Annotated in this window: 123 protein-coding genes and 2 pseudogenes (2 of these 125 running past the window's edge); 51 read left to right on the forward strand and 74 right to left on the reverse strand. The window is 39.6% G+C overall.

Annotated features, from left to right (window positions below; all coding sequences use genetic code 11):
• The 4 genes and pseudogenes from MHB67_RS08525 to MHB67_RS08540 form a co-directional block, all read left to right on the forward strand.
• Positions 1-573, forward strand: partial view of a T7SS effector LXG polymorphic toxin gene (locus MHB67_RS08525; protein WP_234107839.1) — the end only. The gene continues 1,356 nt to the left of window position 1, outside the view; only the last 573 of its 1,929 coding nucleotides appear in the window; its start codon lies off the left edge, out of view; the stop codon is at positions 571-573.
• A 3-nt stretch (positions 574-576) separates the two neighbouring features.
• Positions 577-1,062: an immunity protein YezG family protein gene (locus tag MHB67_RS08530; RefSeq protein WP_103132382.1), complete on the forward strand. Its 486-nt coding sequence runs from the start codon at positions 577-579 to the stop codon at positions 1,060-1,062.
• A 170-nt stretch (positions 1,063-1,232) separates the two neighbouring features.
• Positions 1,233-1,961: pseudogene (locus MHB67_RS08535) on the forward strand (DNA/RNA non-specific endonuclease); the annotation flags it as partial.
• Positions 1,962-1,967: 6 nt separating this feature from the next.
• The gene (locus MHB67_RS08540; protein WP_234107841.1) at positions 1,968-2,444 is read left to right on the forward strand and encodes an immunity protein YezG family protein; all 477 of its coding nucleotides are present in this window, start codon (positions 1,968-1,970) and stop codon (positions 2,442-2,444) included.
• Between the two features lie 64 nt (positions 2,445-2,508).
• On the opposite strand, the gene MHB67_RS08545 is transcribed toward MHB67_RS08540, so the two are convergent.
• Positions 2,509-2,970, reverse strand: a complete 462-nt coding sequence (locus MHB67_RS08545; RefSeq protein WP_234107843.1) for a macro domain-containing protein — start codon at positions 2,968-2,970, stop codon at positions 2,509-2,511.
• Between the two features lie 228 nt (positions 2,971-3,198).
• Between MHB67_RS08545 and MHB67_RS08550 the strand changes: the two genes are divergently transcribed.
• Positions 3,199-3,780, forward strand: coding sequence for an undecaprenyl-diphosphatase (locus MHB67_RS08550; RefSeq protein ID WP_234107845.1), 582 nt, complete (start codon positions 3,199-3,201; stop codon positions 3,778-3,780).
• A gap of 50 nt (positions 3,781-3,830) precedes the next feature.
• Here the strand turns inward: MHB67_RS08550 and MHB67_RS08555 are convergent, their stop codons facing one another.
• Positions 3,831-4,202, reverse strand: coding sequence for an iron chaperone (locus tag MHB67_RS08555; RefSeq protein WP_024425109.1), 372 nt, complete (start codon positions 4,200-4,202; stop codon positions 3,831-3,833).
• Positions 4,203-4,743: 541 nt separating this feature from the next.
• Here MHB67_RS08555 and MHB67_RS08560 point away from each other — a divergent pair.
• Together MHB67_RS08560 and MHB67_RS08565 are read left to right on the forward strand one after the other, a co-directional pair.
• Positions 4,744-5,856, forward strand: coding sequence for a tetratricopeptide repeat protein (locus tag MHB67_RS08560; protein ID WP_024425110.1), 1,113 nt, complete (start codon positions 4,744-4,746; stop codon positions 5,854-5,856).
• A gap of 455 nt (positions 5,857-6,311) precedes the next feature.
• Positions 6,312-6,545, forward strand: a complete 234-nt coding sequence (locus MHB67_RS08565) for a hypothetical protein (RefSeq protein ID WP_024425111.1) — start codon at positions 6,312-6,314, stop codon at positions 6,543-6,545.
• 40 nt (positions 6,546-6,585) lie between these two features.
• Here the strand turns inward: MHB67_RS08565 and MHB67_RS08570 are convergent, their stop codons facing one another.
• The gene (locus tag MHB67_RS08570) at positions 6,586-7,281 is read right to left on the reverse strand and encodes a YoaK family protein (RefSeq protein WP_087978168.1); all 696 of its coding nucleotides are present in this window, start codon (positions 7,279-7,281) and stop codon (positions 6,586-6,588) included.
• A 67-nt stretch (positions 7,282-7,348) separates the two neighbouring features.
• On the reverse strand, positions 7,349-9,181 hold the full coding sequence (locus MHB67_RS08575) for a DNA ligase D (RefSeq protein ID WP_234107847.1): 1,833 nt from the start codon (positions 9,179-9,181) through the stop codon (positions 7,349-7,351).
• 115 nt (positions 9,182-9,296) lie between these two features.
• Between MHB67_RS08575 and MHB67_RS08580 the strand changes: the two genes are divergently transcribed.
• Positions 9,297-10,145, forward strand: a complete 849-nt coding sequence (locus tag MHB67_RS08580; protein WP_024425113.1) for a Ku protein — start codon at positions 9,297-9,299, stop codon at positions 10,143-10,145.
• 217 nt (positions 10,146-10,362) lie between these two features.
• On the opposite strand, the gene MHB67_RS08585 is transcribed toward MHB67_RS08580, so the two are convergent.
• Positions 10,363-10,806 (reverse strand): DUF2188 domain-containing protein, encoded by a 444-nt coding sequence (locus MHB67_RS08585; protein WP_024425114.1) that lies wholly within the window; start codon positions 10,804-10,806, stop codon positions 10,363-10,365.
• Between the two features lie 165 nt (positions 10,807-10,971).
• On the opposite strand from MHB67_RS08585, the gene MHB67_RS08590 reads away from it, so the two are divergent.
• The 4 genes from MHB67_RS08590 (at position 10,972) to MHB67_RS08605 (ending at position 13,922) form a co-directional block, all read left to right on the forward strand.
• Positions 10,972-11,445, forward strand: a complete 474-nt coding sequence (locus tag MHB67_RS08590; protein ID WP_051170147.1) for a glutathione transferase — start codon at positions 10,972-10,974, stop codon at positions 11,443-11,445.
• Between the two features lie 48 nt (positions 11,446-11,493).
• The gene (locus tag MHB67_RS08595; protein WP_024425116.1) at positions 11,494-11,907 is read left to right on the forward strand and encodes an Rrf2 family transcriptional regulator; all 414 of its coding nucleotides are present in this window, start codon (positions 11,494-11,496) and stop codon (positions 11,905-11,907) included.
• Between the two features lie 100 nt (positions 11,908-12,007).
• Complete coding sequence (locus MHB67_RS08600) at positions 12,008-12,859, forward strand: SDR family oxidoreductase (RefSeq protein ID WP_024425117.1); 852 nt, start codon at positions 12,008-12,010, stop codon at positions 12,857-12,859.
• 154 nt (positions 12,860-13,013) lie between these two features.
• A complete protein-coding gene (locus MHB67_RS08605; RefSeq protein ID WP_103132498.1) occupies positions 13,014-13,922 on the forward strand; it encodes a DMT family transporter in 909 nt (302 codons plus the stop codon).
• 12 nt (positions 13,923-13,934) lie between these two features.
• Here MHB67_RS08605 and MHB67_RS08610 read toward each other — a convergent pair whose 3' ends face one another.
• Positions 13,935-14,126: a hypothetical protein gene (locus MHB67_RS08610; RefSeq protein ID WP_024425119.1), complete on the reverse strand. Its 192-nt coding sequence runs from the start codon at positions 14,124-14,126 to the stop codon at positions 13,935-13,937.
• A 110-nt stretch (positions 14,127-14,236) separates the two neighbouring features.
• Here MHB67_RS08610 and MHB67_RS08615 point away from each other — a divergent pair, with 110 nt between their 5' ends.
• From MHB67_RS08615 to MHB67_RS08650, 8 genes are all read left to right on the forward strand, one after another.
• A complete protein-coding gene (locus tag MHB67_RS08615; protein WP_234107848.1) occupies positions 14,237-16,453 on the forward strand; it encodes an RNA ligase in 2,217 nt (738 codons plus the stop codon).
• A 64-nt stretch (positions 16,454-16,517) separates the two neighbouring features.
• Positions 16,518-17,228 carry a DUF421 domain-containing protein gene (locus tag MHB67_RS08620; protein ID WP_044335586.1) on the forward strand — a complete coding sequence of 237 codons (711 nt, stop codon included), beginning with the start codon at positions 16,518-16,520 and terminating at the stop codon, positions 17,226-17,228.
• A gap of 227 nt (positions 17,229-17,455) precedes the next feature.
• Entirely contained in the window at positions 17,456-18,034 is a 579-nt protein-coding gene (locus MHB67_RS08625) for a TetR/AcrR family transcriptional regulator (RefSeq protein WP_041109214.1), read from the forward strand.
• Between the two features lie 22 nt (positions 18,035-18,056).
• The gene (locus MHB67_RS08630; RefSeq protein WP_103132496.1) at positions 18,057-21,200 is read left to right on the forward strand and encodes a cytochrome P450; all 3,144 of its coding nucleotides are present in this window, start codon (positions 18,057-18,059) and stop codon (positions 21,198-21,200) included.
• 193 nt (positions 21,201-21,393) lie between these two features.
• On the forward strand, positions 21,394-22,302 hold the full coding sequence (locus tag MHB67_RS08635) for a trypsin-like serine protease (RefSeq protein WP_103132495.1): 909 nt from the start codon (positions 21,394-21,396) through the stop codon (positions 22,300-22,302).
• 167 nt (positions 22,303-22,469) lie between these two features.
• On the forward strand, positions 22,470-24,455 hold the full coding sequence (locus MHB67_RS08640) for a glycosyltransferase family 39 protein (protein WP_217273429.1): 1,986 nt from the start codon (positions 22,470-22,472) through the stop codon (positions 24,453-24,455).
• 225 nt (positions 24,456-24,680) lie between these two features.
• Complete coding sequence (locus tag MHB67_RS08645; protein ID WP_044335941.1) at positions 24,681-25,061, forward strand: NucA/NucB deoxyribonuclease domain-containing protein; 381 nt, start codon at positions 24,681-24,683, stop codon at positions 25,059-25,061.
• Between the two features lie 145 nt (positions 25,062-25,206).
• A complete protein-coding gene (locus MHB67_RS08650; protein WP_103132493.1) occupies positions 25,207-26,055 on the forward strand; it encodes an STAS domain-containing protein in 849 nt (282 codons plus the stop codon).
• 32 nt (positions 26,056-26,087) lie between these two features.
• On the opposite strand, the gene MHB67_RS08655 is transcribed toward MHB67_RS08650, so the two are convergent.
• Positions 26,088-26,630 carry an IseA DL-endopeptidase inhibitor family protein gene (locus tag MHB67_RS08655; protein ID WP_041109224.1) on the reverse strand — a complete coding sequence of 181 codons (543 nt, stop codon included), beginning with the start codon at positions 26,628-26,630 and terminating at the stop codon, positions 26,088-26,090.
• Between the two features lie 295 nt (positions 26,631-26,925).
• On the opposite strand from MHB67_RS08655, the gene MHB67_RS08660 reads away from it, so the two are divergent.
• Positions 26,926-27,369, forward strand: a complete 444-nt coding sequence (locus MHB67_RS08660; protein ID WP_044335372.1) for a hypothetical protein — start codon at positions 26,926-26,928, stop codon at positions 27,367-27,369.
• A gap of 44 nt (positions 27,370-27,413) precedes the next feature.
• Here MHB67_RS08660 and lexA read toward each other — a convergent pair whose 3' ends face one another.
• Positions 27,414-28,034 carry a transcriptional repressor LexA gene (gene lexA, locus MHB67_RS08665; RefSeq protein WP_024425129.1) on the reverse strand — a complete coding sequence of 207 codons (621 nt, stop codon included), beginning with the start codon at positions 28,032-28,034 and terminating at the stop codon, positions 27,414-27,416.
• A gap of 158 nt (positions 28,035-28,192) precedes the next feature.
• Between lexA and yneA the strand changes: the two genes are divergently transcribed.
• The 6 genes from yneA (at position 28,193) to MHB67_RS08695 (ending at position 32,610) form a co-directional block, all read left to right on the forward strand.
• Positions 28,193-28,504, forward strand: coding sequence for a cell division suppressor protein YneA (yneA, locus tag MHB67_RS08670; RefSeq protein WP_024425130.1), 312 nt, complete (start codon positions 28,193-28,195; stop codon positions 28,502-28,504).
• 17 nt (positions 28,505-28,521) lie between these two features.
• Positions 28,522-29,169, forward strand: coding sequence for a recombinase family protein (locus tag MHB67_RS08675; RefSeq protein ID WP_342492893.1), 648 nt, complete (start codon positions 28,522-28,524; stop codon positions 29,167-29,169).
• 69 nt (positions 29,170-29,238) lie between these two features.
• Positions 29,239-29,469, forward strand: coding sequence for a DUF896 domain-containing protein (locus MHB67_RS08680; protein ID WP_024425132.1), 231 nt, complete (start codon positions 29,239-29,241; stop codon positions 29,467-29,469).
• A 189-nt stretch (positions 29,470-29,658) separates the two neighbouring features.
• Entirely contained in the window at positions 29,659-31,662 is a 2,004-nt protein-coding gene (tkt, locus tag MHB67_RS08685; protein WP_044335368.1) for a transketolase, read from the forward strand.
• 198 nt (positions 31,663-31,860) lie between these two features.
• Positions 31,861-32,307 (forward strand): sporulation inhibitor of replication protein SirA, encoded by a 447-nt coding sequence (sirA, locus tag MHB67_RS08690; protein ID WP_024425134.1) that lies wholly within the window; start codon positions 31,861-31,863, stop codon positions 32,305-32,307.
• Between the two features lie 84 nt (positions 32,308-32,391).
• Positions 32,392-32,610, forward strand: coding sequence for a YneF family protein (locus MHB67_RS08695; RefSeq protein ID WP_003212379.1), 219 nt, complete (start codon positions 32,392-32,394; stop codon positions 32,608-32,610).
• A 261-nt stretch (positions 32,611-32,871) separates the two neighbouring features.
• Here MHB67_RS08695 and MHB67_RS08700 read toward each other — a convergent pair whose 3' ends face one another.
• The gene (locus tag MHB67_RS08700) at positions 32,872-33,039 is read right to left on the reverse strand and encodes an aspartyl-phosphate phosphatase Spo0E family protein (protein ID WP_008343814.1); all 168 of its coding nucleotides are present in this window, start codon (positions 33,037-33,039) and stop codon (positions 32,872-32,874) included.
• Positions 33,040-33,253: 214 nt separating this feature from the next.
• On the opposite strand from MHB67_RS08700, the gene MHB67_RS08705 reads away from it, so the two are divergent.
• Together MHB67_RS08705 and MHB67_RS08710 are read left to right on the forward strand one after the other, a co-directional pair.
• Positions 33,254-33,961, forward strand: a complete 708-nt coding sequence (locus MHB67_RS08705; RefSeq protein WP_044335365.1) for a cytochrome c biogenesis protein CcdA — start codon at positions 33,254-33,256, stop codon at positions 33,959-33,961.
• A gap of 94 nt (positions 33,962-34,055) precedes the next feature.
• Complete coding sequence (locus MHB67_RS08710; RefSeq protein WP_024425136.1) at positions 34,056-34,538, forward strand: CcdC protein domain-containing protein; 483 nt, start codon at positions 34,056-34,058, stop codon at positions 34,536-34,538.
• A gap of 21 nt (positions 34,539-34,559) precedes the next feature.
• On the opposite strand, the gene MHB67_RS08715 is transcribed toward MHB67_RS08710, so the two are convergent.
• From MHB67_RS08715 to sspO, 4 genes are all read right to left on the reverse strand, one after another.
• Positions 34,560-34,988 carry a DUF2621 domain-containing protein gene (locus tag MHB67_RS08715; RefSeq protein ID WP_024427086.1) on the reverse strand — a complete coding sequence of 143 codons (429 nt, stop codon included), beginning with the start codon at positions 34,986-34,988 and terminating at the stop codon, positions 34,560-34,562.
• 262 nt (positions 34,989-35,250) lie between these two features.
• Positions 35,251-35,652, reverse strand: coding sequence for an Hsp20/alpha crystallin family protein (locus MHB67_RS08720; protein WP_044335361.1), 402 nt, complete (start codon positions 35,650-35,652; stop codon positions 35,251-35,253).
• A gap of 103 nt (positions 35,653-35,755) precedes the next feature.
• The gene (locus tag MHB67_RS08725; protein ID WP_003211331.1) at positions 35,756-35,902 is read right to left on the reverse strand and encodes a small acid-soluble spore protein P; all 147 of its coding nucleotides are present in this window, start codon (positions 35,900-35,902) and stop codon (positions 35,756-35,758) included.
• Positions 35,903-35,918: 16 nt separating this feature from the next.
• Positions 35,919-36,065 (reverse strand): small acid-soluble spore protein O, encoded by a 147-nt coding sequence (sspO, locus tag MHB67_RS08730; RefSeq protein ID WP_024425139.1) that lies wholly within the window; start codon positions 36,063-36,065, stop codon positions 35,919-35,921.
• 220 nt (positions 36,066-36,285) lie between these two features.
• Between sspO and acnA the strand changes: the two genes are divergently transcribed.
• The 7 genes from acnA to MHB67_RS08765 all read left to right on the forward strand — a co-directional run bounded on the left by acnA (position 36,286) and on the right by MHB67_RS08765 (position 41,080).
• Positions 36,286-39,015, forward strand: coding sequence for an aconitate hydratase AcnA (acnA, locus tag MHB67_RS08735; RefSeq protein ID WP_024425140.1), 2,730 nt, complete (start codon positions 36,286-36,288; stop codon positions 39,013-39,015).
• A 66-nt stretch (positions 39,016-39,081) separates the two neighbouring features.
• Complete coding sequence (locus MHB67_RS08740) at positions 39,082-39,585, forward strand: TlpA disulfide reductase family protein (protein ID WP_024425141.1); 504 nt, start codon at positions 39,082-39,084, stop codon at positions 39,583-39,585.
• Positions 39,586-39,658: 73 nt separating this feature from the next.
• Complete coding sequence (locus tag MHB67_RS08745) at positions 39,659-39,784, forward strand: FbpB family small basic protein (protein WP_003211002.1); 126 nt, start codon at positions 39,659-39,661, stop codon at positions 39,782-39,784.
• A 51-nt stretch (positions 39,785-39,835) separates the two neighbouring features.
• A complete protein-coding gene (locus tag MHB67_RS08750) occupies positions 39,836-39,979 on the forward strand; it encodes an acid-soluble spore protein N (RefSeq protein ID WP_008357830.1) in 144 nt (47 codons plus the stop codon).
• Positions 39,980-39,992: 13 nt separating this feature from the next.
• Positions 39,993-40,235: a small acid-soluble spore protein Tlp gene (tlp, locus tag MHB67_RS08755; protein WP_024425142.1), complete on the forward strand. Its 243-nt coding sequence runs from the start codon at positions 39,993-39,995 to the stop codon at positions 40,233-40,235.
• Between the two features lie 107 nt (positions 40,236-40,342).
• Positions 40,343-40,765 (forward strand): thioesterase family protein, encoded by a 423-nt coding sequence (locus MHB67_RS08760; protein WP_024425143.1) that lies wholly within the window; start codon positions 40,343-40,345, stop codon positions 40,763-40,765.
• A 3-nt stretch (positions 40,766-40,768) separates the two neighbouring features.
• On the forward strand, positions 40,769-41,080 hold the full coding sequence (locus MHB67_RS08765; RefSeq protein WP_073205731.1) for a hypothetical protein: 312 nt from the start codon (positions 40,769-40,771) through the stop codon (positions 41,078-41,080).
• Positions 41,081-41,119: 39 nt separating this feature from the next.
• Here the strand turns inward: MHB67_RS08765 and MHB67_RS08770 are convergent, their stop codons facing one another.
• Positions 41,120-41,407: a HesB/YadR/YfhF family protein gene (locus MHB67_RS08770; RefSeq protein ID WP_024425145.1), complete on the reverse strand. Its 288-nt coding sequence runs from the start codon at positions 41,405-41,407 to the stop codon at positions 41,120-41,122.
• A 97-nt stretch (positions 41,408-41,504) separates the two neighbouring features.
• Positions 41,505-42,086 carry a glycerol-3-phosphate 1-O-acyltransferase PlsY gene (plsY, locus tag MHB67_RS08775; protein ID WP_024425146.1) on the reverse strand — a complete coding sequence of 194 codons (582 nt, stop codon included), beginning with the start codon at positions 42,084-42,086 and terminating at the stop codon, positions 41,505-41,507.
• A gap of 75 nt (positions 42,087-42,161) precedes the next feature.
• Here plsY and MHB67_RS08780 point away from each other — a divergent pair, with 75 nt between their 5' ends.
• The 4 genes from MHB67_RS08780 (at position 42,162) to parC (ending at position 47,480) form a co-directional block, all read left to right on the forward strand.
• A complete protein-coding gene (locus MHB67_RS08780; protein WP_267955856.1) occupies positions 42,162-42,290 on the forward strand; it encodes a hypothetical protein in 129 nt (42 codons plus the stop codon).
• Positions 42,241-42,654, forward strand: a complete 414-nt coding sequence (locus tag MHB67_RS08785; RefSeq protein ID WP_034283453.1) for a CoA-binding protein — start codon at positions 42,241-42,243, stop codon at positions 42,652-42,654. Before MHB67_RS08780 ends, MHB67_RS08785 begins: the two co-directional genes overlap by 50 nt.
• Before the next feature lie 417 nt (positions 42,655-43,071).
• Positions 43,072-45,039, forward strand: a complete 1,968-nt coding sequence (gene parE / locus MHB67_RS08790) for a DNA topoisomerase IV subunit B (protein WP_024425148.1) — start codon at positions 43,072-43,074, stop codon at positions 45,037-45,039.
• A gap of 2 nt (positions 45,040-45,041) precedes the next feature.
• Entirely contained in the window at positions 45,042-47,480 is a 2,439-nt protein-coding gene (gene parC / locus MHB67_RS08795; RefSeq protein ID WP_073205734.1) for a DNA topoisomerase IV subunit A, read from the forward strand.
• A 55-nt stretch (positions 47,481-47,535) separates the two neighbouring features.
• Here the strand turns inward: parC and MHB67_RS08800 are convergent, their stop codons facing one another.
• The 3 genes from MHB67_RS08800 to MHB67_RS08810 form a co-directional block, all read right to left on the reverse strand.
• On the reverse strand, positions 47,536-47,661 hold the full coding sequence (locus tag MHB67_RS08800; protein ID WP_254966705.1) for a hypothetical protein: 126 nt from the start codon (positions 47,659-47,661) through the stop codon (positions 47,536-47,538).
• A gap of 43 nt (positions 47,662-47,704) precedes the next feature.
• A complete protein-coding gene (locus MHB67_RS08805; RefSeq protein WP_024425150.1) occupies positions 47,705-48,040 on the reverse strand; it encodes a hypothetical protein in 336 nt (111 codons plus the stop codon).
• A gap of 184 nt (positions 48,041-48,224) precedes the next feature.
• On the reverse strand, positions 48,225-49,406 hold the full coding sequence (locus MHB67_RS08810) for an MFS transporter (protein WP_073205737.1): 1,182 nt from the start codon (positions 49,404-49,406) through the stop codon (positions 48,225-48,227).
• 223 nt (positions 49,407-49,629) lie between these two features.
• Between MHB67_RS08810 and MHB67_RS08815 the strand changes: the two genes are divergently transcribed.
• Entirely contained in the window at positions 49,630-50,199 is a 570-nt protein-coding gene (locus tag MHB67_RS08815; RefSeq protein WP_342492894.1) for a sugar O-acetyltransferase, read from the forward strand.
• Positions 50,200-50,427: 228 nt separating this feature from the next.
• Here the strand turns inward: MHB67_RS08815 and MHB67_RS08820 are convergent, their stop codons facing one another.
• A complete protein-coding gene (locus MHB67_RS08820; RefSeq protein WP_056766607.1) occupies positions 50,428-51,009 on the reverse strand; it encodes an NAD(P)H-dependent oxidoreductase in 582 nt (193 codons plus the stop codon).
• A gap of 122 nt (positions 51,010-51,131) precedes the next feature.
• Between MHB67_RS08820 and MHB67_RS08825 the strand changes: the two genes are divergently transcribed.
• Positions 51,132-51,473 (forward strand): helix-turn-helix domain-containing protein, encoded by a 342-nt coding sequence (locus tag MHB67_RS08825; protein WP_056766608.1) that lies wholly within the window; start codon positions 51,132-51,134, stop codon positions 51,471-51,473.
• 297 nt (positions 51,474-51,770) lie between these two features.
• Here the strand turns inward: MHB67_RS08825 and MHB67_RS08830 are convergent, their stop codons facing one another.
• The 15 genes and pseudogenes from MHB67_RS08830 to MHB67_RS08900 all read right to left on the reverse strand — a co-directional run bounded on the left by MHB67_RS08830 (position 51,771) and on the right by MHB67_RS08900 (position 65,557).
• Positions 51,771-52,484: a lactate utilization protein C gene (locus MHB67_RS08830; RefSeq protein WP_212048964.1), complete on the reverse strand. Its 714-nt coding sequence runs from the start codon at positions 52,482-52,484 to the stop codon at positions 51,771-51,773.
• Entirely contained in the window at positions 52,484-53,908 is a 1,425-nt protein-coding gene (locus MHB67_RS08835; RefSeq protein ID WP_122631354.1) for a LutB/LldF family L-lactate oxidation iron-sulfur protein, read from the reverse strand. The genes MHB67_RS08830 and MHB67_RS08835 overlap by 1 nt, the downstream gene beginning before the upstream one ends.
• A 19-nt stretch (positions 53,909-53,927) precedes the next feature.
• Positions 53,928-54,644: a (Fe-S)-binding protein gene (locus MHB67_RS08840; RefSeq protein WP_342492895.1), complete on the reverse strand. Its 717-nt coding sequence runs from the start codon at positions 54,642-54,644 to the stop codon at positions 53,928-53,930.
• 280 nt (positions 54,645-54,924) lie between these two features.
• Positions 54,925-55,140, reverse strand: a pseudogene (locus MHB67_RS08845) (L-rhamnose isomerase); the annotation flags it as partial.
• Positions 55,134-55,655, reverse strand: a complete 522-nt coding sequence (locus MHB67_RS08850) for an FGGY family carbohydrate kinase (RefSeq protein WP_342492896.1) — start codon at positions 55,653-55,655, stop codon at positions 55,134-55,136. The gene MHB67_RS08850 and the pseudogene MHB67_RS08845, both read right to left, overlap by 7 nt.
• 121 nt (positions 55,656-55,776) lie before the next feature.
• Complete coding sequence (locus tag MHB67_RS08855) at positions 55,777-56,475, reverse strand: AraC family transcriptional regulator (protein ID WP_342492897.1); 699 nt, start codon at positions 56,473-56,475, stop codon at positions 55,777-55,779.
• A 58-nt stretch (positions 56,476-56,533) separates the two neighbouring features.
• Positions 56,534-56,746, reverse strand: coding sequence for a hypothetical protein (locus MHB67_RS08860; protein WP_342492898.1), 213 nt, complete (start codon positions 56,744-56,746; stop codon positions 56,534-56,536).
• A gap of 222 nt (positions 56,747-56,968) precedes the next feature.
• Complete coding sequence (locus MHB67_RS08865) at positions 56,969-57,619, reverse strand: response regulator transcription factor (protein WP_151039511.1); 651 nt, start codon at positions 57,617-57,619, stop codon at positions 56,969-56,971.
• Positions 57,620-57,624: 5 nt separating this feature from the next.
• Positions 57,625-58,809, reverse strand: a complete 1,185-nt coding sequence (locus MHB67_RS08870; protein ID WP_025093234.1) for a sensor histidine kinase — start codon at positions 58,807-58,809, stop codon at positions 57,625-57,627.
• A gap of 101 nt (positions 58,810-58,910) precedes the next feature.
• Positions 58,911-61,073: an MMPL family transporter gene (locus MHB67_RS08875; protein ID WP_268416159.1), complete on the reverse strand. Its 2,163-nt coding sequence runs from the start codon at positions 61,071-61,073 to the stop codon at positions 58,911-58,913.
• Positions 61,074-61,289: 216 nt separating this feature from the next.
• Positions 61,290-62,393, reverse strand: coding sequence for a threonine synthase (locus MHB67_RS08880; protein ID WP_024425161.1), 1,104 nt, complete (start codon positions 62,391-62,393; stop codon positions 61,290-61,292).
• 72 nt (positions 62,394-62,465) lie between these two features.
• The gene (locus tag MHB67_RS08885; RefSeq protein WP_024425162.1) at positions 62,466-62,840 is read right to left on the reverse strand and encodes a RidA family protein; all 375 of its coding nucleotides are present in this window, start codon (positions 62,838-62,840) and stop codon (positions 62,466-62,468) included.
• Positions 62,837-63,502: a helix-turn-helix transcriptional regulator gene (locus tag MHB67_RS08890; protein ID WP_024425163.1), complete on the reverse strand. Its 666-nt coding sequence runs from the start codon at positions 63,500-63,502 to the stop codon at positions 62,837-62,839. Before MHB67_RS08890 ends, MHB67_RS08885 begins: the two co-directional genes overlap by 4 nt.
• A 144-nt stretch (positions 63,503-63,646) precedes the next feature.
• Entirely contained in the window at positions 63,647-64,327 is a 681-nt protein-coding gene (locus MHB67_RS08895) for a TetR/AcrR family transcriptional regulator (RefSeq protein ID WP_024425164.1), read from the reverse strand.
• 42 nt (positions 64,328-64,369) lie between these two features.
• Positions 64,370-65,557, reverse strand: coding sequence for an NAD(P)/FAD-dependent oxidoreductase (locus MHB67_RS08900; RefSeq protein ID WP_342492899.1), 1,188 nt, complete (start codon positions 65,555-65,557; stop codon positions 64,370-64,372).
• 242 nt (positions 65,558-65,799) lie between these two features.
• Here MHB67_RS08900 and MHB67_RS08905 point away from each other — a divergent pair, with 242 nt between their 5' ends.
• Positions 65,800-65,988, forward strand: a complete 189-nt coding sequence (locus MHB67_RS08905) for a hypothetical protein (protein WP_024425166.1) — start codon at positions 65,800-65,802, stop codon at positions 65,986-65,988.
• 72 nt (positions 65,989-66,060) lie between these two features.
• Here the strand turns inward: MHB67_RS08905 and MHB67_RS08910 are convergent, their stop codons facing one another.
• The 3 genes from MHB67_RS08910 to MHB67_RS08920 form a co-directional block, all read right to left on the reverse strand.
• Positions 66,061-66,408, reverse strand: a complete 348-nt coding sequence (locus tag MHB67_RS08910) for a DoxX family protein (protein ID WP_024425167.1) — start codon at positions 66,406-66,408, stop codon at positions 66,061-66,063.
• Between the two features lie 116 nt (positions 66,409-66,524).
• Positions 66,525-66,950: a MarR family transcriptional regulator gene (locus tag MHB67_RS08915; RefSeq protein ID WP_024425168.1), complete on the reverse strand. Its 426-nt coding sequence runs from the start codon at positions 66,948-66,950 to the stop codon at positions 66,525-66,527.
• Positions 66,951-67,022: 72 nt separating this feature from the next.
• Positions 67,023-67,592 carry a TetR/AcrR family transcriptional regulator gene (locus MHB67_RS08920; RefSeq protein WP_073205781.1) on the reverse strand — a complete coding sequence of 190 codons (570 nt, stop codon included), beginning with the start codon at positions 67,590-67,592 and terminating at the stop codon, positions 67,023-67,025.
• Positions 67,593-67,771: 179 nt separating this feature from the next.
• Between MHB67_RS08920 and MHB67_RS08925 the strand changes: the two genes are divergently transcribed.
• Entirely contained in the window at positions 67,772-68,698 is a 927-nt protein-coding gene (locus tag MHB67_RS08925; RefSeq protein ID WP_024425169.1) for a DsbA family protein, read from the forward strand.
• 11 nt (positions 68,699-68,709) lie between these two features.
• Positions 68,710-69,027 carry a monooxygenase gene (locus MHB67_RS08930; protein ID WP_024425170.1) on the forward strand — a complete coding sequence of 106 codons (318 nt, stop codon included), beginning with the start codon at positions 68,710-68,712 and terminating at the stop codon, positions 69,025-69,027.
• Positions 69,028-69,075: 48 nt separating this feature from the next.
• On the opposite strand, the gene MHB67_RS08935 is transcribed toward MHB67_RS08930, so the two are convergent.
• Positions 69,076-70,023, reverse strand: a complete 948-nt coding sequence (locus MHB67_RS08935) for a carbon-nitrogen hydrolase family protein (RefSeq protein ID WP_024425171.1) — start codon at positions 70,021-70,023, stop codon at positions 69,076-69,078.
• Between the two features lie 100 nt (positions 70,024-70,123).
• Between MHB67_RS08935 and MHB67_RS08940 the strand changes: the two genes are divergently transcribed.
• On the forward strand, positions 70,124-71,014 hold the full coding sequence (locus tag MHB67_RS08940; protein ID WP_024425172.1) for a LysR family transcriptional regulator: 891 nt from the start codon (positions 70,124-70,126) through the stop codon (positions 71,012-71,014).
• A 341-nt stretch (positions 71,015-71,355) separates the two neighbouring features.
• Positions 71,356-72,123, forward strand: coding sequence for a pentapeptide repeat-containing protein (locus tag MHB67_RS08945; protein ID WP_342492900.1), 768 nt, complete (start codon positions 71,356-71,358; stop codon positions 72,121-72,123).
• A 34-nt stretch (positions 72,124-72,157) separates the two neighbouring features.
• On the opposite strand, the gene MHB67_RS08950 is transcribed toward MHB67_RS08945, so the two are convergent.
• The 7 genes from MHB67_RS08950 to MHB67_RS08980 all read right to left on the reverse strand — a co-directional run bounded on the left by MHB67_RS08950 (position 72,158) and on the right by MHB67_RS08980 (position 79,073).
• Positions 72,158-72,580 (reverse strand): cytidine deaminase, encoded by a 423-nt coding sequence (locus MHB67_RS08950; RefSeq protein WP_044334523.1) that lies wholly within the window; start codon positions 72,578-72,580, stop codon positions 72,158-72,160.
• A gap of 132 nt (positions 72,581-72,712) precedes the next feature.
• Complete coding sequence (locus MHB67_RS08955; RefSeq protein ID WP_024425174.1) at positions 72,713-72,985, reverse strand: DUF2651 family protein; 273 nt, start codon at positions 72,983-72,985, stop codon at positions 72,713-72,715.
• Positions 72,986-73,214: 229 nt separating this feature from the next.
• Complete coding sequence (locus tag MHB67_RS08960; protein WP_024425175.1) at positions 73,215-74,135, reverse strand: alpha/beta hydrolase; 921 nt, start codon at positions 74,133-74,135, stop codon at positions 73,215-73,217.
• 34 nt (positions 74,136-74,169) lie between these two features.
• Entirely contained in the window at positions 74,170-74,571 is a 402-nt protein-coding gene (locus tag MHB67_RS08965) for a MerR family transcriptional regulator (protein ID WP_024425176.1), read from the reverse strand.
• Positions 74,572-74,728: 157 nt separating this feature from the next.
• A complete protein-coding gene (locus MHB67_RS08970) occupies positions 74,729-76,192 on the reverse strand; it encodes a glycoside hydrolase family 1 protein (RefSeq protein WP_171464276.1) in 1,464 nt (487 codons plus the stop codon).
• Positions 76,193-76,215: 23 nt separating this feature from the next.
• The gene (locus tag MHB67_RS08975; protein WP_342492901.1) at positions 76,216-78,117 is read right to left on the reverse strand and encodes a beta-glucoside-specific PTS transporter subunit IIABC; all 1,902 of its coding nucleotides are present in this window, start codon (positions 78,115-78,117) and stop codon (positions 76,216-76,218) included.
• A gap of 113 nt (positions 78,118-78,230) precedes the next feature.
• Complete coding sequence (locus MHB67_RS08980) at positions 78,231-79,073, reverse strand: PRD domain-containing protein (RefSeq protein ID WP_073205807.1); 843 nt, start codon at positions 79,071-79,073, stop codon at positions 78,231-78,233.
• A gap of 343 nt (positions 79,074-79,416) precedes the next feature.
• On the opposite strand from MHB67_RS08980, the gene MHB67_RS08985 reads away from it, so the two are divergent.
• Entirely contained in the window at positions 79,417-79,725 is a 309-nt protein-coding gene (locus MHB67_RS08985; RefSeq protein ID WP_025093214.1) for a DUF4870 domain-containing protein, read from the forward strand.
• A 55-nt stretch (positions 79,726-79,780) separates the two neighbouring features.
• On the opposite strand, the gene MHB67_RS08990 is transcribed toward MHB67_RS08985, so the two are convergent.
• The 24 genes from MHB67_RS08990 to MHB67_RS09105 form a co-directional block, all read right to left on the reverse strand.
• Complete coding sequence (locus tag MHB67_RS08990; protein WP_073205810.1) at positions 79,781-81,184, reverse strand: HAMP domain-containing sensor histidine kinase; 1,404 nt, start codon at positions 81,182-81,184, stop codon at positions 79,781-79,783.
• 2 nt (positions 81,185-81,186) lie between these two features.
• Complete coding sequence (locus MHB67_RS08995) at positions 81,187-81,894, reverse strand: response regulator transcription factor (protein ID WP_024425182.1); 708 nt, start codon at positions 81,892-81,894, stop codon at positions 81,187-81,189.
• 141 nt (positions 81,895-82,035) lie between these two features.
• Entirely contained in the window at positions 82,036-83,301 is a 1,266-nt protein-coding gene (locus MHB67_RS09000) for a glycoside hydrolase family 30 beta sandwich domain-containing protein (RefSeq protein ID WP_044334533.1), read from the reverse strand.
• 35 nt (positions 83,302-83,336) lie between these two features.
• Positions 83,337-84,875 carry a glycoside hydrolase family 43 protein gene (locus MHB67_RS09005; protein ID WP_283860124.1) on the reverse strand — a complete coding sequence of 513 codons (1,539 nt, stop codon included), beginning with the start codon at positions 84,873-84,875 and terminating at the stop codon, positions 83,337-83,339.
• Between the two features lie 253 nt (positions 84,876-85,128).
• The gene (locus tag MHB67_RS09010) at positions 85,129-86,163 is read right to left on the reverse strand and encodes a Gfo/Idh/MocA family oxidoreductase (RefSeq protein WP_151039527.1); all 1,035 of its coding nucleotides are present in this window, start codon (positions 86,161-86,163) and stop codon (positions 85,129-85,131) included.
• Positions 86,164-86,227: 64 nt separating this feature from the next.
• A complete protein-coding gene (locus MHB67_RS09015; protein WP_151039528.1) occupies positions 86,228-87,688 on the reverse strand; it encodes a CoA-acylating methylmalonate-semialdehyde dehydrogenase in 1,461 nt (486 codons plus the stop codon).
• Between the two features lie 19 nt (positions 87,689-87,707).
• The gene (iolC, locus tag MHB67_RS09020) at positions 87,708-88,718 is read right to left on the reverse strand and encodes a 5-dehydro-2-deoxygluconokinase (RefSeq protein WP_342492902.1); all 1,011 of its coding nucleotides are present in this window, start codon (positions 88,716-88,718) and stop codon (positions 87,708-87,710) included.
• On the reverse strand, positions 88,718-89,548 hold the full coding sequence (iolB, locus tag MHB67_RS09025) for a 5-deoxy-glucuronate isomerase (protein WP_151039530.1): 831 nt from the start codon (positions 89,546-89,548) through the stop codon (positions 88,718-88,720). Before iolB ends, iolC begins: the two co-directional genes overlap by 1 nt.
• A gap of 28 nt (positions 89,549-89,576) precedes the next feature.
• Complete coding sequence (gene iolD, locus MHB67_RS09030) at positions 89,577-91,502, reverse strand: 3D-(3,5/4)-trihydroxycyclohexane-1,2-dione acylhydrolase (decyclizing) (RefSeq protein ID WP_342492903.1); 1,926 nt, start codon at positions 91,500-91,502, stop codon at positions 89,577-89,579.
• 42 nt (positions 91,503-91,544) lie between these two features.
• Entirely contained in the window at positions 91,545-92,330 is a 786-nt protein-coding gene (locus MHB67_RS09035) for a DeoR/GlpR family DNA-binding transcription regulator (protein ID WP_044334545.1), read from the reverse strand.
• A 49-nt stretch (positions 92,331-92,379) separates the two neighbouring features.
• Complete coding sequence (fba, locus tag MHB67_RS09040; RefSeq protein ID WP_044334547.1) at positions 92,380-93,249, reverse strand: class II fructose-1,6-bisphosphate aldolase; 870 nt, start codon at positions 93,247-93,249, stop codon at positions 92,380-92,382.
• 77 nt (positions 93,250-93,326) lie between these two features.
• Positions 93,327-94,742 (reverse strand): sugar porter family MFS transporter, encoded by a 1,416-nt coding sequence (locus tag MHB67_RS09045; RefSeq protein ID WP_172880998.1) that lies wholly within the window; start codon positions 94,740-94,742, stop codon positions 93,327-93,329.
• A gap of 20 nt (positions 94,743-94,762) precedes the next feature.
• Positions 94,763-95,656: a myo-inosose-2 dehydratase gene (iolE, locus tag MHB67_RS09050; RefSeq protein ID WP_135032008.1), complete on the reverse strand. Its 894-nt coding sequence runs from the start codon at positions 95,654-95,656 to the stop codon at positions 94,763-94,765.
• A gap of 487 nt (positions 95,657-96,143) precedes the next feature.
• Positions 96,144-97,484 carry an alpha-glucosidase/alpha-galactosidase gene (locus tag MHB67_RS09055; protein ID WP_342492904.1) on the reverse strand — a complete coding sequence of 447 codons (1,341 nt, stop codon included), beginning with the start codon at positions 97,482-97,484 and terminating at the stop codon, positions 96,144-96,146.
• A gap of 31 nt (positions 97,485-97,515) precedes the next feature.
• Positions 97,516-98,346 carry a carbohydrate ABC transporter permease gene (locus tag MHB67_RS09060; protein ID WP_024425187.1) on the reverse strand — a complete coding sequence of 277 codons (831 nt, stop codon included), beginning with the start codon at positions 98,344-98,346 and terminating at the stop codon, positions 97,516-97,518.
• The gene (locus tag MHB67_RS09065) at positions 98,346-99,278 is read right to left on the reverse strand and encodes a sugar ABC transporter permease (RefSeq protein ID WP_342492905.1); all 933 of its coding nucleotides are present in this window, start codon (positions 99,276-99,278) and stop codon (positions 98,346-98,348) included. Before MHB67_RS09065 ends, MHB67_RS09060 begins: the two co-directional genes overlap by 1 nt.
• Positions 99,279-99,308: 30 nt before the next feature.
• Positions 99,309-100,565 (reverse strand): ABC transporter substrate-binding protein, encoded by a 1,257-nt coding sequence (locus MHB67_RS09070; RefSeq protein ID WP_342492906.1) that lies wholly within the window; start codon positions 100,563-100,565, stop codon positions 99,309-99,311.
• Positions 100,566-100,784: 219 nt separating this feature from the next.
• Entirely contained in the window at positions 100,785-101,825 is a 1,041-nt protein-coding gene (locus tag MHB67_RS09075; RefSeq protein WP_342492907.1) for a LacI family DNA-binding transcriptional regulator, read from the reverse strand.
• 185 nt (positions 101,826-102,010) lie between these two features.
• Positions 102,011-102,703 carry a D-allulose 6-phosphate 3-epimerase gene (gene alsE / locus MHB67_RS09080; protein WP_024425190.1) on the reverse strand — a complete coding sequence of 231 codons (693 nt, stop codon included), beginning with the start codon at positions 102,701-102,703 and terminating at the stop codon, positions 102,011-102,013.
• A 17-nt stretch (positions 102,704-102,720) separates the two neighbouring features.
• The gene (locus MHB67_RS09085; protein ID WP_044334557.1) at positions 102,721-103,983 is read right to left on the reverse strand and encodes a PTS ascorbate transporter subunit IIC; all 1,263 of its coding nucleotides are present in this window, start codon (positions 103,981-103,983) and stop codon (positions 102,721-102,723) included.
• A gap of 25 nt (positions 103,984-104,008) precedes the next feature.
• On the reverse strand, positions 104,009-104,275 hold the full coding sequence (locus MHB67_RS09090; protein WP_024425192.1) for a PTS sugar transporter subunit IIB: 267 nt from the start codon (positions 104,273-104,275) through the stop codon (positions 104,009-104,011).
• Positions 104,276-104,290: 15 nt separating this feature from the next.
• Positions 104,291-106,363: a BglG family transcription antiterminator gene (locus MHB67_RS09095; RefSeq protein WP_332284730.1), complete on the reverse strand. Its 2,073-nt coding sequence runs from the start codon at positions 106,361-106,363 to the stop codon at positions 104,291-104,293.
• Between the two features lie 257 nt (positions 106,364-106,620).
• Positions 106,621-107,061 (reverse strand): rhs-associated protein, encoded by a 441-nt coding sequence (locus MHB67_RS09100; RefSeq protein WP_283860129.1) that lies wholly within the window; start codon positions 107,059-107,061, stop codon positions 106,621-106,623.
• Between the two features lie 277 nt (positions 107,062-107,338).
• Positions 107,339-108,307 (reverse strand): HTH domain-containing protein, encoded by a 969-nt coding sequence (locus MHB67_RS09105; protein ID WP_151039540.1) that lies wholly within the window; start codon positions 108,305-108,307, stop codon positions 107,339-107,341.
• Between the two features lie 108 nt (positions 108,308-108,415).
• Here MHB67_RS09105 and MHB67_RS09110 point away from each other — a divergent pair, with 108 nt between their 5' ends.
• Entirely contained in the window at positions 108,416-108,895 is a 480-nt protein-coding gene (locus tag MHB67_RS09110) for a GyrI-like domain-containing protein (protein ID WP_212051850.1), read from the forward strand.
• 21 nt (positions 108,896-108,916) lie between these two features.
• Positions 108,917-109,381, forward strand: a complete 465-nt coding sequence (locus tag MHB67_RS09115; protein ID WP_332284302.1) for a phage tail protein — start codon at positions 108,917-108,919, stop codon at positions 109,379-109,381.
• 255 nt (positions 109,382-109,636) lie between these two features.
• On the opposite strand, the gene MHB67_RS09120 is transcribed toward MHB67_RS09115, so the two are convergent.
• The 5 genes from MHB67_RS09120 to MHB67_RS09140 all read right to left on the reverse strand — a co-directional run bounded on the left by MHB67_RS09120 (position 109,637) and on the right by MHB67_RS09140 (position 113,484).
• On the reverse strand, positions 109,637-110,056 hold the full coding sequence (locus tag MHB67_RS09120) for a hypothetical protein (RefSeq protein ID WP_332284300.1): 420 nt from the start codon (positions 110,054-110,056) through the stop codon (positions 109,637-109,639).
• A 133-nt stretch (positions 110,057-110,189) separates the two neighbouring features.
• A complete protein-coding gene (locus tag MHB67_RS09125) occupies positions 110,190-110,552 on the reverse strand; it encodes a hypothetical protein (RefSeq protein ID WP_122631316.1) in 363 nt (120 codons plus the stop codon).
• A gap of 143 nt (positions 110,553-110,695) precedes the next feature.
• Complete coding sequence (gene cdiI, locus MHB67_RS09130) at positions 110,696-111,055, reverse strand: ribonuclease toxin immunity protein CdiI (protein WP_226340878.1); 360 nt, start codon at positions 111,053-111,055, stop codon at positions 110,696-110,698.
• Positions 111,056-111,074: 19 nt separating this feature from the next.
• The gene (locus MHB67_RS09135) at positions 111,075-112,742 is read right to left on the reverse strand and encodes a T7SS effector LXG polymorphic toxin (protein WP_342492925.1); all 1,668 of its coding nucleotides are present in this window, start codon (positions 112,740-112,742) and stop codon (positions 111,075-111,077) included.
• Between the two features lie 322 nt (positions 112,743-113,064).
• Complete coding sequence (locus MHB67_RS09140) at positions 113,065-113,484, reverse strand: MarR family transcriptional regulator (RefSeq protein ID WP_342492926.1); 420 nt, start codon at positions 113,482-113,484, stop codon at positions 113,065-113,067.
• Between the two features lie 170 nt (positions 113,485-113,654).
• On the opposite strand from MHB67_RS09140, the gene MHB67_RS09145 reads away from it, so the two are divergent.
• Positions 113,655-113,801, forward strand: the 5' portion of a protein-coding gene (locus MHB67_RS09145; protein WP_133744067.1) for an MDR family MFS transporter. It continues 1,374 nt past the right edge of the window; only the first 147 of its 1,521 coding nucleotides appear in the window; the start codon lies at positions 113,655-113,657; the stop codon falls past the right edge of the window.

Consider the following 113,801-nt stretch of genomic DNA (forward strand, 5'->3'; position numbering starts at 1 on the left):
GCAAAACGCCTAGATAACAATTCAGGATACGGTATCTCTAAAACAGGCAGACGATTACCGGCACCAAAATCACCACCGACTGTTGTCAGTTACGGAGATCATTATGTGAGATGGAAACGTAAAAAAGTATTAAAACCAAATGTTGTTTATTCAACAAAGCAAGGCTACACCTACACAACCGACCACTACGGACGTATTGTCAAAGTCGAAGCAAGTGATTTAAAATACGGAGAGGTTAAAAGAAACCAATATGCCCAATCCAATTCAGGAAAGCCGGATCGATTATTAGATGATGATGGAGGTCATTTAATTGCGTCTATTTTTAAAGGATCAGGCGATATTGATAACCTACTTCCAATGAATTCACAGATTAATCGAAGCGGCGGGAAATGGTACAACATGGAACAGGAATGGTTGGCCGCTTTGAGGAAAAATCCGCCTGAGACTGTTTCAGTTAATATTGAACCTGTCTATATGAATGATTCATTAAGACCTGATCGTTTCATTGTTAAATATTCAATAGCAGACGGTGATTTTAAAAAATCAATTATTAAAAATCAAAAAGGTGGATAAAAAATGGAACTAGAGAAACTAGATACGCTATATGGTGAAATTGCACGAACTATTAATGAAATGATACCAAAAGAATGGAAAGAAGTTTGTTTATATGCGGAGATACTCGACGATTCTGCAGAGATTAATTTTTATTATAGATTAGTAGGTGAAAATGAATATCGTTACTCACATAATATACCTGAAGATCATAATGTAAGTGAATCAATCTATAACGAGTATTTAATAAAATTACATGATTTATTTGAAGAGCTACAACAAGCGTATGAATTAATTAATCCAGAAAAATGGACAAATCTAACTCTAAAATTAGATGCAAATGGAAAATTTTCTTTAGACTTAGACTACGAAGATGTATTGAACCAAGGAATGTATTCATCAGAAAGGGAAGCAATTTGGGCATACGAGCATCTAGGGATATACCCAAAAAGAAAATCACTTAGAGAATTTCTCGAAGAATATATAAAAAATAAAGAAGAAAACAACTAACACATTGCCCTCCAAATTTAAGGAGGGTTATTTATTTTTGAAGAAGATGATGAAAGTGATACAGGAGCTTTTGGAATCTTACTTAGTGACGTTTTCTTGAAAGTGTTAAAGGAGAGAGGTTAAAAAACACCCTCTATTGGGGTGTCTTATTTTTATTGGCTATTTTCTGTACGATGAAGAAAGGCCTTGAGCAAGGAGCAAAATCATTAGACAGAGTTTCTATTCCGAATCTATTGCCATACTCACCAAAGTTTCAAATGGCTGGCGGCCCGAAGCTGCCGTATAACGTGTTTGACGGAGAAAATCTCAAAAATAAACTCCTCTCTATGGCAAAACGCCTAGATAACAATTCAGGATACGGTATCTCTAAAACAGGCAGACGATTACCGGCACCAAAATCACCACCGACTGTTGTCAGTTACGGAGATCATTATGTGGGATGGAAACGTAAAAAAGTATTAAAACCAAATGTTGTTTATTCAACAAAGCAAGGCTACACCTACACAACGGATCACTACGGACGTATTGTCAAAGTCGAAGCAAGTGATTTAAAATACGGAGAGGTCAAAAGAAACCAATATGCCCAATCCAATTCAGGTAAGCCAGATCGATTACTGGATGATGACGGAGGTCATTTAATTGCGTCTATTTTTAAAGGATCAGGCGATATTGATAACCTACTTCCAATGAATTCACAGATTAATCGAAGCGGCGGGAAATGGTACACCATGGAGCAACGGTGGTTGAAAGCCTTGAATTCAAATCCACCTAAACAAGTAGCAGTGAGCATTGAACCTATCTATAAGGGAGATTCATTACGACCTGTTAGTTTCTCTGTGGAGTATAAAATTGGAGAACGTTATTCTCAAGTATTTATTAAGAATCAACCTGGAGGTTAAAACCCAATGGAAGAATTAGAAATAAATTATAAAAAAATAGCAGAATCAATTAATGAATTAATACCATGTGATTGGGATAAAGTTTGGATGTATGCAGAAATACTTGATGATTCGGCTGAGATAGTGTTTTATTTTAAAGAACAAAATGGAAATGAATATGTTAATGGACATCAAATTCCTCATAAATATAGTGTAAGTAAGTCAACATACATCCACTTATTATACGAACTTAGTGAAATTTTTGAAGCATTGAAAAAGACATATATACAAAATGATTTAGGTGCTTGGACAACAGCTACCCTACAATTAGATTATAAAGAGAAATTCTCTATTGAGTATGGATATGATGATGTTTATTCATTAGGCATAGACAATGTGCAAAGAATCGCAGTTTGGGAATATGAAACGTTCGGATTTTTACCCGACGATGAAGAAGATAAAGAAGCCGTATTAAATTATTTAAAAAATAAAGAAGATAACTAACGCACAATACCCTCCAATTTAAGGAGGGTATTTCTCATATATGTTTCATAAAACCTCATTTCCATTATCTAAACCGATAAACCGTCACCTCACAATCACCCAGCACCTCTTCAATCATCTCTTCCACAATCATCCAATCGCCGCCAGCCAATCCGCAGCCGATCCCGTATGGAATGGCGATGGACGTTTGTTTTTTCTCTTCAGGTGATTGTGTCACTGTATCCTTTAGATGTTGAAAGCAGCTGCGTAAGGCATCGTAGTCTGTTTGCTTTCTTGTTCTTCCGTATCCAGCTTGGGCAAATAAGTTGGCAATTGTTTTTCCGTCTTTTGTTGTGATGAGTTGAACGGAGCTTAACAAGTCATCTCCTTGTTCTGTACATAACTGTTTATAATCTTTGAACACATTCGGATATTTGCTTTTGATCTGTTTTGCTAATCCAGCTCCCATGACTCCTTTACAGTTCACTTGGTGACAAATGATGTCTTCGCTTGCCTCTAATATATTGCCGTCTACCGTTTTGATCATATGCAGTAACCCCTTTTTGATAAAATGCAAACTTATGTTCTATTATAACAGTTTTGTTCCTGTGATTTAATAGCCTTTGATGAGTTTTTAGTTAGTACACGATGTTCAGGTGACAGCAAAGTGACAAACATGTCATATGATTCCATGGTTTGTTCGTTCGATCGATGGAGGCAGACATCTCATTTCAATTATCCTTATCGTAAATCAAGTAAAAAGGGATGAAATGAGATGCGGGGATTTAATGAAGATTTATTTAGGCGGGTGAATGAGCTCAGTATCGATTATGGTTACTTGAATCCAATATTTATTGGACTAGCTGAATATACAGTGCTGCTGGCAGCGCTCGTGTGTCTGTTCGTATGGTTTCAAAATCGCAGCAGGTACAATAGGGCGATGGTCGTTTCTGCCGGACTGACCTTCGTACTCGCCGAGTTACTTGGGAAAATCGCTGGGGTGTTTTATTTTAATCAGCAGCCCTTTGCAGAAATGAGCCACGTCAATCTTTTGATTCAAAAGGAAGTGAATAACTCGTTTCCGAGTGATCATACCATCTTTATTTTTTCGATTTGCGTGATCTTTTGGCTGTTTCACAAACGCCATATGTATTGGCTGATCATTGCGTGTGCTGTTGGTTTTTCAAGGGTTTGGGTAGGTGTTCATTATCCATTTGATGTCTTAGCAGGAGCTGCTATAGCGTGTTTAACAGCTGTCGCCGTTGTATATTTGCCGATATGCCAAAAGAGCGTTGATGCCCTTTTGTCATGTTATGAATGGCTTGAACAAAAATTGGTAGGGAAGAGAATAAAATAACATGCAGCAGTAAAATTCCCCGATCTGTAAAGCTGAGATCGGGGTACTGTTTATATTCGCCAAAACGTTGAATAATCCGCTTTGTCTTCGATATTAAATTCGATGATTTTCTTTAGGAGAGGATAATCAACTGGCAAGCTTTCTTTCATGCGAAACAGATTTTTCCCATGATCGTACCCAGCTTGTACAATGTCAGCTGAAAATTGATCAATTCCTTTTGCTTCTGGTGCGACAGAAATGTGATGTTTTGCCACGCTAAACCCAATAATAAATGTGCCGTGATCAGTGAACATAGGCTGATTCCAAGCAATTCTTGCCTCTAATTGAGGGAATGTGTCTTCTATCCATTTTAAGATGTCTTGAGTGCGCTGCTTCAGCTCGGGGTTACCGATTTTGCTGATATATTCTTCAAACACATGCATGATATTTTATCCTCCCAATCCATCTACCTCATAAGCCTCAGACGGGATTCGAACCCGCACTCCTTTCGTAAGCATAGGCTAGGGGCAACACGCTTCCCTACGGAATTTCACCGACAGGAATTTCACCTGTCTCAGCTCATGTGCTTTTCGGTGCTTCTGAAACCCTTGCCTTGCGACCCGCCAGCTACAATTTGTTTTACGGCGCTCTTCCCTTCTAGAGCTACTGAGGCGTGTAAGTGATTGATCATATTATATAAAGAAACTGGATAAATGAAAAGCTGCTATGAACCATCATCAGATTAGAAAGCCTTGACATTGGGCTTTTTTCATTTCATCTCAAGATGTTTATTTAAAAAAAGGCGGAATTTTTTCGCAAATATCATTGACTAGGAGAAAGAAACACACTTTCAATGGAAACGGTTATTGAAGATTCAAGTGATTCATATTAAAATGATGTCAAATGGACTAATTAGCAATTGCTAATAGAAGTTCCATATTTAGTGAAATATGTGTTGCAGCTGAAGGTGATTGGGGGTGTAGAATGAGCAAAGTTCCTGTTGCGGAATTGGCATCACTATTAAATGACTGGAACATGGAAATCAAAAAAGATCATGCAGATGAGGCAGAACGGTTATTTGCCAAAGCGAAAAAAGCGGTAGAGGAAATTGACGATGCGGATATCCTCATATACTATTCTCTTCTTGAGAAGAGACATCACATTCTTATGTACAATTTAAGAGGGCAAAAGGGCAATGTTTCAACGAAAAGCATAGAGGGTCATTATGGAAAAAAAGAAGATGACCTGTCTAATCGTCTTGCCTATTATTTTGATTTTTATGAGGGTGTGTATGAGCAGCATCAAGGTAATTATGAGGTTGCATTGCAAATGTATCAAAGTGCTGAAAAGCTCTTAGATAAAATTCCAAGTGAGATAGAACGTGCTGATTTCGATTTTAAAGTGGCATGGCTTTATTACCGGCTCAGTCATATCATGCTCTCATTAAGCTATATCCGCAGAGCGCTGCACGTCTATAAGCGGCACAAGCAGTATGAAAGAAGAACGGCCCTTTCATACTCTCTTATAGCAGCGAATCTAACGGAGATCGGCCGGTATGAAGAGGCGCTTGAGAATTATCGTCTGGCGGAAGAAGTTTTGACAAATGAGCAGGATGATTTTATGCTGGCTCAGCTTCATCACAATGTGGCCATTTTATATTCATTTTGGAATAAACCGAAGGAATCGATACGTCATCTTGAAAAAGCACTGTCCCATCAAGAGTATTATGATTCAGATTTCTTTTTCCATTCTACGTATCTGATCAGCCGGGAACTCTGTGTGATTGGTGAAAAGCAGCGTGCAAGCCAATATATAGAGGCTGCATATGCCAGAATAAAAGATGCTTCTCATGAAGTGTTTCAGCTAAAAATAGGCATCGTACATGATCTTTACTTAACGCATGCGCCACAAAGATTTCAGCAAATTGATGAGAAATTAAGAAAGTTAGAAGAGAAGAATGAATATCATGAAGTAAAAGAGCTATCACAATTTGCAGCAAAATATTGTGAAAAGCAATCACTTTATGAGCAGTCTGTTTTTTACTTGAACAAAAGTTTAGAAGCGGATTTACATATGAAAAGAATGGGGTTGATTTAAGATGAAAACAGGATTAAAAGTATTATTCGTTGTCGGTTTAGCGGTCGCTGCGACTGTTCTATCGCAAAACGTTGCGGGTTCATTCGAAGTTGCAGAAAAAATCATTGGTGGTTAATACCATTTATCTCTCGCCCTTGTTGATGATCGTCAGCAAGGGTTTTTTGTGTTTTAATAGGCTCTTCTTATTAAACGCTCCAAGAACGTTTAATAAGAAGAATTCGCAACAAAGGGGGTGTGCAAATTTATTACCTGCTCCATTATTCTAAATAAACATAGGGCAGAGCAACAAGTTAAAAAGGTCACTTTTCTTTGCTTAATTTAATTTTTTGCAGGACTTTTCATTCAAATTTTATCAAATTGGTCTAATGTACATAGAAGGAAAGAAAAAGCAGGAGCACCGCCCCATTTGTCATGCATATGATGAGATAAGGTCTGATTCGAAGGCAGGTGATTGTATGTATCCACGGGTTTATGGTGGTTTTCATGGAGGCGGTTTTAGCGGAGGCGGGGCACATATTGGGCCGGTTGGGTCCCATATCGGCTTTGGCGGGTATTATTTGAGTCCTGGTGTATTCTCTGGCTTAGGCGGTTTTCCCGGGTACGGAGGATTCGGGACATTTTCTGGATATCCATATGGTTCAACGTTCATCATGGGACGCCCTCCTGGTTTTTATGTCAGGAGTTATTAGTGTAAGATCACAATAATTGAAATAGCCATCTAAAGAGAGGCTATTTCAATTGGTGAAAGTGCTTCAATCCAGCAGTTATCACAATGATGCCTAGAATGATGATAGGCAGCCATATGATGATAAACGGATCGTAACGATCTGTGTATGCAGCAATAGCTGCACCTAGGCAGTAGAAGACAATAGAGCCTATTCGCATCAAGCTTACAATCTGGATAGGGGCCTTTCTTTTTTCCCGGTATGATATGCGCTTGGCTGCATCTTCAAATAGGTTAGCAAGTGTACTTGTGAGAACGGTTGTGGAAATGCCAGCAACATTCAATTTGCGTGCGGCCGCCGTTTGCATGCCCATAGCCATACTTAAAAGAATGATCAGCATAAAGTAAGCACCTTGTGTATAAGGGAAAATGGTCATGAGAGCAAATAGAAGCAAAATCATCAATTCGATGATAAAAATGCGGGTTACGGCTTTTGGCCAAAACGTTTTCTCGTGATTTCCGCCTATCACCACTGCAAGTAAAACCCCTAAAACGAATCCACTTAGAGCAATGATGGAATGAAGGGCTGTTAGCTGCAAGGAGCTTCCTGCTGCAATGCCAAGCAGCACAATATTACCTGTCATATTGGCTGTAAACACATGCCCTAGGCTTAAATAGCCAATCACATCCACAATTCCTGCGGAAAGACATAAGAAAATCAAAGCTGTATTTCGAAATGAATGTGCGGTCAAAATAGTCATCCCTTTCTTTCTCTCTAATGAATAAGTGTAACGCTTCATGACCGCAAATGTCCATCTGATGAGATGGTCACATGTGTGCAAGCTGATGTAAGACTTGTCTAAAAGCATCATCATTCACAAGGTGCCTCATGCGGCGGAACGGATCGCCCTTTTCCTTTAAACGCTCTATAACAGCCGGCATCGTAAAAAGAGAAGGATGAAGCTCATCATGATAGAGTTCGTCCCATTCAAGCGGTGTCGCAACAAGTCCAAGCTCATTTCCTCTTGGAGAATATGGAGCGATGATTGTTTTCCCAGCATCGTGCTGAATGTAGTCTAAATACAAGCGATTGCCGCGTTTTTTCTTAAGGCGTTCCAGAGTAAAAAGATCCGGTGCTTGCTCACATAAAAATTGGCATATAAATGCGGTGAATTGTCTTGTTTCTTCGTATGTGAAGGCGTTTTTCTTTAAAGGAATATAGACTTGAAGCCCTTTACCTCCGCTTGTTTTAATAAAGGCTGTGAGAAAAAGCCCGTCTAAAAGCGCTTTGATTCGTTTAGCCGCTTCTATGGCTAGATGAAACTCATTTACAGATGGCGGGTCTAGATCAAAGACGATTTCTGTCGGCCGATCCGTATCTCTTGTTTCAAAAGGGATATGAAATTCCATCGCCAGCTGGTTGCCAAGCCAAAGAAGTGTACGAGGATCATTACAGACCGTATAAGAAATATCATCAACTTCATCTGTTAAAACAAAATCCGGCGCATAATCAGGTGTCGACTTTTGATAAAAGAATTCGTCTCCAGTGCCATGCGGATACCGAATTAAAGTAAGACGCCTTTCACGTAAAAAGGGCAAAAGGTAGGGAGCCGCTTGTCTTAAATAAAGTAAGTAATCTGCCTTGTTTAGTTGAAGAGCCGGGACAATCGGTTTTTCTGGGTGGGTGACGTCTATAGCAGCAGGGAGTGGATACAGCTGTTTGAGCATTTGCTGAAATGTACATGCTGCTGGATCAGCATCTAGTAAAAAGGAAGAAAAACGCGGCTCTCTTAACGCCGATCCATCAAAGGATATACAAGCAATGCTGGCAACGATAGAAGGAGGGATTTCGTATAAAGATCCTCCTGTTAACTGGCCTTTTGTCTGAAATAGTGTACGCAGCGTTTGTTCTTCTTCTTTAGAAAAACCATGCTTGAATTGGACAACCTCGATGAGAGCCGAATCTTGATAAATGGAACCTTGAAAATAGCCATTTTCTTTGTCAAAACGGGTGACAATGACAGAGACATACCGCCAGTTTTTCATTTTCAGCCATTCTTTTGAACGAGTATTGTCATGCCATTTACTCGACTTTTTTTTCGCTACTAGTCCTTCTGCTAAATACGTCGTCATCACGTTTTTCATGTATTCAGAGTCTGGGTCTGTATGAATGACCTGCAAAAGGGAAGGGTGCTCTAGCTGAACTGAGGAGGGGAGCTTTGCTTCTTGGAATAATTGCTGCAGCTGATTTTTTCTTTCCATCAACGGTGAATCAACGAGAGGTTTCCCTTTGCAGCTTAATAGATCAAACGTAATGAAATGGCATGGAAATCGTTCAGCCTGTCGTTGTATGGCTTCTTTGTTTTTCAGCCTGCCTCTTTGCTGAACCTTCGCAAACTCGCTTTGTTGTTCACTCAGTAAAAAGACCAATTCTCCGTCAAGTGTCAGCGGTAAAAAGGGAGCAAATTGTTCTCTTAATTGTTCGCATTGATCCATCACTTCAGGAAATTGCTTATTTAGCCGTTTTCCGGTCCTGCTTTCTAAACGAATCCCGTCTTCTTCCCATACAAGAATAGCCCGAAAGCCATCATATTTTAATTCATACACCCAGTCTGCACCGGCAGGTATATCATGTGCAGGTGTTAATCGCATAGGTTTCATTGTGCATGTCACTTCCTTATATCATGTGTTCTTAGAGTGGGATGAAATTTTCATTCACATACATAAGTCTGATGAAAACATTACATAGTAAGGAGAAAAGAACGGAGGAATCGCGATGCATACAGTATGGAAAGGCGGCATTAGTTTCGGATTGGTCAATATTCCAGTCAAGCTGTTTACCGCTACAGAGAACAAAGACATTAAATTAAGACAGCTGCATAAAGAGTGTCACACGCCCATTAACTACAAGAAAGTATGTGCCAATTGCGGTGAAGAAGTAGCGCCAGAACAAATTGTGAAGGCGTATGAATATGCGAAAAATAAATTTATTGAATTGGACGATGAAGAACTGGAAAAGCTGCGAAAAGAAAATGAAGAAAAAGCCGTTGAAATCATTGATTTTGTAAAGATTGAGGAGATTGATCCAATCTATTACGAAAGAAGTTACTTCTTATCACCGGATACCGGCGGAGCGAAGGCTTATTCATTATTAAGAAAAGCTTTAGAGGAATCGGGGAAAATTGGTGTCGCTAAGATTATGATTCGCTCAAAGGAGCAATTAGCGATCGTTAGGTGCTATGAACATATTTTGCTGATGGAAACCATTCATTTCCCTGACGAAATTAGACAAGTATCAGATGTGCCGAATATCCCCCAAGAGGAGAACATTGTAAAGAAAGAGTTAGATACAGCGCTCCTTTTAATCGAGCAGCTGACCACAACGTTCGATCCAGCGGCATATCAAGATGAATACAGAGAACAGCTGATGAATTTAATTGGCGATAAAATATCTGGAGAACATACCGTTCAGCCAGAAACGACAGGCAAAAAAGATCCTGCAGCCAATGTGACAGATTTAATGGCCGCACTACAGGCTTCGATCGACCGATCAAAACCAGCCAAAGCGAAAAAAGCAGCACCTAAGAAAAGAAAAACTCCAGCGAAAAAAGAAAAGAATGCTTAAAAAAAGACCGCTGACAAGCGGTCTTAAATTGTTAACAAAAGACTAAAATGATCTTTATTTTAGCCTTTTTTTTCCTTCAGCGTGATAGAAAACCTTTGCAGCCCTAGGAAGGACGAGTACCGGAGCGGAGCGAATTTAACATTCGTGAGCACCGGCACGCAGGACTGACACCGAATGCGAGGGTTTGTCTACACGCTAAGACCGCTGACGAGCGGTCTTATTGCGGTTTTAACACGTCCTGAATCGTCCCGTCTTTTCGATGAATGACAACGGAAGTTCCTTTATTAGCTGAAATCTCCTTTGCCCGGTCAATTGCTTCTTGTTTTGTTTCTTTGACCTCACTTGCTCGTTTCGCTTTCTCTGTTTGAATCGCCCAGCCTTCCTCGTGTTTCACTACATGCTGCGCATGATCCATGAGCTCTGGTCTTGTGGAGCTGCTGCTCTCTGAAGGTTTGACAGAACCATGAGATGAAAAATTCTCTACCTCTTTCTCCGCTGCGTTCTTTTTCCACTCTTTCGCTTGACTGATTGCAATTGGAATGGCTCTATTTTCCTCATAGCCTTCCTGAATCATTTTATTGGCAATCTCAAGCGCTTTTTTTCGAATGACGTTGTCTAATGATTTAAATGAAGCTGGATAATCGTTCATCGTCCAAGGCATATGGACCGCTCCTTTCTGTTATTTTATTTGAACACCTTCCCCCATCTGCAATAAATCAAACATACAATGTCTCTCAAACTAATGTTAGGGATAAAATACATCGTTTTGCTGAGGCAGAATATCATTCATTCACGCAGAATAGAAGATAGAAAAGGAGTGATTTTGATGATGATGAAAGGTTTGTATGAAGCACATTTACCTGTGAGTGACTTGAAGACATCGATTGCGTTTTATGAAAAATTGGAATTGACACTTGCTCATGAAAATGAAAGAGTTGCTTTTTTATGGATTGAGAAAGGAAAGAGCTGGCTTGGACTGTGGAAAGTAGATATAAATGCCTATCCATACCATCCTTCGACTCGTCACGTTGCCTTTCAAATTACAACGTCCAGTATCGAACAGATTAAGACTTGGCTGATTGAAAGAGGCATCAGTATTCACCCAATGTTTGGTTTTTCAGAAGAAAAGCAGCCTTTAGTTCTCGATAATCCGCCGCAATTTCATGCAGCGATCTATTTTCTTGACCCAGATGAGAATCTGCTTGAATGCATTGCCCCGCTTGAACTTGATACAGCAGAAAACTACGATATCATGGCATATGAGGACTGGGACCAAAAGAAAAATCCGTTTATTGATTGACAAAATCACTCATTGTAACTATATTGATTACAACGGTGGTGAAAGATTGTGAAACAAATTAGCAGCAGGTATCCGATTGCTGTTCATATTGTGTCATTTATTGCAGGTGTTCCAAAAGAGTGTACTAGTGATTTTATTGCAGAGAGCGTGAATTCAAATCCAGCCATTGTTCGAAAAATGATGGCAATGCTCAAACGGGCGGGTCTCATTGAAATTCGCCGCGGTGTGGGCGGTGCTTATTTAAAAAGACCGGCTGAGGACATCACGCTGTTAGATGTGTATCGCGCTGTGGATGTAAGCGAGGATAAAGAATTATTTAACTTTCATCAGCCCGTCATCGCATGCCCGATTGGTCAAGCGATGGACACGAGACTTCGGCATGAACTAAAAGAAGCACAAGCTGCACTTGAGAATCACCTAAAGCAAGTGACAATTCAGCAATTATTAACAGAGGCGGAATAAAAAAGCTCGTACTTTAGAGCTTTTTTTACACCTTTGTTGTAACCATTTCGATTATAACGAATGTACATCACCGTTGAACGAAAAATGAGGAGGTCAACAAATGAAATTATTAGTAACAGGCGCAACGGGACAACTTGGATCGCTCGTCGTCAAGCATTTGCTCACAAAAGTACCGGCTGAACAAATTTCAGTCAGTGTTCGAAATCCGCAAAAAGCAGCACATTTGAAGGATGCAGGGGTGGATGTACGCCATGGAGATTTTACTCAGCCAGACACCCTGGCATCAGCATTTAAGGGCATTGATCGTCTGTTGATCATTTCAACAGCGGATGGTGACCGCGTCGAGCAGCATAAAGCAGCAATTGAAGCGGCGAAAGCAGCAAATGTGAGGTTTATTGCTTATACAAGTGTTGTCAATGCAAGAGAGAGTCAGCTTGTCCTTGCAAATGACCATGCCAAAACAGAAGAAGCCATTTTGGCCTCTGGCATTCCTCATGTATTTTTAAGAAACAACTGGTATGTTGAAAACGAAAAGGATACGATTCTGGCGTCAGTCAGCGGCGCACCATTTTTAAGCCCTATTGGCGAAGGAAAGGTTGGCTGGGCAACAAGAAATGACTACGCAGAAGCGGCAGCAAATGCGTTAACACTTGCCGTACATGATCAGGAGATATATGAACTGTCAGGACCTCTTCGGACGCATAGTGAACTTGCACAAATTGTTAGTAAGGTGAGTGGAAAAGAAATCAAAGTAGAAAAAATAGATGTAGACACCTTTGGAGACTTTTTAGCTTCAAATGGTGTACCAAAAGAAGCAGTGCCATTTGTCAAAGCCATTCAAAGCGGCATACGCGATGGTGCTTTAGCTGTCGAAAGTCAAGATTTCGAAACATTACTAGGCCGGCCGTTAACACCTATTGAAGAGAGAATTCGTGAATTGATTTCAGAATAAACAACAAAAACGCCCTATGAAAAGGGCGTTTTTTCCATCCAAAAAGCTCACGCCAGTTTTAAAAAATCATCTTGCCACTAGGTGAATGGACATAGTAAGATGACGACATACAAGATGAACTGCTCATCTACTGCTGATGTAAAGGAAGCTGCTAATGGAAATGAAGACAACTGCTCAAACGAAATCAATTGCACTGCCGCTTGTGATTTCAATTATTGCCATTTCGTTTTCTGCAATCATTGTGAAATGGTCAAATGCACCTGCTGCTATTTTAAGTATGTATCGAATGATTTTTGCGGCGGCTCTCATGCTGCCGTTTATCTTGCCAAGAAAAGAAGAATTTCTCTCGATAAAGCGCAGAGACTGGTTTTTCTTATGTATGTCAGGCTTCTTTTTAGGACTCCATTTTGTGTTATGGTTTGGCTCACTGAAGCTGACGACAGTGGCAAGCTCTACCATTATTATCGCCCTTCAGCCAATGGTCTCCTTATTAGGCGGATTCCTCATTTTCCGTGAACGAACGACGATGTCTGCTCTATTGACGATGTGTGCAGCGATTGTTGGTGCCCTCATGATAGGCTGGGGAGATATTGGTCATAGCAAGGAAGCCATCTTAGGAGATCTTTTATCCTTTTTGAGTGTGATCGCTGTTGTTTGTTATTTGTTAATAGGCCAACAGGCTGTAAGAAAAATATCTCATTGGATTTATAGTTTTTGTGTATTTGGTTTTGCCGGTCTTTTTTTAATTTTATTCAACCTGCTTCAGCAAACTCCATTTATAGGCTATCCGGGTAAAGAGTGGGGAATCTTTTTATTGCTCGCCATTATTCCCACGATGTCTCATGTCATTAATAATTGGCTATTAACTTATGTTAATGCGACTACCATTTCAATGAGTATTCTAGGTGAACCTGTTGGGGCAACGATCCTTGCTGTATGGCTGCTTGGAGAGAAAGTCACGCTGCTTCAAATGCTTGGCGGTCTGCTTGTTCTTTTAGGCGTCTTTTTCTTTTTGATGCAGCAGCGTCAAGGTATCGTGATGAAAACAAAAAAATCCGGTTAACTTCCGGATTTTTTACTCTTTTAAATCGTTTTTTTCAATTACTTTGTTTAATCTTGCCTCGATTTTTTTCAATTCCATTCGTTTTCTTCTAATCATGCGAAACGCGATAACAATGATTGTCACAATAAAGGCAATGAATAGAAGAGAGAACACTTGAAATAGAAGATCTCCCATGTTGAATGCCATATTCTCTCTATTAGACATACGTAAAACCTCCTTTTCTATCTATATATTACCATAATCAATAAAAGATTGAGATTTATCCATAATTTATCTATAATAGGTAAAATATCACTCATTAAAGGAGAACCAATATGAGAACTTTAGTCCTTTTACGAGGTCTCCCAGGCGTAGGTAAATCAACATGGATCAAAGAACAAGGCTTAGAGCCTTACACTTTATCAGCGGATCAAATCCGGCTGTTAACTCAGCCGCCGCAGCTATCAGTCAATGGGAAACTAGACATTTCAAGCAAGCATGACCACAAAGTTTGGTCTTTATTATTCGATCTACTCACAGCCCGTATGGAGCGCGGAGACTTTACTGTGATTGATGCGACACATATTTCAAGTAAATCGATTTCTCAATATAAGTCTTTAGCGACATCTTATCGTTACAGGGTGTATGTCGTCGATTTCACGCAGGTCCCCCTTGAAACAGCTCTTTTGCAAAATCGCTCACGTGAATCTCACAAAGTGGTGCGGGAATCTGTTTTGTATCAAATGAACGAGCGGTTAAAAACAGAAAAGGTCCCATCATGGGTGACTGTTTTGCAGCCGGAGGATTATCCGCAAGTGATGACTTATCAGCCTCGATCTTTTGATCAATATGAGGCCATTCATGTTTTCGGAGATATTCACGGTTGTTACACCGCACTTACCACCTATTTGCAAGGAGACATCAAAGAAAACGAACTTTATATTTTTGCAGGTGACTTGCTTGATAGAGGAATAGAAAACAAAGAAGTATTAGAATGGATGCTCGCCCATAGGGAATGCCGGAATGTCATCGTCATTGAAGGTAATCATGATCAGCATTTATACCGGTTTGCACATGGTGAAAAAGTCAGAAGCAATATGTTTAATCGTCATACTGTGCCTGAAATCGAAGCAGCAAACTTTGATTTGAAGGAAGTACGAAAGTTTGTCAGAACCTTTCATCAGCTTACTTATTTTACGTACCATGATCAGACATTTCTTGTTACACATGGCGGGCTTGCTCATTTGCCAGAAGAACTTCTGCATGTCTCAACACAGCAGCTCATTCACGGCGTAGGAGAATATTCAGATGATATTGATCACTTATTTGTTCAAAATACGGCTGGGCTGGATATCATCCAAATTCACGGGCATCGCAATTTATACAGACTGCCTATTCACGCAGCGGAAAGGTCTTATAACCTAGAAGGTCAGGTTGAATTTGGGGGGCAGCTGCGGGTGTTGAAAATCACAGCTGACGGGATTGAGACTCATGAAATTGACAATCCAGTCTACAGAGCGTCTGAGAAAAAACAATCGGCTGCTGTTCAGCCAGATATTTCACTGGATGATTTTTTAGCTCATTTAGATCAGCATGAATACGTACAGGAATTAAAGCTTCCGCACCATATTTCATCTTTTAATTTTACGAAAAAGGCTTTTAGTGAACGGCAGTGGGATGATGTGAATGTGAAAGCAAGAGGTTTGTTTGTTAATATGGTTTCTAAGCAGATTGTGTCTAGAAGCTACAATAAATTTTTTAACATTGATGAGCGTCCGGAGACAAGAATGCAGCATTTAGTGAACCATCTTCAATTCCCTGTCACCGTATATGATAAAGCAAATGGATACTTAGGAACTGTTGGGTATAATGAAATGGAAGATGAATTGGTGTTTACATCCAAATCGTATACATCACATGTGAAACAAAATCAGCATGCTTCCTGGGTCGAAGAGCTATTTGATAAGACCTTCAGTGACGTGCAGGCTGATTACATTAAATCATATGTCCGTGACCACCATGTATCTCTTGTGTTTGAAGTCATTTTGCCAGAAAAAGATCCGCATATTATCACATATGAACAAGATCAACTCATTTTACTTGATATTGTGAAGCGGCAGTTAAGCTATGAAAAAGCACCATTCGCTGAAGTGAAAAGATTAAGTGAACAGCTTGGAATATCCTGCAAGCAGGAAGTGGCTGTTTTCCATGATTGGACGTCTTTTTATAAATGGTATCAGGCGGTCTCCCATGATAATACAATTAAAGAAGAGGGGTATGTCATTGAGGATGATCAAGGCTTTATGACCAAACTCAAGCTCCCTTATTATCAATTCTGGAAGCAGATGCGGGGGATGAAGCAGCGCGTTGTAGAGAAGCGTTCCTCGCAAAAATATATGCAGGCTTTGCAGACAGCGGAGCAAGCAAGATTTTATACATGGCTTCTTGAGCAAGAAGCAGATCATGTGAGGAATAGCTCAATTATTGAACTGCGATCACAATTTGAACAAAGCGGTACTGCCCAATTGAATAATGATGAAATAAATGCATAGTCTAACAAAGAGTCTTTTCTAAGGAAAAGGCTTTTTTTGATGCAATTGAAAGGTGGATACTTGCATGTCTGACCATATTGAAGTCATTCTTCGGACGATGTTTGCTTTTGCGATTTTATTTGGAGGAGCACGTCTTTTAGGGAAACAAACCATTGCGCAAATGAATATTTTTGATTTTATAGCAGCCATCAGCTTAGGTTCAATTGCAGCGAACCTGGCGTTTAATACAACGCTCCCGCTTCAGCACACAACGATTTCCTTTGTGTCACTTGTCATGATTATTTATGTGATTTCCCTGCTTGCATTAAGAAGCCGGAAGATAAGAGGGTTGATGGCGGGTAAACCAACACTTGTCATACAAAATGGAAAAATTCTTGAAGGAAATATGAAAGGGATGAGATATACCCTTGATTATTTAAATCAGCAGCTGAGAGAAAAAGACATCTTTGATATTAGCGAAGTTGAATTTGCCATGATTGAAACAGATGGGCATATGTCAGTGAAAAAATACCCTTCGTTTGAAAAAGTCACGCGGAAGGACCTTCATTTATTCATGGAGGCAGAGCGTTACATGCCGATTGAAGTCATCATGGACGGGAAACTCATCCAAAAAAACATACAAGAAAATCAATTAACAGAGCAATGGATAGAAGAAGAGCTGAAAAAAAGGCAGCTGTCCTTAAAGGACATTGTTTATGCTGTCCGTTCAAGTAATGGCAGCTTATATATTGATACATATGACGACCATATTCATTCTCCAATCGATCAGGAATGAATGTGTAGTGCTGATGACACCTGCATGACACACATTTGACAATCTTTATAAGTCCTTTGGATGTCATGCGACTAGGTATCATTTCTCAATTATTATTATTTTCAGAAAATGTAGTGACGGAGTAAAATAAGTATGTTTAAGTATAAATAGATGAAATTAGAATATTAATATAATATACCACAAGCGGAATGAACGTTCATTCCTACGTTTTAAAAGGAGGGGATGAAATGCCAGCAGTGACTGATAAACAAGAACAGATCATGAAGGCTTCGCTGGAACTATTTATTGAACGAGGCTTTGATGGCACCACAATGCCGATGATTTCAAAAAGAGCAAACGTCGGAGCGGGCACCATTTACCGTTATTTCGACAGCAAGGAGGCACTCGTCAATATTTTGTACCAGCGCAGCCTCTCGGCATTTATCGAAAAAATGAACACAAACAGTCCAGATCCAAAGTTAAGTATTCGGGCGTACTTTAAGCATGTATTTTATTGCTTAGTTTTATTTACAAAGGAGAATCCAAGCGGGCTGTATTTTTTAGAGATAGATAAACGGTCCCATTACTTAGACGAGACGAGCAAAGAGAAAATGCAGCATTTGTTACATGAGCTATTCCTTATCTTTGAAGAAGGAAAAAAGGATGGGATTCACCCAAACCTCTCAGGCAGAACCATTTTATCTATTGTATTTGGTGCTTTTGTGCAGCTGCATAAACAAATTCTTGCAGAAGAAATAGAGCCAACGATTGAATTTTTGGAGGAAATTGAGCAATGTTTATGGCGTGCCATCAGCGTTGCATCTTAAAAGAAATAAAGGGAGTGGGCATATGAAGCAAACATCAATCATTCCAAAACCAAAAACATACGGACCTTTTAAAAATATTCCCCATATAAAAAAGGGGGAGCTTGCTCAAACCTTTTGGCGGCTGGCAGATGAATTAGGGCCGATCTTTCAGTTTGAATTTTCAAATGCAACAAGTATTTTTGTTTCCAGCCATGAACTTGTCAAAGAAGTATGTGACGAAAGCCGTTTTGATAAATTTATTGGAACTAGTCTGAGTAAAGTAAGAGCATTTGCAGGGGACGGACTATTTACAAGCTGGACAGAAGAACCGAACTGGAGAAAGGCTCATCAAATTTTGATGCCTGCATTCAGCCAGCAGGCCATGAAGGGCTATCATGAGATGATGCTCGATATTGCCACACAGCTTGTGCAAAAATGGCAAAGAACAGGCCGCGATGAAGAAATTGAAGTAGCTGAGGATATGACAAAGCTGACTTTAGATACGATCGGCCTTTGCGGTTTTGATTTTCGCTTTAACAGCTTTTATAAAGAAAATCAGCATCCGTTTATCGACAGCATGCTGAAAGGCTTAAATGAAGCAATGGAGCAGTCTAGTCGATTGCCAATTGCAGATAAACTCATGATCAAAAGAAGAAAAGAATTTGACCAGCATGTCGATTTTATGAAGCAATTAGTAGATGACATTATTCAGGAACGAAGAAAACAAGATAAAGCGGGCGATGATTTACTGTCTCTTATGCTGCATGCAGAGGACCCTGAAACAGGTGAACGTTTATCCGATGAAAATATCCGTTATCAAATCATCACCTTCTTAATTGCAGGCCACGAAACAACAAGCGGGCTGCTATCATTTGCGATTTATTTCTTACTGAAGAATCCAGAGAAATTAAAGAAAGCCGTCCAAGAAGCAGATGAGGTACTGCAGGGCGGGCTTCCGGCATTTAAACAGGTGCAAAAGCTAAGCTACACTCGTATGGTGTTAAATGAAGCTCTCCGCCTCTGGCCAACAGCGCCTACGTTCTCTCTTTATGCGAAAGAGGACACAGTAATCGGGGGAAAATATCCGATTCAAAAAAATCAAAGTGTCTCTGTTCTGCTCCCTAAATTACACCGTGATCCAGCGGTATGGGGCGAGGATGCTGAAGAATTTAAACCAGAGCGGTTTACACATCCTGAGAAAATCCCGCAGCATGCCTACAAGCCTTTTGGGAATGGACAGCGTGCATGTATCGGTATGCAGTTCGCCCTGCATGAAGCTACGATGGTTCTCGCGATGGTTCTGCACAATTTAGAGTTAATTGATCACACATCTTATGAGCTTGATTTAAAAGAATCTCTCACAATTAAACCTAACGATTTTAAAATCAAAGTGCGGCCAAGGAACCAGCAATTCTTTATGGCACCACCGAAAGAAGAATCTAAGAAAAGCACCAAATCTCATGAGTCAAAAGTGGCGAGTCACGGTACACCGCTGCTAGTTTTATACGGATCAAATCTTGGTACGGCGAAGCAAATAGCGAACGAATTGGCTGAAGATGGGAAAGCAAAAGGGTTTGATGTGACCACTGCGCCGCTTGATGACTTTACACGCCAATTGCCAAATACAGGTGCTGTCTTCATCGTGACCGCTTCATACAACGGACATCCGCCTGACAATGCGAAGCAATTTGTGGATTGGCTGGCGCAGGATGAAGAGCAGGATTTATCAAACGTGACATTTGCTGTCTTTGGATGCGGAGATCGAAATTGGGCGAGTACGTACCAGCGGATCCCCCGTCTAATTGATGAAGCTCTAGAAAGAAAAGGAGCCAAACGTGTAGCTGATTTAGGAGAAGGTGATGCAGGCGGTGATATGGATGAGGATAAAGAAATCTTCCAGAAAACAGTCTTCGAACAGCTTGCAAAAGAATTTAAGCTCACCTTCCAAGAAAAGGGGAAGGAAAAACCAAACCTATCAGTTTCTTATACGAATGAGCTAGTGGAGCGTCCTGTAGCTAAAATATATGATGCCTTTTCAGCTGTTGTATTGAAAAATGAAGAATTACAATCAGAAACAAGCACGCGGCAGACAAGACATATTGAACTGAAATTGCCTGCTGGCAAAGCATACAAAGAAGGGGATCATATCGGGATTGTGCCGAAAAATAGTGATGCACTCGTTGAGCGTGTGACCCGCCGCTTTAAACTAGATCCAGAGCAGCGCATTAAGCTCTCATCTGATAAAGAGGCAAGTCATTTACCATTAGATCAGCCGATTCCAATCAAAGAATTACTTGCCTCGCATGTTGAGCTTCAAGATCCTGCGACACGTACACAGCTAAGAGAGCTTGCAGCACATACGGTATGTCCGCCTCACCGCGTAGAACTTGAACAAATGGCTGGTGAAGCATATCAAGAAGCCATCTTAAAGAAACGAGTAACCATGCTGGATTTATTAGATCAATATGAAGCGTGTGAGCTGCCATTTGTACACTTTTTGGCGCTTTTACCAGGTTTGAAGCCGCGTTATTATTCGATCTCTAGCTCGCCAAAGGTAGATGAAGAAAAAGTCAGTATCACAGTGGCAGTTGTCAAAGGTAAAGCATGGAGCGGCAGCGGAGAATATGCCGGAGTCGCATCAACCTATTTATGTGGTCTGAAAGAAGGGGAAGAAGTAGCCTGCTTCCTGCATGAAGCACAAGACGGATTCCAGCTGCCCCCTTCATCAGACATACCGATGATTATGATTGGACCAGGTACAGGAATCGCTCCATTTAGAGGATTTGTTCAGGCAAGAGAAGTGTGGCAGAAGGAAGGGAAGCAGCTAGGCGAAGCCCACCTATATTTTGGCTGCCGTCACCCTCAGGAAGATGATCTGTATTTTGATGAAATGAAGCTTGCAGCGCAAAACGGCATTGTCCATATCCATCGTGCTTATTCTCGTTACGATGAGCAAAAAGTATATGTCCAGCATTTGTTGAAAGAAGACGGCGGCATGCTGATCGAATTGCTTGATCAAGGTGCTTATCTGTACGTGTGCGGAGACGGAAAAGTCATGGCTCCAGATGTAGAGGCTACACTGATCGATCTTTATCAAAACGAGAAACAATGCTCGAGAGAAACAGCTGAAAATTGGCTGACAGCCCTCGCAAATGACAATAGATATGTAAAAGATGTGTGGAGCTGAAAAAGAGGAAAGACCGCCTATTAGGCGGTTTTTTCTGTTCTCATAGAAAGAGATCGATAGAATGAAGGTTGGGAAGATACAAAACACCTAATTTGGAAATGAAATATTTTGTAAAAAATAAGAATATTCTCTCATTTACTCCAATATGAAACAATCGTATGATTTTTGATATAGGACATAAAGGAGGAATATGATGAAAAAGGTGAAAATGTTACTCCCTTCTCTTCTCGTTTTTGGTGCTTTAAGTGTGCCTAGTTTTGCCCATGCCGCATCGGATTCAGTACTAACGTCTGATTATGACATGGTGACTTCTGATGGTAAAGTGATTTCTTCAAGTGATTTCCACAATGATACGAAAGCCCCCTCATCCTTTGACAAAGTGGATGATCTTTCTTCTACTGTTGGCGAAAAAGTAAAACCACTATCAAAATATTTAAAAGATTTTCAAACGAAAGTCGTCATTGGAGACGATGGTAGAACCAAAGTAGCAAATACAAGAGTGGCACCATACAATTCGATTGCTTATATTACATTTGGCGGCTCAAGCTGTACGGGAACACTCATTGCTCCTAACAAAATTTTGACAAACGGACACTGCGTGTACAATACAGCATCGAGAAGCTATAGTGAGAAAGGGACTGTATATCCTGGTATGAATGATAGTACTGCGGTGAACGGTTCTGCAAAAATGACGGAATTCTATGTGCCAAACGGGTATATTAATACTGGTGCAAGCCAATATGATTTTGCCGTGATTAAAACCGATACGAACATTGGCAATACGGTCGGCTACCGATCTATCCGCCAGGTGACAAACTTGACTGGGACAACCATTAAAATCTCAGGATATCCTGGTGATAAAATGAGATCGACTGGCAAGGTGTCACAGTGGGAGATGTCGGGTCCTGTGACGAGAGAAGATACGAATCTAGCGTACTATACGATTGATACATTCAGCGGAAATTCAGGTTCTGCCATGCTGGATCAGAACCAGCAAATCGTTGGAGTTCATAACGCTGGGTATTCAAACGGAACGATAAATGGCGGTCCAAAAGCGACAGCTGCCTTTGTTGAGTTTATAAACTATGCGAAAGCGCAATAAAAAATAGAGCATTCAGCTTGTTTCCTTAACAGGGGACAGGCTTCTTTTATCGTTAAATACAGAAAAGTTTCTTTTTTTGTTCATCACTATTTCATATTTAAAAGCTATGCTGAATGAAATAAATGAAAAAGAAAGAAGAGATATTAGTGATAAATAAAAAAATAGATATGATCTTGTTGTTGATTTTACTTATTGCAGCATTTCTCTACACCTATCAAATTTGGCAGAATGACAGTGCCAATCAATATTATTTAGCTGCAGTCAAAAGTATGTCCAAAAGCTTCCATCACTTTTTTTATGCCTCATTTGATGCAACTGGCTTCGTATCAATTGATAAACCCCCCGTCGTTTTATGGATTCAAACCATCAGTGCACTTATTTTTGGTTTTCATACATGGAGTGTGATATTGCCGCAGGCACTTGCTGGAGTGGGGTCTGTTCTTCTTCTTTATCTCATGATAAAACCGGCTTTCGGTCAAGGTGCTGCAAGGGTGTCAGCGGCCGTTATGGCTCTCACGCCAATTGCCGCAGCTGTGAGCAGAACGAACAATATAGACAGTATGCTTGTCTTTACATTACTTGCGGGTACGCATTTCTTAATGCTTGCTGTAAAAAGCGGAAAGATGCGCTGGCTTCTTATTGCCTTCGCTTTGGTAGCGGTAGGATTTAATATGAAGATGCTGCAAGCGTTTATGGTCGTTCCAGCATTTATTTTCTACTATTTTATTGCTGCTCGCGTACCGTTAAAAAAGAAAATTTTCTCTCTCCTATGCTCTTTGGTCGTATTAGTCTGCTTATCTCTATCGTGGGCAGTTTCTGTAGATATGACATCTGAAAGTGAGCGCCCTTATGTGGGAAGCAGCCAAACAAATTCAGTGTTAGAACTTGCCTTTGGTTATAACGGCACGGAACGGCTGCTTGGACAGACGACAGGGAAATCCTTTGGTGACATGAACCAGCAAGCAGGTATGGTGATGCCAGACAATTCGGGATTAGGCGATTCGTCAGAGGATCAGTCAAATAGAAATCAGCCGCCTCCATCCCAAAATCAAGTGACGCCACCTCAGCATGGTCCAGGTGGAGGTTCCCCGCCTGGAAGGGCTGTAGGTCAACAAAGCATGAATATGTATGGCACTGGGAATCCCGGCGTATTTCGTTTATTTCAATCTGCATTGTCAGGTCAAATCAGCTGGATGCTGCCGTTTGCTTTGTTTGGGCTTTTAGGGATGATCATCAGCTGGTGGAAGGAGAGAAAAACGCAATTAAATGAATGGAAACAAACGATGTTTTGGGCAGCATGGCTGATTCCTGCTGCCGGATTCTTTAGTATTGCGGGTTTCTTTCACCATTACTATCTCATTATGCTTGCCGCGCCCATTGCAGCACTATGCGGCATAGGAGCTAAGAAGATGGGAGAGTTATTTACGGTAAACAAAGGAGTATCTGCGTATTTGCTTCCAGCAGCAATCGCTGTTACAGCTATCTTCCAAGGGTATATTTTGAGTAACTATACGAGTCAAATCAGTAGTATTTGGATGTATGCCATTGCTATTGCAGGGATGATTATCGCCATCCTATTGCTTATGTACAGAGAAAAACATTTGATTATGAAACGGCTACTCATCACTGCTTTGACAACGCTATTACTGATTCCAGGTTTCTGGTCCGCCACCCCAATAATATATGGAGGAAATGCTGTACTTCCAGAGGCAGGTGTCCAGCTCTCTAGTTCATCAGGAGGGAACATGTTTACATCTAGTGTCGATCAAGGGTTACTCACTTATTTAAAGGCTCATCAAACAGGAGAAACGTATTTATTTGCGACACTTACGACTGTTACCGCAGCGCCATATATCATTGATGAAGATGAGAATGTCATGGCCTTAGGCGGTTTTAATGGGACAGATCCTATTCTGACTGTCAACAAATTAAAAACACTTATTCAACAAGGGAAAGTGAAATACTTTTTATTACCAGACAATCAGTCATCAGCTAACAGCGAATTGGTTAGCTGGATCAAATCACATGGTACAGTGATCTCATCAGAAGAATATAAGGATCAATCCTCATCAGTTGAAGAGGGGAAGCCGTCCGAAATGAAAAGCATGTCTTCACAAAATGAAACATTATATAGAGTAGATGAAATATCCTAAATAGAACAAGGCGAATTGAAGAGATCATTCGCTTTTTCTGATGGATTAGTTGCTAGGCAGATTTCAGCTCATGTTTTCTCATGTCATCACTCAGCCGCTCATACATTAAAAATGACTCATTTCCTTCAAGTCAACTTTATTTCATAAGAAATTTGTGGAGGGCACGAGCTTTTGAAGATGAGAAAAGGCTGGATCGCTGCTGTCGCCTTATGTTTTGTGATATGGATGGGCACGTTGTTAGGTGGATTTGGAGAGAAGCAGGCAGCAAAAGGGGCTGATCGATATGATCATGTCGTTCAATTTCCAAAGGAAAGGTACCCTGAAACAGGCAGTCATATTCAAGAAGCCATTCGAAAAGGGCATTCAGATGTGTGTACCATTGACCGAAATGGAGCAGATGCCCGCAGGCAAGAATCATTAAAAGGAATTCCGACAAAACCTGGCTTTGACCGGGATGAATGGCCAATGGCAGTTTGTCTTGAGGGAGGAAAAGGCGCAAGCGTACAATATGTCAGTCCATCTGATAATAGGGGAGCAGGCTCATGGGTCGGGCATCAAATCAGCGGGTTTCCTGATGGGAAAAGAATATTATTCATTGTGAAATAAATCGGAAAGAGTCTCCCTAGAGCGGGGGGCTCTTTTGTTTATCATCAGAGCCTATTCGAGCTAGCAGGGTCAAAAGATTCAGTGGTACAATCAATCTATAAGGTACAAAGACTGACAAGAAGAAAATGTGAAGGGACATTTGCTTATGGATAAGAACCGTGCATTATACGATTTTTTTATGCAGCATGCAGAGAAGCTGACTGAAACATGGTATGAATCAATTGAGGACGATGATCCAGAATCCATATATCGTTCAACAGATTCCAGCATCATAGCAGAGCTAAAACGGCAGAATCAAGATTATTACCAGCATTTTATACGAGCTATTATTGAAGATAAGACGTATTTACATACTGAATTTAAAAAATGGTCTGAGGACTTAGCCAGCGACCCAAAGCATTTAAATACACCATTAGATTATGTCGTGAGAGAATACATGTCCAATCAAAGAGTGGTTCTGCATTACTTAAAAGAATTTATCAAACAGCGTCAAGATGAAATTGATATTGACCGCATCTTTTATTGGTATGATTTAATTTCCGAAGCGTTTAATATTTCAATCCATGTGTTTATCCAGCAATATGTGAAAAATACAACCGAAAAACTCGTGGCTCAGAGAGATATGATTTATGAATTGAGCTCACCGGTAATTGTCTTAAAAAGCCAGATTGCGTTATTGCCATTAGTAGGTGACATTGACACAGCGAGAGCAAAGATTATTTTAGAAAATACGCTAAAACAGTGCTCACAAAAAAGTGTTCAGCATTTATGTATTGATTTATCGGGTGTTGTCATGATTGATACAATGGTGGCTCATCAAATCTTTGATCTTGTCACGTCACTTCGGTTAATTGGAGTAGAGACGACCATTTCAGGGATTAGACCAGAAATTGCCCAAACAGCAGTGCAGCTCGGGCTTCCTTTTAATGAATTTCGCACGGCATCATCACTTGCTCACGCGCTGGACCGTATGACTGAATTTTCTTCAATATAAAAACCAGGCCGATGAAAGGCCTGGTTTTTTATTTAGATGACAGCGTCAATTTGTGTGACTTTCCAATTTTTTTGTACTTTTTCGTACGTAACAGTTCGTTTTACTTTGCGTCCATCAAGTGTTGGGACAGTAAATTCATATGTGCGGACCGTTTGTTTTTTAGAAACAAGTTTAGGTGTGGCTTTTTCCCAATTGAGCATGTTGTCTCCATCACCGACTGGAACAGCCATTTTGCCTTTATGAACAATGAATTGATAATCTTTTAAACCATGTTTGATGGCATCTTGAGTGAAAACTTGAGATAGGTAGCTGTTTAATTTTTTCTTTGTATCAAATGTTTTAGAAAGATAGTTGTACGTCATATCTTTATAGGTAAATGATTTTAATTTGACATTAGAATGGTCTTTAATTTTGTAGCCTGACATTGCACTCCAAAAATGTTCTCTTGCATCAAGGGCAATATGTAACGCTTCTTTATTTGTCAAAGCGGCTGATTTCTTGGAAGCGGCCAATGTTGTTGTTTGTAATGAGATCATAAGCATAATAGCAGTTAATAAAACAAATAATTTTTTCAAGGCGATTGCCTCCTTTTCTCAATGAAAACTTCTTATGTTACAAATGTTACAATAATTACAGTGATATTACAAGTATTAAATCTAAATGTTTTTTATTTCTTTTGTTTCTAATTATATAACGTTTGAGGGAGACAAAAAGTTTTCATTTTTTTTATTTTTCTTCTTAATCATTATTTAACCGTTCTAAAGAAGAACGAAACGTCTTTTGGAAAAATTTCTATTTAGACGTTTAACACTCTTTTTTATTTATGACATATACTGTCGTGATGAATGTCTAAGGAAAGTGGTGTTTATTATGTATCATCCGTATGAAGGTGTGTGGAATGGGTACTCATATGATAGGCAGATGCAAGGATTTCCATCTATTGGTATTCCTTCAGGGTTTCCTGGGTTTCCAATCGGAGGAGGAGGTACTTTACCAGGGCAAGGTTCAGGCGGACATTCAGCACCGCCAGCACCGCCGCAGCATATCATTTCGCAGTATCAGCAAGCACTCTCTCAGCCTCAAAGTATGCAGTCGTTTATATCTGGGCAAGGTGTAGGCGGAGGCCATCAAACTGTACAATTTGCAGCGGGATGTAATAGAAGATGGACAATTGTGCTTTTGAGAAACGGCCAAGTATTTTTAATGTTCGTTCTTTCCTCACAGCCTTTTGGCCGAACAACTGGCTTTATATGGCCGAACTTTACATTTGGTTCCTTCCCAAGCTCAAGTATTCTTGCCTATTCTTGTGCATAAGAAAAAGCCGGTTCTCATCAGCAGCTGATGAATACCGGCTTTTTTTAATGAATATTTCGAAATACCCCAATCACTTTACCTAGTATACTCACATTCTGTAAAATAATCGGTTCCATTGATGGGTTTTCTGGCTGTAATCTAAAGTGTGTATCTTCTTTATAAAAACGTTTCACTGTCGCTTCATCTTCCTCTGTCATGGCGACCACAATATCTCCATTGTTAGCAGTGCTTTGCTGACGCACAATGACATAGTCCTTGTCCAAAATACCTGCATCAATCATACTTTCTCCCATAATTTCAAGCATAAACACTTGTTCGTCTGGTGCAGCAAATGTCTCTGGAAGAGGGAAGTATTCTTCTACATTCTCAACAGCTGTGATAGGAAGGCCTGCCGTTACTTTTCCGATGACTGGAACGTTCATTACAGCACTCTTCGGAATATTCATTTCCTCTTCATCTAGTACTTCGATCGCTCTAGGTTTTGTCGGGTCTCTTCTAATTAAGCCCTTTGTTTCTAGTCTAGCTAAATGTCCATGGACCGTTGAACTGGATGCTAGACCGACAGCTTCTCCAATTTCACGGACGGATGGGGGATAACCCTTGCTTTTTACTTCATCTTTGATGAATTTCAGGATATCGAGTTGTCTTTTTGATAGCTTCGTCATCTTTTGCACCTCAAAACGTCAATTTTAAAGAAATTATAGCATGTTTTTCCTAACAGTACAAACATAGGTTCGAAAAAACGTTTGACAGAAACGTTTGTTCGTATTTATAATGAGAGACAGAAAGAGCGAACACACATTCTATTAGGAGAGATGACATTATGAGGTTAAAAGAATCTATTATTTTTATTGGGGTATTCTCATTCATCGTTGGCATATTTCTCTCACTTATTGCAGTCACAAGCCATAATGATTCAAATCAGTATGTTAAAATAGAGGTTCAATCAGGTGATACTCTGTGGGGGTTAGCTGATCAAGTAAATGACAGCAAATCAATCGACAAAAATGCATTTATTGACTGGGTAACAGAACACAATGATCTTGCTTCAACTGAAATCCAGCCTGGCGACATTCTTGTCATACCCGTCAAAAAAGAGCATCCAGTCGTATATCAACTTGCAACAGTACAGTAGAAAGGTCGATTTTAGACATGAACGCAATCATTTATGCGAGAGTAAGCACTGTGAAAGAAGAGCAGGAAACCTCGCTGAAAAGACAAGAAGAAGAACTGCTGGCTTTAGCTGCCATGCACAAGATGAATGTGGTCAAAGTCATCAAAGAAAAAGCAAGTGGATATGAGCTAGATCGTGATGGCGTGTTTGAAATGCTTGCTGCACTGAAGGAAGAGTCAATCGATGCCGTTCTGATCCAAGATGAAACACGTCTTGGAAGAGGACAAGCAAAAATTGCGCTTCTTCATTGTCTATTTAAAGAGAACGTAAAGGTATACAGTGTGTTTCATAGAGGAGAGCTTGAGCTTTCAGAAGCAGATGAAATGGTCATTGAGATTGTAGGAGTTGTCGAAGAGTACCAACGGAAAATTCATAACCTGAAAATCAAGCGGGGGATGAAAAGGGCTGTTGAGCGCGGTTATCAGCCTGAACTGAATTTAAGGCAGCAGGGCCATGCACCTGGCCGTGAACGTATTGAAGTCCCGATTTCAGAAATTGTTCGATTAAGAAAAAACAACATGACGTTCGCTGAAATTGCCGCAACTCTTCAGGCATTAGGTTTTGACATTTCAAAAGCAACGGTGCATAGAAGGTATCAGGAATACGAAAAAGACCTTACCACCTAAAGCGTGATTTGTTGTCAAAATGATTGATATTTAGTAGTATGTAGAGAAAATGCTTTAAAGGAGTTTGTCATGATTTCTAAAGAACAGCTTGCAAGAATAAATGAGCTTTCAAAAAAGTCGAAAGAGACCGGTTTATCAGACGCTGAAAAAACAGAACAAAAGCAGTTGAGAGAAGAGTATTTGAAAGCTTTTCGTTCTTCTATGAAAAATACACTTAAAACTGTTAAAATCGTTGACCCTGAAGGAAACGATGTTACACCAGAAAAATTAAAAAGAGAAAAAGATCAGAACCTTCATTAAGGCTGTGAGATTTCTTGAATTTTGAAAAGATGGGAAGAATATTCTCGTCTTTTTTCATATTTGCATAACTTTTTAGGTGATCGATAAACTAAATGTGACAAAATCCTTCTTTTTCAGCGTGAAATAGTTGTGAAAAAAGGACAGTAGATTTATGATAATGGTGTACACAAGATACGGAAGGGGATTTATATGGAAACGATTGAATTGAAATCTATTGCAACAATACGTACTCTCTCCATAGACGCAATTGAAAAAGCGAATTCCGGTCACCCAGGAATGCCGATGGGTGCTGCACCAATGGCGTACGCTTTATGGACGAATCACTTAAACGTAAGTCCGCAAAATCCAAATTGGTTTAACAGAGACCGCTTTGTTTTATCTGCGGGCCATGGTTCTATGCTTCTATACAGCATGCTTCATTTAAGCGGATACAATCTGAGCATTGACGATTTAAAGCAATTCCGCCAATGGGGAAGCAAAACACCTGGACATCCTGAATTTGGACACACAGAAGGCGTAGACGCGACAACGGGTCCACTAGGCCAGGGAATTGCTATGGCAGTAGGAATGGCACTTGCAGAAAGACATCTTGCGGAAACGTATAACAAAGACAACTTTCATGTTGTAGACCACTATACATACAGCATTTGCGGAGATGGAGACTTAATGGAGGGAATTTCCTCTGAAGCAGCTTCACTTGCTGGTCATTTAGGCTTAGGCCGCTTAATCGTTCTTTACGATTCAAATGACATTTCTTTAGATGGCGACTTAGATCGTTCATTCTCTGAAAATGTGAAGAATCGTTTTGAAGCGATGAACTGGGAAGTTCTGTACGTGAAAGACGGCAACAACATCGAAGAAGTAACAGCTGCTATTGAAAAGGCGAAGCAAAGCACAGACAGACCTACATTAATCGAAGTGAAAACAACGATCGGTTTCGGATCGCCAAACCGTGCGGGAACGTCTGGTGTGCATGGTGCACCGCTTGGCAGCGAGGAAGCAAAGCTGACGAAGGAAGCTTACTCTTGGACGTTTGAAGAAGATTTCCATGTACCTTCTGAAGTGTACGATCATTTTAAAGAAGCTGTCAAAGACGCTGGAGAGAAAAAAGAAGCAGCGTGGAATGAACTGTTTGCGCAATACGAAAAAGAATATCCAGAGCTGGCAGCACAGCTGAAGCTTGCGATTGAAGGAAAGCTTCCTGAAAATTGGGATCAAGAGGTTCCTGTTTATGAAGCAGGTTCAAGCCTTGCCTCCCGCGCATCTTCAGGCGAAGTGTTAAATGGCATTGCGAAGCAAGTACCTTTCTTTATTGGTGGGTCTGCTGACCTTGCTGGATCAAATAAAACAACGATTAAAAACACGGATGATTTCGGTAAAAATAATTATGCCGGCAAAAACATTTGGTTCGGTGTCAGAGAGTTTGCAATGGGTGCAGCGCTCAATGGTATGGCACTTCACGGCGGTCTTCGTGTATTCGGCGGAACGTTCTTTGTTTTCTCAGATTACTTAAGACCAGCAATTCGTCTTGCTGCCTTAATGGGACTTCCAGTCACTTACGTCTTTACTCATGATAGTATCGCTGTTGGTGAAGATGGTCCGACGCATGAACCGGTTGAACAGCTTGCTTCACTGCGTGCGATGCCTAACCTTTCCGTTATCCGCCCAGCAGATGGAAATGAAACAGCTGCAGCGTGGAAACTAGCTGTATCTTCAACTGATAAACCGACAGCACTAGTTCTTACTCGTCAAAACCTTCCAACGATTGACCAGGCACCAGAGAAGGCATATGAGGGAGTAGAAAAAGGTGGATACGTTGTGGTTGAAGCAGCTGATGCACAGCCAGAAGCACTTCTTCTCGCTTCAGGATCTGAGGTTGGTTTAGCCATTGAAGCACAAAAAGCACTTGAAAAAGAAGGTATCCGCGCATCTGTTGTCAGCCTTCCTGCATGGGATCGCTTCGATCAGCAGTCAGACGAATACAAAGAATCTGTTCTTCCTAAAGCAGTACGTGCACGTATTGCGATTGAAATGGGTGCTTCACTTGGCTGGGAGCGTTACACTGGCCTTGATGGTGACGTGATTGCAATTGATAAATTTGGCGCTTCTGCACCAGGAGAAACCATTATCGAGAAATACGGATTTACTGTCAGCAATGTAGTCAGCCGTGTGAAAGCGAAGTTGAATAAATAAACGAACTCCAAGCATCATGCTTTTTTGCTATCTGTTTGCAGAGCATTTTCATCCGCTCTGCAAACTTTTTTCTTTTTTCTTGTTTTTTTGACAAAACTAGTTTCTTCTTGCTTCATATATAGACAATTCTTTCTTTCACATTTTTGTATAATACAAGCAATAAATGAGATTGACGAAATGTGAAAGGAAGGGATAGACATGGAACGCCATTATTATATTTATTGGATTGAGGATGAATTTGCGCATCACTATTTTGGCAGAGAATCGATTTTGTTTCATTTGTTTGAATCATTACACTGGACGAACCGCACTGACGATGAGTTGGTTATGCTTGTGAAGCAAGTGGATTATGTGACGAAACGAATCCCTGCTTTTCATATGCACCAGCGTCTAATGAATAACTTAACGAACATTCACTATACACAAATAGGCTCGATTTACAGCGCTTCCTTACCAGATGGAAAAGGAACTGCAGCATTTATTATTAAAGACCGGTATATTCAAATGTCTGCCACTGGCAGTTATGAGGCAGAAGCGGTGTTTTTTGAAGTGCTGAGAAAAATCAGCCCTTGTTTTCTTGCGATGGACTTTAGTTCAAAGAAACACGGATGGCTCAATCCAGTAAAAGTGAGGAATTTTGTTTAAAAAAATAAAATTGAACGTGAAATGTTGTATAATAGCCTTTTGTTTAGTACACTTTATACGAGACAACATGAAGGAGGAAGAATTATGGATTTATGGGTTGTCATCCTTGTAGGCGTTGTTGCACTGCTTGCAGGAGTTGCACTCGGATTCTTTATTGCTCGTAAGTATATGATGAGCTATTTGAAAAAGAATCCACCGATTAATGAACAAATGCTTCGAATGATGATGATGCAAATGGGCATGAAACCGTCCCAGAAGAAAATCAATCAAATGATGAAAGCCATGAACAACCAAGCGAAATAATACGTACGATATTATGATCATAGATGGAACATGGTTTTAAAGAATGGACAAGCGTTGTCCTTTCTTTATTCAATTCACCTTCATCAGACGCTTAAAACCACTGTACTTGCATGAATGAAGCAGGGAAGGTGGTTTTTATTATGGCGTCAAGAGCATGTGAAAAACAAAAAACCCCTATGTCAGAGGTTTTTGTTTCGTTTATGGTCACACATATCAACTGTTCTAAAAATGGTGCGGCATGTTTGATATCATGAAGTATGATTAGTTGGCTGAGTTTGAGTGTAAGTGTCGTTGATATTGTAAGAGGAGATGATCTAGCTGCTGGCTATGTTCGATGGTCACTGTTGATGTCATCCCATTATGCAAGACAACTTTCATCAGCTCTTCTCTTTTTTCTTCGATTTGAGTTAATAATGATGTTTTTACCAAAGTCATGTTCCTTTCATGCAAATCTTGATAAAAAGAATCGATTCTATTATATCCATTTTAAGGTTTATTTTCAAATTTAAAGGATTCATTATCTTGATGTCAAATTAAATTATATAAGGTTTTAAGAGAATAGACCATCTTTATTGAGGTGATGTAAAAAAAATGAAATGATTTTGTCATCTCTTATTGTATATTGTAAGAAGGGGGTGTTCTTTTGACAGATTTGAATTACTTTTTAGCATTTGGAGCAGGATTTCTTTCTTTTATTTCACCGTGCTGTCTGCCGCTTTATCCAGCGTTTTTATCGTATATTACGGGCGTTAGTATAGATGAAGTGAAATCCGAGAAGGTGATGCTGAGAAGAAGAAGTCTGCTTCATACATTATTCTTTTTAGTTGGGTTCTCTATTATATTTATTGCGATTGGCTTTGGGACATCGTTTGTCGGGAAGTTTTTTAATGATTATCATCAAGCGATTCGTCAAATTGGAGCCATCCTCATTATTTTCTTTGGTTTTATGACTCTTGGGGTATTTAAGCCCTCTTTCCTCATGGGCGAAAAGAGAATCCAGTTCAAAAATCGTCCTGCTGGTTTTTTTGGATCCATCCTCATCGGAATGGGCTTTGCCGCTGGATGGACACCTTGTACAGGACCTATTTTATCCGCTGTCATCACACTGGCGAGTAACAATCCTGAGTCGGCTGTCATGTATATGATTGCGTATATATTTGGATTTGCCGTCCCGTTTTTTATTCTCTCCTTTTTCATTACGAAAATGGGGTGGATCAAAAAGCGTCAGCAGCTTATCATGCGAATTGGCGGAATCATTATGATTGTGGTAGGGATTTTGCTGTTCTTTGATCTTCTCACATGGATTATCATCATGTTCTCATCATTGTTTGGCGGCTTTACAGGCTTTTGAAATCGTTTTCTACAGTCGCGGCGAATGGTTTTTTTTCGTCAATTGGAGTATATTATACATAGGCTGACCTTAAAGAATAAAGGAATGATTTGATATGATGATCTTGATCTCTTCTATAATTGCGGTATGTATGGCGGTGGCCGTCATGTTTATTCGCATTAAGTCATCTGCAAAACCTGCAACTGCGAAAAAAATTATTTTACCTCCTATATTCATGAGCACTGGCGCATTGATGTTTTTTGTTCCTATGTTTCGGGTAACTGGAGCTGAATTTCTAGAAGCGATCACAGTGGGGATGTTTTTCTCTATATTTTTAATTAAAACATCGAAGTTTGAAATTAGAGGCAATGACATTTACTTAAAGCGGTCAAAAGCATTTGTGTTTATTCTCATTGGACTTCTTGTCCTTCGTATCGGAATGAAGACCATCCTAAGTTCTTCTATTGATTATGGCTCATTAAGCGGGATGTTTTGGATTCTTGCCTTTGGCATGATCGTACCTTGGCGGGTTGCTATGTATTTGTCGTTTAGAAAGCTGTCTAAACAATTAGATCCGCAGCAAATTCAAATGAATTAAACCTCCTTTTAATAAAGGAGGTTATTTTAATAACGATTCATATGGCGAGTGATCAATGTTTTTTTCTTGAAGGCGCTTCAATAAAAATTTATGATCCCGCTTTGGTGTAGCCATAATGTAGCCGCGAATGATTAAGTCTAGATTAATACTGGCAGCCTGTTCTTTTAATGCCAGCTCACCAATTTTACCCGCAATTTTTTCTTTGGCAACATCTCTAAACAGCTCTGGAACAGGTAATACGAGTTCATTTAACAGCTGTTTGTCCTCATCCCGCCATAGGTGAAGGCTCTTTTGAATATATTCATCCTGCCAATCAAGCTCTGATTTCCCATCTTCCTTTGGCAATCGTTTTAAAAATTTACGAAACATAAAAAAGCCACCGATTGCGAGTAATCCGATCATCACTGTACCCCAAAATAAAATGAACCACAAAAACCAGCCGCTTAACATGTTCTCACTCCTTATACCCCTTATCTCTCTATTTTATATTACATGAAGAGAGGATAGAAGAAAATAACAAAAATGTATATCTATTTTCTCTATAAACGCCCTTTTTCATTGATAGCCGCCCATTTACTAGAATGACCCAAACCAATTAGTAGAAAAAGAATACTTTATCATATAGCGACTCTACTATTTGGCCATGGTGGTTCGCAAAAGGTATTGACTTGAAACGAACGGGAAGAGAGCCCACCTATATAAAGGTGGGCTCTTAATGTTTGAAGTGCGGGATTTGAAAGGAAAATGCACCGTTTGGATGGTCGGAACATTTTTTAATTTTTATCGATATGATTTGGTTTTCATAATCTGTTTCAATGTCTTTGTCGTTTAAATAAAAAGGGAGCATCACGCTTTTTTCAATTGGCTGTTCGCCTTCACCATTTGGATGCTGTACTGTGTAAGTCAACGTCAGCTCATGTCCAGCGAAGGTCAGCTTTACATCAGTGATCGATAAGGTGGAGACATCAATTTCGATAATATAATCACGGCTTGTTTCATAAAGATCAATTGGGAGGTGTTCATCATACCAGGCAAATGGATCATCCATTAAAACATTAAGCCAATCATCTATTTCAATAAAATCAGAGGAATTCGATTGCTTTTCATTCTCCATAAACACTCCTCCATCACATCTCATAATAAATCATATGATGAAAATGGAAATGTGTGAAAGACCTAAAAACATCCCGTGTGGTCACGGGATGAGAGGGGGATCATTACATATCATGATGAGAATTGTGCTTTTGTCTTGTATGGTTGCGGTTTTTCACTTTTTTACTGCCTGATAACGGCTCAGGCTGACCGCCTTGATGTTCCTTAGGAGAGTTTTGACGGATGTCTTTCCCTGTGTTTTTATTCGTCATGATGTTTGGCTCCTTCTTATTGATTCTTTTTACGTTTTTTATTGTTTTGCCTTTGTTCTTCTGTTAAAACGAGCTGATCATCTTCCGTATAGCCTGCGCCATTACCCTGGCTTTTGGCTGCGTTCATGCCATTCATGACATGATTCGCTTTGCGTTTTGTCATGTTCTATCACCTCATTTGTAGTATGAGCCCGTCCCGCTTCGTTTATGAAGAGTAATCATTTCCTAATGATAAGTTAAACTTATTGAATTTAATAAAAGCATTGTTATTTACTTATGTATGAATTTGTTTTAAGATGAAATTGTGAGAAAATTGTGGTGAAATACGACGATTTTTCTGAGAATTGAAATTGATCTTGATCATCAAAAGGGGGATTTTGGACATGTCGAAACAGCAGCAAGTCGCTAAACAAGACGCTTTTCAATCTAGAAAAACGTTTTCGACAAATGGGAAAACGTATCACTATTATTCGTTAGAAGCACTAGAGAAACAAGGAATCGGAAATGTTTCTAAGCTGCCTTATTCCATTAAGGTACTTTTAGAATCAGTGCTTCGCCAAGTAGACGGTAGAGTGATCAAGAAGGAACACGTTGAAAACTTGGCAAAATGGGGAACTGCCGAGGTAAAAGAAATTGATGTTCCGTTTAAACCTTCTCGTGTTATTTTACAAGACTTCACGGGTGTACCAGCAGTCGTTGACCTTGCTTCTTTAAGAAAAGCAATGGCAGATGTAGGCGGGGATCCGGATAAAATCAACCCTGAAATTCCAGTTGACCTTGTGATTGACCACTCAGTACAAGTTGATAAAGCTGGAACTGAAGATGCATTAAACATTAACATGGATTTAGAATTCGAACGTAACGCAGAGCGTTATAACTTCCTTAGCTGGGCAAAGAAAGCGTTTAATAACTATCAAGCTGTCCCGCCTGCAACAGGAATTGTTCACCAAGTGAACTTAGAGTATCTTGCAAGTGTTGTTCATGCGATTGAAGAAGATGGTGAGATCATCACTTACCCAGATACATTAGTTGGAACTGACTCTCATACAACGATGATTAACGGTATCGGTGTACTTGGATGGGGCGTTGGCGGTATCGAAGCGGAAGCTGGTATGCTTGGTCAGCCTTCATACTTCCCAGTACCAGAAGTGATTGGTGCTAAATTAGTTGGAGAGCTTCCAAACGGAACAACTGCAACTGACCTTGCATTAAAAGTTACACAAGTCCTTCGTGAAAAAGGCGTAGTGAACAAGTTCGTTGAGTTCTTCGGACCTGGTGTTGCACAATTGCCGTTAGCAGATCGTGCAACCATTGCGAACATGGCGCCAGAATACGGTGCTACTTGCGGATTCTTCCCAGTAGATGAAGAAGCGCTTGCTTACCTGCGCCTTACTGGACGTGATGAAGAGCAAATTAATATCGTTGAAGAATATTCTCGTGCAAATGGCTTATTCTATACGCCAGATGCAGAAGAACCAATTTTTACTGATGTTGTGGAAATTGATCTTTCTAAGATTGAGTCAAACTTATCTGGTCCTAAACGTCCACAAGATTTGATTCCACTTTCTCAAATGAAAGAGACGTTCCATAAACACATCGAAAGCCCAGCTGGTAACCAAGGGTTTGGCTTAGATAAATCAGAGCTTGATAAACAAATCGAATTTGATCTTGCAAACGGTGAAAAAGCTGTGATGAAGACAGGTGCGATTGCGATTGCAGCGATTACGAGCTGTACGAATACATCGAACCCGTACGTGTTAATCGGAGCAGGTCTTGTTGCGAAGAAAGCAAGTGAGCTCGGTATGAAAGTGCCGAACTACGTGAAAACGTCACTAGCGCCGGGTTCTAAAGTTGTAACAGGGTACCTTGTGAATTCGGGACTTCTTCCATATTTAAAAGACCTCGGATTTAACATTGTTGGATATGGCTGTACAACATGTATCGGAAACTCCGGACCGCTTGAGAAAGAAATTGAAGATGCAGTCTCTGAAAATGATCTGCTGATCACTTCTGTTTTATCAGGTAACCGTAACTTTGAAGGTCGTATTCATCCGCTTGTGAAAGGGAACTACCTTGCATCTCCACCATTAGTTGTGGCTTATGCACTTGCTGGTACGGTGAATATTGATTTAACAAAAGATCCTATCGGTGTCGATAAAAATGGCGAGAACGTTTATTTCAATGACATTTGGCCATCAATGGATGAAATCAACAGCGTCGTTAAGAGCACTGTCACACCTGAGCTATTCCGTTCAGAGTATGAAACTGTTTTTGACAACAATGACCGCTGGAATCAAATTAAAACGACGGATGATGCATTGTATAAATGGGATGAAAATTCCACATACATTGATAACCCGCCATTCTTTGAAAACCTATCAGTTGAACCTGGTAAAGTTGAACCGCTTAAAGGCTTGCGCGTCGTTGCGAAGTTCGGTGACTCTGTCACAACTGACCATATTTCTCCTGCTGGAGCGATTGGTAAGGACACACCGGCGGGCAAATACTTGCAAGAAAGAGGCGTATCGCCTAGAGACTTTAACTCATATGGATCTCGCCGTGGTAACCACCATGTCATGATGAGAGGTACTTTTGCAAACATCCGTATTAAGAACCAAATTGCACCAGGAACAGAAGGCGGTTATACAACTTACTGGCCAACTGGTGAAGTGACATCGATTTATGATGCATGCATGCGTTATAAAGAGGATGGAACAGGTCTTGCGATCTTAGCAGGTAAAGACTACGGAATGGGTTCTTCACGTGACTGGGCTGCTAAAGGAACAAACCTTCTTGGAATTAAATTTGTTCTAGCTGAAAGCTTTGAGCGTATCCACAGAAGTAACCTTGTCTTCATGGGCGTACTTCCTCTGCAGTTTAAAGATGGAGAAAGTGCAGAAACTCATGGTCTAACAGGAACAGAAACATTTGAAGTTCATGTTGACGAAACAGTTCGTCCACGTGATCTCGTCACTGTGAAAGCAATTGACACAGATGGAAACGAGAAAACATTTGAAGTGGTGGTTCGCTTTGACAGTGAAGTCGAAATTGACTACTATCGTCATGGCGGTATCCTTCAAATGGTACTTCGCGAAAAATTGGCAAGCAACTAATACAGCAAAGAAGAGAAGGCGATCCAACAGCTTTCTCTTCTTTTTTAAAATAGTGGAGGATCAATCATGTGGAAAAAAGGAATGGCAAGCGCTGTTTTACTTGTGTTGATTGGTTTACTTGCGTGGAATTTATTTGGGCCAAAAGAGCCCGCAATCGGTCTTGAAAAAGGGGATCAAGCCCCTGATTTTGAACTGAAAACCCTTGACGGCAAAACCGCCTCGTTATCTGATTACCGAGGGAAAAAGGTGCTCGTCAATTTCTGGGCGACATGGTGTAAGCCGTGCAGGACGGAAATGCCGGATTTAGACGCGATTAGGAGCGAAAATGACCAAGTTGAAGTACTAGCGGTGAATTTAACGACCACTGAAAAGAGTGTGGATCATGTGGCAGCATTCACAAAAGAATTAAAGGTGAGCTTTCCTGTTTTATTGGACCAAAAAGGCATTCAAGCAAGATATCAGGTGCTTTCATACCCAACGACATACATATTAGATGAAAAAGGACGCATCATGTCTGTGAAGCATCAAATGCTGACAAAAAAAGAAATTGAAAAAGAGCTGGATCTATAATGATTCAGCTCTTTTGCTTATTTTCTAAATGTTTTGGCGAAAATGTAATCATACATATATGGAGGTGAGTGGAATGAGAAGAAGAAAACGACGCACATTTGAAGAGCTTGTGCTTGAAAATAAAAAAGAATTATTAAGCAATGAGGAATTTTTAAACCAGCTTGAAGAAAAGTTGGAAGAGCGATTTAGACAGAAATAAGTTATGAATTATCCGTTTTCGTTCATCCTAAAGAAGAGGGAGGGATGAATAATGGGTAGAGAGCATGATAAACAAGCGCAGTTTACACCAGACCATTTAGGGACAAAACCTGTAGCATACAAACGGAATAAAGGTAAAAAGATGCATAATAAATCAAATGAACAGCCTGATGTGATACAGACGAAGGGCGAATAAGGAGGGAATCATGATGAATGACAAGTCCTATCAATCCAATCCAGATGATCGTTCTGATAATGTTGAGAAGCTGCAAGATATGATCGAGAACACACTTGACAATATCGATGAATCTGAAGCAGCGATGTCCGTTTCAACAGAGACAGAAAAGCAAATGATCAAACAAAAAAACGAAAACCGCAAAATGAGTATTGACGCGATGCGTTCTGAGATCAAGGACGAAGAAGCGGCAAGAAAGAATGGCTATACCGAATAAACCAGGGATTCCTGGTTTATTTTATTGCCTCTTTTTAGAAGAACCATTTGGAATGTGGTAAAATGGCAGAGACAGACCTTAGGTTTTGATAGGAGAGCGATGAAAACGTGTATGTATCCAAAAAAGAAATAGAAGTCCGTTATGCAGAAACAGATCAAATGGGCATCGTGTATCATGCCAATTATTTAATTTGGATGGAAGTCGGCAGAACAGCATTGATTAAAGAATTAGGGTTTTCCTATGCGCAGCTAGAAGCAGATGGTGCTCTTGCACCTGTGATAGACTTGCAGGTTCAATATAAAAAACCATTGCTGTATGGTGAAACAGCAACCGTTCATACATGGATTGAAGAATATAATGGTGTCAAAACGGTGTATGGCTATGAAATTCAAAAACCTGATGGACAAACAGCGATTACAGGGACAACCTCACATATATGTGTGGATAAAGACACCTTTAGACCTATTCAATTTAGAAAAGCCTTTCCTGCCTGGCATAAAGTATATGAACAGTCGAAGAAGCAGGTTTAATTTATGGCTTTTGGTATTAAACGAAGCGATTTAAACGCTTGGAAATCAGCTGTCCAGCAAGGAAAAGTTGCTTTTTTAACACACTACTGGCTCGATGACCGTTTTCCAAATGCCAATACTGTCACAAAAGCAGCCTGTCAGGATATGAAGCGGTTAATTGATTGGGGAGAAAGACATGGACTAAAAAAAGAATGGATTCATGACCGCGAAGGGTTTCCTCATTTTGACTTGATCGGTGAGCCGCAAAAAAGAATTCTGCAAAAGGAACGATCTTTAGGGAACATTCAGGAGTATGGGCTGTATATTGAAGTGTAAAACAAAAAAGATACCCGAGGGATGAGGTATCTTTTTTGTTTATTCATAATGAAATTCTGGTTCTTTCACGGACTCGTTATAATCAATATGCAGATCATGGTTGTCAAAGTACCAAATATCACTTTCCTCAATAAAGAAAGTAATACCTTCTATTTCAGCGGTTGCGCCGGCATTTTGAGGTTCATCTTTTGCGACGCCGAGAGAAAAGCCTTTTTGTACATTACTGCACCCGCCATATCTCACAAAAAAGCGAACTTGATCACCTTTTTCTAAATCTAATTCATCCTTGTACCAATTGAGTGCATCTTCTTTTATCGTTAATTTCAATGTGATCGCCCCTTTTTGAAGTCATGCTGTTTTTAAAATACAGGATGCAAAAACAGCTTTTCTTTACTTTTACCACATATTTAAATGGATGAAACGGCTAGAGCCATTTGATTTTCGGTTCAGTTTTGTTGAGAATTCGTTTGAGGTTGGCGATGTGTCTGTAGATCACAAAGCCAGCAAGAACGGCAACAACAATGATTAAGAATAGGTCTTTGGTGAATATGCTGTAAATGAATGTATAGATCCCGGTCAGCATAGATGATAGTGAAACATATTTACTAATGTATAAAAATAAGAAAAAAGCAGCGATCATCGTGATAAATAGGAATGGGGCATAAAATAGCAGCACACCGCCTGATGTAGCGACTGCCTTTCCCCCTTTAAATTTTGCAAAGACAGGAAAGCTGTGACCGATAACAGCAGCAACTCCTGCTAATAAGGGATGGATGTCCAGCTGCATGAAAAACGGTAAAGCTGAAGCAAGCGTCCCTTTTAGGATATCAGCAGTAATCACAATAGACCCTGCTTTTACGCCAAGTGTACGAAATGCATTCGTCGCACCTAGGTTTCCGCTGCCATGTTCTCGGATATCGATTCCCTTTGCAGCTTTCCCGACAATGAGACCGGATGGAATACTGCCGAGAAGATAAGCCAAAATAAACATCAAAGCAATTAACATCTGCATAACTCCTTTATATTCTCCCTCTTGTCTTACATTTTAACATGATCTTGTGAAAAACATGGGGAACTTTTTTTGAAAAAATCGAAAGCAGATGGATTCAGCTTTGTTTTTAAGCAGAAATTCGCTAAAATGGAGGAAAAGGAGTGTCTTGATGAACAATCCTACGAAAGAAGAAATCGGCCGTATATTAAAGAGCAGTAAACGAATTGCTGTTGTTGGATTATCAGATCAGCCGCACCGGACATCTTATATGGTGTCTAAAGCAATGCAGGATGCCGGGTATGAGATTATTCCAGTGAACCCAACGATCGATGAAGCACTCGGTGTGAAAGCAGTCGCTTCTTTAAAAGATATAAAAGAGCCTGTTGATATCGTCAATGTCTTTAGACGTTCAGAGTTTTTACCAGAGGTGGCAGAAGAGTTTCTCGAAATAGACGCACCTGTTTTTTGGGCGCAGCAAGGCATATATCACGAAGAAGCGAAAAGGCTGATTGAGGAAAATGGCAAGGTCGCCATCATGGATTTATGTATCAAGGTGGCTCATGCGATGACAAAAACTCATTAAATCGTCAAAAATCCTTGGTTTTTCAAGGATTTTTGCTTTTTTGTTGCAGAAATATATTTGCGATTCTGAAAGAAAGCGATAAAATAAGGCGACAGGGACATATCGGCGGCCTTGCATATCGAGAAAAAGAGCGATAAGATCAATATAGAACATTTGTTCTGTTTTGCTAAAACCATCATATGATTGCATTTGGCTTATGAAACAGTCTTGTTTATAATGGACTTCTAGTTCTGATTGCAGAATGTAGAATGATTCTCATAGCTGTGCAAAAGAGCATGTATTGGTGAATGACACATGCATGATGATGATGCAGCTTATTAAAGTGGACAGTAATGAGCAGCATGATCATCATTAAAATCTAGAGAGATCATTTGATGATTAGCCGGTTATGTTTGTTAGTGAAAGGGGATTAAGCATTTGGTTAAAAAGCAGCAAGTAGATTATAACGATGATTCTATTCAGGTGCTAGAGGGGCTTGAAGCGGTCCGTAAACGTCCAGGGATGTATATTGGATCTACGGATTCGCGCGGTCTTCATCACCTTGTCTATGAGATTGTAGACAACTCTGTCGATGAAGTGCTCGCTGGCCATGGAGATCATATCATTGTCAAAATACATAAAGATAACAGCATTTCCGTCCAAGATAAAGGGCGTGGAATGCCTACTGGTATGCATAAGCTTGGAAAACCGACACCCGAGATCATTTTAACGGTCCTGCACGCAGGCGGAAAATTTGGTCAAGGTGGATATAAAACAAGTGGTGGACTTCACGGAGTTGGGGCATCTGTTGTGAACGCGCTGTCAGAATGGCTCACTGTCACAATTGAACGTGACGGATTTATTTATCATCAGCGCTTTGAAAACGGCGGTAAACCTGTCACATCACTCGAAAAAATCGGAAAATCGAAAAAAACGGGGACACTGATTCATTTTAAGCCGGACCCTACCATGTTCAGTGTTACGACCTATAATTTCGATACATTATCAGAGCGTTTAAGAGAATCTGCCTTTTTATTAAAAGGGTTAAAAATAGAGCTGATCGATGAACGGCATGATGTACAAGAAACGTTTTATTATGAGACAGGCATTGAAGCCTTTGTTGCTTATTTAAATGAAGAAAAAGATGTTCTGAGTGAAGTCGTCTCATTTGAAGGAGAGCATCAGTCCATTGAAGTAGATTTTGCTTTTCAATTTAATGATGGCTATTCGGAAAATATCCTTTCCTTCGTTAATAACGTCAGAACAAAAGATGGCGGAACACATGAGTCTGGTGCCAAAACGGCCATGACGAGAGCCTTTAACGAATATGCTCGCAAAGTCGCTCTTTTAAAAGAAAAAGACAAAAATTTAGAAGGTACTGATATTCGCGAAGGACTGTCTGCTATTATTTCTGTCAGAATTCCTGAAGAACTGCTTCAATTTGAAGGGCAGACAAAAGGAAAGCTTGGGACAAGTGAGGCACGTTCAGCTGTTGATGCTGTCATTTCTGAAAAACTTGCGTATTTCCTTGAAGAAAACCGGGAAACAGCCACTCTTCTTGTGAAAAAAGCAATTAAAGCGCAGCAGGCAAGAGAGGCTGCTAGAAAAGCCCGTGAAGAAGCAAGGAGCGGCAAGAAACGGAAAAAGTCTGAAGCCACGCTGAGCGGAAAATTAACACCTGCCCAATCTAGAAACCCAGCAAGAAACGAACTATACCTAGTAGAGGGTGACTCAGCGGGCGGGTCAGCAAAACAGGGGCGCGACCGTAAATTCCAGGCGGTGCTACCGCTGCGCGGAAAGGTCATCAATACAGAAAAAGCAAAGCTTGCTGATATTTTCAAAAACGAAGAAATCAACACCATTATTCATGCAATTGGTGGAGGCGTCGGTGTCGATTTTAATGTAGAAGACATCAATTATGACAAAATCGTGATCATGACAGATGCGGATACGGATGGAGCGCATATTCAAGTGCTTCTCTTAACATTCTTCTACCGCTATATGAAGCCGCTGATTGAGCATGGCAAAGTGTTTATTGCACTCCCGCCTTTATATAAAGTCAGCAAAGGCTCAGGGAAAAAAGAAATCATTGAGTACGCATGGTCTGATGAAGAAATGGATGACGTATTGAAGAAAGTTGGAAAAGGGTACACGATTCAGCGCTACAAAGGGTTAGGTGAAATGAATGCCGACCAGCTATGGGAAACGACAATGAATCCAGAATCGAGAACACTTGTCAGGGTCAAAATTGATGATGCTGCACGTGTGGAACGCCGCGTCACAACTCTAATGGGTGACAAAGTAGAACCACGCCGTAAATGGATTGAAAAGAATGTCGCCTTTGGACTTGATGAGGAAAGCAACATTCTTGAAAATGAAAACTTGTCGCTAGCTGAGGAGGTTTAAACATGGCACAACAAGAACGATTTCATGATTTACCATTAGAAGAAGTAATCGGCGACCGCTTTGGCCGCTATAGTAAATATATTATCCAAGACCGTGCGCTTCCAGATGCACGTGATGGACTAAAACCTGTACAACGAAGAATTTTATATGCGATGTATGCAGAAGGAAATACGCAGGATAAAAACTTCCGTAAAGCCGCTAAAACAGTCGGTAACGTGATTGGTAACTATCACCCGCACGGAGACTCATCTGTTTATGAAGCGATGGTAAGAATGAGTCAGGAGTGGAAAGTACGAAATGTACTGATTGAGATGCATGGGAATAACGGGAGTATCGATGGTGATCCGCCTGCTGCCATGCGATATACGGAAGCAAGGCTGTCTGCTATTGCTTCAGAGCTTTTAAAGGACTTAGACAAGGAAACGGTCGAATTTGTCGCAAACTTTGATGATACAAGCAAAGAGCCCGTTGTATTACCAGCGATGTTCCCAAACCTCCTCGTGAATGGATCAACAGGGATTTCAGCTGGGTATGCCACAGATATCCCGCCGCATCACTTGGGAGAAGTCATTGATGGCGTTATTAAACGAATCGAACAGCCGCATTGTACGGTTGAGGATTTAATGACGGTTATCAAAGGGCCAGATTTCCCAACAGGCGGTATCATTCAAGGTGTAGACGGTATTAAGAAGGCGTATGAAACAGGAAAAGGAAAGATTATGATTCGAGGCAAAGCGGAGATTGAAACCATCCGCGGCGGACGCCAGCAAATCGTGATCACAGAAATTCCTTACGAAGTGAATAAAGCCAATCTTGTCAAAAAGATGGACGAGTTCCGAATTGAAAGAAAAGTAGAAGGCATTTCAGAGGTCCGAGATGAAACAGACCGTACTGGGCTTCGAATCGTAGTAGAGCTGAAAAAAGAAGCAGATGCAAATGGTGTGCTGAATTTCTTATATAAAAACTCAGATCTGCAAATCCCATATAACTTTAATATGGTAGCGATACATAATCGAAGACCGACATTAATGACGCTCACCACTGTACTAGATGCATATATTGCCCATCAAAAAGAAGTGGTGACGAACCGCTCAGCGTACGAGCTTCGAAAAGCGAAGGAACGCCACCATATTGTCGACGGCTTAATTAAGGCACTTTCCATCTTAGATGAAGTTATTGCCACCATCCGCTCCTCTAATGATAAGCGTGATGCAAAGAACAACTTGATGGCGAAATATGACTTTACAGAAGCACAATCAGAAGCGATTGTTTCACTCCAGTTATATCGTTTAACGAATACAGATATTACGCAATTAAGAGACGAAGCAAGAGAGCTTGATGTGCGCATAGCAGAGCTTGAAGACATTTTAGCGAACGAGAAAAAGCTGCTGAAGGTCATTACAAACAGCCTGAAAAAGCTCAAAAAGACATATGCTGATGAGAGAAGATCCGTTATTGAGGAAAAAATCGAAGAAATTAAGATTAACCTTGAAGTGATGATCGCATCAGAGGATGTATACGTCACAGTCACGAAGGATGGTTACATCAAACGGACAAGCCAGCGCTCCTATGCTGCCTCTAACGGTAAGGACTTTGGCATGAAGGATACTGACCGTTTGATTCATCAGTTTGAAATGAATACAACGGATGTTCTTCTGCTGTTTACGAATAAAGGAAGCTACATTTATTGTCCTGTTCACCAGCTGCCAGATATACGCTGGAAAGACATGGGGCAGCATATTACGAATATCATTTCGATTGATCGCGAGGAATCAATTCAAAAAGCCATTCCAATAAAAGAATTTGATGAAACATCATATCTGTTATTCTTTACGAAAGGCGGAATGGTGAAGAAAACAGAGCTTCTTCAATATAAAGCGCAGCGTTATTCGAAACCGCTTGTTGCCTTAAACCTAAAAGGTGACGATGAACTCGTTGATGTTCATGTCACAACAGGACAGCAGGAATTGTTTATTGCAACGAAAAATGGTTACGGTTTGTGGTTTGATGAAGAAGAAGTAAGTGTTGTTGGACCGAGAGCGGCCGGTGTCAAAGGAATCAACTTGAAGGAAGGGGACGAGGTAGTCTCTGGTCAGATCATTGATCCGAAAAACGATGTCCTTGTGCTCACGACACAAAGAGGGGCTGTAAAGCGAATGAACCTCTCTGAATTTGATAAAACATCAAGAGCGAAACGCGGAGTTCTTATGCTGAGAGAATTAAAGAAAAACCCGCACCGTATTGTGGCTGTGATCGCTGCAGCGCTGCACGATACACTTGAGATAGATACAGAAAAGGGTACAACGATTCCACTTGATATTTCTACTTTAAGAGCAAATGACCGCTATAGCAATGGATCATTTATTATAGATGAGGAAGAGCAGGGAGAAGTGACTCATGTCCTTCTGACACCTGAACCTGCACCAGATGACAATAAATAAGCAAACGAAAACCCCCCCTGCGACTGGCAGGGGGGTTCTTTTATATACGGGTCATTTAGCTCTCGTGGTTGCCAAACATGCTTGTAATGGCGTGCACTACTTCAATTCCTTGGTAGACGAAAAGAGAAAGTGAAGTGACAGAGAAAAGACCTAGAATGAAAATTCTTAAGAAAAATAACATCGTGTAAAACCTCCCAATTTTTGTTTTGATTTAGATGGTTGGGTTAAACACGAGCTTGTCGGAAATAAGAAGATTGATAGAACACTGCAAGTAAATGCTTCTTTTTCCGGTCAAATCGATCAGTATGAGTGATGCGTGCAAATCCAGCTGTCATACTGCCAATAATCAGCAGTGCTGTAAATGCGGCAAATACTGCGTTCACATGTTTTTGTTTCTTTTCATCGCCCATTGTCTGGACGATTTTCATTTCATGTGATTCTTGATCGGCAACCACCTTAGCATGATGGTATACCTGAACGGAATGAGGCATTGAGAACAAATGAAAACTTGCAAGTGCTATGCATAAAACACCTAATTTTAATAGCATATTTTTTTTCATTTTTCTCACCCCTTCCTGGTTATTTTCATGATCTTACCACGTTTTCAGTTATTTGAAAAGTCTTATTTTTTTACTTTCCCTCATTAAAAAAGCGATAAACATCACGACATCTATAGGACTGTTTCACTTCATGAAAGGTTTCAATTTTATTTTTTAAATTTAAAAAAAGTGCCATGATCAAGGATCAGACACTTTTAGTCGCTTGTAATGAATGTGGTTTTGCTACAGCTTTAGTAAAGATTCCTGCAATACATATGGCAATTAGAACAAAGATAAAGGCATGAAGCAGTCCAACTTGATTGGCAAGCAGCCCTAAAATAGGAGGACCGGAAAGGGAGGCTGTGTAACCAGATAAGGTCACAATACTAACGCGTTTGACCGCGTACCGGCTATCATCGCCTGCTGCAGAAATAGTTAGCGGAAAGCCTAAAGATGCGCCAAGTCCCCATAAAAAGATTGATATCATACATACAACAAGTGAAATCTTCAAAATGACTAAGAATAGGCCGGCAGCTGCTGATAAAATCGCAACTCTTAGCAATAATACTCTGCCAAAGCGATCGATCAAACGTCCGCTGATCAGTCTGCCGCTAATCATGCCGCACAAAAACAAAGCATAGATGACCGTACTCATGGAATGTGAAACTTGGTAGCCATCCACCATTGCAAGTGGAATCCAATCATTGGCCGAGCCTTCGACAAACGCAAGACATAAGGCGATCATCGCAAGAGATATCGTTCGTTTGTTCAGCCATGCCGTTTGAGTAGACTCAACTGTATCGGTCTGCTTCTCATGCTGATCCTTTCCTGTCCCATGCGGGATAAACCGTGTACAAATCAATATACTGAGGAAGAATAGAAGGGCGATAGCGAGAAGGTGTATCAATACAGAGATGCCTAGATGGATAAAAAGAATACCAGCACCTGCTCCAATTAAAGTCCCAATGCTAAAGGAAGCGTGCAATATAGGCAGAATGGTTTTCTTGATGCTGTACTCAATCTCTGTTCCTTCTAAGTTCATCGCCACATTGCACATGCCAGAGCCTGCTCCAAAAAGAAAAAGACCAGAGGTGACGACAAAGATAGAAGAGAGCGTTGAACCAATGGCAAGAGTAGTAAATCCAAGGAACATCAAAAAAGCACTGATCACAATCGCCAATCGGCCGCCTTTTTTGCGGACGAATACATTTGAAAGAACAAGCCCAACAATTGAACCAACGGATAAACCGAGTAAAATAAGTCCCATTGTTCCTGTGTTTGCTTGTAATAAATCTCTCACTTCCGGTGTCCGTGAAAACCATGTAGAAATGGAGATCCCAGACATCGTAAAGATCACAATAATTGCTTTATACCACTTTAATTCCATCTAATCCCTCACAATTAAAGATATATGTTATTGAACAAATCTACTCGATTATAAATGAGACTTGCTGATTCGTAAATAACTTGCTGGAGGAACAAGGTCAATTCTAGTCAAAAGAAATCATTCCTTCCCAATTGTTATGATGAGAAGGTAAAATAAACATAAAGGGGGCGGTAGGATGTAATCATATCGCATCAATATAAATAGAAGGGAGGAGGAGATCAACATGAAAAGTGAAAAGGAAAAAATGATCCAAGGAGAACATTATGTATCTAGTGACCAAACACTGATCGCAGATCGTGAAAGAGCGAGACAATTGACATACGCATATCAGCAAACCTTTCAGCAAGAAAAAAGAACATCCATTTTAAAGGAATTATTAGGCGCTTGCGGAAATGATGTCGTTTTTGAAGGAAGACTGCAGTGCGATTACGGATACAATATTGAGATTGGTGAGCATTTTTTTGCAAATTTTGATGCAGTGTTATTAGACGTTTGCAAAATTACCATTGGACATCACTGTTTATTAGGTCCGAATGTACATATTTATACGGCTGGACACCCGCTTGACCCGATAGAACGTGCAAAAGGCATTGAATTCGGCAAACCAGTCACCATTGGAAACCATGTATGGATTGGCGGCGGTGCTATTATTAATCCAGGTGTCACAATTGGCGACAATGCTGTCATTGCATCTGGTGCCGTTGTGACAAAAAATGTTCCAGCAAATGTGGTGGTTGGCGGAAATCCTGCGAAAATCATTAAATATCTTGATGAATCAAAATCTGGCGAATAACGTTGGATTTTGATTTTTCCTATTTTGTCTCAATAAGATAAGTATACTTAATTTTGAGACAAGAGAAATTCAATGTTTGTTTAACTTCCTAGAATATATATTATGTAAACTAAGAAATGAGAATATATATTTGAGTGTCGATATTTAATTTCACAACCTCTACCACCTTCTCAATCAATTAGATCGGTCGTAAAGGTTGTGCCTTTCCTTATTGGCTGCTACAGTAAATTAAATACGTTGGGATATTTCGTTTAAAAATACTTTCCTCTTTTCATCTGTTGTTAAGTTAACTCTCGAAAAATGAATCCATTTGGTGTCTTCGTTTTTAATTCCCAAGTCAGCAAGAGTTCTGTTAATAAAAACGCTTTGAATCGCATTCCCACCTTCAGATTCTATATAATCCTTATCTGTTGTAGATGTTGAGATCACGGTTGTTTTTTTAATATTTGTCAATAAACCTTTTAAAGCCCCAGTGTTTTTATCTTCCAAGAATGCGAAACCTCTTAACATGACTTTATCAATAAATCCTTTTAAAATTGCAGGTAAATCCCACCACCAGACAGGAAATATAAATATTAATTCAGTTGACTGACTTAATTTCTTTTGATAATCCTTAACTAATTGATCAGGCGTTTCTCCTTTATGAAAATACTTCAATTCCTCAGCTGAAAAAACGGGATTGAACCCATCTTTATATAAATCGATCACTTGAAATGGTTCTCTCTTTGTTTCTAGATTTTCTGTAATGGAAGTCAAAATGGCATGATTATAGCTTCCATCCCAAGGATGTGCATAGACAATTGTTTTCATAATTCATTCACCCTTTTTTGTTATTTTCATCATATTTTGATGTACATTCATTTTATTGTATGCTATAACGTACTACAAGTACGGTAATTAAAGTGCGATACTAACCTAAAGGAGAGTGTAAAATGACCAAAGAATCCTTTACAGCTCATGTTGATCTAAAAGAAACTGGATTTGGGTACACTTTATCATTAATTGGTGGGAAATATAAGATGACGGTACTGTATGCTTTATATGCAAACAATGCGCCTATTCGCTATAATCAGTTGAAACGAATGCTTGGGGCAATCTCTTTTAAAACATTAACCAATACACTAAAAGAGCTTGAAGCAGATCAGTTAATTAATCGTAAAGAATATCCTCAAGTGCCTCCAAAAGTAGAATATAGTTTATCGGAAAAGGGATTATCATTGATCCCTGTATTAGATGCGATTTGCTATTGGGGTGAAGAACAAATGAAAAAATAGTTAGACGTTGAGTGAAATTGTACTTTTAGGCAAAAGGGATTGTACATTCAGTCAAGAAAAAGAGCATCTCTCTTGAGATACTCTTAGAACATTGATAAATCTCATGGAATATTAAGTTGTCTTTCTCTTATCTTTTGTTTGAGTTATGCTGCAAATAAACAACATGAGTTTGTAAAAATTCTTCTAAACCATGTTTACCATCTGCTCCGCCAATTCCAGATTTCTTACGACCTGCGTGGAATCCTTGAAAAAAATAGAGATTCCAAATGGAAACTCTATTTTTTATATCAACCAACCTTACACAATGAAATAAAAAGCTTTTAAAGGTCCATGCACACCTACGACCAAATTCATTTCGATATCTGCAGAATTACTTGGTCCAGAAATAAAGTGAATACAAGAAGCAACAGTTTCTCCCTTTTCCACACGTTGGTTTAGGTCAGAAACAGCCTGTGTAATACGTGCCACAATCGTTTCACGCGGGATAATCGTGACATAGACAGTCGGCAAAAAGTGAAGTGCCCGCCCTTGTCCCTCATGAGTTTTTACAACAATTGTTCCTGACTCGGCAAGTGCATAGTCACTGAATGTAATACCAATATTGGCTTTTTCGGCGAGGGAATGATTCGCTTCACGTCCTCTTTTTGAATCCCATACATGTACCTCTATATTTTCTTCCGGCCATTCTTTTTCAAGTAAATCTGTTAAGCCATATTCTTTGAAACGTGAATCTTGGGCTGTCATTACAGGCCCCCCGCCATGTTCAGCAACAATTTTCTTTAAAGCTTCAGCTAAGTGATCTTTTGTTGTTTCAAAAACAGTGGTATGAATTTTGCTGCAGTGCTCTGTGAACGAAGCGATTAACTCCTTTTCTGTATAACCTTTCATTACATCCCAGTTTACGTTATTCTTCCACTCTGGTCGTACAACACCACTTATTCGTCTTTCGCGTCCTAGCTGTTTAGCCACATGATTTAAAAAAACTTCCTGATTTTGAGCTGTTCCTCTCATTACTTTTCACCACCTTTTTTATGATTGTCAAACCAGTCTCGAAAACGTTCTTTACTTGGAGCTGGGAATTCTCGAATTTCAGTCCAATTTTTTAATGGGCCAATTCCTTTGGAGACTCGATCTCCTGATACAATGGGCTTCATAGCTGTAGGTGCCATTTTTGTACCTAGTTTGTATAGAGCAGCAGATGATGCTCCCATTCCAAACATTTTCATCGCTAGTTTCTCACCGAGAGGAGCACGTCCTTCTTTTTCAACAATTACTTGACGATGTTTTAAAAGTAGTTCGTGTAGCGGAATTTTAACTGGACAAGCATCAGTACATGCTGCACAAAGAGTTGATGCATATGGCAGTTCTTTATAATCGTCATATCCACCTAATAGTGGACTTAATACTGCACCAATTGGCCCCGGATAGATAGAGCCATAAGAATGTCCTCCGACATGACGATATACTGGACATACATTAATACATGCCGCACAACGGATGCATTGTAATACTTGTTGGAACTCAGACCCTAAGATTTCAGAACGGCCGTTATCAACGACAACAAGGTGAAATTCTTCTGGACCATCTGCCTCTTCTTCATATTTAGGCCCTACTGTTGTAATGTAACTTGTTAGCTTTTGCCCTACTGCACTTCTGCAAAGCAATCCAACGAGTACATCCAGCTCCTCCATTGTTGGTACAAGACGTTCCATTCCCATTACAGCGATTTGCGTTTTTGGAATAGCAGTGACAAGATCCGCATTTCCTTCATTGGTTACTAAACAAATTGATCCTGTATTTGCAACGGCAAAGTTGCAACCGGTGACACCGATTTCTGCTTCAAGAAATTTTTCGCGCAGGATTTTACGAACAAATTTTGTCATCTCGTAAGGATCCTCCGACTTTCCATAACCTAGTTTTTCTTGAAATACATCACGAATTTGTTCTTTTTTCATATGAAGAGCCGGCGCTACGATGTGGGAAGGTGGTTCATGATCATCAACTTGCAAAATGTATTCGCCTAGGTCACTTTCTACTACTTCACAACCTATGTCTTCTAAAGTTTTATTCATTTCTATTTCTTCGGTTACCATTGATTTAGATTTCACGACTTTCTTGGCTTGTTTTTTTTCTGCAACTTCCTTCATGTATTGAGCGGCGTCTTCTTTTGTTTTCGCAAAAAAGACATGTCCCCCGCGTTTTGTAACATTTTCACTTAATTGCATTAAGTAATAATCTAAATTCTCCAGCGTGTGTTGACGGATTTGCTCCCCTAAATCGCGCCATTCTTCCCAGTTCCCAAGCTCTTCACTAGCTGTCAAACGACGTGTATACAGGCGTTCTTGAGCTGTAGACACAGCCTCACGCATCGTAGAATCTTGGATTCCTTTATCAATACGTTCATTAAATTTTTTATCACTAATTTTCATGCTCATATCGTGTTCCCCCCTTGAATTAACGGCTATTTAATACCTCTGCAATATGCAGTACCTGCGCTGATTTTCCTAAACGTTCTATTCGTCCTCCAATATTCATTAAACATCCACAATCTGCACTAATTAAATAGTCCGCACCTGTCTGTTCAACACTTTCTACTTTTTCGTCTACCATTTGTTCAGATATTGGCATCATTTTCACAGAAAAAGTTCCACCAAATCCACAGCAATTTTGGGCGTTGGGAAGATGCTCAACCTCTAATTCTTTTACATTAGAAAGCAGCGTAAAAGGTGCTTCCTTCACACCTAGCAAACGTGTCATATGACAAGATGTATGATAGGTCGCTTTCCCTTTTAAACGTGCCCCTACATCTGTAACCTTTAAAACCTCTACGATAAATTGAGTTAGTTCATACGTCTTCTCAGCAAGACGCCTTGCTCGCTCCTCCCATTGAACATCTCCTTTGAATATATGTGGATATTCGTGGAACATCGCTGCACAAGAACCAGAGGGAGTTACTATATACTCTACATCTGCAAAGGTTTGAATCATATTTTTCGCTGCTCGCTTGGCTTCGGCAACATAGCCACTATTATAGGCGGGCTGGCCACAACATACTTGTGATGTAGGAAAGGATACTTCACAACCAAGGTGTTCAAGTATCTCAACTGTTGCCTTACCGACATTCGGCTGGAAAGTATCAATTAAACATGTAATAAATAAGCTCACTTTCAATTTTAAAACCTCCTCTTAACGAATATTTAGATTTACCTGGTCGGCTGATGACTGAAAAGTAAAAGCAGGCCCCTTCTCTCATAAGTATTTTATTGTGTATTCTCCATGTGAGATGAATATGATTCCCTTCAATTAGCACGCGTAGAGTGGAAAAAACATTGAGTTGTAACCTATTCATCTAAAAAGGAATCCTTTTAATATAAACAGGGGAATTGATCTATTAGACCCTTCCCCTGACTGTATCTCTTTGTAAATTTACTAGTTAGCCTTTCATGATTTTTTAGGCTAAAACAGGGTTTCTTGTTGTTAATACATCTTGCTCATATTGTTTCACTTCTTCCAGCCATGTTTCTTTTACAGGCACGCCCATTTTTTCACAATAGTAATCCCAGATTGCACCGAAAGGATACGTTTTGAATTCCTCTATTAATGCTAATCTTTCTGTAAAGTTTCCATCTTCCTGTAACTCTTTTAAATGTTCATTTGGTACTAACATTTTAATAAATAATGAAAATAGTCAGGAACCATTAGAAAAGATTTTGCATTTTCTAAAATCTCCGGATGATTTTGTTTGATTGAATAAAGTTGATAAATCGTATTAAATTTTTGAAATTGAATTCCTGTCTCTAGATACAGACGTTCCTTCATGAATGTTTTAAAAACCTCATCCATCATCCCGTCTGTTCTCGAATCGCGATAGGCAACAAAATCTGTTAAAGGTTTGTTCCATTCATCTAGTAAAACAAAGTCTACAGCCCATGTATCAATACCGATACTTTCTGGAGATAATCCCATTTCACTACATTGATGAATTCCCTTTTTTATTTCTTCAAATAATCGATCAAGCTCCCAGCAAAACTGGCCATTTTTTTGGACCATTTTATTCTCGAAACGGTGGATTTCTTTTAGATTTAAACGTTCATCTTCAAGATTACCCGCTATTAATCTTCCACTAGAAGCACCAATATCAACTGCTAAACAACATTTCTTCATTTTAATCATCCTTTGCATGAAAGCGTTTGCTTATGTCTTTATATTAAGCCAGCTAAAAGGAGAAAATAATGTCTAAAATGATTTATTTGTTGTCCTTATTTGCAATTGTTTAAAATAAAAAAGAACAATTAGCAGCATCTTATCTTTTTGCTAAGTGTTCTCTGAATTGCTTTGGTGTCTGATGATATTTGTTTTTAAAAATCCGATAGAAATAACTTACATTATCATATCCAACTTGATCTATGACAGAGGCAATTGGCATATCTGTACTTTCCAGTAACTCTTTCGCTTTATTTAAACGTTTTTCTTGAAGTAATTCTTTAAATGTAAAGTTGGTAGCCTTTTTAATCTCTTTACTTAAAGCATAAGCGGGCTGGCTTAATTTTGTGGCTAATTCATTCAGTGATGCACTCTGGAAATGTTCATCAATATACTTTAATGATTCAACAATTAAATAATGTTGTACAGGATTGTCTTCTGTATGTTCGGCCTTATCAGCGTGTTTAATTAACTCCACCATTAAAAGACCCATATACAATTTAATGGTGGATTCAGACATAAAAGCAGGAGACATAATTTCAATCATCATTTTTTTTATTAATTCTTGAATGCTTTCTACTTCTGAAACTTTAAAATAAAGGAATTGTCCATTTTGAGTACTGTTATATAAACTGTTAATTAAGAAATTACTAATTCTATTTTCAGTCGTTAAAAACGAAAAGATAAAATCAAAAAAATGAGGTAAAATGATAAAATTTATAATAATGTCTTCTTCTGCACAAGCTTGAGTTTCATGCTCAATATGCTGGTTTAAAAATAACAGCTCCCCTTGTTGCAATTTTATTCTTTGATTCCCTACTTTTTGGTTATACTCTCCATTGTAAACATAATTAATCTCAATGTAAGTCGTGTTTATGTTTAGGAAAATCCACAAAGCGTGTATGTTTTCGAACCGTAATCATACTCTCTTGATTGAGAAATTTTTGACTTTCTATAATAAAATTAGACTGATTGGTATAAATGTCTTTATTTATCTCTCTTCTGTTTTGTAGAATCAGTTCCTCTTCATCTGTTATCTTTAATAATTGATTGAGAAGATCATGTTGCATAGTTTTCTCCTTTGTTTATAATCTTACTTCATTGTTTATTAGACTTCTTCAACCAAAGCCCACATACCTTCTTTCTTTTATAGAGTCTAACTCCATGCTTTTTAAAAAGAGACTACCTAAAGTAGTCTCTTTATTAGTTCCCAAGCTCATAGGTTTGTACAAAAGTGCTTTCTGCAAGAATGGCTTTCACTCCTGTTTGTTCAATTATGAAGAGAATGAAATCTAAAAATGAATAATTCCTAATTCTATTGATGTTTTAATTGCTTCAGCTCTTGATGTCACATTTAGTTTTTGATAAATGTTTGTTAAATGTGCTTTTACAGTTCTCTCGGAAATTCCCATATCAAATGCAATTTCCTTACTCCGAAACCCTCTAGCTACTGCTTGCAAAACGAGCATTTCTTTTTCGGTAAGCCAGTGGTTGTCTGTTTTCAATTTTTCTTGAGGTTCTTTGTGTACGGTTGATTCAAATACCTTTGAGGCCACATTTGATTGAAGTAAAATGTCTCCTCTGATGGCTGCTTCAATAGTATTAAATAAATTTTCTCTGCTGGCATCCTTTAAAAGGTAGCCTTTTGCACCAAGCTGTAACCCTTGGATCATTAATTTTTCTTCATTATAAGTAGTCAAAATGAGTACAGGAACTTTTATTTGAAGAGTCTGCATTTCTCTAAGCATATCAAGCCCGCTCATCATTGGCATGTTGAGGTCAAGTAATACAAGGTCTGGGGATTTTTCTTTTATGACATCTATCCCCTTTCCTCCATCTTCTGCTTCTCCAACAACTTCAAATCTTTCGTCTGTTTCAAGAATTAATTTTAATCCTTCTCTCACAACATAATGATCATCAACAATCACAATTCGATAAGACACTGTATTTACTCCTTTTTCAAAGGTATGTTCACTATTACTTGTGTACCTTCATTTTTTTTACTTTTCAAATGGATCTCTCCACCAAGCAGCCGAACACGTTCTGACATACCAATGATGCCGTAATGTCCAAAAGTGGATTCTCGTTTTTTCTCATCAAATCCCACTCCATTGTCTGCTATTTTCAAATGGATGTGATCACCTTGTTGTACCATCACTAACTCGACATGGCTTGCTTTGGCATGTTTTGAAACATTCGTTAAGCATTCTTTTATCATGTAAACAGTATGTTCAATAAAAAAAGGTGACATATTCTGAGGTACAGATATCTTTGTACGAATTGGGATATTCGTTGCTGTCGTAAATCGATTTACTTCATTTTTCACTGTTTCAGTTAAATCGTATTGATCATGACGATCCTTCCGAAGATCATCAATCACCATTCGTGCCTCACCTAATGTTTTTCGCGCTTGGCTCATTGAGCCCTTGATAATGCTTTGAGCACGCTGGGTATTTTGATTCTCTAAATGTGCTTGAACAGCTTCCAATTGCATAATAATGCCTGCAAGCCCTTGTGCAAGGGTATCATGTAAATCTCTCGCCATTCTTTGACGCTCATTAGCAAGGGTTAACTCCTCCACCTGCTGGTGTGCGAGTTCGAGTTCCTTTAGAAACGTTTGAGTTCGTATTCTAGCCTTTACTTGTCTAAAAAATAAGATAGAGTATGCAACGACCACAATAAGGATAAGAAATAAAATCGGAATGTAGACAGTCAGATCATCTGTATCATTAACCAAAATAAGAGCTAGAAAAAAAAGTACATAAAAACAAAGTCCTGTCAAAATAATCTTTAATGTATGATAGTATACACCGATGCTTTGAGCAATTAATAACGGTAAAAGACCAATTAAAATAACAGGAGAGGCAGCTTGCATAGCTAAAACACAAAGTAGAATAACGATTCCTTGTATGAAGAAATAAATCCAAGGCTTCTTCTTGAACCAATAAAATGACCACCAGTGCAAAATGAGATGGATCGCGATAAGGCCAGAAAAAAACAAACTTGAAAGCGATAAAGATGCTGTTAAAAACTGAAAAATCATCGCTGCAGCATAAACAAGAACGCCCCATAATAACGCGGGAATTCGGGAATAGATCATTTCATTAAATGGGTCTATCCGTTTCTTAACCATAAACTCTCACCTTCCAAACCCCATCATAACACGAAAAATACCGCCCGCCTTTTAAAGAGGCAATGGCGGTATTAGGATTTTAACATTTTAAAAAGAATACATTATATAATCTTCTTTTCTTTTTGGGCAATTGACTCTCCTTCAATATCAATATGCGGAAGCAATCGTGCCAGCCATTTTGGTAAGTACCAATTTGCCCGCCCTAATAGCATCATACAAGCAGGGATAAAGGTCATTCTAATGACAAATGCATCGAATAAAACCCCAAATGCCAATGTTAATCCCATTGTTTTAATAATCAAGTCTTGAGCAAAAATAAAGCTTGCGAAAACGAAAATCATAATTAAGCCTGCTGCAGTTACAACCCTGCCACTATGCTGTAATCCAGAAATAACAGATTTCTTTGCATCATGAGATAGAAGGAATTCTTCCCTCATTCTACTAACTAAAAATACTTCATAATCCATTGCAAGACCAAATAATATTCCTGTCACTAGTACAGGCATAAAGTTTAACAACGGTCCTGCTGCAGGTATTCCAAACAATGGGGCAAGGTGTCCATCCTGTAAAACAAAGACAGCAAAACCTAATGTAGCAGTTAATGTCATTAAAAACCCTAGTACAGCCTTTAATGGAACAAGGAATGATCTAAATACAAGAATCATTAACACAAAAGCAAATCCAATAATGACTCCTGCAAATTTTGGCAATGCTTCACTGAGTCTATCTGAAATATCTATATTCACGGCAGTAGAACCAGTCACAAGAAACTTTGTGTCAGTCACACTCGATACATTTCGAATGTCTTTCACTAATTGCTTCGTTTCTTTATCCTCCGGACCACTTCTAGGTAAGATTGTTAACATTGCGTACTCACCCGATTGATCAGGGATCGCCGGCGTGATTTGTTTGATACCATCCATTTTTTCTAACAATTTTGATGATTTCTCGATGGACTTGGACTTCATCGTTTTATCTGCTTGAGAGGCATCTATGATGATGGCAAGTGGTCCATTAAACCCCTTGCCAAAACCTTCTGCTAAAAGATCGTATCCTTTACGTTCAGTTGTTTCTTTGCCTTTCATACCGTTATCCGGAAGACCAAGCTCCATATGAAGTGCTGGCCAGCTTATCAATCCTGTCAATAAAATGACACCTAGCATTATTTTACCCGGATGCTTTTGAATAAATCTTCCCCAGCCCATTGTTTTTTTCTCTTTTTTTGGCTGTAATTTAGAAAATAACTTATTTTTCCTAGAAGGACTCACCTTATCTCCAAGAAGCCCTAGTATAGCTGGAACAATCGTGAGGGAAACAAGCATAACAGATAGTACCATAAAGGCTCCCACAAGGCCCATGATACCTAGAAACGGTATGTCAACTAATACAAGTCCACATAATGCAACAATGACAGTGACGCCCGCAAATAATACAGCACTTCCTGCGGTACCCACAGCTCTAGCAGCAGCCTCATTCAAATTGTAGCCTTCTGCTAACAGCTGTCGATATCTTGAAATGATAAACAGCGCATAATCAATTCCTACTGCAAGACCAATCATCACCGCTAATGTGAGACTAAATGCAGACATGTCTACAAAGTTTGAGGTGATTAAAATGACCATCACACCTATTACTAACCCAATCACAGCCGTCAATATTGGTAATCCTGCGACCAAAAGTGAAGCAAATGTAAAGGCTAAAATCAAGAAGGCGAAGATAATCCCTATGATTTCAGAAATGCCACCTACTTCAATTTCAGAGAATGTCACGGAGCCGCCTAATTCCGTTTGGATGCCCGCATCTTTTGAAATCTTTATGCTATTTAATACTTTCTCTTTTGAGGATTCCTTTACCTTGTCCGCTTTCACTCGATACGTAATATCCGCATATCCTATTTTCTTATCTTTACTTATCGTAAAGGTCTCATATAAATCGGTCACCTGCTTAACTGCTTTATCCTTTTTAATTTCTTTTATCGTCTCATTAATTTTATGTTTCACTTTCTTTGCTTCTAAAGTTTCATCTTTAGGTGCTTTAAATATTAGACGAATCGTTCCCTCATCATCACCTGCTGGGAACTTCTTTTCCAAGAGATCCATCGCTTTTTCAGATTTTGTTCCTGGAATCGACATATCTCCATTAAATGAAACGCCTGTCCCTATTGTTGCTGCAACTACAGCTACTAAAATAAGTAACCAACCGATTAACATTCGTTTAGGCTTAGTAAAAGCAAAGTTTCCTAAGTTATATAAAAATTTAGCCATTCACTTACTCCTTTTTCATCGAATTCATGATATTCACCTCTTTATTCTACGTAATGAAATAGTTGATTAAAATTGTACTTTTGGGCAAAAGGGATTGTACATTTAGGCAAGAAAAAGAGCATCTCTTTTGAGATACCCTTCTATTTATAGAGAGCGTTCATTTTATCTATATCATCATCTGGCCAATTCCGGATCAGTTGTATTAGTCATATCTGGTTATTTTGATTTAATTCCTGCACCGCAAAGAGGTATGACGATTGTTTCTTTTGCTTCCTTTTTGTATTTCATGTAGCCAGCAAAATTGACTGCAGATGTCACTTCCACATAAAATCCTTTCTCACTTAGTTTAGAGCGTGCATTCAATATCTCATCCTCTTCAATATCTATAAATGTACCATTGGTATCTTGTACAGCTTCTAGAATTTGTTTGGAGCGCGCCGGGGCAGCAATGGCTATACCTTCTGCCAAAGTTCCTGTATTCGTAACAGGTGATGCTGATTCCTCCGCGTTTTGATAAGCTTTCACGAGAGGAGCACAGTTTTTCGCTTGTATGGCAATGATTTTTGGTATTTTATGAATTAAACCATTTTCAAATAACTCTTTAAAACCGTAATATGCACCTAGGAGGAGAGTACCATTTCCAACCGGAATGATTAAAGTATCAGGTGCTCCGTTTACTTGTTCATATATTTCATAGGCGTATGTTTTTGTTCCTTCAAAAAAATAAGGATTATACACATGGCTTGCATAAAAAGCGTTTTCGGCGTCTACTGCTTTTTGCGCCGCTGCTGCAATATCCTCTCGTGTACCGCGAATTTCTTTAATCGTTGCTCCATGGGCTTTTATTTGAGCGATCTTTTTAGGTGAAGTTTCATCGCTTAGATAGATGTCACATGCAATCTCGCAACGAGCTGCATAAGCGGCAATCGCCGTTCCTGCATTCCCGCTGCTATCCGCAATGACTTTTGCTACCCCTAATTCCTTTGCCTTTGTCATTAAAACAGCAGCTCCTCGATCTTTAAAGGATAGCGTAGGCATCATATAATCAACTTTTACATAAGTGTTTGGCTCATGAGGATCTAAAACGATTAACGGAGTTTGGCCTTCACCCATTGTTACAGATTCCCAAGTCTTTGACCCTTTTGAAAATGGCATGGCTTCAGCATAACGCCATAATGAGTTTGGGTAGTGATTCCAAGCCGCAATATCTATTTGAGGGGTATCTTTCACCAGGTTTAATACGCCGTTACAATCACATTTCCATAAAGTTGGTGTCATCTCATACTTTTTACCGCAATCGTTACAAATCAATTGATTCATCAATCCTCAGCTCCTTTGAATAATTTTTTATATAAAATATACTTTTTTATATATCATAGGCAAAAAAATATTCTAAATATAAGAAATAGCATCAATTTCAATTTTGAAACCAAAATGTAATTCATTCGTTGGTACAACAGTACGTGCTGGTTGATGTTCACCGAAAAATTCAGTGTAAACCGCATCTACTTTGTCCCATAGTTTAATATCAGAAATGTATAAAGTCATACGCAAAATCTTTTCTTTTTTACTTCCGGCTGCTTCTACAATCATCTCCACATTCTTAAGCGCTTGTAATGTCTCTTCTTCAATGGGGCCGAATTCTTTTTCTCTCGTTTCGGGATTGATGGCAAATTGTCCTGAAACATAGACCGTGTTTTGATGAATGGTTGCGAATGCATAGTGTCCGTTGGATTTTAGATTTCCTACCTCAAGGATGCTTTTCATTTCGTTTCCCCTTCATTCGATTTATGTTTGATTTCATCCAAATAGCTATAGACGGTGACTTTAGAAATACCTAACATAGATGCGACTTTCTCAACTGAACCTTTCATTAAAAAGATTCCCTTTTCATCCATGAACCTTATTAATTCAATTTTTTCATGACGTTTCATAACTGGGTGGACACTGTTTTGAATGATCTGTTGAATCAATTGATCTACGATTCCTTCCACATTTTCAAGATCATCATTTGATGTTGTTTCATTCTCTTGAACTTCAACTTTTGTAGAAAGAAAAGTATCCATAAATTGCTGCATTTGATTCAATGCTTCAACATCAAAATTGATACAGAATGCCCCGATCACCTTTTTCTTCGAATCACGAATTAATGAAGTCGAAGAACGAATGGTACGGTTGTCTTCTGTTTTAAATGTATACCCAGCAAGATAATCTTCTTTAAAATCTTCTGATTGTAAAACAGTCTTTACCAAATGATCAAATGATTGACCGATTTTTCTTCCCGTCACATGATGATTGACTGTAAACATGACAGATGCTTGAGGGTTCGTTAAATCATGAATAACGACTTCACAATTTGGTCCAAACATTTTAGCCGTAGATTTTGCTAAAGGAATATAGCTCTCTAATAAATTCTTTATATTTTCCATGCCTAAGCACCTCATTTGTTTATTCTACTAGATTATATAATTTTTTATATATAAAAACAATATATAGATTTTTATATATATGTTGAAAAAGTTAAGAAAATATAAAAAAAGCAGCCATTGACTGCTTTTTGCTTGTGCTCCTTTCTAATTGATTTCTTGCTGGATTCCATACAAAATGACTTCAATTCCCCACCTGAACCGTTCCATTGATACGGTATCACCTGCAAACATTTCTTCTTTTAGGCTATGGATGAAAGGAAACCGCGTTTTGTCTGCATCATGAAATGCTTTTTTTGTATCTGAAATCTGCGAAGAGCCATGTTTCTTCCAAGAGACCTTTTCGTATGCTACGGAAGATACGTATAACAGTAACAGGTCTACTCCCCATGCAGCAGATGTAGATTTAACCCCGCCTTCATGCAATGCAGCGAGAATATGTTCGGTCAACTGTAAAAAGTTCGTTCCTTGCGGGATGGTGGAAAGAGAAATTTCAGCAAGACCAGGTTTTTCGAATAACAGTAGGAAATAAGTATGCAATATGTCAAATAACTGTTCTTTCCATGTGCCATTCACTGAATCTGGATAAACCATTTGGCCGAGACCATAATCCAATACGTAAGCACTTAGTTCTTGAAAATTGTTCACGTAGACATACAAGGATGCAGGTCCCGTATCGAGTGCTTTAGCCACCTTACGCATACTCATGCCCTCTAACCCTTGTTCCTTTAGAAGCTCATAGGCAGTTTTCACAATGAGTTCACGGCTTAAGGGCTCTTTAGCCGGCCGAGACCGACGACTTATAATACGACGATTTGAATTGTTCATAATCTCTTTATAACATGTCAAAGTCAAATAGTAAATTGAGCATCAATCACCGTTTTCTTGAAAAGAATTCATCATTTCAGCAAGCTTGACTGCAGCATCTTTTGAAAAACACAGCTTTAAACTTTTTTCCGATTCATGAGCTTTCTCCGATGAATATTCGTACATCCTGTCTTCGTATTCTTCAATAGCCTTTTCAATATGATGAGGATTTCGAACAATCGCAAGTGCAAGCTCCATTGCATCAAACATCGCCATGTTTACACCCTCCCCTGCGAATGGCGACATGACATGAGCGGCATCACCGATAAGCGTTACTCCTTTATGGCGGTTCCATTTAAAACCGACAGGAAGCGTATAAATCCGTCTTGGAATGATGGCATCTTCAGCATAACGAATATAATTTTTCAGCTGACCGTCCCAATCACTAAATAATTCTAATAATTGTTCTTTTGCTTCTTTCGCTTGATGAAACGGAATACCACAAGTCTCAATCCAGTTACGCTCTACCATAAGGCTTGCATACACTTTGATTCGTCCATCTCCGTTTAACTGACCAATCAGTCCTTTGTGGTCAGCTAAAGCAAACATCTTACCACGTTTATTAAATTCAGCTAAATCAGGGTGGTTCATCTCTACGTTGAGGATATTCAGTTCCAGCATCGTGAGTCCGGCGTATTCAATATCAATATCTGTTAACAGAGGACGCACACGAGAAAAAGCACCATCTGCCCCGATTACAAGATCAACTGTCTCAACAACTCCGTTTTCAAAATGAAGCTCCGTCATGCCGCTTTCTAATGAAATGCAACTTTCTAGTGAAATGCAACTTTCTAGTTTATATCCATATTTGATGTTTTCAGCATCAATTTGATCTAACAGCAGTTCGCACAAAAGACCACGATCAATTTCTGGGCGGGTGCCTTTTTGCTCTGATTCCGTTTCTTCATCTAAATAAATTCTTCCTGATTTATCAAGTAAGCGGAAATCTTCTCCTTCATAGCGGGCGTTCCTTTGAAATTCCTCATAAACTCCTGCTTCTTTTAAAGCTTTTTGACCTGTTTCTTCATGAATATCCAGTGATCCCCCTCTTTCAAGACTCTTGTCATGCATCTCTCGCTCATAGATAGTAGTTTGTATACCGTAATTTTGCAGAATTAAGGCGAGTGTTAGCCCCCCAGGTCCTCCTCCAATAATAGCGATCTGCTTTTGTTTCTTAGATAATGCCGTCATCGTATGCATCTCCTCTTCTTTATGGAAATCGTTTAAAGCCACATCACATTTATATTATAACGAACACCGTTCGTAAAGAACAGTGTTCGTTTAAAAAGTTTATTTCACAATTGTGTATTTTACAATCGCCCGCCACCATATGATACACTCCAACTAGGAATGTGAAAGGATGTCGAATCATCACAATGATTCTTGAATCAGTCGTTTCGATTGTTCTAATTCTGAGTGTAAGAGGTGTTTCTATGAATAAATTATTGGCAATGTTGATATTAGGATTGAGCTTTAGTGGTGCGGCTCTCATTCTTTCTGTCCCTTTGTTATTCAAGTCAAAACCAGAACAATTTGAGCTAGTGTTTGCTGCTGGATCAGCAGGCGCTTTCGCAGTATTCGCTGTCTCATGCCTAGTTCTTCGAAAACAATTCAATCGCTAAAAAACCTAAACACAATCCGCCATTAGAACAATGGAGATTTGTTTAGGTTTTGTGTTTTATTCTGATATCAACTTAAAGAATGTGGTACAAGCTGACCCCGATACTGAGAGCGAATAACACAAGTGCAGGGAGTGCTTTTTTAAAGGGATCTTTGGCTAATACGATCAGAGTAAAGGCAGCTGCAAGCATCGTGCCTCCTAACAGTAAGCCTGATAATATTGCTATTGTTGGCATCCATATGCCAATCAGCATTCCAGCTGCGCCTATGAGCTCAAAGGCTCCGGTTAAAACATTAAAAAAAGCAGGTAAACCAAATCGTTTGAACTCTTCTGCCATTTTCCCTGATATAATTTTCGATCCTGTTACAAAAAAGAAAGCGGCCAATATCATTTGCAGAATAAGTATGAAAATCGTGATCACATCTTTCTAAGTTATTTGACTGAAACACTCAGTCCAAATGGACAAATTTTCAGCTGGTGAAAATTATATGTCATAGCATATATTAGATATAAATCGTTTGTTACAGATTAGACATTTCAAGATTCATAGTGTGAATGAAATAATTTGTTCAAAAGTAATTTTAATTGTTGAATCTCTTCATCGCTTAATTGCTTTGTTACCGTTTGATGTGCATCCATGACAACAGGAAGAATGGCCTTTTTGACCTCGTGCCCTTTTTCTGTTAAAAGCAGGTGATGTGAGCGCCGGTCTTGTTCGTTATAGATTTTTTTGACAAGCCCTTTTCGTTCCATTGACTGGATCATTCTGACGACAGTCGTTTGATTTTTATCAATTCCTTCTGCCAATTCTTTTTGAGTAGTCCCCTTTTCACTGCTCAGAATACTGATAATACTCCATTGTTCAGGAGTGACCCCGTAAGGCTTTAACCTGTTTGTAAAATAATTTGTCATTTTGAGATCGGTACGATGAACGAGATAACCTATTAAATCTTGTAAATCCATGTAAACACCCTCTATAAATTTTATATGCTATAGCACTTATATTAGTGAAGCCTTTGAAAATTGTCAAATCAACTATCTTTCTTGTTTAAAATCAATCCCTGACAAAATATATGGAACTGCTGATTTGATAAACTCCTCTGATGATATGTGCGAACTATTTTTTCTCCACTCAACAGAAGCTCCGTGAATTCCCCAGCTTAAAAAAACAGCTGTGACCTTCAGAATTTGCTTTTCGACATTTGTATATTGATTGATTAACAATTGATAAAAAATGATTTCAAGCTGTTCCCTCACAATAGGAGCAAGTTCAGTTTCATATTCTACTTGGCAGCGGTTATGCAGAGATTGTTGAAAATTCGTTAATGCTTTAAAAATATTGATGATCGTATCTTCATCTAGTTTACGATGATTGAAATGAATACTTTCTAAATTAATCGATAATACTTCTGACAGCGTTTTATCCAGCAAATCGTATTTATCCTCAAAATGATAATAAAACGTCGCTCGGTTGATCATGGCTTCTGCCGTGACATCTTTGATCGTAATATCCTTAAATTCCTTTTTCGATGAAAGTTTCATAAAAGACTCCATGATTAACTTACGCGTTCTCAGAACCCGAGGGTCTGTCTTTGGCTGCGTCATCTTATCCCTCCTCCTTTTTCAACACATCTATCAATCTGTTGGATAAACAACAAATTGAAGAAATTATTGGTGTTGGTCTTACTCGTTGTGTTTTAAGATCTAATTGTAATGCAAATGATTGATTCGTACAACTTCTAGGAAATAGCGTTTCCTTGCAAAAATTGAGGAGGTAAATGAAATTGAAAAACAATGAGATGTTTTGTGATATAGAAACAGGTGTATGTGGTGTAGGTGAAGAAGAGGATATCCAGGTGATTGATTTTCAACAGCCTAAAAAAACAATAACGCTCTATTATGTAACAGATCCGATTTGTTCGCATTGCTGGGCAATTGAACCTGTCCTGCGTCGATTTAAAGAGCAATATGGACATTATTTTCATTTCCAGACTGTGTTGGGTGGACTGTTAGAGAAATGGCATGGTGGTCCAATTGATCCTGCAAACGGAATTTATAAGCCTGCTGATGTTGCTGGTCACTGGAGAGAGGTTGGAGAACATTCCCGCATGCCAATTGATGGTTCCTTAATGATTGACAATCCTGTTCAATCCTCCTACCCGCCCTCTCGCGTGTTCAAAGTGATTCAAAAACATCATGATGATGCACTAGCCTATACTTTTTTACGCCGTGCAAGAGAAGCGCTATTTGCCTTCAATCAAAATATATCTGATATCACGGTGTTAATTGATATCGTCAACGACCTTGGACTTAACGGAGATGTGATAGTCCATGAAGCGGAGCTGCCTAGCGGCCAGGAATTATTAGATCAAGATTTTACTCTTGTTCGAGACCTTGGTGCTAGAGGTTTCCCAACGATCATCTTCGTCAACGAAGAAAATAAAGGAGTCAAAATCACGGGTGGCCGCTCATTTGAAGTCTATGTTGAAGGATTAAAGCAAGCTTTAAACACTGAAGAACTTGAACCGAAAAAGCGCCCAGCTGTTTCTATCCTGCTCGAAAAAGAAAAACTTCTATTTTCTAAAGAAATTGAAGTAATGTACGATGTTGACCAATCAGATGTACGGTCTTTTATGAAGAAAGAACTTCCGCAGCAGCAGTATCAAATGAAAGAAGTGCTGGGAGAACTGTATTTTACAACTTCGATATAAGGAGAATGACGATGGCACATTTATTACAGGTGGATTTTAAGATGAAGGGCCCTTTCGGTGATGAAATGACAAAAGAGTTTTCTGATTTAGCGAAAAGTATAAATGAGGAAGACGGATTCATATGGAAAATATGGACGGAGAATCCCGAGAAGAATGAGGCTGGCGGAATCTACTTATTCGAAACAAAAGAAGCAGCTGAAAACTATCTTGAGATGCATTCTAAAAGAATAACCAGCTTTGGAATAACAGACATCAACGCTAAAATCTTTGATATTAATGCTGAGCTTTCTCAAATCACAAAAGGTCCATTAAAAACTCATCAAGGTTGACACACGAAAAAAAGAGCGGCTGATGGCTGCTCTTTTTTTCGTGTGATTTCATCGATTCATCCACTTTACATTTTCTTTTTTCTCTTCATTGACGACGAGCTGGAAGACATCAGGTCTTGAATAATGTCCTACGACATCGAAGTCAAATTGACTAGAAGAAATATCACGCAAATCAAGATCTGCCAGCAGTATCTCTTCTTGACCATAGACAGGTTCTTTTATATATTCGCCTAACGGACCGACGATTGCACTTCCCCCTCGGCACATTTCATCAGGAGAAGATGCTAATTCATCATAGCAGGCTAAATCTTTAGGATACATCTCTTTATTCACATATTGATTACAAGATAGAACGAAGCAGCGGCCTTCTGCGGCAATATGGCGAATCGTTGATTGCCATAGCTCCCTGGAATCTGCTGTAGGGGCTATATAGATTTGGACGCCTTTTGCATACATCGCTGCTCTAGCTAATGGCATATAGTTTTCCCAGCAAATTAAAGCGCCTATTTTACCATACGGTGTATCGAAAACCGGCAGTGTGCTGCCATCCCCCTCTCCCCATATGAGTCGTTCAGAGCCTGTCGGCTTTAGTTTACGGTGCTTTCCAAGTAAGGTTCCATCTGGTCCGAAAAACAATACGGAACAATATAAAGTCCCGCGGCTTGATTCATCATCTCTTTCAATGACACCGATGACGAGGTAGACACCAGCTTTGCGGGCTGCTTCTCCTAATCTGTCTGTTGTTTGACTTGGAACTGGAACTGAATTTTCTAAGTAACGAAGCCAGTCCTTTCTTCCTTCTGGAGAACGGCTTCCTACAGTGGCGCCAAATGCTAGTCCTCTTGGATAAGCAGGTATAAATGCTTCAGGGAATACAACAATATTGGCTCCTTTTTCTCCGGCCTCAAGTGTTAACGAAATGGCTTTTTCAGTACAAGCTTCTCTATCCATAATGACAGAAGCAGCTTGCACAACAGCAACTCTACATGTTGACATCTTACCCCCTCCTTATTCTCAGTGTAAAAATAAACGTTTATCATGTACAATATATCATCATCATAATGAGTATGCCTTATTGGAATAATGGGAGGATAAAATGAACATACGGGACTTTGAAATATTTAAAACGATTGCGGATTGTGGAAGTTTTTCAAGAGCAAGTGAAAAGCTTTTTATCGCACAGCCTTCCCTTTCTAAAACCATTCAAAAATTAGAGAAAAAACTGGGTGTCATTCTTTTCGATCGGTCAAATCGAATTTTTAGGTTAACGGATGAAGGACAGCTTGTATATGAAAAAGCGATTGCGGTGCTTCAGCAAATGAATGAGCTGCAAATGGAGCTGGGTGATACCGAGACGCATATTCGCGGCCATTTAAAGATCGGTCTACCGCAAATAATTGGTACCTTTTTCTTTTCCAAAGTGGCAAAGGCTTTTACTAAAAAGCATCCAGATGTGACGCTCGAAATGATTGAAGAGGGCGGCTTGCATGTAGAAAAACTCGTTGAGAAAGGCGAAGTAGATGTTGCCTTTGTTGTCATACCTGCGCAAAGTCTTGAATTAGAGGAACAACTCATTTTTGAAGCGCCATTTGTAGCTTGTGTACCAAAAAATCACGCTTTAAAAGATGAACAACAGCTCTCACTCGAACAGCTTAAAGAGGATAACTGGATATTGTTTGATTCTTCATTTGCGTTGAGTCAAGTGATTTTAGAAAGCTGCCGTAAGGAACATTTTGTTCCCAACATCGCTTACAGCACAACACAATGGGATTTGCTTTTGACATTAGTTCGTGATGAACTTGGAGTGGCGATCCTTCCAAGTCCTTTAACCGATATGTACAGAGAGGACATTTGTGTAAAACCAATTAGCAGTCAATATATTCCCTGGAAAATTGGCATTGTTGTGAAGAAAGATCGATATAAAACACGTGCTTTGAAGGCTTTTTTAAAAATCGTTGCGGATATCTATTCTGGGGAACAGAAATAGAAACAAATAAAAAATCATCCTTCTTAGTTTCTCCATGATAGCACCTGTCAGCCATGCAATAGACATGAGACCATCAGGTCATCACTTTCTGCTCGTTTTCCACGCCATCGTATGACAGACTTTCCACATGTACAGGCTTTTGCAGAATGTAATGATCAAAAAATGAATGTGAAATACACATTTTGATATAAGCGCTTTTCAAAACGATGACCACCCTCTTTATGTTTCTAGCTTTATGATATAATAACTTGTCAGTGCCAACCGCTTAGTGAAACCGAAATGAACTTGCTGGAAGGTATTCATCATTGGAAAAGATTCTGAAGAAATGATAGGTGATCACAATGAGAAGGCTTGAGTCTGGAATGTCAGTAGACAACGAAATATTTTCTGATATTGTCAGGTATGAACATGAAACGATAAGCGGAACGACGATCAACAACTCGAATGTTCATTCACCTATATTTTGGAGCTGTTACCTGCGTCATCTTGTATTTAATACGTGTGATCTGACGAATGCGAGATTCTTTGCAGATAGTACGATTGATCATTGTACGTTTATTCGTTCCGATTTGCGCTCTGTTGGGATTGCTAAAGGCGAGGCTGTTTTTACGAATTGCGAATTTTCCTCCTGTGATATGAGAGGAATGACATTGGAAAATGCTGCGTTTATCAACTGTACATTTTATCAATGCAGGTTTAATGACCGCATTTTACAAGCAGCGAATATCGTTCATTGTACCTTTACCGGTAAGCTAGTGGATATAACGTTTGAGGGAAATGGTAAACAAAAGCTGATCGCCAACTTTGAAAACTGCATTCTTGACGGTGTTCGCTTTACAGGCTGTGACCTGTCGCAATGTATTCCGCCAGCTTCCAAAAACCATCTATATGTTGAAAAGGTCTCCGCGCGTGTCAAACAGGCATTGCTGAAGATAAATCATGACCCTCATCTTTCTGACGAGGATCGGAAAGTACTGGTACGCAGCCTGCGCAGGCTTGAGCATATGGAACAATATATTTTTAACACGGCGCATATGGAGAACATACATGGGGCTGATTTTGTGGAGCGATTTTTCAGTTATCTGGAATGTAACAAAGAGAACGCTTGATGCGTCCCTCTTCCTGCTAAGTCTAGGTCGTACATCAACTTCTAGTATATTTGAGTGGAATCAGTTCCCCGATTTTCACTTTGACTAGTTCGCCATCTATTTCTATGATGACAAAACATTCTGGTCCGAAATCTGAAATGAGCTCTCTGCAGATGCCGCAAGGGCTTACGACCCTCAATCTTCTATCCTCTTCATCTGAATATGGATGTCGAACGGCAACTATTGTATCAAAATCTTTATATCCATTCGATAAAGCACTGCCAATTGCAATGGCTTCTGCACAAACCGTTACCCGTCCGATATACGCTTCTATATGGACAGCCGAGATCATTTCTCCTGTTTTCATGCGGATAGCGGCTCCTACATGGTGTTTATCCTCTTCATAAAGGCTCGTAATCTTCTTTTTTGCTTCGTCTATTAACTCTACATCTTTTGGAGTAAGATCAAATGTGTGCATTGTGTCCCCTTCGCCCTTCTATGCTCGTTTTGAATATACTGATCTATTATACCAAACTTCAGATAATGGGCGGTTCCGCTAGATGAAGAATGGATACAAAAAAGCTGATTTTTGTGACCATCAGCTTTTTCGTTATGCTCTTTTATAGCGGGCATACATATATCGAATGATTTTTGTGATGACAGAGGTACACATGCATAAAAAGGTCATGACCACGACCCAATACATATTTGACATGTCAAACCCAGTATAGGCAAATATGAAAATAGTGGAGACTGCAAATGTGATGATAAGAACGATGTAAACTCGCTTAAAGATGCAGTAGCCAACAATCCCCCATACCAAAGATAACAAAGGCAGTGTAAATAAGATTAGCGCCATGGGATGAAGAAAGAAAACACTCATCATGTCACTCTCCTTTATGAACCGGTGAACAACCGAATATGTATCATATTAATAGGAAATCCGCACGTTGTAAACAAAAAATGGAATTTAAGGAATGTTTAATCTGAGGCGGATTGACATTCTAAATGTATGTCATGTTGAATGGAAAAAGACTGCTTTCAGTAAGCAGCCCATTTCGCTAAGCTTTCAAATATTCAAGCCGGAGCATTTTGATATGTGAAAAGAGCATCTAACTATTTATCACCTGAATGATTTTTTCCTGAGCGTCTTGTGCCTCAGGGATTGGCATGACGACAAATACATGCAACATTTCTGGATAAACAAAGGTTTTCATGTCAATTCCTTGTTCTGTTAGCTTTTCATCAAGTTTTAGTGCATCTGGATATAAAATATCATGTGTTCCAATAAAATGAGTGATCTTCGCAAGACCGTTAAAGTCACCGTGAATTGGACTGATTAATGGGTCAGTTACCTTTTTATCTGCTGCCCACATTTTTGTAATGACATCTATTCCTTCTGGCGCTAGAATGGGATCTTTATCGGCATATTCAAATATAAGAGGATTGCTTAAACTCATATCAACACATGCAGATAATAAAATGATATCCTTCGGCTGCGGCAGACCTTCCATCTTTAAGAGGTGCGCAAGGCCAAGAGAGATATTTCCGCCCGCTGAATCACCCATGATCGTTAATTGATCGGTACTCTCAATTGTTTTTAGTATTTCTTTATATAGATTTAGAATTTTTGGATAGGTATCTTGGTAGCTGTAATGAGGTAATTTAGGGTAAATAGGAGCGATCACTTTGGCGTTAAGGGACCTAGCCATTTTATTCATGTACCACCAATGGAAATCGAGAGGCTGGTTTACCCAGGCACCACCATGTATATATAAAATCACCTTTTGTTTTTGCGACATTTGGTCATTCAATGTGAAAACCTGCATTTCTTCGAAAGTCTGCTCCTTTATCTCACTCTTTAATTTCACATCGTCTCCGATTGCATAAGGCTTTATATTTTCTATTTGAGACAGAAGATTTTTGGTTTTTTCGACACTAGCAAAACTCTCTTTATTACTTTGGGACGTGAATAATGTTTCAAATTGAATACTTTCTTCAGAACGTTCTCCATTAAAAATGTCGATACTCATTTTGTTTCCTCTCCTTTACTTTAAGCAGATATGTTTATTCGTCATCCTGATTCATCATACGAAATGATTTGAGATACACTTGTACTTCTTTCTCAGGAGTCTTTAATAAGTTAGATAAAAGGTCTTGTATGAGACGGAGACTGTCAATTTTCTTTTCAATTTCTTCATGTTTTTGATGTACAATTCTTTTTAAAGTATCAAGTTCTATGTCTTGACTCAGCATTTCCAATATTTCTTTTATTTCCTTTAGTGAATAACCCAATGATTTGGCATCTTTGATCAATTGAATTTTCACAATATAATCTTCTGTGTATAGTCTATAACCGTTCGAACGGCGTCTCGGGACAGGTAAAATGTTGTGTTCTTCATAGTAACGAATTGCGGCAGGGCTTATTCCTGTTTGTTTGGCAAGTTCTCCTCTAGTCATCAACTCCATCGTTACCCCTTTTTCGTAATTTTGTCTTTCTATATTTACATTATAAAGGTTGAAGTATACTTCAAGGTCAAGATACGTTTTCGTAAAAAACAAAACACCATCGCATGCAGCCGGTTAAGGCGCCCTGAGATGGTGTTTTACATCATTCAATTTGCTTTTATAGGTCTTCTCCATTTGATGCGATTACATTTTTGTACCAGAAGAATGAGTCTTTGCGGTAACGATTCAGTGTACCATTTCCTTGGTCGTCTTGATCCACATAGATCAAACCATAGCGTTTAGTCATTTGAGATGTTCCGCAGCTGATTAAGTCAATGCAGCCCCAAGGTGTGTACCCCATTAGGTCAACACCTTCTTTTACGGCTTCTTTCATCTGTTCAATATGTTTTTTCAAATAATCAATTCGATAATCATCGTGTACTTTTCCGTCTTGTGTCAATGTATCCCTTGCACCAAGTCCATTTTCACAAACAAATAAAGGTTTTTGGTATCTGTCATACAGTTTAATTAATGAAATGCGCAGACCCATTGGATCGATCGGCCAATCCCATTGTGATAATTCCAAGTGTTCATTTTTAATCGGACTGTCAAACGTACCCGCTAGCTCAGCTGCATCTTCACGTGCTTCTGCTACATGGGACATATAATAGCTGATCGCAACAAAATCAACCGTGCCTTCTTTTAAAATTTGTTCATCCTGCTCTTTAATATCCAGCTTGATTTGATTATCAGCAAAGTATTTCACCATGTATGTTGGATATTCGCCTCTAGCTTGAACATCAGGATAGAACATATTCAATTGATTCGATTTGACTGCCTGCAGCTGATCCTCTGGTTTTGTTGTTTTTGCATAGGCTTCAATCTGGTTAATCATACAGCCAATTTGGACATCTGGAATGATTTCCTTCGCAGCCTTCACTGTTAAGGCACTTGCCACGAATTGATGATGAGATGCTTGGTAAGCAGCTTGTAATTTATGGTCTACTAGATCCTCTAAAATTCCAGCACCTGTATAAAGGCTATTGAGGTTCATATTCATTTCATTAAACGTAATCCAATATTTCACTTTGTTTTTATATCTTTCTAAAATCGCACGTGCGTATTTTTCGAACAATGGGACAAGCTCTCTACTCATCCATCCATTATATTTTTCTGTTAAAGTAATCGGCATTTCATAATGAGACATCGTTACTAGCGGTTCAATTCCATATTTCGCACATTCATCAAATACTTTATCGTAAAAAGCCAATCCTTCTTCATTCGGCTTGTCCTCTAAGCCTGTTGGAAAGATTCTTGCCCATGAGATAGACAAACGAAATACTTTAAATCCCATTTCTGCAAACAGTGCAATATCTTCTTCATAACGATGATAAAAATCAATTCCGCGTCTTTTTGGGAAATCAAATGCATCAGGACTTTCCTTGTACTTGTTTAGTTCAGCTGAACTCACATCGAATGTAAAGTTGTTCACTTTTCCTTGTGCATAAGGATCTTTATATGCAGCGAAGTCTGAAGTTGACAGCCCTTTTCCGCCTTCTAAATATGCACCCTCTATTTGATTGGCAGCGGTTGCGCCACCCCATAGAAAATTATCTGAAAATCCTTTTTTTAATTCTTTCATTTCAATCATCCCTTCTATTTTGATTAATGAATGAGCATTAAGAGTTTATTTTCTCCTGCGTTGACATAAGAGTCACCTGTATAAATAACATCCAGGTACTTCGAGGAATTAGTGACGATCATAGGTGTCACGACATCTAATCCTTTTGATTGAATTCCTTCTATATCAAATGTTAATAAATGATCCCCGATGTTGATTTCATCTCCTTCTTCCACCAATACCTCAAAGAATTGACCATTTAGGCTGACGGTATCAATCCCTACATGTATTAATAATTCAACCCCATCATCTGAAACCAAACCTATTGCATGTTTAGTAGGTGTAACGGTCACTACTTTTCCGGAAAACGGCGCTTGTACCACCCCCTTATCAGGTATAATCGCTACTCCCTTGCCCATCATTTCGCTTGAGAAGACGGCATCATTTACTTCAGATAAAGGAACGACTTTACCAGTTATAGGTGCTTGTACTTCATAAGGATTTACTTGTCTGGCAGCTTGTTGATTGACTGCATTTTCTGGATTTTTAGATGGCTTTCCCTGTTTTTCTGGCTGCCCTTCATCCTTTGTGGCAGGTTCCTTGAAGCCAAGAAACATAGTGGCAAGCAGTGAGACCAAAAAGCTCAGCGCTATTCCAATTAAAGCCAGCTGGAAATTATTTGTGCCTTTCATAATATAGGTTGGCAGAGATGTAATACCTGGAATTGAAAATGCTGTCGTTTTGACTGAGAATAAACCATAAAAACATCCGCCAACTGCGCCGCCAATTAATGAAGCATAGAAAGGCTTTTTCAGTCTCAGTGTTACGCCATAAATGGCAGGTTCTGTAATTCCAAAGAAACTCGGAAGCAATGTTGATAACGCCAAAGACCTTGTTTCTACTCGTTTTGTGCGAATGATGACCCCTAAAACGGCACCTGCTTGTGCCATATTGGCAATAAAGTTCATCGGAAGCAGCATGACATCGTACCCAACTTTTTCAAAGCTGGCAAACGTGCTTGGGAAGAATGCGTAATGCATCCCAGTTAGCACAATTAAAGGCATGAGGCCTCCCATTAATAAACCTGCAATCGGCCCAGCAAAATGGAATAAAGAAGTGAAAAAGATCTCTAAATACTGTCCGAAAACGTTTCCAATAGGCGCTATGAAAGCTAGTGTAATAGGCGCTGTGATCATTAAGCTCAGTACCGGTGTAAACACGATGCTTAAGGATTTTGGAATCACTTTCGTTATCCACTTATCAATAAAGCTAAGGAGCAGCACTCCTAAAATAATCGGTAAGACAGAAGAAGTATAATTATTTAATGGAATACTCAATCCTAAAAAACTAAGTGGATCTGCCCCTTTTGCTGCACCTTCCACCATCGTTGGGTACAATAAAATCCCAGCGAGTGCCATCGCAAGAGATTCTCGTGTTTTAAATTTCTTCGCTGCAGAATACGCAATGAGGAAAGGTAAAAAGTAAAAGACAGCATTTGAAAAGATTTGAAGTACAGCATAGGTAGAGCTTTTTTCCGTCATCCAGCCTAAACTAACGAACAAAGCCATAATCCCTTTTATCAATCCACTACCAACAATCGCAGGCAAAATCGGTGTGAAAATCCCGCTAATGACATCGAATACGATTTCGATTGGATTCATTTTTGACGTATTTTTAGCAGGAGTAGAATCATTGCTGCTCTCTCCAATCAGATGGTCGATTTCCTCATAGACTTCTGCAACCTTTGCTCCAATAATGACTTGGAATTGTCCGCTTTGGAATTGCGCTCCCAGCACACCGTCTACTGTTTTCAGTTCATCTACTTTCACCTGTTTTTCATCGTTGATATTAAATCTCAGCCTCGTAATACAATGCCAGCTTTGAGATATATTGCTGGTTCCACCGATTAATTTAATAATTTCTTGCGCCAATTCTTTGTTTCCCATGTCTTCACCCCTTCATTTTCACAAAAAAAACCTAAACAAAATCCACCATTAGAAAGACTTCTAAATGGAGATTTGTTTAGGTTAATGCTTTTTCATAACACGCCTAAAAGAAATCATTTATTCTGTTGATGTTTCTTTGTAATTCTTTCAATATGAATGACTAGAAAAACAAGTTCGTCTTCAGTGACATTCCAATTGAATTCCCGCTTTAACATTTCTTTAATAATTAAACCGCATGCATAGCTCTTCATATAACGATCCTGAATTAATTCTTTTAATGAATCATCCATTTGCTGAGGCGGTTGATTTGTTTCCTGTCTGACAATAAAATATCTCAAATGAGTGATAAACCTCGAATAATCTATCGATGATTTATCTAATACCATCTCGAAAATGTTTTGAATAATCTTAACGATTTCCTTCGTGAGATGGGTCATTTTGATCGTATCTCCCATAGACTGACCATCTATTTGAGCGTTTACAAAATGAAGGGCAATGAGTGAAGCCTCTGTATCATGAAAAGTAATTCCCATCATTTTTTGAATAATTTTAAGTGCTTTTTTCCCAATTTGATATTCTTGAAAATATAGATGTGGAATTTCCCATACAATAGGGTTTTCATATTCCATTTTTTCTTGATGCCTTTGAATAGAAAAGGTAAGATGATCAGATAGCGAAAACAGCATGCTAGAACCTAATTTTTTATTCAACATCTCTTCGCCCATATGAATGATTTTTTCAGTTAATAAAAGAATATCGGTTGGGATAGCGGCAAGTTGAGATTCTAATGGAGACGTCTGATCAGAATAAAATGTCTTACTGACAGCGCTCTCATCAAGTGTATCACCCTTTTTCTTCTTAAAGCCTATTCCTGTACCAAAAACAACTACTTCATTTTGAGTGTCTGTTAGAGCTAATACAATATTATTGTTTAAAACTTTAACGACGGTGAACATCTTCATCCCACCTTACCTAAAACTGCTAAAAAAGCATAAAAAAAACACCAAAATCTCAGCAAACAACGTACAAATGTACAACATGTTTACCTGACTTGGTGGTGCCTGATGATATCAGTAACACTCCTGCATCGGTTACGACTTTATTGTAAACACAGGATAAACCAAAGTCAACTATTTTTTTCGGTAAAATAGATTTAAATACCTATATTATAGTATGTCGTTTATAAATTATTTTATAAGGTAAACATTTTTAAGGTTGCTGTAAGGTTCAGATTAATACGGATTAAGGTTGAGGTAGTACAATGTGTTTGTAGTGAATAAATCATAGAGGTGAAACGTTTTGAGAGAAAATAAAGTCTTGTCATCATTATGTTACTTCAGTATCTTTTTCGCACCATTTTTGTTCCCAATTATCGTCTATTTCTTAGGCCAGGACGAAGTGAAATATCATGCGAAAAAATCATTATGGACGCATGTCATACCTTATTTGATTTTTGGTATTGGCATCCTTGGTTCAGGTTTACTTGGTATGAAAGATATCAGCCATGCGGGGCCTTTCTTAATTGCGACATATGCAGTGACATTCCTTGTTGCCATCTACTTCTTCATTTGGAACATTGTGAAAGGCATCAAAGTATTTTCAGAATAAATAATAGGTAAAAAACGGTTCTGTTGTTGATCAGAACCGTTTTTTTTGTCTATTTTTATGCTGGTAGTTGGATATCAATTGTTGTTCCTTTTCCTACAGTGCTGCGGATCGTGATGTCCCCGCCGTGCTTGACGATAATATCCTTTGCAATGGCCATCCCAAGACCAGAGCCAGCATGTGAAACTCCTGTATTCGTCCCCCTGTAATAGCGGTCAAACACTTTTTCCAGCTCTGCCTCTTCTATTCCTCTGCCGTTGTCTTTAATCGTGATATGGGTTTTTTCTTTTTGTTCAAGCTGTACAATGATCGTCACATCAGGATCATTGTGAACGAGGGCATTTAAAATCAGATTGGTAACCGCTCTTCGAATGAGGATTTTATCAATATTCAGCATGAGCTTGTCTTCATTCGTTTGAAGCTCAATCGTCTGATCCGCATATCTTGAATCGTTTAAAATATCAATTAACGTTTCCCGCAGCAGTGACACGATGTTGACCAGCTCTTTATTGAGCATGACGCCGTTATTTTTCAGCCTTGTCGTTAAGTTCAGATCCTCCATGACATCTTTGATATACAATGATTTATTCTCAATGATGCCCGCGTAATGTCTGATGTCTTGCTTTGAAAGAGGATACTTTGGGTCTTTCATGATTTCTGCATAGCCTTGAATAGAAGCGAGCGGCGTTTTAATATCATGAGAAATATGGCTAATCCATTCTTCACGCATTTGCTCTAGTTTGTCTTTTTCTTTTTTGCTTGAAGCGAGCTGCTCTGATAAGTGATTGACATTATAGAAGACATCTTTATAAATTCCTTTAGCAGGCAGATTTGTCGTGTAATCTCCGTTTGCCAGCCGCTGGATGCTATGAATGGCACGGCCGAGCGGTTTTGTGAGCTGCCGGCTGAATAAGTAACCAATGAGTAACGCTATGATGGCATCAATTGATAATAAAATCATCGTCCCAATATTGAATCTTGTTACTAAATCCTTCGTGTCAAACGAGAATAGGTATTTTCCAATGGAAGGATCTTTAAATCCGATAAAGTAACTGTATTCTTTGCCCTTTACTTTTTTTCCGCCAGCATAAATGGTCGATAATAATTGCTTATCTTTATATTTATGTAAGTTCACGATGTCAATCGGTGTATATTTGTTCTTTAATCCTTTAGGTGCCTGCGCATGATACACGTCTTGTCCATTTTCGTCTAAAATTTGAATCCATGCATTCTGTTGTTTTAAGGCTTTCTGCCCTTCTTTGTTTACGGTTATCCCTTGATCAGAAAAAGAGACGTATTGTTCAAATGATCTTGTAAAAGTTTCCGGCGTATTTTCCTCGTTATGCTGGCTGTTTGCCTGAAGTACGAGCCAAATCATAAATACGAATAAGTTGATAAAGACTGTGATTATGGTCACGATAATGACAGAGACCATATATCTGCCTGTTAATCGCCATTTCATCCTTACGCATCCTTTACAACAAATTTATAGCCAAGCCCTTTGACTGTAACGAGAAACTCTGGTGTTGACGGGGAATTTTCTATTTTTTCCCGAAGTCTTCGGATATGAACCATCACTGTATTGTCAGAACCGAAGAAGTCTTCCCCCCAAACAGTTTGATAAAGCGTTTCTTTACTGATGATGCGGTTCGGATGCTGCAAGAAGTAGGTCATCAGCAGAAGCTCTTTCGGTGTGAGCTCAATGACCGCGCCGTTTTTCGTCAGTTCTGCTTGCTGCTCGTTTAATTCAAACGGCCCTTTTTTGATCACGGGATCGGCTTGAGATGACTGCAAGTATGAGAGCCGTCTCAGCTGCGCTTTCACCCGGTAGGCGACTTCCTTTGGGCTGAACGGTTTTGTAATGTAGTCATCCCCGCCGATGGCAAGTCCTACAATTTTGTCTGTTTCCTCTCCCTTTGCTGATAAAAAGATAATCGGAACATGGGAGGTCTCTCTGATTTGTCTGCAAATATCATAGCCTTCACCGTCTGGCAGCATAATATCAAGTATGACAAGATCGGGCTGTTCTTGATGAAATTTCGTGAGCCCCTCACGGGCAGTTGAAGCTGTTATGACACGATCAATGCCTTCTCTTGTTAAAACTGTGTTGATTAATTCCAAAATTTCTTTTTCGTCATCGATCATTAATACTTTGCTTTGATGCTTTGGCATACATTGATCACTCTCCTGAAGTCATTGCCATTATTATACCCAATGTAAGAACATAGTGAAAAAATCAACTTCCTATTTGCATAAAAAAAGCCAATTTTCTTTTAAAATAAGAAAATTGGCTTTTGGTGATTCAATTAATTTTTAGCGTTTGACTACAAATGTTGTCACACTTTGAGCCGGGAGATGAGCCCAAAATTGATTACCTGATATATTTAAGTCTGTACCCGGCTGAAGGTTGCTGTTGCTGCTCGTAATCCATCTTGATGCTTGCGAAGCAGTTCCATTTTGCATCACAAAGTGCTGATTGACTCCTGAATTGTTTTTGTTAATCGCGACAATGACGACCTGATTGTTTCCTTTGTAGGCAGATACGAAAACATTTGGTTCAGGACTTTTCGTTGCATCAATTCTGACGTATCCCGGGCGTACAAACTTAGAGAAATGCGCCATGTTGTAACCGCGTTTACTGATCAGGCCGTCTTCCTTCATAGGGCCGTAGGATCTGCGGATGTACCACCAAACATATGCCTGAAAGTCCCCTTCTACCATCGAATGGTGAATATGCTCTGAAACCCCTAATGCCTCAGGCCAGCGGTCCGCTGAATTGTTATCGCTGTTCGGGTAGTAGACCTCTGTCATCCAAAGCTCCTTCCCCCCTCCTTTTTGTTTGAACAATGGATACGGAAGCTGGCTGATTTGGGTTCCGTACAAATGGGCTCCGAGAATGTCCATATTTCCTAGCGCTTGTGGATCATTTAAGATAGGATCTGATATATTTTTAAGGTATTGAAAGGATTCTGGTGCAATCACGCGGGCATTAATGGAGCCGGCATTTTCTCTCATGAAACGCAGGATTTCCTGAGGAGTCCACCATGTCCATTCATGTGCATAATCGGGCTCGTTTTGTACTGATATCGCATAGAGATTGACGCCATTATTTTTCATATACGTCACAAAATCGTTCAGATGCTGAGCATATGCAGCGTATTGATTGTATCTCAGACGCTTTGCAGTTGTACCATTACGGTTGAAAGTCTCGACCATATGGCTTGGAGGATTCCAAGGTGAAGCGATCACTAAAGCTCCATGCTCTATTGCTCTTTTGGCTGTGGCGACCTCTCTGTGCCAATTATTTCTGTTCTCATCTACAAAAATTCTTAGAATGGAAAACCCTAATTGATTCTGCCCATTGCCAAAAGCGGTTTCCCTTTGAGGTGCGGTCAAATCACCAATCCAAGCCGGGTGGTTCATTCCGCCAAAGCCACGAATCACTTGTCTTTCTGCATTGATATTAATATTGGCATCGGCTGCTGAAACTTCAGTGACGCCAGGTCCGATGAACATGACAGACAGCATGGTGAAGCAGATCAATAAAGTACAGATTGGTTTTTTGATCATTGACATCAAATTTTTCCACTCTCCTATCATTTTGTCATCCTTTGTTATTGAGTAAACCGCCAGGAATCAAACTGAAATAGGTTTGAACCTGTTCCAGTAAAGACAAAAAATACGTTGTGCACGCCAGTTGCTCCGTTTACTGTCGTTTCTACTTCTCGCCAATTGTTTGTTCCGCCTGTGGGAGGGACATTTAGTGTCCCGACGAGTCTGCCGTCAGGGCTTCCGAGGCGTACTTCTATTTTTCCGCCTGCATTTGATGCTACATTGGCTTTAAATGTTCTTGCGCCGTTTGATCCGAAATCGACGTTACTGGCAGCCACCCAATCTCCGTTTTGAATGTTTGTGACATGCTGGTTATTGACCGGTCCGCCTGGGGCTGAGGAGGCCTCTGTTAAAATGCGTCCATTCCAAGCAAATGTTTCAGCTTCTACCCGCTGATAAGGATTCAGGTTGGAAAGCTGTTTGACCCCTTCAAAATTGGCTGCAACCTCTCGAAGGGAGCCGTCAGCATTATGCACAAGCTTATTTATATGTGGAGATCTGTAGCCTTTTCCTGCCCCGTATAAGGCAGAGCTGACCGTTTGGGTATGATACACGACATACCACTCGTTTTTAAAATTGAACACAGCATGATGGTTGTTACCGCCTCCACCGAAAAATGCACCCGGATTTTTCAAGAAGTGCCCTCTATACGTAAAGGGACCCATCGGACTTGAGCTCGTCATATAACCGATCTCACCAGGTGGTTTATCTGCTGGGTGGGAGCCGCCAAAGTTGATGCAATAGGAATAGTAATAGGTTCCGTTATACTTATGCATCCCTGAGTCTTCAAACATAAAAGGAGCATCAATGGTCGAGGCGCTGCCCACAACACTTGTCATATCAGGCCCTAGTTTTAAGACTCTTGCTGTTTTAGGATTGGCCCATTGTCCCTGCGTTGGATTAGAACCGCCTGGAACACCTCCGCCGGCATATAAATACCCAGTGCCGTCATCATCTACAAAAACGGCTGGATCAAACAGCCATACAACCCCAGACATTCCTGGTGTATTTGGTGTGACGAGCGCTTTTCCGATAGGATCTGTCCATGGACCGATTGGGGAGTCTGCTGTCAGAACACCAATCCCTCCGCCGCTGTTCGCGAAATAAAGGAAAAATTTATCTTTCCCATTGATTTTTTTCACCGCCGCTGATGGAGCCCAGGAAGCACCTGCCCATTTAGCGATCCCTTTGCCGCCATTTGCTCCATTTGCACCGGCTACTGGAATCGCGCCATGATCTGTCCAGTTCACCATATCTGCTGAAGAGATGACGAAGACCCTATTCAAATTGGCAAAAGAATTATCCTTAATCGTTCCGTTGCTGTGATATTCATAGTCATCACTCGACATATAAATGTACACTCTTCCGTTATAGGTGAGCGCAAACGGATCAGCGCCCAAGTGGTGGTCTATGAGCGGGTTTGCATTTCCTACACGTTTTGCAATTGTTGTGCTTGCCGCACTCGCATCATATACCGGTAAAAAGCTCAGTACCAAAGCAAAAATCAATAAACCAACGCCGCACTTCATCCTCGTCCTCATCGTTTCATTTCCTCCTGTTTTCATCTTCCTAATATTGGGGTTTAGGCCCAATTTCAAAATATGTTGATAGATACTGATGAAGAATGAATAGAAAGAATGATTTCTAGGGCAAATCCTTGCTGGAATCACGATGAAAACCCTTACTTTTTGACTAGAAGACAACAAAAAAAGCAGTCTCCCATGATGGAGCTGCATTTTTTGTTTTTTGGAATGAAAAAGAGACTGCTTTCAGCAGCCTCTTCTTTTGAATTGATTATACTTTTTCAGGGACAAATGATTGATGATAAAAGGCTGGACGTTCTTGGAGATGGATTGGTGTTGTCTCACCAGTTGCCTTTGCTTTAAGACAAGCATCTGCTGTTACGGCAGCTACATATCCATCCCAAGCAGTAGGTCCATTTACTTCTCCTTTTAAGGAGGAATTGATCCAATCCTGCAATTCTTCGTCATAGGCTGCTTTAAATCGATGCTGCCAGTCTGTTAAGATATTTGTAGATCGTGTTGCCTGACTATGCAAAACGACACTGGCAGGATCAGGCAGACTTGCCATCCCTTTTTCACCGACAATTTGACACTGAATGTCATAGCCGTACTGACAATGAACGAATATTTCGCTGTTGATGATGGTTCCTTGTTGCGTCTTCATGATCACTATTAAAGGATCTTGTAAGTGCTCAGCAGCTTGCTGCGTTTTTTTAGGTGCAATGACTTGTACGGATACGTATTCATCATTTAGTAACCAGCGGTGGACATCGATTTCATGAATGAATGTATCGACAATTGACATATCTCCTGTATATGTGTCAGGGACGGTTTGGTTTCTATGTGCAGCATGAATTATTAATGGTTCACCTACTTGTCCTTCATCCAGTACTTGTTTTAAAGCGCGATATCCCGAATCGTACCGGCGCATATATCCAACCTGTACGAGTAATTTCCCTTTCTTCATTTCAGCCTCGACTATACGAATGCATCCTTCTGCTGTGGTTGCAAGTGGTTTTTCACAAAAAACAGGTTTATTAGCTTCAATAGCAGCTAACACATATTCTTCATGTGTCGGCCCCCATGATGTGACGATAACGGCATCTACCTCATCTGATTGAATGAGTTGATGGCCATCCTCATAAATACGTGCATCAAGGCTGAATGCATCTACGATGGCTTTTGCCTGCTGTCTGTTCACATCAGTAACAGCCACCACTCTTCCTTTAGACAGCGTATTTGTAATTCGTTTCATATGATCTTGACCAATGGCACCTATACCAATAACACCAATCTTTAATTCCATCTAGTGACCTCCTGTTTTTGTGCTTTTCGCACAGTTGTTTTGAAGTTGATAGGAGTATGTTGTATTACATATAACGAGCGGTGACCATTTTCTTTCTAGTATAAAATTCAACACCGTCCGTGCCATTTGCGTGCAGGTCGCCATAGAATGAATCTTTCCAACCTGAGAATGGGAAAAATGCCATTGGTGCTGGAACGCCGACATTAATACCTAACATGCCTGCATCAATATTCTCGCGGAATTCCCTCACCCTTGATGCACTATCAGTGTAAAGGCAGGCACCATTTGCAAATTTAGACTCATTGGCAATTTCAATAGCATCAGCAAGCGATGAAACGCGAACAATGGATAAAACGGGAGCGAAAATTTCGTCCTGCCAAATTTTCATTTCTTTTGTTACATGATCAAAAATAGTCGGTCCGATAAAGTATCCTTCTCCCTCTGTTTCACGATCTTTGCGGCCATCACGAATGAGACTCGCTCCTTCTTCAATACCTGATTGAATATATTGAAGCGTTCGTTCTTTGTGACTTTCCCGAATGACTGGACCGAGGAAAACATCTTCATTCATGCCATTTCCAATGACCATTTGATTGGATTCAGCGATTAATTTTTGAATGAGCTCGTCAGCGATATCTTCTTCTACTGTGACAACAGCTGCAGCCATACATCTTTCTCCAGCAGAGCCAAAGGCAGCACCAACAATTTGTTTGACGGCTGCATCTATATCTGCGTCTTTTAGGACAATGGAGTGATTTTTAGCCCCTGCAAGTGCTTGGACACGTTTGCCATGCTCTGTTCCTTTTTTATAGACATATTCTGCGACTGGCTGAGAGCCGACAAACGAAATAGCTTTGACGTTTTGATGTTCAAGCAGGCCGTTAACGACATCGTGAGCCCCATTGACTATGTTAAGAACACCTTTTGGAAGACCCGCTTCTTCAAACAGCTCTGCTAACCGTGCCGCAAGAACAGGCGTACGTTCTGAAGGTTTTAAGACAAACGTATTTCCGCAGACAATGGCAAGCGGGAACATCCAGCAAGGAACCATCATTGGAAAGTTAAATGGCGTAATGCCGCCAATGACGCCAATAGGATAGCGGTACATGCCTGATTCAAGTCCAGTCGCAATGTCTGGCAGCTGTTTTCCCATCATTAAAGTTGGGGCACCGGCTGCGAATTCGACGCATTCAATGCCTCGCTGTACTTCTCCGCGTGCTTCAGTTAAGCTTTTTCCATTTTCGAGCGTAACTAGTTCGGCTAATTCTTCCCATTTTTCGACTAATAATTGCTGATATTTAAAGAGAATACGTGCACGTCTTGGTACAGGGGTTTTAGACCAGCTGGAAAACGCTTCTTTTGCTGCTTGAACTGCTCGTTCTACATCTCCTTTTGTTGATAGGGGAACTTCTGCAATGATTTTCCCTGTTGCTGGATTATAAACGGGTTCAGTTTGACTTGTTTCAGCATTTACCCATTCTCCTCCAATATAATTTTTTAATGTTTTGACAGTTGTTTTAGCCATGGTATTCTCTCCTCTACGATTAAATTGGTTGTGTTTGTTCAACTTTTGTTTCGTTCATAAAGTCTTTGATTTCTTTAACTGTGGGCATGGCATCTGATGAACTATGCTTAGAAATTACGATGGAGGCAGAAGCGCTTCCAAAACGCATAGCTTCTTCAATGGACATGTTGTTCATCAGCCCGTAAATAAAGGCTGAAGCATATGAATCACCCGCTCCGAATGTTTTGAGGACCTTTGTTTTAAAGATGCCGCCTCGATATGACTGTCCATCCTGCGTATAAGCGATGGAACCATCACCCCCATGTTTAATAACAACGATTTTGGCATGGTGTGAAAACCATTTTTTGGCTGTTGATTCATCATTTGACGGTCCATCTGCTATGAGTTTTTCCATCATATCAAACTCTTCTCTTGTGCCGATGATCACGTCTGATTTTTCAGCAGCTAAATTGTAATAAATCGCTGTTTCTTGCTCGGTTTGCCAAGTGTATGGACGATAATCCAGGTCAAAGAAGACAGTTACGTGATGCTTACGTGCATAATCAAGTGCCACAAATACTGCTTCTCTTGATGGACTTTTTGCTAGCGCAGTGCCTGAGATGAGTAAGGCTTTCGCCTTTTTGATATATTGTTCAGATACTTCTTGGACATCGATTTTTAAATCTGCTACATTGTCTCGGTACATTAAAATACTGCATTCTTCGGGACTCTTAATCTCAGTAAAAGCAAGACCCGTGACAGCACCAGATTGATCTATGACAATGCCGTCTGTATTGATGTTGTTCTTTTCCAAGTAGCTTGTTGCAAAACGTCCCATCTGATCGTTAGCGACTTTTCCAATGAATCCAGATTTCATACCGAGCCTTGCTAAACCAATGGCAATGTTGGCTGGAGACCCCCCGACGTATTTTGTGAAAGACATCGTCTCTTCCATCGGCCTATTCAGTTCGTTCGCATTCAAATCAATACATAATCTTCCCATTGCAATAACATCAAGCTGCCGATCTTGTTTAAATGATAAGTCTAGCATCAGCGCCCCTCCCTTTTCATACTCAATTTGTTTTTCATCACCCATTCATGTTCAGCATTGTTATGAAACTTCCAAGTTCTCACTGGACCTGCCATGACATTCAAATAATAGATTTCATAGCCTGGTGGTGCTGACACAGGGTGATATCCTTTTGGTACAAGAACGGCGGAACTATCTCTTACAGCCATTGTCTCATCTAGTGAAAGATCATCTGTATATACTCTTTGTAAAACAAAACCTTGTTCTGGGTTTACTTTGTGATAATACGTTTCTTCTAAATAAGATTCGTGCGGTAAATTATCTTGATCATGTTTATGCGGCGGATAGCTCGACCAGTTTCCTTCGGGTGTAAATACTTCCACAACAAGCAGGTGGTCAGCTGGTTCATGTTCGGGTAAAATGTTGTGAACCTGTCTTGCAATATTACCTGCGCCTCTATGTTCAACCCCTACTCGTTCAGGAAGTATGAGACGAGCTGGATATGTGCCTTTTCCAGGTGCACTACAAACGGCAATCTCAATATCCGTTATGGCTTCAATTTCGTAATGATCATCGTTTGGTATATAAATGGAGAAAGGAGGTGTTTTCTCAAAAACATTCATTCGTTCGCCAATTTCTTTCCATGTCTCTTCTTTCGTTTGGAGATGAAGTTTACCTGAGAGAATGACAATGCACACCTCATTTTCACCTGTTTTTTTACGAAGGTTTTCACCTTTTGTCAATGTGTACACCTCAAAGCCAATATAGGTCCAACCTGCTGATTGAGGTGTGATGCTCAGCACATTTCCCTCTTTGTCTCTTTTTTGTTTCGGTACAATTAAATCAGCCATTATGCACACACCTTTCATATAGCTTTTCTTAATATTGTCTTGCTTGTTTTAATTTTTGCTGTTTTTCTTCATATTCTTTTTTGATCTGTTCTTTATCAGAGATTTCTGAGATACCTACGTTCCACCATGAGTCACCGTAACCTGCTGTCATAGTTTTTGGAAGTACCTTCACATCAATCAGGGTACTGACTGTCTGCTTTTTAGCATCTTCAACCGCAGATTTCAGTTCATCGAGTGTATGAACTTCGTATGTTTTTGCTCCATAACCTTTTGCTGATTGTGCAAAATTGATTTTCATAATCTCTCCATCAAGCTGTCCTGTTTTCTTGTTTCTTTTTCGAAATTCAGTCGCAAAACTGTCCATTCCATGGCCCATTTGCAAATTATTAATACAGCCAAAACCGGAGTTGTCAAAGAGAATGATATTGATTTTATAGCCCTCTTGAATGCTTGTGACAAGTTCACTATGCAGCATTAAATAACTGCCATCACCTGTTAAGGCATACACTTCTTTAGTTGGTTCAGCCATTTTTACTCCAAGTGCAGAAGCAATTTCGTAGCCCATACAAGAGTATCCATATTCAAGGTGATATGTGTTTCGCTCTTTTGTCACCCACATTCTCTGTAAATCTCCTGGGAGACTGCCTGCAGCACATGTAATAATGGCGTCAGATGGCATCCATTCGTTTAAACAGCCAAGTACAGTCGTTTGAGGTAGCGTTGTATGAAGTTTTTCCTTATATTCATCTAATTCATGATCAAAGTGGCTTTTGATTTCAGGTGTAAAGCCTGTTTCAGTGTACTGAATATGATGAAGCCGATGTAATTCTTGTGCCCAGCGCTGCTTTGCTTCTTTGATTTCATTTTGATAACCTGTTTGATAGTTTGCTAGTTCATCCTTTAATGCAAGGAGTGCCATCTTCGCATCAGAAATGACTGTTGTTGCATCTAATTTAGATGCATGATAATCGGATAAATTGATCGTTAAAACATCACTGTCTGCGTATAGCCGTTTAGATGACGTTGTAAAGTCTGTAAATCTAGTGCCGACGCCAATAATAAGGTCAGCCTTCTGAGCGAGTTCATTGGCAGCACTATTGCCAGTGACACCAAGTCCGCCTACATTTAATGGGTGGCTGCTTTCAACACAGCTTTTACCAGCTTGTGTTTCACTAAAGGGTATATGAAAAGTTTCAGCAAATTGGACAAACTCGTCAGCCGCCTCTGAGTAACGCACCCCTCCGCCTAAAATCAAGAAAGGCTTCTTTTTCTTACGAATGAGTGCCGCTGCTTCTTGAATACTTCTTTTTGAAGGTTCATATCTGTCTAAAAAATGCGTCCGCTCTTGAAAAAAAGACAGCGGGTAATCCCATGCTTCTCCTTGAACATCTTGAGGAAGCGAAATTGTGACCGCACCAGTATCTGCTTGATTTGTTAAAACACGCATGGCGTTAATCAGTGCAGACATCATCTGTTCTGGTCTTGAAACCCGGTCCCAGTATTTACTCACAGCCCGAAAGGCATCATTCGTCGATAAACTCAAGTCATATGTTTGCTCAATCTGCTGAAGTGCTGGATCTGGCTGTCGTGTGGCAAAGACATCACTTGGGAAAAGCAAAAGTGGAATTTGATTCGCTGTTGCCGTTGCAGCAGCTGTGATCATATTGGCAGAGCCAGGCCCAACGGATGAGGTGCAGGCCATTACTTGTTTACGTTGCTTTTGTTTTGCGAAAGCCGTTGCAGCATGTGCCATCCCTTGTTCATTTCTTCCTTGATATACCTCGAGCCTTCCAGGGTTTTCTTGAAGTGCTTGACCGAGCCCCAACACATTTCCGTGACCGAAAATCGTAAAGATTCCTTTGATAAAAGGCTTTTTTTCACCGTCATATTCAACGTATTGGGCATTTAAAAATTTGACCAATGCTTGACTCACCGTTAATCTGATTGTGTCCATTTTTTCCCCTACCTTATCTGAAAATATTTTTGACATGTTCCTTCATGTTAAAGTCTGCTGACTTTCATCTTGTGAAGGAGCAACGATCCATTTGATATGATTCTTTTTGAAAAAGGTTGTATAGGAGGTATCCAGTGAATCGTCAGTGATTAAGTAGTCGATTTCATCCAGCTGGCAATATGTCAACATCGCATATTTATTGAATTTTGTATGATCGACTAATAGAATCACTTCTCTACCTTTTTTGACGACCATTTCCTTCATGCTTGTTTCTACTGGCGATGAATTTGTTACTCCATTTGAAATAGAGACCCCTGTTGAGGCCATAAACACTTTATCGAAGTTGTATTGAAGTACATCATTTGTATTAGTAATGCTGGAAAATGATTTCGTTTTCCGCTCTAATTGGCCGCCAGTTGAAATGACTTGAAGCTGAGTGTAAGGCAATGCTTGTACAATAAAGTCTAAGTTGTTCGTGACAACCGTTAATTCCTTTTCTTTTATAAAATGAATCATTTCTAATGTTGTGGTACCAGAGTCAATAAAAATGACATCGCCATCATCTACTAATCGAGCCGCATCTTTTGCAATCCATCTTTTTTGAAGTTGGTTTCGTGTTTGTCTGTCATGAAATGATTCAAGCCTTGCATGATTGGCTGCTACTCCCCCATAAACTTTTTGGATATGTCCTTCTTCAACGAGCTTTTGAACGTCTCGCCTAATCGTATTTTTTGACACCCCAAAGGTTGTGACAAGATCATCTAACGAGACAGACTGATGTTGGATCACATATTCTTTTATTTGCTGGATTCTTTTCGTTTTTATCATGCTTAATCTTCCTTTTCATCTTATCTATGGGAGTGTCTGCTAGATGTGATCAAACACGCTGACTTGATCCAAATTGTTGGATTTTCATCTTGACAGCTTGTTTAATGGCTTCTGTACCAGGTGTTAAAATTGTTTGTGGATCATTGGTTGCTTTGTTTTTAGTTAGTTGAGCTCGGACAGCTTGATTCCAAGCTTCCAAGCATTCAGTGTTGACATTGATTTTTGCATGACCAAGTGAGATAGCCCTTTGAATCTGATCAACAGGAATGCCTGAACCGCCGTGTAAGACAAGCGGAACGTCTGTGAGTTCAGCTATTTGCTTCATCTCATCAAATCCTAGCTTCGGTTCTCCTTGATAAGGGCCATGCACTGAACCGAGTGCTGCGGCCAAGGCATCAATTCCTGTTTCTCTAACAAGTCGCACACATTCGTATGGATCAGCATAGATGATATTTCCAATCAAGCCATCTTCCATTCCTCCAACAGAGCCAACTTCAGCTTCGACAGATACACCTCTTTTAGAGGCATAATGCACAACTTCTTTTGTCATGGCAATATTTTGTGAAAGAGGATAGGAAGAGCCGTCTATCATGACTGAGCTAAATCCTGCATCAATGGCAGCTTTGCACCGAGAGACAGTCATGCCATGATCTAAATGTAAAGAAACTGGGACACTGATCTCCAAATCTCTCATTAACCCTTCAACCATGCCTACAATCGTGTGAAAGCCGCCCAAATAATCAATGAGCCGGTCAGATGCTGCTAAAATGATAGGAGATCGCTCCTCTTTTGCCGCAAGTAAGATGGCTTTCACCCATTGCAAACCATTGATATTCATTTGTCCTACTGCATATTGTTTTTGTTTTGCTTCATGCAGTATGCTTTTCATTGAAATGAGCTTTGAATCTATTACGGTCATCTATTGAACACTCCTTACTGTTGAAACTCCATTTTCACAAATTGGTTCGACACCATCTTTGTTTTCATCCCTTTTATTTAAGACAGTGTTTGATGATCTGTTGTGATGTCAATTGATGTTTGATCGTGCTTACGGAAATTCATTTCTAGTTCTTCAAGTGTCAGCCCTTTTGTTTCCGGTAAGCACTTCACCACAAACAAAATAGACAGGACTCCGAAAGCGACAAAAACGAAGAAAGTCATCGAAAGGCCGATCTGAGCAAGTAATATTGGGAACGTCAAACCAATTAAAAAGTTCACCATCCATAGACAAAATACACTTACCCCCATACCAAGCCCCCGCAGCCGAAGAGGAAAAATTTCTGACAGCATGAGCCAAGTGACAGGAGAGATGGCACCTTGCTGGAATGCAAGAAATGTAATCGTCAAAAATAAAATCAAATATGGAAGAAAGGCTGTTCCTGCAAAAAGATTAGAGCAAATGCCGATAGACAGTAATGTGAAGGTTGTTCCAATCAAGCCTGAAATTAACATAGGGCGACGTCCTATTTTGCCAAGCAGCCAAATGCCAACAAATGTAGCAAGGACAGAGATAACACCATTCCCGATATTCCCAATTAGAGCTGCCTTCGTTTCGAAACCTGCATCTTTTAAAATTTCTGTTCCGTAATACATGATGGAATTAACTCCTGTGAACTGCTGTACAACCGCAATTCCTATGCCGATAAACACAAGCCGCCTAATCCAAGGCGTGGATAAATCTTTTAAAGTCGCTTTATCTAAATTCACTTCTTCCCTGTAAGCGTTCTCTATTTCGAGCAACTCCGTTTTCGCCGCTCCTTTTGAGCGAATGCGGTGAAGTACTTGAAGTGCTTCTTTGTTTTTCCCCTTTGTTACAAGCCACCTTGGGCTCTCTGGCACTTTTAGCATACCGAAGAATAAAATAATGGCTGGAATCGCCGCAATTGGTAGCATGATGCGCCATACATATGGGTTCTCTCCAAATAAATTTCCAATCAATGCATTACAGGTAAAAGCAAGTAATTGACCGGATACGATCATCAGTTCATTTTGTGTGACGATTCTTCCGCGATTTTCTGCTGGAGAGATTTCAGCTAAAAAGGCTGGAACTATGACTGAAGCTCCTCCAACTGCAAGCCCTAATAAGAATCGGAATAAGACCATTACTTCAGCGTTTGGTGATACAGTACATCCTAATGTAGAAAAAAAGAATAGAGCGGCTAAGTAAAAAATAGTTTTACGGCGTCCGAACCTGTCTGATAAACGTCCGCATATGACTGCACCTAATGCTGCACCTAATAATAATGCACTTGTTACAATCCCTTGCATCACTGCTGTTAAATTTAACTGATTCGGTAAAGACATGTAAGGTAATGCACCATTTAATACACCAGTGTCATAACCAAAAAGAAGTCCTCCAAAGGTCGAAATTAGGATAATAGATCTTAAATTGGTTTGTTGACTTTTGTTCATGGTCTTTTCTCCTGTTCTCTTTAAGAATGAATAGCCAAGTTTTCATCAATATACTGACGAGCCTTTAATGCATATTCTAAAGGATGGGCAATCGCAGGATTCTGTTCAGCTTCAATGACGATCCACCCTTTATAGCCATGACTGATTAACAAACGGTATACTTCATTAAAATCGATACAGCCATCCCCAGGTACTGTAAACAGTCCATTTAAGAAAGATTCAGAAAAAGACAATTCTTTTTGACGACAGCTTTCCATCACTTCTTTTCTCACATCTTTAAAATGCACGTGCTGGATACGGTCGATATGCAGCTTGAGCAAGGATAAATAATCGCCATCTGATACGTAAATATGTCCAGTATCATATAGAAGGTGAACATACCGAGGGTCTGTTCCAGCTAAAAGACGTGTGACATCTGATAAGGTTTGTACCCCTGTTCCGAGATGATGATGATAGACTAGTTTGAGATGATAACTGTTTGCTATTTGACCTAATTCATTGAGACCTTCTAAAAGAAGAGCCCATTCCTCACCTGTGAAAGATGGCTGATGCTGATAGATGTTGATGTTTTCTTTTTGAATGGAATACGTTTGCTCTGAGACAACAGCTACACTAGCATGAATGTCTTGCAAGTACTGACAATGCTTTTTGAATGCTTGTACTGAAGCCGCTAAACCATCTCGGATCATATAACTGCTAAACCATTTTCCAGCTATTTTTAAATTGCGAAGTTTTAGTTCTTTATTCAAGACAGCTGGTTCTGGAAAGAAACCACCTGCTTCAGTTCCTTCAAAGCCAGCGACACAAATATCACTTAATAAATGAGATAGTGTGTTTTCGGCGCCAAGTGCTGGGATGTCATCGTTCCTCCATCCAATAGGCGCGATGCCCCATAAAATTTCTTCTTTAGACACGTTGTTTGTCACCATCCTTTTATTCATCATCTTTATTTCCATCAAACTTCATCACAAGTTAACCAATATGATGATAATTAATTGAGTAACTAATGGTTAAGTTTGAGGTAATCATAATATTAAAAGCGCTTTCAGTCAATTATTTTTCTGAATTTTTTCTATTTATTTGTGATTTTTTGTATAAAAAAACCTGATGGCATTTGCACATCAGGTCTTGTTCCTTATTCATTTATTATAGATTTGACTTAATTTTAATGATAGATTCACCGTAATGCTTCATGGATTCTTTTAATTCTTCAATAAACTTTTTCACATATGTTTTCATAATGAATGACTCCTTCGTTTTTCGGATTCTTTCATTATGAAGACAGTGTGTTTTATTTGCAAAACAGATGAAAGCGTCAACAAACTTTCAATTCATCCATTTGGCTCTTTTTTCTGTGATTTTCACCGACTCCTATTTTTTAAAAAAGATTGATTGGCATGATTAATTTGATGACGGTGATGAAGCGCTATACTGTGTAGCCCCTTTGTAGGCTGGCAGTCTATCCCCATGCGCTTCAATGAGGTCGTCGCAAAGATTCACGATGTCATCAATTGATAATTCAGCGCTTGTGTGTGGATCCAGTAGAGCTGCTTGATAAATGTGTTCTTTTTTACCGCTGATCGCTGCTTCAATCGTCATCAGCTGTGAGCTGATATTCGTTCGGTTGAGTCCTGCCAATTGTTCAGGTATTTCTCCGACATAGCATGGCATGATGCCGCTTCGATCTGCCACACACGGTACTTCTACACAAGCTTTTTCAGGCAGGTTGTCAATGAGCCCGCCAGTGTTCAGAACATTTCCGCCAAATTTAAAGGGAACGTTCGTTTCAATCGCTTCAATGATCCGGGAACCATATTCTTTTGAGCGGGTATGTGTGATCTGTGTGTTTCCCACAAGGTCATGCTTCATTGTATTCCAATTGTTGATTTGTTCCTCGCAGCGTCTCGGGTATTCATCGAGAGGAATGTTAAACTGACCGATTAGTTCAGGGTACCGTGATTTGATGAAATATGGATGGTATTCGGCATTGTGCTCTGAGGATTCTGTGACATAGTAGCCGAATTTATCCATCAGTTCAAAACGAACCATATCATGATGCCTCGATTGCTGCTTTTCTTTTGCTCGTCTTTTGATTTCTGGATACAAGTCTTTTCCGTCCCGTTTTACTTCTAATAACCATGCCATATGGTTAATGCCGGCGATTTTTTCTTCAATGCCTTCATGATCCATTTCAAGAGATTCAAATAGGTCCTTTGTACACACCTGCACACTATGACAGAGACCAATCGTTTGAATCTGTGTATAGCGAAGCATCGCACCTGTCAGTGTGGCCATTGGATTCGTGTAATTTAACAATAAAGCATTTGGACAAACCTCTTCCATATCCTTTGCAAAGTCTAGCATGACAGGAATCGTCCGAAGAGAGCGGAAGATGCCGCCGATCCCTACCGTATCCGCAATCGTTTGTCTTAATCCGTATTTTTTAGGTATTTCAAAATCAATGACAGTACTTGGCCGATAGCCTCCAACTTGGATGGCATTGATGACATATTTTGCATCCTTTAAGGCTTCTTTGCGGTTGTGATAGGACTGGATGGTCACGTTTGCACCGTAATTTGCTTTTAAATGCGACAGCATTGTTTCTGATTCTTTCAGCCGGTTGTGGTCGATATCATATAATGCGAATTCAAACCCAGCAAGGGCGGGAACAAACAGACAATCTCCTAATATATTTTTAGCAAACACGGTACTCCCTGCACCGATAAATGTAATTTTAGACATAGACGACTCTCCTTTTCACATCCATATTGGGCTAGCCTTTGACAGAGCCTTGTGAAAGCCCTGCGATAAAATATTTTTGCAAAAGTAAAAACATCGTGACCATTGGCAGCATCGCAATGAGTGCAGCTGCCCCAACGAGCTGAAGCTGATGCTGATTTTGACCAAAAAAATGGGATAAGGCGACTGTGAGTGTATGCATCTCTTTATCTTGCAAAAAGAAGATAGCAAATTGATAGTCGTTCCAAATATACACGCAGGCAATGATTAATACAGAAGCGGTAATGGGCTTCAGAAGCGGAAAAACGACTGTGAAAAAAACTCTGAGTGTCCCTGCTCCATCAATACGGGCAGCTTCTTCAAGCTCCTTTGGAATTGTCGACCGGATAAAGCCTGCGTATAAGAAAATTGTCAGCGGCAAAAAAGCAGCCACATTATTTAAAATAGCAATTTGATAGGTATTCATCATCCCGATTTGAACGACCATTTTATAGAGCGGGACAAGGGCTGTAAGCGGTGGAATGACCATAATGGCAATAAATAAAACATAGACTGCTTTATTCAGCTTTGTGTTCCTTCTTGCAAGCGGATAGGCTGCAAGAGATCCAAAGATAATGAGCAATACAGCGGAACTGAACGTAATGATCACTGTATTCAAAAAGGACTGGCCAAGCTGAGCCTCTGTCCATGCTGTGCGGAAGTTTTCAAGATGCAGTGCTTTCGGAAACAGCCATTTTGAACTGAAATCTCCTATCCCCTTTAATGATGTCGTCACCAAAATATAAAATGGAATGAGGTGCAGCAATGTGATCAATAGTGCGAGGACGGAGTACCATCTTTTCTTGCGTTTATAGGCGTTATCCATCACACCTCGGTCTCCTTTCGTTTGAAATAAATCAGCGCTGCGACACTAATGACAAGGATGATGACTGCCATGAACACCCCTTGCGTCGCTGCATAGCCTGCATCCTGACGTTTGAAATACAGATCATACATAAAGGTCGACATGGATTGCGAGGAATCTCCAGGTCCGCCGCCCGTGAGTGCCACAATGACATCAAAGAGCTTGAGCCCGCCAATGACATTCAGCACAACATTAATGGTGATCGACGGCATAAGCAGCGGCAATGTAATCCGCCTGAATTGCTGGAAGCTCGATGCGCCGTCTAATTGCGCCGCTTCATAATAATCCTTAGGAATACTTTGAAGTCCTGCTAAATAAATGATCATCGCAATCCCCACGAATTGATATGTGTTGACAAGCACGATGATCCATGTGTTTAATTCTGGGTTGCCGAGCGCATTTATTTGATCAAATCCAAAAAGCGTCACCACATCATTTAAGGCACCGCCTTGGTAAGCAAACACAAAATACCAAATATAGCCCATCGCAATCGGGCTGATCATGACAGGTAAATAGATGACCGTTCTTGTGATGGCTTTCATCTTTAAGCTTTGATTTAATAAAAGAGCATATCCAAGTCCGATGATATTTTGCAAGATGGTGCTCCCAATTCCATAGAGAAGCGTGTTTTTGACAACAAGCCATGTCGCTTGATCCTGAAGCAGCCTTTGATATTGCTCAAGACCAATCCATTGATAAGTTTGTGAGAAACCGTTCCAATTCGTAAAAGAAAGCTGAATGCCGTTCAAAAAAGGATAAATGATAAAGGTACTGACGACGAGAACAGCTGGCATGTACATCCACCAAAGTGATGAATTCTGGCGTTTTTGCCTCTTTACTTTTGGTAAAGAGGTGAATACGGCTGGCTGCTTTGCTTTTGTGATGTCATTCATTGGCTTCACTCCTGTTTCAGCATCCATCAGCTATTGTTTTTTCAGACGCTTATATTCCTCTTCCATTTTCTTTGATAACTGTTCTGGTGTGATCGAGCCTGCTAATAATTCTTGACCCGTTGTTGCCATGACCGCCCACATTCCGCTTGGTAAGTATTTTCGATCGAAATACGGTTCAATCTTTACCTGTTCGTATTGATCGTAAAATGTAGAGTAATAGTTTTTCGCTTTCACTTGTTTTAGAGCTGTTTCAGAGGATGTGCCCTCTGCGATTTTTTTTGCGTTTTCAGGTTTTGCTAAAAAATCGATGAATTGTTTTGCTTCTTTTAGATGCTTAGAGTCTTTCCAAGCAGCAACAGTAAAACGTTCTCCGCCAATCCAGCTTTGTTCATCTCCTTCATGAATGGCTGGAACAGGCATCGTGCCTACTTTGATGGATGAATTCAGCTCTGTTGCTTCAGGTCCTAAGGATCCTCCGACAAAAGTGAAGGCGATTTTGTTTTGTGCCATGAGTTCGGGCGCTTGAGAGAGTTTCGCTGTCAGGACATCCTTGTTTAAAAGGTCTTCATCCTTCAGATCTTTCATGAATTGTGCAAGCGGTGTATAGAGAGACCAATCAAATGATCCGTTTTCAAGTTCCTTTCCGTATTGATGCTTTTGATCGGTAATTAATAAAGGCGTCGCCAGCTCATCAAAGACTTGGGCTATATTTGAGTTATCTCCTCCTGGTATCCAGAGCGGCACAACATCTCCTTTGCTCTTTTCTTTCACTGTCAGCAAAGCAGATTTTAATTCATCAAGTGTTCTAGGCACTTCTATGCCATATTCCTTTAATAGATTGGCATTAAAGCTAAGCCCGTCTTTTGCTTGATTCAGCGGATAAGCGTACACTTTCCCATCTTGGTCTTTTAAAATCTGGTCGAGTGAAGGATCAAGCTGTTTGACCCAATCCATCTCTTTTAAATCAGCCACATACTCGCTATAGCGCAGTTTGGCCCAGCCATGTGTATCAAACAGGTCTGGCATATCGTTTGCTCCCATTTTGACGCGGATCATATCTTCATAGCTGTTGCCTGGGAAATTAGCATCGATTCGAATCTGTTGATGCTCCTTCTCAAACTCGCGAATGACTTCTTCAAACGCTTTTCTTTCCCCGCTGTTGCTCATCGTTGAAAATAGCGTCAAGGTGACCTTTCCATTTGCTTCAGATGAGCTGTTATTACCGCAAGCAGACAAAATCATGGTCAAGAACACGGCTGCAGTCAGCAGCATGATTTTTTTATTCATGGTTTCCTCCTTTTAATCACTGAAAATTCAGACGATAATCGATAGAATTCATGCAGTTGCGGAAACAAAGGAAGTCCATTATACTGGAATTCTATTCTTTTCAAAGAGATAAGAGAGCATATCGGTAGGCTGCCTTGTGTTCAGCATGATCTGGCCATCATGCTAAGCAGCTTGCTTTCTGCTTTTTTGTCTCTTTTTTTGTTAGCTGAAATCGATGGTTCACCTCCTTTCATGGATGAGACATGTACTGCCTCGCTCGATGAGTGTTGTTGGCACGACGACTTTTAGAGGAAGTTTTCTTCCGTTTATTCTCTCAAGCAAAAGCTTCAGCCCGACTTCCCCCATTTCTTCTGTATATACTTTGACGGTCGTAAGCGGCGGGCTTGAAAATGACGCGGCTTCAATGTCATTAAACCCAACAATGGATACATCTGAAGGTACGTGTAGACCGGCTTCATGCAGAGCGCGCATTGCGCCGATTGCCATCGAGTCACTTCCAATGAAAAAGGCTTGCGGCAGTTTTCCCTTTTTGATCGCTTGCTGCATAAGCGTATAGCCTTCTTGCATGGAGTATTCACCAATGTGGATGTCTTCCATATGAAGAGCTCCCGCCTCCTGCATTCTTTTTATAAACGTCGTTTGTCTTTCGTCCTCAATCACAGCATTACCTTCGAAATAATGCTCCCGCTCTTTCCCGCCAATATAGCCTAGATGTGTATAGCCGAGAGATTGCAGATGGCGAATGGCGCGATCTGCCGCTCTGACAAAATCCACATGTACACAATCATACAAATCTTCATCTGCATAATGATTGATAAAAACAATGTGTTCCATTCGATTTGTCATTTTTTCAACCGTATCGGGGCTGATTCGTCCAATGACGATCAAACCGTCAATATCCTTTAGTATCGCCCCTTTATCCATGCTTCTTAGGCGAAAGGTATGGAGAGTGGACAAGCCTTGTTTGGCATATTCTTTTTCAATTCCTTTTCGAATTGATGAAAAAAAGGGATCATTTAATTCTTCGTCAATGGATTGAGCGACAACGACACCGATGACTGGGGATTCAGATGGGCTTTTTTCTTCTGCTTGATCGGCTTTTCTTGCTCTCACTGGGGTATAGTTTAACTTCTTAGCAATGTCGAGGATGTTTTGTCTTGTTGCGTGTGAAACAGCAAGCGTTTGATCGCCATTTAACACACGGGATACAGTGGAAACGGATACTTTTGCATCATGAGCAATATCTTTGAGTGTGGTCATAGGCAAACTCCTCATCGTTATTTGACTAAATATTTACTAAAGATATTTGAAGGATAACACATAAATAAAGCGCTTTCAATTATGAATTTGTGATTTTTATGTTGTTTTTGGGTAAGTTTTGGTGAATGAATTGTGTTTTAGTAAAATTTTCGTAAAAAAGAGGATGGTTTTCATCCTCTCTTTTACTAACGTGATTCGATTGAGGCTGTTTCTTTTGCAAATATTTGCTTCATTCTTTCCCAAGCAGTGTCGAGTTCTTTATGAAGTCCAAATAAACCTGAGGTGCCGATGATGTAAATCTCATTTCCAGCCTCAGCAAGCAGCCGGAACGTGCTCTCATTACAAGAGCCGTCTACTTCAATTGAAAACGAGTATCCTCCGTGTTTTTTGATATCTCTCACCTGTTTAATTTTTTGAAGCATTTCTTTAATAAAAGGCTGTCCGGCAAAGCCTGGATCGATTGTCATGATCGTCACCCTGTCTATTAAATGAATAAAGGAATCTAATGCTGCAACTGGTGTGGCGGGATTTAGAACAAAGCCAACATCACATTTTCTTTGGTGAATATGCCGGATGATTCGAAAGGCATCTTTTTGCACGACTTCTGGGTGTAAACAAATCATCGTTGCGCCTGCATCAATACATGCATCGATTAAAAATTCCTGCGGATGTTCGGCCATTAGATGAACATCAATCGGTAAATTTGTCAGTTTCCGAAGCTGTTCAATGAAAAAGGGTGATAACGTCATATTCTTCACATAATGCCCATCCATCACGTCGACATGGTACCGGTCTGCTCTCGTGTTGAGAAGATGAATTTGTTCACGGAAGTGCGTTAGATCCATGCACATCAGTGAAGGTGAAAAAACGGCTGTCATTCTCAGGCTCCTCCTTTTTACAGCTGAAATAAAAACTTAATCAATCCAATCAAGATTCCGATGATACCAAAGTCTGTATCTCCAAACGTCGTCCCTTCAAAGCCAAGGGCTCCTAACACAGGTAATAAACAGGCAGGTAAAAAGGAAAGAAGCAATCCATTTACAAAGGCCCCAGCGACAGCACCTCTAACCCCTCCTGTTGCATTGCCATACACCCCTGCTGTAGCACCGCAAAAAAAGTGCGGGACAAGTCCAGGGACAATGACAGTTAAACCAAACAAAGGTAAAAGAAAAATGGATACGATGCCTCCTGCAAAGCTGCATAAAAAACCGATAATGACCGCATTTGGCGCAAATGGAAAAACGGTTGGCGCATCAAGTGCCGGCTTTGCCCCCTTCACGAATCGATCGGCAATCCCTTTAAACGCAGGCACGATCTCGCCAATGGCCATCCGTACCCCTGCTAAAATAATGTACACACCAGCAGCAAACGTAATCGCCTGAATGAGAATGAAGACAGCGAAGTTCGTGCCCCCGCTAATTTTTTCAATAAAAGGAATTCCTGCAAACGGTGCAATCGCAAAGAACAGCAAAGCCATCGTAATCGAAATGGCAACAGATGTATCTCTTAGAAAACCGAGTGATTTAGGGACTTGAATGGTTTCCGTTGATTTTTCAGGAGATCCAACCCATTTGCCGATCATTCCCGCAGTAAAATAACCGAAAGTACTGAAGTGTCCGAGCGCGAGATCATTGCTTCCGGTGACTTTCCTCGTAAACGGTTGAAGTATTGCGGGTGCAATGACCATAGCTGCACCTAATATCATGGAGCCAGTGGAGATGAGCAGCCACCCGTGCATGCCGGCTGTCGAAAGAACGACGGCGAGCATCGCCGCCATATACAACGTATGATGACCAGTCAAAAAGACATATTTAAAAGGTGTAAATCTTGCAAGTAACAAATTGACCAGCATACCAAAAATCATGATAAGTGCTGTCTGTGTACCGAATTCCTTTTGAGCAATGGCGGCCATAGCATCTGTATTTGGGACAACCCCTTGAATGTGAAAGGCTGCTTCGAACATCTTTCGAAAAACCCCAAGTGAATCAGAGACGACTGTAGCGCCCGCCCCTAATATTAAGAAACCCATGGTTGTTTTCAAGGTGCCTGACACAGTGTCTGCAGCTGATTTTTTCTGCAAAAGTAAACCGGCTAGTGCAAACAAACCGATGAGAATGGCAGGTGTGCCCAATATATCGTTCATGATTAGTTCTATCATGATGTGAATCCCCCTTTTTCATGACTTAAATGTGTTGACGAAGGACGTCTTTAATGGCTTCCTGATCTAACAAATTGTTTAAGCCAGCCACATTTCTTGTGCCGTCATTCAGCTGGTCAATAATATCAGCAGCTCCGATATAAAGGTCTGCTTGTTCATTTTTACTTGTACTGAGATCGGTATGATCCACTTCAGCTTTAAGACCTAATTCTTCTAATGCTTTTTTGACATTCATTTCTACAATAAAGCTGCTTCCTAACCCGTTTCCACATACAACAAGAATTTTTTTCATTTTCTTACTCCCCCTTTATACTTGTGAAAATTGATCAATTAGCTTTTGAACCGATGCTAAATCTTCTGCTTCAATCAATTGTTTCGTGCGTTTCTCTTCACTTAACAGCATGGTCAGCTGTTTGAGTGCTTTCAAGTGGCTCATGCTGTCAATAGCGGCTAACACAATGACGAGCCGCACCTGCTTTTTTCCATCCTTTGAAAACGAAATGGGCTGTTTGAATGACATGAGCGTCATGCTCAATTTGTTCACGCCATCCTCGGGCCTTGCATGTGGAATGGCCACTTGTGGTGCAATGACAATATAAGGACCATTTTGATGAACAGACTGTATCATGGCTTCTACATAACTTGGTTTAATAGCATTTTGATCAAGTAAAGGCTGCGCCGCTTTTGTAATCGCCTCTTGCCATGTGTCTGCTGTTTGGTGGAGCTTGATGGTTTGTTCTGTTAATAAATCATTTAACACTGGGTTCCACCCTTTCTGATAGGATACATATGTGGGATGTAGCAGCTCCCGAATGTCATGAAGCAGTGCTTGTTTATTTTGTACAATGGTATGCTGCTGAATGATGTTGAATAAAGCGTTTACATGCTTCTCGTCAATCTTCGCTTCGGAGCCTTTCCCGTATTGAAGTAATGTTTTTTTCTCATAGGCAGTTAAAATAGGATGAACGAGATGAACTGGTTTTCCTTTAAACGAAATAGGTGTTGTGGACACAACGAAATCTACATCAACTGCTGCTAATTCTTCATATGCACGCTTTGATAACAGTCCGCGTACTTCAATGTAGCCGATTAATTCGAGAAGCTGAGTTTTCAGCATGTTACTTGTGCCGATTCCTTCTCCGCAGACAATGTATACAGAACGTCTGACAATGGATGAAATTCCTTCTCTTCTCATCCAGCTGCCAAAATGCATGGCGAGATATGCAATTTCATGGTCACTCAACTTTGAACAGGCCGCCTTTTCTAAATGACATGCAACTTTTTGAGTGATTTCAAACACTTCTGGCTGTGCTTTTTTTATAGAATCCGTCAGTTCGTTGATCATACCAATGTGATAGATGAGCCTGTAATAGGCTGGAATTAAATGCATTGTTAAGTTTTGCTCCAATGCTTTAGGTTCTTGAAAGGAAATACAAGCATATCGCTGAAAGTCAAAGATCATTTGTCTGGCGATGGTGCGAATGAGATGTTCTTCTGGTTTTTTAATTGATGGAAGTTTTTGTTTTTTGGCACTGAGCCATAAGGTGCTAAGAAAATAGATCTCATCATCATGAACAATGAGACTTGCCTCTTTTTGAATCTGCGCCATGAAACGAATAGCCGCCAAGCATTCCTCTGTTTCCTGCAATGTTCGCTTTTCTTCGTTTGAAATGTGTACGGCATGCCCTAGCTTCATCCGCTTGAAGTAAAAAAAGAGATCCAAAGAGAGCTGATCCAGCATCTCATCTGCAAATTCAAGCTTAAGTTCTTGTTCTGACTGCTGGAGGAGATGGTGTACCCGTTTGGATGAAATAGGTCCCTTTAACCAAAACGACGGAAACGTTTTTTCGTTTTTTATCATGGTGCGAATGAAATGTATATAAGGTTTGAGTGCCAATCGAATGGCCCTTTCGTCTCCTGAAATGACATAACCGCTTGCTGCCTGATAGCGGAGTGTGATCTCCTGCTTTGAAAGCGCTTCTTTTAGCTGTTTCATATCCTCGAGTAATGTATTTCGGCTCACCTTTGTCATCTTCATAAAATCATCTATTCTTAGGCAATACTCGCTGCATGCAATGGTTAAAAGCAAGATAGCCCTTCGTTCCTTTACACATGGTTCATAATCGTGACCAACAAGAATGGTATCAGCTTTTTGAATAATGATTTCTTTTTCATGAGGATTTAAATAATAGCCAAGTTGGCCTTTTCGCTGCACACCACTGAGCTGATGAGTTTTCAGCCAGCTGTTCATTCGCTTGATTTCAGCGTAAACGGTTCGAGTCGAAACGTTCATTCGATTCTGCAAATCTTCTATTGATAGATAAGATGTCGTATGAAGCAGCATAGATAGTAACGTCGTGCCCCTTTTGGTTAAGTACAGTTGGAATTCCTCCTTTCTTTCCCTTTGTTATAAGTCTAATCAACTCACATGCATCAAAGAAGCCCAAATGTCTTCAGCACGTGCTGTGCAGCGATTGTGTGCTCTTTTCATAAGAAAAACACACCATTTGAGTGTGCTTTCAGGCTTGTATACAATTTGAGAACCAATAAACGCAAAAAACCTAGAATGGTATAGAGCCAGTCAAGGTTTTTTCATTTCTTATCATCTTTTATTTTTCTTATATGTGAAGCTCAAAATTATTTTTTGTTTAAACTAAATCCGAAATCCAAATCGTTTTCAAATGAAATACAAATACACCAATCGCCTTCTAAGGATATAAAGTAGTGGTGCTGTGGGATATCTAAAAAATAGACTAGTAACTCTTTTAAATGTTTTAATTCAAACTGGTACCCAAACTCTGTAAGGTTATCCCCTATGTAAATTACTTGTAAGTTATTATCTAAATATTTTTCTTTTAATTCGGTTATAAATAGAAGAGCATCAGAAAGTAACGATTCATGATTTGAGCTCTTACTATAATGTTTATTGGTTTGTAACCAATCTATTTTTGAACCAGCAAAATCAAATTTTTGTTCTATTAAGTCTAAATAAATTTTTGGATTTTTATGTACTTTGACATATTTAAGAAGGTCTTTTAATTCCAAATCTTTTATTAGATCTTCATCATAAGAATTCAATAAAATTACCCCCTTTTATGTTTTTTAATGTCTTTCTTGTCAAAATCCATAGGCATCGCTGTTTTGTCATTTTGTTGCAATCATTTCAGTGTACAATGCCATTGAAGCTTGCTGATCCGTCTCTGACAAAGCATATTTATCTTTCTTCAACAGCTGAGATCTAAAGAAGATGGAAATAAGATTGGTGGTTCATTGAGATTTTGTTCGAAACTTGGAGCAAGAATTTTTTGATACGACTCACGTTCATGTATCTAGTATGAGGTCTAACCAGCATTGATTATGGACATGGACAATATAGGAGTAGTCTCTCTTGTAAACTTTCCAAGATTTCTACAGGCATTTCCCGGACCTTAATATCATCGCCTAGGAAAAGTAGCCAATTTGTCATTTCCGTTATTTCTTCTGAATGATTAACATCGATAAAAGTCTTTAAAATGGCTGTAGTTTGGTAAGGATTCGTATAAGAAATTGACATTTTGAAAGGATGGTATTTTTTGAACTGTGCAATTGCCTTTGGACCAAGTTCAAGGACAAGGTTGATTACTTCCTCCTGCTTACTTAGTTTTTCTAAAATCTTTTTCCTGCTTAATCGATTATTTGTAGAGCATGGTTCAACATCTGTGAGGTTGTCGACAGGCAAAATCCGTTTCTTCTCTTCCTTTAAATCAAAGCCTTCAATCAGCCAAAGGCTTTTTTCACGATAAAGGTTCAAGAGGTAAATAGGATAGGACTTTATCACTTTCTCCTCTCTCATGGTTATCAGTAAATATCGATCCAAAATAAGCAGTTGGATTAATTTTTCTAACATGGGATGAGGGAGATCTGTCAAATCAAGCAGATCAGGATTATTCGGATTAGTCCCTTCAAATAGCAAGAGGCGATTTAACAGAACAAGGTCATCTTGCTGGGTTTCTGAGATGAGTCCTAGTAATTTTTCAGCTAAAGACTGGCGACTCTTTAAATAAGGGAGTTGTTGGTTTCTCGTGGCCATAAAGGCAATAAAAAGAGCTTTAATCTCATTATCGGTAAAACGAACAGTTGGCAGGACAGAGTTGTTCATCACAAAATATCCTCCGTCCCTTCCGACTTCTGCGACAAGCGGCATCCCCATAACTTCAATTTCTCTAATGTCTCTAATTGCTGTCGAACGAGAGATATGAAATTCTCTCATGATTTCAGAAATTGTAAAGTTGGCGCGGTTGTTAATATACCGCATGATGGTATTAATCCGTTCAACTTTTTTCATCTGATCCCCCTAAACAGTATCATTTTTTGACATGGTTTAAGCCTATTATATATTTATCAAGTGAAAAGAAAAAACATTTGATCAATTTTTCAAAAGGAAGTGTTGAATATGGCAGATTATATACTAGAACAAAAAGACAGCTTTCACGTGTTAGGTATTGGAACTGAACTTAAGAGTCATTACACAGACTATGCGGGCATCACGAAGGAAAAAGCAGACTTTTGGCAAGCAGTCACACAAGAAGGTAAGCTTGACACCTTAAAAGCCATTGCCTCAAATGACTATATTTTTATCGTAAACGAAGCGGTAAATAACAAGCTGATGCATTATGTCGGGGTCATGACAGAGGAATCGTTACCAGAAGCGGACAGAGTGATTCAATTTCCTAAAGGGGAATATCTAATCGTTAAAGGGGAAGCTAAAACCGCTGATGAATTGCATCAAACGCTTACTGGTATTGCATTTGGTCAAGTCTTGCCTGAAGCAAAGAATTTCGCTTATGTTGGTGGACCAAATGCAGTGGTAGAGATGGGGCAGCAAAACGACTTATTACTTGGTGAGATGTGGATTCCTGTTGTACGAAAATAAGAAGGATATGGAGGGATAGAAATGGCCTATATCGTTGATTTTAAAAATGTGTCTGCGATTGGTTTAGAGTCTTCACCTGTAGCAGAAGCACTTGCTGGCTTACGTGCTAATGAGGCTCGTTACTTTATGAACAAATATAAGCATGAATTTACAGTATTACCTGCCAGCGAAAGTCAGGATACCCTTGATTATGTGAACCGAGTGTTAAAAGAAGAACGTGAACTAGAGTTTGCAGCAAAACCTTTAGAAACGGCAAGTTTTCAAGTGGAAAATATCAAATGGACTTACGTCTTTTATGAGGATGGTCTTGCAATTAACGTCCTGTATACAGTGGATGACCCGAAAAAACGTGCTGTTGGTTTTAAGCTTTCTGAAGGTATGGAAGTACCAAAGGAATTAGAAGGGAAATTTAAATTTGCTAGGCAGAAGTCTAAACTTGCTGGAACGATTCGTGGGTCATTTTTTAAAATTAAAGGGGAATATTGAACCCGAATTTGTGAATCTGATGAAACAAATAAATAAAAATTATTTCCCTCTTCTAAACAGAGCAGCATTCTCTATGCATTATTAGAGGATGTTTTTCTGTTTATTGTACCAATTTCATTTTCTTATGAAGAAGTTATACGATGAGGTCCCGATCCCCTTTTGGTCGTTTTTTTTAATTTGAAGTCCAATAACACAAAAAGACTTGAAAGGCATTAAGCCAATCAAGTTTTTTTTGCGTAATCTCATTAAAACGAACTAATTTGAATTCATTTTTGAAAGAAAGTCTTGAAGAACTACTTTTACTGGTGAATTCGTAGTAGTAGCCATTACATGATTTACACGTTTTAAAATTTGAGGATGCTTCAATATCAATTTCTTGCCTTCTTCAATTGGGAAGCTTCTCAATGTATCAATACAAATCTCAAATAATTCGTTATCATTAGTATTCAACAAATCTATTAAAATATTTAGCTCATATTCATTGCACTCATTATCCAGGCAATAAGCAATTTTACGCTGCCACTCTATTGGTTTATTAAGCACCTGATTTGATAGTTCTTCCCAGTCATTTAGGCTAAAATCAGAGAGTATCTCACTAGCAATCAAACACCCGTCATCATACCATGAATCTACTGTTGTATCAGCAGATAAAAGAATATCTAATTCTCTAAACATATTGAATCCCCTAATTATGTAATTACTCTGAGAACACATTCTCGAGTACCTACAGCCTCAAAAATTGATCAAAAACGAGTAAAACTGAAGAAACTAGCGATGTTAATTTGTTAGTAAATAAGTACCTACTATTTTATTTCCACCAGTTGGATGTAATTTCTTTCAAATGAAATTCTATAAAATCAATCACTTTGGTATAGTCATCCGAGCTGAATTCCTCAATAGGATTGTCCCAATCTGTATTTTTAACTATTAGAACAAGGTAGTTACCATCAGAAGATAAATCAGGATACCACCCTAAATCCAATGTTATTGATGATTTCTCATGATAAAGTTGTAATAAACTTTCAGTGAACATAAACCATCTATCATCTTCTGCTTCTAACTTTTTAGGGTCAATTTCCCTGAAATTATTATAACGTACAATCCAACCTTCAGTTATTCTTAAAGGATGAATGTTGAATACAGGGACTTCGAGTTTTATATTTCTTCTCATTATTCTCCAACTTATTCATAAATTTGATAGTAATTTAAGTCCTAATTTATTATTCAGCCTATAAATTATCAATTAGAATTGTCTTTAATCATTCTACTAATTTCAATACTTAGTTGCTCAACTATTTTCAGAGGTTGCTTCTGTCAATTGGCCAATCTATATTTTTCAAAAACCTTCCTTAACACCTCGCTAATAGTTTTCTTATCCTGAGGATACTCTGTAATGTACGTGTTACAGGCTTGCTCAAGATAATAGTAGAATGTTTGATAATCAACAATAACCTCATCATCATGAAGTGCAAATAGTACTCCATGAAAGGGCTCCTCGTCGGGTTCCAGATCATTTGGAAATGTGCAATCCACATCGTTAATTCCATAACCTACTCCCGTAGATAAATGCTGAACAATATTTACAAAGCTATCATCAGTAATGGCATTGAAGAAAGCCACCACAGGAAAGTGTTCATCTCTTAACATTTGAGTTTCTAAAATTTTTTTTAACATACTATCTGAATCCTCCTACCTATAATTCAGGATAAAACGAGGTCACTGCCCCATCCTTATCTGTATAACCTCTCCATTTTATACCTTGTCCATCATAACCTTCCCATTCTCTCCCTAAAACACCTTTTGAAGAAGCATTATTTACAGCTTCTTTTCCTCGTTTAATAAAATCTTCATCAGAAATTAACTTAGGATCATAAACAGTTTTATCAAATGGCTTTGCTTTCCATCCAATTTTTTGACCTGTTTTAGCATCTAAAGAAGGAACTTGGTAAGTTATTTTTTCCACTCCTGGCAAAGCATCATGCTTCTTAACATTTAATATATTTACATCATTTTTCATAAATTCATCTTTGTTATGCGCCCCACCAATTCCTCTTCTCCTTGGAACATTGGGATCAACTTTTCTTATATGATCTTCTAAGCTAGATGAGAACTTAACGTTTTCCCTACCCGTAATTCCCATCTTCCCCCGAAAGCCTTTCGCCCCAAACGGCAAAAGCATCCCCAGAGCCGCGTTCATACTTGCTTCCTGCTGTTCTTTTGAGATCTTGTTTCCAAACATGTCTCGGCCTGTGATTGCTTCGCTGAATCCGTTGGTTGCAGTGAGGCCATATAGTCCTTTTTGAGATGTTTTTAAGGCGTCAAAGGATTTTTGTGATGTCTTGTAAATGTCGACTGCTCTGACTGCAGCTGATGTGGCTTGGGTGGTTTTATAAACAGCTTTCCCGCCTTTGAAAATGCGTCCTGCCCAGCCGACGATTGGGATGTAGCCTGCGGCTGCCATGCCTCCTGCCGCGACTCGCTGGCCTGCGGTGAGTTCCTCGCCTGTGATTGGATCGACGCCTGTTGCGGCACGTTTTGCATCGTTCACGCCAGTCAGTTCATTCACGATGTTTCCACCATAATCGAGGGCTTTTTCATACCAAGGGCGGTTGGCGAGGGCTTCTTGTTCCTTTGCGATCTTGCGGGCTTCTTCTTGTTCTTTTTTGATTTTCAGATATTCAGCAGTTTGCTTTTCAATATCGCTTTTTGCCTTGTAGATTTCGCTATTTTGATACGCTTTCTTGTCAAAATTCATAGGCGAAATCGCTTTTCCGTCATTTGTCGCATTGATCATTTCAGCGTACAATGCCATTGTAGCTTGCTGCTCCGTCTCTGACAAAGCATATTCATCTTTTAAATTTTGATCAAGCTCTCTTAGTTCTTTGACCGTCTTTTTTCGTTCATCTTCCGCATCTTCTATATTTTCATCAAAGGTTTGGCTATCAAATACCTCTAGGGAAATGAGGTCATCAATGTCTTGAAAAATCGTTTTGAGTGCCTTTTTTTGATCCTTCACAATGCTTTTGGCATTCTTGATGCCCATATGTACTGCGTTGTCTAAAAAGTGTTCTTCTACAAAGGTATCGCCGCCAAAGCTCGTATCATCCAGTGTCCCAGAAACACCTTCATGAAAGGCTTTTTGTTTATCAATGAAGCTGATAAACATGTCTACATTTCCAGCAAGCTCTTTATAGAAACTTTTAATATTATCTGCACCTTTCCCAGTGAAATCATCACCGAGATTGGCCACACCTTGTAATGCCTTTTTTAAATCTACCATTTGTTCGCGGAGTTCCTGATAGTGTTTTGCCCTTGTGTCCATGGCACTTGTTAGTGCTTTTGCATCAAGTATCTTGCCCAGAAGAATTCACTCCTTCCTATTCATTGACAAGGTCAATTTTACCAATAAAAATTTTGTCATTAAATAGGAATATTGATACAAAAAACAGCACTTATTATGTAAATGAACAAGGTTTCAATAGAATACTTTAGCTCCACTTTTGTCATAACAATTATAATGTAGTTTTTAGAACAATCTTTTAAATAGAACATTTTTTTGAGCTACTCCATTATAAAAAATGTTATAGAGCACTTCCATGGTAAGGAAGATGTCACTAGTCGAGGCAATCCCTACATGAATTAGGAATGCACTTAGAAAAAGCACACCCGCATCAGTGTACTTTTTACGATTTAGACTTCAGCAATTGCAGCTCTTGCTCCATGATATCTGCTGCTTCCATTATAAATTGAATAATTAAATCTAATTCTTCTGGTTTGTATTCATTTGTGAGTTCCTTCGTTGATGTTGATAAGGATCGAAAGAGTTCTTTTACCTGTGATTTCCCCGCTGTTAGAGGAACAATGATGACTCTTCGTTTGTCTTTTGGATCCTTTTCTCTTTTGGCGTAGCCCGCTTTTTCAAGCCGGTCAATAAGAGCTGTGACCGCACCGGAGCTAAGACCTGTTTTTTCACTTAATTCTCCTGCTGTGAGAGGACCGAGTTCGTTTAATAAATCGGCGGATTTGAGATCTGTTGGAAAAAGGCCGAGCGATTGAGCGGCCGCTTGGTGGAACAAAACGGTTCGTGTGGCGAGGCGCCTCATTGTATGTATGATCTGGGCTGCTCTGTCTTCAGCCTCGTTCTTTATTGACAACTTGTTCTCCTCCCTTTAAAATCAATTTATCTTGATCATCAAGATAAATGTTCTCTTACTTTATGGTTAATTTGATCATAGCAAAAATAATGAGAGAACGTAAGCAGGAGGTAAATGAAATGAATCATGTGGATAAAGGCAAGGCATCCACTCGCTTTGTTGTCATCGGTTTGCTGTTAGGGATTTTTATGGCAGCGATGGACAATACCATTGTTGCAACAGCAATGGGAAGCATCGTAGCAGATTTAGGCAGTTTTGATAAATTT

Source organism: Bacillus sp. FSL H8-0516 (assembly GCF_038635285.1).
GTDB lineage: Bacteria > Bacillota > Bacilli > Bacillales > Bacillaceae > Bacillus > Bacillus safensis.

What these genes read in the sequence shown, in the direction of transcription:
- MHB67_RS09045 (WP_172880998.1), bottom strand. Translation starts at nt 94,742, where the DNA reads ATGAACAAAAGTCAACAAACCAATTTAAGATCTATTATCCTAATTTCG.
- MHB67_RS08870 (WP_025093234.1), bottom strand. Translation starts at nt 58,809, where the DNA reads ATGGTTAAGAAACGGATAGACCCATTTAATGAAATGATCTATTCCCGA.
- alsE (WP_024425190.1), bottom strand. Translation starts at nt 102,703, where the DNA reads ATGACAGCCGTTTTTTCACCTTCACTGATGTGCATGGATCTAACGCAC.
- MHB67_RS09125 (WP_122631316.1), bottom strand. Translation starts at nt 110,552, where the DNA reads ATGAGAAGAAATATAAAACTCGAAGTCCCTGTATTCAACATTCATCCT.
- MHB67_RS08695 (WP_003212379.1), top strand. Translation starts at nt 32,392, where the DNA reads ATGGATTTATGGGTTGTCATCCTTGTAGGCGTTGTTGCACTGCTTGCA.
- MHB67_RS08825 (WP_056766608.1), top strand. Translation starts at nt 51,132, where the DNA reads ATGACCAAAGAATCCTTTACAGCTCATGTTGATCTAAAAGAAACTGGA.
- MHB67_RS09110 (WP_212051850.1), top strand. Translation starts at nt 108,416, where the DNA reads ATGGCAGATTATATACTAGAACAAAAAGACAGCTTTCACGTGTTAGGT.
- MHB67_RS08740 (WP_024425141.1), top strand. Translation starts at nt 39,082, where the DNA reads ATGTGGAAAAAAGGAATGGCAAGCGCTGTTTTACTTGTGTTGATTGGT.
- plsY (WP_024425146.1), bottom strand. Translation starts at nt 42,086, where the DNA reads ATGTTAATTGCTTTGATGTTTATTTTGGCTTATCTTCTCGGCAGTATT.
- MHB67_RS08850 (WP_342492896.1), bottom strand. Translation starts at nt 55,655, where the DNA reads ATGCAAAGGATGATTAAAATGAAGAAATGTTGTTTAGCAGTTGATATT.
- MHB67_RS08935 (WP_024425171.1), bottom strand. Translation starts at nt 70,023, where the DNA reads ATGTCAACATGTAGAGTTGCTGTTGTGCAAGCTGCTTCTGTCATTATG.
- MHB67_RS09010 (WP_151039527.1), bottom strand. Translation starts at nt 86,163, where the DNA reads ATGGAATTAAAGATTGGTGTTATTGGTATAGGTGCCATTGGTCAAGAT.
- MHB67_RS09075 (WP_342492907.1), bottom strand. Translation starts at nt 101,825, where the DNA reads ATGACCACACTCAAAGATATTGCTCATGATGCAAAAGTATCCGTTTCC.
- MHB67_RS08895 (WP_024425164.1), bottom strand. Translation starts at nt 64,327, where the DNA reads ATGAACAATTCAAATCGTCGTATTATAAGTCGTCGGTCTCGGCCGGCT.
- MHB67_RS09070 (WP_342492906.1), bottom strand. Translation starts at nt 100,565, where the DNA reads ATGAATAAAAAAATCATGCTGCTGACTGCAGCCGTGTTCTTGACCATG.
- MHB67_RS08900 (WP_342492899.1), bottom strand. Translation starts at nt 65,557, where the DNA reads ATGACGGCATTATCTAAGAAACAAAAGCAGATCGCTATTATTGGAGGA.
- MHB67_RS08750 (WP_008357830.1), top strand. Translation starts at nt 39,836, where the DNA reads ATGGGTAGAGAGCATGATAAACAAGCGCAGTTTACACCAGACCATTTA.
- MHB67_RS08805 (WP_024425150.1), bottom strand. Translation starts at nt 48,040, where the DNA reads ATGAAAAAAAATATGCTATTAAAATTAGGTGTTTTATGCATAGCACTT.
- MHB67_RS08615 (WP_234107848.1), top strand. Translation starts at nt 14,237, where the DNA reads ATGAGAACTTTAGTCCTTTTACGAGGTCTCCCAGGCGTAGGTAAATCA.
- MHB67_RS08540 (WP_234107841.1), top strand. Translation starts at nt 1,968, where the DNA reads ATGGAAGAATTAGAAATAAATTATAAAAAAATAGCAGAATCAATTAAT.
- MHB67_RS08585 (WP_024425114.1), bottom strand. Translation starts at nt 10,806, where the DNA reads ATGCCTTGGACGATGAACGATTATCCAGCTTCATTTAAATCATTAGAC.
- MHB67_RS08975 (WP_342492901.1), bottom strand. Translation starts at nt 78,117, where the DNA reads ATGGGAAACAAAGAATTGGCGCAAGAAATTATTAAATTAATCGGTGGA.
- MHB67_RS08550 (WP_234107845.1), top strand. Translation starts at nt 3,199, where the DNA reads ATGCGGGGATTTAATGAAGATTTATTTAGGCGGGTGAATGAGCTCAGT.
- MHB67_RS08995 (WP_024425182.1), bottom strand. Translation starts at nt 81,894, where the DNA reads ATGCCAAAGCATCAAAGCAAAGTATTAATGATCGATGACGAAAAAGAA.
- yneA (WP_024425130.1), top strand. Translation starts at nt 28,193, where the DNA reads ATGAGGTTAAAAGAATCTATTATTTTTATTGGGGTATTCTCATTCATC.
- MHB67_RS08815 (WP_342492894.1), top strand. Translation starts at nt 49,630, where the DNA reads ATGAAAAGTGAAAAGGAAAAAATGATCCAAGGAGAACATTATGTATCT.
- parC (WP_073205734.1), top strand. Translation starts at nt 45,042, where the DNA reads ATGGCACAACAAGAACGATTTCATGATTTACCATTAGAAGAAGTAATC.
- iolC (WP_342492902.1), bottom strand. Translation starts at nt 88,718, where the DNA reads ATGCTAGACTTATCATTTAAACAAGATCGGCAGCTTGATGTTATTGCA.
- MHB67_RS09055 (WP_342492904.1), bottom strand. Translation starts at nt 97,484, where the DNA reads ATGTCTAAAATTACATTTATCGGTGCAGGGAGTACCGTGTTTGCTAAA.
- MHB67_RS08835 (WP_122631354.1), bottom strand. Translation starts at nt 53,908, where the DNA reads ATGAGCATGAAAATTAGTGATAAAAAATTTAATGAACGTATTGATAAA.
- MHB67_RS08785 (WP_034283453.1), top strand. Translation starts at nt 42,241, where the DNA reads ATGAACAATCCTACGAAAGAAGAAATCGGCCGTATATTAAAGAGCAGT.
- MHB67_RS09090 (WP_024425192.1), bottom strand. Translation starts at nt 104,275, where the DNA reads ATGAAAAAAATTCTTGTTGTATGTGGAAACGGGTTAGGAAGCAGCTTT.
- fba (WP_044334547.1), bottom strand. Translation starts at nt 93,249, where the DNA reads ATGACCGTAATAGATTCAAAGCTCATTTCAATGAAAAGCATACTGCAT.
- acnA (WP_024425140.1), top strand. Translation starts at nt 36,286, where the DNA reads ATGTCGAAACAGCAGCAAGTCGCTAAACAAGACGCTTTTCAATCTAGA.
- MHB67_RS08800 (WP_254966705.1), bottom strand. Translation starts at nt 47,661, where the DNA reads ATGTTATTTTTCTTAAGAATTTTCATTCTAGGTCTTTTCTCTGTCACT.
- MHB67_RS08605 (WP_103132498.1), top strand. Translation starts at nt 13,014, where the DNA reads ATGGAAATGAAGACAACTGCTCAAACGAAATCAATTGCACTGCCGCTT.
- MHB67_RS08885 (WP_024425162.1), bottom strand. Translation starts at nt 62,840, where the DNA reads ATGAAAAGCATCCTTGAGGTAGGAAATCTAAAATCCAACGGACACTAT.
- MHB67_RS08920 (WP_073205781.1), bottom strand. Translation starts at nt 67,592, where the DNA reads ATGACGCAGCCAAAGACAGACCCTCGGGTTCTGAGAACGCGTAAGTTA.
- MHB67_RS09005 (WP_283860124.1), bottom strand. Translation starts at nt 84,875, where the DNA reads ATGAGGACGAGGATGAAGTGCGGCGTTGGTTTATTGATTTTTGCTTTG.
- MHB67_RS08635 (WP_103132495.1), top strand. Translation starts at nt 21,394, where the DNA reads ATGAAAAAGGTGAAAATGTTACTCCCTTCTCTTCTCGTTTTTGGTGCT.
- MHB67_RS09015 (WP_151039528.1), bottom strand. Translation starts at nt 87,688, where the DNA reads ATGGCTAAAACAACTGTCAAAACATTAAAAAATTATATTGGAGGAGAA.
- MHB67_RS08580 (WP_024425113.1), top strand. Translation starts at nt 9,297, where the DNA reads ATGCATACAGTATGGAAAGGCGGCATTAGTTTCGGATTGGTCAATATT.
- MHB67_RS09035 (WP_044334545.1), bottom strand. Translation starts at nt 92,330, where the DNA reads ATGATAAAAACGAAAAGAATCCAGCAAATAAAAGAATATGTGATCCAA.
- sspO (WP_024425139.1), bottom strand. Translation starts at nt 36,065, where the DNA reads ATGACAAAACGCAAAGCGAATCATGTCATGAATGGCATGAACGCAGCC.
- MHB67_RS08530 (WP_103132382.1), top strand. Translation starts at nt 577, where the DNA reads ATGGAACTAGAGAAACTAGATACGCTATATGGTGAAATTGCACGAACT.
- MHB67_RS08625 (WP_041109214.1), top strand. Translation starts at nt 17,456, where the DNA reads ATGCCAGCAGTGACTGATAAACAAGAACAGATCATGAAGGCTTCGCTG.
- MHB67_RS08555 (WP_024425109.1), bottom strand. Translation starts at nt 4,202, where the DNA reads ATGCATGTGTTTGAAGAATATATCAGCAAAATCGGTAACCCCGAGCTG.
- MHB67_RS08905 (WP_024425166.1), top strand. Translation starts at nt 65,800, where the DNA reads ATGAATAAATTATTGGCAATGTTGATATTAGGATTGAGCTTTAGTGGT.
- MHB67_RS09140 (WP_342492926.1), bottom strand. Translation starts at nt 113,484, where the DNA reads ATGAGGCGCCTCGCCACACGAACCGTTTTGTTCCACCAAGCGGCCGCT.
- MHB67_RS08955 (WP_024425174.1), bottom strand. Translation starts at nt 72,985, where the DNA reads ATGAGTGTTTTCTTTCTTCATCCCATGGCGCTAATCTTATTTACACTG.
- iolB (WP_151039530.1), bottom strand. Translation starts at nt 89,548, where the DNA reads ATGGCTGATTTAATTGTACCGAAACAAAAAAGAGACAAAGAGGGAAAT.
- MHB67_RS08545 (WP_234107843.1), bottom strand. Translation starts at nt 2,970, where the DNA reads ATGATCAAAACGGTAGACGGCAATATATTAGAGGCAAGCGAAGACATC.
- tkt (WP_044335368.1), top strand. Translation starts at nt 29,659, where the DNA reads ATGGAAACGATTGAATTGAAATCTATTGCAACAATACGTACTCTCTCC.
- MHB67_RS08745 (WP_003211002.1), top strand. Translation starts at nt 39,659, where the DNA reads ATGAGAAGAAGAAAACGACGCACATTTGAAGAGCTTGTGCTTGAAAAT.
- MHB67_RS08560 (WP_024425110.1), top strand. Translation starts at nt 4,744, where the DNA reads ATGAGCAAAGTTCCTGTTGCGGAATTGGCATCACTATTAAATGACTGG.
- MHB67_RS08915 (WP_024425168.1), bottom strand. Translation starts at nt 66,950, where the DNA reads ATGGATTTACAAGATTTAATAGGTTATCTCGTTCATCGTACCGATCTC.
- MHB67_RS08830 (WP_212048964.1), bottom strand. Translation starts at nt 52,484, where the DNA reads ATGAGAGGAACAGCTCAAAATCAGGAAGTTTTTTTAAATCATGTGGCT.
- tlp (WP_024425142.1), top strand. Translation starts at nt 39,993, where the DNA reads ATGAATGACAAGTCCTATCAATCCAATCCAGATGATCGTTCTGATAAT.
- MHB67_RS08575 (WP_234107847.1), bottom strand. Translation starts at nt 9,181, where the DNA reads ATGAAACCTATGCGATTAACACCTGCACATGATATACCTGCCGGTGCA.
- MHB67_RS09120 (WP_332284300.1), bottom strand. Translation starts at nt 110,056, where the DNA reads ATGTTTAGAGAATTAGATATTCTTTTATCTGCTGATACAACAGTAGAT.
- MHB67_RS08610 (WP_024425119.1), bottom strand. Translation starts at nt 14,126, where the DNA reads ATGTCTAATAGAGAGAATATGGCATTCAACATGGGAGATCTTCTATTT.
- MHB67_RS08630 (WP_103132496.1), top strand. Translation starts at nt 18,057, where the DNA reads ATGAAGCAAACATCAATCATTCCAAAACCAAAAACATACGGACCTTTT.
- MHB67_RS08660 (WP_044335372.1), top strand. Translation starts at nt 26,926, where the DNA reads ATGTATCATCCGTATGAAGGTGTGTGGAATGGGTACTCATATGATAGG.
- MHB67_RS08720 (WP_044335361.1), bottom strand. Translation starts at nt 35,652, where the DNA reads ATGGAGAATGAAAAGCAATCGAATTCCTCTGATTTTATTGAAATAGAT.
- MHB67_RS08650 (WP_103132493.1), top strand. Translation starts at nt 25,207, where the DNA reads ATGGATAAGAACCGTGCATTATACGATTTTTTTATGCAGCATGCAGAG.
- MHB67_RS08970 (WP_171464276.1), bottom strand. Translation starts at nt 76,192, where the DNA reads ATGAAAGAATTAAAAAAAGGATTTTCAGATAATTTTCTATGGGGTGGC.
- MHB67_RS08880 (WP_024425161.1), bottom strand. Translation starts at nt 62,393, where the DNA reads ATGAATCAATTGATTTGTAACGATTGCGGTAAAAAGTATGAGATGACA.
- MHB67_RS08930 (WP_024425170.1), top strand. Translation starts at nt 68,710, where the DNA reads ATGGCACATTTATTACAGGTGGATTTTAAGATGAAGGGCCCTTTCGGT.
- MHB67_RS08590 (WP_051170147.1), top strand. Translation starts at nt 10,972, where the DNA reads ATGATGATGAAAGGTTTGTATGAAGCACATTTACCTGTGAGTGACTTG.
- MHB67_RS09085 (WP_044334557.1), bottom strand. Translation starts at nt 103,983, where the DNA reads ATGATAGAACTAATCATGAACGATATATTGGGCACACCTGCCATTCTC.
- MHB67_RS08960 (WP_024425175.1), bottom strand. Translation starts at nt 74,135, where the DNA reads ATGAGTATCGACATTTTTAATGGAGAACGTTCTGAAGAAAGTATTCAA.
- MHB67_RS08680 (WP_024425132.1), top strand. Translation starts at nt 29,239, where the DNA reads ATGATTTCTAAAGAACAGCTTGCAAGAATAAATGAGCTTTCAAAAAAG.
- MHB67_RS08820 (WP_056766607.1), bottom strand. Translation starts at nt 51,009, where the DNA reads ATGAAAACAATTGTCTATGCACATCCTTGGGATGGAAGCTATAATCAT.
- MHB67_RS08640 (WP_217273429.1), top strand. Translation starts at nt 22,470, where the DNA reads ATGATCTTGTTGTTGATTTTACTTATTGCAGCATTTCTCTACACCTAT.
- MHB67_RS08715 (WP_024427086.1), bottom strand. Translation starts at nt 34,988, where the DNA reads ATGTTAAGCGGCTGGTTTTTGTGGTTCATTTTATTTTGGGGTACAGTG.
- MHB67_RS08600 (WP_024425117.1), top strand. Translation starts at nt 12,008, where the DNA reads ATGAAATTATTAGTAACAGGCGCAACGGGACAACTTGGATCGCTCGTC.
- MHB67_RS08570 (WP_087978168.1), bottom strand. Translation starts at nt 7,281, where the DNA reads ATGACTATTTTGACCGCACATTCATTTCGAAATACAGCTTTGATTTTC.
- MHB67_RS08990 (WP_073205810.1), bottom strand. Translation starts at nt 81,184, where the DNA reads ATGAAATGGCGATTAACAGGCAGATATATGGTCTCTGTCATTATCGTG.
- sirA (WP_024425134.1), top strand. Translation starts at nt 31,861, where the DNA reads ATGGAACGCCATTATTATATTTATTGGATTGAGGATGAATTTGCGCAT.
- MHB67_RS08620 (WP_044335586.1), top strand. Translation starts at nt 16,518, where the DNA reads ATGTCTGACCATATTGAAGTCATTCTTCGGACGATGTTTGCTTTTGCG.
- MHB67_RS08860 (WP_342492898.1), bottom strand. Translation starts at nt 56,746, where the DNA reads ATGCAACATGATCTTCTCAATCAATTATTAAAGATAACAGATGAAGAG.
- MHB67_RS08965 (WP_024425176.1), bottom strand. Translation starts at nt 74,571, where the DNA reads ATGGAGTTGATGACTAGAGGAGAACTTGCCAAACAAACAGGAATAAGC.
- MHB67_RS08725 (WP_003211331.1), bottom strand. Translation starts at nt 35,902, where the DNA reads ATGACGAATAAAAACACAGGGAAAGACATCCGTCAAAACTCTCCTAAG.
- iolD (WP_342492903.1), bottom strand. Translation starts at nt 91,502, where the DNA reads ATGGACACAATCAGATTAACGGTGAGTCAAGCATTGGTCAAATTTTTA.
- MHB67_RS08675 (WP_342492893.1), top strand. Translation starts at nt 28,522, where the DNA reads ATGAACGCAATCATTTATGCGAGAGTAAGCACTGTGAAAGAAGAGCAG.
- MHB67_RS08875 (WP_268416159.1), bottom strand. Translation starts at nt 61,073, where the DNA reads ATGGCTAAATTTTTATATAACTTAGGAAACTTTGCTTTTACTAAGCCT.
- MHB67_RS08945 (WP_342492900.1), top strand. Translation starts at nt 71,356, where the DNA reads ATGAGAAGGCTTGAGTCTGGAATGTCAGTAGACAACGAAATATTTTCT.
- MHB67_RS09105 (WP_151039540.1), bottom strand. Translation starts at nt 108,307, where the DNA reads ATGAAAAAAGTTGAACGGATTAATACCATCATGCGGTATATTAACAAC.
- MHB67_RS09115 (WP_332284302.1), top strand. Translation starts at nt 108,917, where the DNA reads ATGGCCTATATCGTTGATTTTAAAAATGTGTCTGCGATTGGTTTAGAG.
- MHB67_RS08890 (WP_024425163.1), bottom strand. Translation starts at nt 63,502, where the DNA reads ATGGAAAATATAAAGAATTTATTAGAGAGCTATATTCCTTTAGCAAAA.
- MHB67_RS08950 (WP_044334523.1), bottom strand. Translation starts at nt 72,580, where the DNA reads ATGCACACATTTGATCTTACTCCAAAAGATGTAGAGTTAATAGACGAA.
- MHB67_RS08645 (WP_044335941.1), top strand. Translation starts at nt 24,681, where the DNA reads ATGGGCACGTTGTTAGGTGGATTTGGAGAGAAGCAGGCAGCAAAAGGG.
- MHB67_RS08940 (WP_024425172.1), top strand. Translation starts at nt 70,124, where the DNA reads ATGAACATACGGGACTTTGAAATATTTAAAACGATTGCGGATTGTGGA.
- MHB67_RS08765 (WP_073205731.1), top strand. Translation starts at nt 40,769, where the DNA reads ATGGCTTTTGGTATTAAACGAAGCGATTTAAACGCTTGGAAATCAGCT.
- MHB67_RS08710 (WP_024425136.1), top strand. Translation starts at nt 34,056, where the DNA reads ATGATGATCTTGATCTCTTCTATAATTGCGGTATGTATGGCGGTGGCC.
- MHB67_RS08810 (WP_073205737.1), bottom strand. Translation starts at nt 49,406, where the DNA reads ATGGAATTAAAGTGGTATAAAGCAATTATTGTGATCTTTACGATGTCT.
- MHB67_RS09065 (WP_342492905.1), bottom strand. Translation starts at nt 99,278, where the DNA reads ATGAATGACATCACAAAAGCAAAGCAGCCAGCCGTATTCACCTCTTTA.
- MHB67_RS08980 (WP_073205807.1), bottom strand. Translation starts at nt 79,073, where the DNA reads ATGTTCACCGTCGTTAAAGTTTTAAACAATAATATTGTATTAGCTCTA.
- MHB67_RS09060 (WP_024425187.1), bottom strand. Translation starts at nt 98,346, where the DNA reads ATGGATAACGCCTATAAACGCAAGAAAAGATGGTACTCCGTCCTCGCA.
- MHB67_RS08565 (WP_024425111.1), top strand. Translation starts at nt 6,312, where the DNA reads ATGTATCCACGGGTTTATGGTGGTTTTCATGGAGGCGGTTTTAGCGGA.
- cdiI (WP_226340878.1), bottom strand. Translation starts at nt 111,055, where the DNA reads ATGTTAAAAAAAATTTTAGAAACTCAAATGTTAAGAGATGAACACTTT.
- lexA (WP_024425129.1), bottom strand. Translation starts at nt 28,034, where the DNA reads ATGACGAAGCTATCAAAAAGACAACTCGATATCCTGAAATTCATCAAA.